The 111,334-nt window shown below is 67.1% G+C and carries 107 protein-coding genes, 2 tRNA genes and 1 pseudogene (1 of these 110 running past the window's edge); 48 read left to right on the forward strand and 62 right to left on the reverse strand.

Annotated elements, in window-relative coordinates:
• A protein-coding gene (locus ACN5W5_RS10690; RefSeq protein WP_420048512.1) for an SDR family oxidoreductase crosses the window boundary here: on the reverse strand, window positions 1-819 show its 5' portion. 102 nt of this gene lie to the left of the window's left edge; the window shows 819 of its 921 coding nt (coding positions 1-819); its start codon is at window positions 817-819; the stop codon falls past the left edge of the window.
• Between the two features lie 82 nt (window positions 820-901).
• On the opposite strand from ACN5W5_RS10690, the gene ACN5W5_RS10695 reads away from it, so the two are divergent.
• A complete protein-coding gene (locus ACN5W5_RS10695) occupies window positions 902-1,933 on the forward strand; it encodes a CDP-6-deoxy-delta-3,4-glucoseen reductase (protein WP_420048513.1) in 1,032 nt (343 codons plus the stop codon).
• A 46-nt stretch (window positions 1,934-1,979) separates the two neighbouring features.
• Complete coding sequence (locus tag ACN5W5_RS10700; RefSeq protein WP_420048514.1) at window positions 1,980-2,954, forward strand: Bug family tripartite tricarboxylate transporter substrate binding protein; 975 nt, start codon at window positions 1,980-1,982, stop codon at window positions 2,952-2,954.
• Window positions 2,955-3,001: 47 nt separating this feature from the next.
• Here ACN5W5_RS10700 and ACN5W5_RS10705 read toward each other — a convergent pair whose 3' ends face one another.
• The 6 genes from ACN5W5_RS10705 to ACN5W5_RS10730 form a co-directional block, all read right to left on the reverse strand.
• Entirely contained in the window at window positions 3,002-3,607 is a 606-nt protein-coding gene (locus ACN5W5_RS10705; protein ID WP_420048515.1) for a hypothetical protein, read from the reverse strand.
• Between the two features lie 155 nt (window positions 3,608-3,762).
• On the reverse strand, window positions 3,763-4,365 hold the full coding sequence (locus ACN5W5_RS10710) for an SCO family protein (protein WP_420048516.1): 603 nt from the start codon (window positions 4,363-4,365) through the stop codon (window positions 3,763-3,765).
• A complete protein-coding gene (gene cyoE / locus ACN5W5_RS10715) occupies window positions 4,362-5,270 on the reverse strand; it encodes a heme o synthase (RefSeq protein WP_420048517.1) in 909 nt (302 codons plus the stop codon). The genes ACN5W5_RS10710 and cyoE overlap by 4 nt, the downstream gene beginning before the upstream one ends.
• Window positions 5,270-6,421 (reverse strand): COX15/CtaA family protein, encoded by a 1,152-nt coding sequence (locus tag ACN5W5_RS10720; protein ID WP_420048518.1) that lies wholly within the window; start codon window positions 6,419-6,421, stop codon window positions 5,270-5,272. The genes cyoE and ACN5W5_RS10720 overlap by 1 nt, the downstream gene beginning before the upstream one ends.
• 153 nt (window positions 6,422-6,574) lie before the next feature.
• The gene (locus tag ACN5W5_RS10725) at window positions 6,575-7,246 is read right to left on the reverse strand and encodes an SCO family protein (RefSeq protein ID WP_420048519.1); all 672 of its coding nucleotides are present in this window, start codon (window positions 7,244-7,246) and stop codon (window positions 6,575-6,577) included.
• Window positions 7,227-7,913, reverse strand: coding sequence for an SURF1 family protein (locus tag ACN5W5_RS10730; RefSeq protein WP_420048740.1), 687 nt, complete (start codon window positions 7,911-7,913; stop codon window positions 7,227-7,229). The genes ACN5W5_RS10725 and ACN5W5_RS10730 overlap by 20 nt, the downstream gene beginning before the upstream one ends.
• A gap of 164 nt (window positions 7,914-8,077) precedes the next feature.
• Between ACN5W5_RS10730 and ACN5W5_RS10735 the strand changes: the two genes are divergently transcribed.
• The gene (locus ACN5W5_RS10735; protein WP_177133654.1) at window positions 8,078-8,323 is read left to right on the forward strand and encodes a twin transmembrane helix small protein; all 246 of its coding nucleotides are present in this window, start codon (window positions 8,078-8,080) and stop codon (window positions 8,321-8,323) included.
• Between the two features lie 86 nt (window positions 8,324-8,409).
• On the opposite strand, the gene ACN5W5_RS10740 is transcribed toward ACN5W5_RS10735, so the two are convergent.
• The 8 genes and pseudogenes from ACN5W5_RS10740 to ACN5W5_RS10775 all read right to left on the reverse strand — a co-directional run bounded on the left by ACN5W5_RS10740 (window position 8,410) and on the right by ACN5W5_RS10775 (window position 14,578).
• On the reverse strand, window positions 8,410-9,291 hold the full coding sequence (locus ACN5W5_RS10740) for a cytochrome c oxidase subunit 3 (RefSeq protein WP_177133656.1): 882 nt from the start codon (window positions 9,289-9,291) through the stop codon (window positions 8,410-8,412).
• Window positions 9,292-9,361: 70 nt separating this feature from the next.
• Window positions 9,362-9,571: a DUF2970 domain-containing protein gene (locus ACN5W5_RS10745; RefSeq protein WP_177133658.1), complete on the reverse strand. Its 210-nt coding sequence runs from the start codon at window positions 9,569-9,571 to the stop codon at window positions 9,362-9,364.
• A complete protein-coding gene (locus tag ACN5W5_RS10750) occupies window positions 9,568-10,176 on the reverse strand; it encodes a cytochrome c oxidase assembly protein (RefSeq protein WP_177133660.1) in 609 nt (202 codons plus the stop codon). Before ACN5W5_RS10750 ends, ACN5W5_RS10745 begins: the two co-directional genes overlap by 4 nt.
• Window positions 10,177-10,209: 33 nt before the next feature.
• A complete protein-coding gene (locus ACN5W5_RS10755) occupies window positions 10,210-10,320 on the reverse strand; it encodes a cytochrome oxidase small assembly protein (RefSeq protein WP_218179350.1) in 111 nt (36 codons plus the stop codon).
• A 22-nt stretch (window positions 10,321-10,342) separates the two neighbouring features.
• Complete coding sequence (ctaD, locus tag ACN5W5_RS10760; protein ID WP_210828662.1) at window positions 10,343-11,962, reverse strand: cytochrome c oxidase subunit I; 1,620 nt, start codon at window positions 11,960-11,962, stop codon at window positions 10,343-10,345.
• Between the two features lie 49 nt (window positions 11,963-12,011).
• Window positions 12,012-12,812: pseudogene (gene coxB / locus ACN5W5_RS10765) on the reverse strand (cytochrome c oxidase subunit II); the annotation flags it as partial.
• Window positions 12,813-12,988: 176 nt separating this feature from the next.
• Entirely contained in the window at window positions 12,989-13,471 is a 483-nt protein-coding gene (locus ACN5W5_RS10770; RefSeq protein WP_177133664.1) for a DUF2244 domain-containing protein, read from the reverse strand.
• 198 nt (window positions 13,472-13,669) lie between these two features.
• Window positions 13,670-14,578: a biotin synthase gene (locus tag ACN5W5_RS10775; RefSeq protein ID WP_420048520.1), complete on the reverse strand. Its 909-nt coding sequence runs from the start codon at window positions 14,576-14,578 to the stop codon at window positions 13,670-13,672.
• Between the two features lie 58 nt (window positions 14,579-14,636).
• Here ACN5W5_RS10775 and ACN5W5_RS10780 point away from each other — a divergent pair, with 58 nt between their 5' ends.
• The 3 genes from ACN5W5_RS10780 (at window position 14,637) to ACN5W5_RS10790 (ending at window position 16,490) form a co-directional block, all read left to right on the forward strand.
• On the forward strand, window positions 14,637-15,374 hold the full coding sequence (locus ACN5W5_RS10780; protein WP_420048521.1) for a ComF family protein: 738 nt from the start codon (window positions 14,637-14,639) through the stop codon (window positions 15,372-15,374).
• 173 nt (window positions 15,375-15,547) lie between these two features.
• Entirely contained in the window at window positions 15,548-16,021 is a 474-nt protein-coding gene (gene trmL / locus ACN5W5_RS10785) for a tRNA (uridine(34)/cytosine(34)/5-carboxymethylaminomethyluridine(34)-2'-O)-methyltransferase TrmL (protein ID WP_420048522.1), read from the forward strand.
• Between the two features lie 145 nt (window positions 16,022-16,166).
• On the forward strand, window positions 16,167-16,490 hold the full coding sequence (locus tag ACN5W5_RS10790) for a hypothetical protein (RefSeq protein WP_177133670.1): 324 nt from the start codon (window positions 16,167-16,169) through the stop codon (window positions 16,488-16,490).
• A gap of 120 nt (window positions 16,491-16,610) precedes the next feature.
• On the opposite strand, the gene ACN5W5_RS10795 is transcribed toward ACN5W5_RS10790, so the two are convergent.
• From ACN5W5_RS10795 to ACN5W5_RS10805, 3 genes are all read right to left on the reverse strand, one after another.
• Window positions 16,611-17,066 (reverse strand): MaoC family dehydratase, encoded by a 456-nt coding sequence (locus ACN5W5_RS10795; RefSeq protein WP_177133672.1) that lies wholly within the window; start codon window positions 17,064-17,066, stop codon window positions 16,611-16,613.
• A gap of 199 nt (window positions 17,067-17,265) precedes the next feature.
• The gene (locus ACN5W5_RS10800; protein WP_420048523.1) at window positions 17,266-17,883 is read right to left on the reverse strand and encodes an AAA family ATPase; all 618 of its coding nucleotides are present in this window, start codon (window positions 17,881-17,883) and stop codon (window positions 17,266-17,268) included.
• Between the two features lie 49 nt (window positions 17,884-17,932).
• Window positions 17,933-18,682 carry a sulfite exporter TauE/SafE family protein gene (locus ACN5W5_RS10805; RefSeq protein WP_420048524.1) on the reverse strand — a complete coding sequence of 250 codons (750 nt, stop codon included), beginning with the start codon at window positions 18,680-18,682 and terminating at the stop codon, window positions 17,933-17,935.
• Between the two features lie 20 nt (window positions 18,683-18,702).
• Here ACN5W5_RS10805 and ACN5W5_RS10810 point away from each other — a divergent pair, with 20 nt between their 5' ends.
• Window positions 18,703-19,341, forward strand: a complete 639-nt coding sequence (locus ACN5W5_RS10810; RefSeq protein ID WP_420048525.1) for a trimeric intracellular cation channel family protein — start codon at window positions 18,703-18,705, stop codon at window positions 19,339-19,341.
• A gap of 43 nt (window positions 19,342-19,384) precedes the next feature.
• Here the strand turns inward: ACN5W5_RS10810 and pcaF are convergent, their stop codons facing one another.
• The gene (pcaF, locus tag ACN5W5_RS10815; RefSeq protein ID WP_420048526.1) at window positions 19,385-20,587 is read right to left on the reverse strand and encodes a 3-oxoadipyl-CoA thiolase; all 1,203 of its coding nucleotides are present in this window, start codon (window positions 20,585-20,587) and stop codon (window positions 19,385-19,387) included.
• Between the two features lie 77 nt (window positions 20,588-20,664).
• On the opposite strand from pcaF, the gene ACN5W5_RS10820 reads away from it, so the two are divergent.
• Window positions 20,665-21,102, forward strand: coding sequence for a DUF1841 family protein (locus ACN5W5_RS10820; RefSeq protein ID WP_420048527.1), 438 nt, complete (start codon window positions 20,665-20,667; stop codon window positions 21,100-21,102).
• 47 nt (window positions 21,103-21,149) lie between these two features.
• Here ACN5W5_RS10820 and ACN5W5_RS10825 read toward each other — a convergent pair whose 3' ends face one another.
• Entirely contained in the window at window positions 21,150-21,818 is a 669-nt protein-coding gene (locus ACN5W5_RS10825) for a c-type cytochrome (RefSeq protein ID WP_420048528.1), read from the reverse strand.
• Between the two features lie 162 nt (window positions 21,819-21,980).
• On the opposite strand from ACN5W5_RS10825, the gene ACN5W5_RS10830 reads away from it, so the two are divergent.
• Genes ACN5W5_RS10830 through ACN5W5_RS10845 form a run of 4 tightly spaced genes read left to right on the forward strand, consistent with a single transcriptional unit; the run spans window position 21,981 to window position 30,137 of the window.
• On the forward strand, window positions 21,981-22,823 hold the full coding sequence (locus ACN5W5_RS10830; protein ID WP_420048529.1) for an AAA family ATPase: 843 nt from the start codon (window positions 21,981-21,983) through the stop codon (window positions 22,821-22,823).
• Window positions 22,824-22,860: 37 nt separating this feature from the next.
• On the forward strand, window positions 22,861-24,048 hold the full coding sequence (locus tag ACN5W5_RS10835) for a vWA domain-containing protein (protein ID WP_420048530.1): 1,188 nt from the start codon (window positions 22,861-22,863) through the stop codon (window positions 24,046-24,048).
• A 6-nt stretch (window positions 24,049-24,054) separates the two neighbouring features.
• Window positions 24,055-26,028 carry an autotransporter assembly complex protein TamA gene (locus tag ACN5W5_RS10840; protein ID WP_420048531.1) on the forward strand — a complete coding sequence of 658 codons (1,974 nt, stop codon included), beginning with the start codon at window positions 24,055-24,057 and terminating at the stop codon, window positions 26,026-26,028.
• Window positions 26,029-26,033: 5 nt separating this feature from the next.
• Window positions 26,034-30,137, forward strand: coding sequence for a translocation/assembly module TamB domain-containing protein (locus tag ACN5W5_RS10845; RefSeq protein ID WP_420048532.1), 4,104 nt, complete (start codon window positions 26,034-26,036; stop codon window positions 30,135-30,137).
• A 108-nt stretch (window positions 30,138-30,245) separates the two neighbouring features.
• On the opposite strand, the gene ACN5W5_RS10850 is transcribed toward ACN5W5_RS10845, so the two are convergent.
• Window positions 30,246-30,890, reverse strand: a complete 645-nt coding sequence (locus tag ACN5W5_RS10850; protein ID WP_420048533.1) for an FMN-dependent NADH-azoreductase — start codon at window positions 30,888-30,890, stop codon at window positions 30,246-30,248.
• Between the two features lie 135 nt (window positions 30,891-31,025).
• Between ACN5W5_RS10850 and ACN5W5_RS10855 the strand changes: the two genes are divergently transcribed.
• From ACN5W5_RS10855 to ACN5W5_RS10875, 5 genes are all read left to right on the forward strand, one after another.
• The gene (locus ACN5W5_RS10855; protein ID WP_420048534.1) at window positions 31,026-31,961 is read left to right on the forward strand and encodes a LysR substrate-binding domain-containing protein; all 936 of its coding nucleotides are present in this window, start codon (window positions 31,026-31,028) and stop codon (window positions 31,959-31,961) included.
• 47 nt (window positions 31,962-32,008) lie between these two features.
• Window positions 32,009-32,083, forward strand: a tRNA-Arg gene (locus ACN5W5_RS10860).
• A 60-nt stretch (window positions 32,084-32,143) separates the two neighbouring features.
• Window positions 32,144-33,574 (forward strand): cardiolipin synthase, encoded by a 1,431-nt coding sequence (gene cls / locus ACN5W5_RS10865; RefSeq protein WP_420048535.1) that lies wholly within the window; start codon window positions 32,144-32,146, stop codon window positions 33,572-33,574.
• A gap of 36 nt (window positions 33,575-33,610) precedes the next feature.
• Window positions 33,611-34,153, forward strand: a complete 543-nt coding sequence (locus tag ACN5W5_RS10870; protein WP_420048536.1) for a DsrE family protein — start codon at window positions 33,611-33,613, stop codon at window positions 34,151-34,153.
• Window positions 34,154-34,300: 147 nt separating this feature from the next.
• The gene (locus ACN5W5_RS10875) at window positions 34,301-34,723 is read left to right on the forward strand and encodes a VOC family protein (protein ID WP_420048537.1); all 423 of its coding nucleotides are present in this window, start codon (window positions 34,301-34,303) and stop codon (window positions 34,721-34,723) included.
• 24 nt (window positions 34,724-34,747) lie between these two features.
• Here the strand turns inward: ACN5W5_RS10875 and ACN5W5_RS10880 are convergent, their stop codons facing one another.
• A complete protein-coding gene (locus ACN5W5_RS10880) occupies window positions 34,748-36,355 on the reverse strand; it encodes an ABC transporter permease (protein WP_420048538.1) in 1,608 nt (535 codons plus the stop codon).
• Window positions 36,356-36,551: 196 nt separating this feature from the next.
• On the opposite strand from ACN5W5_RS10880, the gene ACN5W5_RS10885 reads away from it, so the two are divergent.
• Window positions 36,552-37,676, forward strand: a complete 1,125-nt coding sequence (locus tag ACN5W5_RS10885) for an ABC transporter ATP-binding protein (protein WP_420048539.1) — start codon at window positions 36,552-36,554, stop codon at window positions 37,674-37,676.
• A 7-nt stretch (window positions 37,677-37,683) separates the two neighbouring features.
• Here ACN5W5_RS10885 and ACN5W5_RS10890 read toward each other — a convergent pair whose 3' ends face one another.
• Both ACN5W5_RS10890 and ACN5W5_RS10895 read right to left on the reverse strand, forming a co-directional pair.
• Window positions 37,684-38,982: an ATP-binding protein gene (locus ACN5W5_RS10890; protein ID WP_420048540.1), complete on the reverse strand. Its 1,299-nt coding sequence runs from the start codon at window positions 38,980-38,982 to the stop codon at window positions 37,684-37,686.
• On the reverse strand, window positions 38,979-39,737 hold the full coding sequence (locus ACN5W5_RS10895) for a response regulator (protein ID WP_420048541.1): 759 nt from the start codon (window positions 39,735-39,737) through the stop codon (window positions 38,979-38,981). The genes ACN5W5_RS10890 and ACN5W5_RS10895 overlap by 4 nt, the downstream gene beginning before the upstream one ends.
• Before the next feature lie 241 nt (window positions 39,738-39,978).
• On the opposite strand from ACN5W5_RS10895, the gene ACN5W5_RS10900 reads away from it, so the two are divergent.
• From ACN5W5_RS10900 to ACN5W5_RS10910, 3 genes are all read left to right on the forward strand, one after another.
• Window positions 39,979-40,617: a hypothetical protein gene (locus ACN5W5_RS10900; protein ID WP_420048542.1), complete on the forward strand. Its 639-nt coding sequence runs from the start codon at window positions 39,979-39,981 to the stop codon at window positions 40,615-40,617.
• 22 nt (window positions 40,618-40,639) lie between these two features.
• Window positions 40,640-41,017 carry a hypothetical protein gene (locus tag ACN5W5_RS10905; protein ID WP_420048543.1) on the forward strand — a complete coding sequence of 126 codons (378 nt, stop codon included), beginning with the start codon at window positions 40,640-40,642 and terminating at the stop codon, window positions 41,015-41,017.
• A 70-nt stretch (window positions 41,018-41,087) separates the two neighbouring features.
• Window positions 41,088-41,756, forward strand: a complete 669-nt coding sequence (locus ACN5W5_RS10910; RefSeq protein ID WP_420048544.1) for a DUF2202 domain-containing protein — start codon at window positions 41,088-41,090, stop codon at window positions 41,754-41,756.
• Between the two features lie 48 nt (window positions 41,757-41,804).
• Here ACN5W5_RS10910 and ACN5W5_RS10915 read toward each other — a convergent pair whose 3' ends face one another.
• The 14 genes from ACN5W5_RS10915 to ACN5W5_RS10980 form a co-directional block, all read right to left on the reverse strand.
• Window positions 41,805-42,176, reverse strand: coding sequence for a DUF2149 domain-containing protein (locus ACN5W5_RS10915; RefSeq protein WP_420048545.1), 372 nt, complete (start codon window positions 42,174-42,176; stop codon window positions 41,805-41,807).
• Window positions 42,169-42,684 (reverse strand): MotA/TolQ/ExbB proton channel family protein, encoded by a 516-nt coding sequence (locus ACN5W5_RS10920; protein ID WP_420048546.1) that lies wholly within the window; start codon window positions 42,682-42,684, stop codon window positions 42,169-42,171. The genes ACN5W5_RS10915 and ACN5W5_RS10920 overlap by 8 nt, the downstream gene beginning before the upstream one ends.
• Window positions 42,681-46,862, reverse strand: coding sequence for a cobaltochelatase subunit CobN (gene cobN, locus ACN5W5_RS10925; RefSeq protein ID WP_420048547.1), 4,182 nt, complete (start codon window positions 46,860-46,862; stop codon window positions 42,681-42,683). The genes ACN5W5_RS10920 and cobN overlap by 4 nt, the downstream gene beginning before the upstream one ends.
• Window position 46,863: 1 nt before the next feature.
• Window positions 46,864-47,583: an energy transducer TonB gene (locus ACN5W5_RS10930; RefSeq protein WP_420048548.1), complete on the reverse strand. Its 720-nt coding sequence runs from the start codon at window positions 47,581-47,583 to the stop codon at window positions 46,864-46,866.
• Complete coding sequence (locus ACN5W5_RS10935; RefSeq protein ID WP_420048549.1) at window positions 47,580-47,945, reverse strand: ExbD/TolR family protein; 366 nt, start codon at window positions 47,943-47,945, stop codon at window positions 47,580-47,582. The genes ACN5W5_RS10930 and ACN5W5_RS10935 overlap by 4 nt, the downstream gene beginning before the upstream one ends.
• A gap of 7 nt (window positions 47,946-47,952) precedes the next feature.
• Window positions 47,953-48,378, reverse strand: coding sequence for a TonB-system energizer ExbB (exbB, locus tag ACN5W5_RS10940; protein WP_226464997.1), 426 nt, complete (start codon window positions 48,376-48,378; stop codon window positions 47,953-47,955).
• Window positions 48,379-48,387: 9 nt separating this feature from the next.
• Entirely contained in the window at window positions 48,388-50,688 is a 2,301-nt protein-coding gene (locus ACN5W5_RS10945) for a TonB-dependent receptor (RefSeq protein WP_420048550.1), read from the reverse strand.
• Between the two features lie 47 nt (window positions 50,689-50,735).
• Complete coding sequence (locus ACN5W5_RS10950; protein ID WP_420048551.1) at window positions 50,736-53,030, reverse strand: TonB-dependent receptor; 2,295 nt, start codon at window positions 53,028-53,030, stop codon at window positions 50,736-50,738.
• Window positions 53,031-53,282: 252 nt separating this feature from the next.
• Window positions 53,283-53,918, reverse strand: coding sequence for a hypothetical protein (locus tag ACN5W5_RS10955; RefSeq protein ID WP_420048552.1), 636 nt, complete (start codon window positions 53,916-53,918; stop codon window positions 53,283-53,285).
• Between the two features lie 79 nt (window positions 53,919-53,997).
• Window positions 53,998-54,387 (reverse strand): DUF2946 family protein, encoded by a 390-nt coding sequence (locus tag ACN5W5_RS10960; protein ID WP_420048553.1) that lies wholly within the window; start codon window positions 54,385-54,387, stop codon window positions 53,998-54,000.
• Between the two features lie 25 nt (window positions 54,388-54,412).
• Complete coding sequence (locus tag ACN5W5_RS10965; RefSeq protein WP_420048554.1) at window positions 54,413-54,850, reverse strand: hypothetical protein; 438 nt, start codon at window positions 54,848-54,850, stop codon at window positions 54,413-54,415.
• A gap of 32 nt (window positions 54,851-54,882) precedes the next feature.
• Window positions 54,883-55,377, reverse strand: a complete 495-nt coding sequence (locus ACN5W5_RS10970; protein ID WP_420048555.1) for a copper chaperone PCu(A)C — start codon at window positions 55,375-55,377, stop codon at window positions 54,883-54,885.
• Window positions 55,378-55,417: 40 nt separating this feature from the next.
• Entirely contained in the window at window positions 55,418-56,071 is a 654-nt protein-coding gene (locus ACN5W5_RS10975; RefSeq protein ID WP_420048556.1) for an SCO family protein, read from the reverse strand.
• 62 nt (window positions 56,072-56,133) lie between these two features.
• Window positions 56,134-56,526 (reverse strand): DUF2946 domain-containing protein, encoded by a 393-nt coding sequence (locus ACN5W5_RS10980; RefSeq protein ID WP_420048557.1) that lies wholly within the window; start codon window positions 56,524-56,526, stop codon window positions 56,134-56,136.
• A 96-nt stretch (window positions 56,527-56,622) separates the two neighbouring features.
• On the opposite strand from ACN5W5_RS10980, the gene ACN5W5_RS10985 reads away from it, so the two are divergent.
• Window positions 56,623-57,267, forward strand: coding sequence for a glutathione S-transferase family protein (locus ACN5W5_RS10985; RefSeq protein ID WP_420048558.1), 645 nt, complete (start codon window positions 56,623-56,625; stop codon window positions 57,265-57,267).
• Window positions 57,268-57,277: 10 nt separating this feature from the next.
• Here ACN5W5_RS10985 and ACN5W5_RS10990 read toward each other — a convergent pair whose 3' ends face one another.
• Genes ACN5W5_RS10990 through ACN5W5_RS11015 form a run of 6 tightly spaced genes read right to left on the reverse strand, consistent with a single transcriptional unit; the run spans window position 57,278 to window position 61,835 of the window.
• Window positions 57,278-58,042 carry a lysophospholipid acyltransferase family protein gene (locus tag ACN5W5_RS10990; protein ID WP_420048559.1) on the reverse strand — a complete coding sequence of 255 codons (765 nt, stop codon included), beginning with the start codon at window positions 58,040-58,042 and terminating at the stop codon, window positions 57,278-57,280.
• Window positions 58,039-59,367, reverse strand: coding sequence for a dihydroorotase (locus tag ACN5W5_RS10995; RefSeq protein WP_420048560.1), 1,329 nt, complete (start codon window positions 59,365-59,367; stop codon window positions 58,039-58,041). The genes ACN5W5_RS10990 and ACN5W5_RS10995 overlap by 4 nt, the downstream gene beginning before the upstream one ends.
• A 1-nt stretch (window position 59,368) precedes the next feature.
• Entirely contained in the window at window positions 59,369-60,325 is a 957-nt protein-coding gene (locus ACN5W5_RS11000; RefSeq protein ID WP_420048561.1) for an aspartate carbamoyltransferase catalytic subunit, read from the reverse strand.
• 3 nt (window positions 60,326-60,328) lie between these two features.
• Window positions 60,329-60,844, reverse strand: a complete 516-nt coding sequence (gene pyrR / locus ACN5W5_RS11005) for a bifunctional pyr operon transcriptional regulator/uracil phosphoribosyltransferase PyrR (RefSeq protein WP_420048562.1) — start codon at window positions 60,842-60,844, stop codon at window positions 60,329-60,331.
• On the reverse strand, window positions 60,841-61,248 hold the full coding sequence (gene ruvX / locus ACN5W5_RS11010) for a Holliday junction resolvase RuvX (RefSeq protein ID WP_420048563.1): 408 nt from the start codon (window positions 61,246-61,248) through the stop codon (window positions 60,841-60,843). Before ruvX ends, pyrR begins: the two co-directional genes overlap by 4 nt.
• Entirely contained in the window at window positions 61,245-61,835 is a 591-nt protein-coding gene (locus ACN5W5_RS11015) for a YqgE/AlgH family protein (protein WP_177131934.1), read from the reverse strand. The genes ruvX and ACN5W5_RS11015 overlap by 4 nt, the downstream gene beginning before the upstream one ends.
• A 63-nt stretch (window positions 61,836-61,898) precedes the next feature.
• On the opposite strand from ACN5W5_RS11015, the gene ACN5W5_RS11020 reads away from it, so the two are divergent.
• Window positions 61,899-63,410, forward strand: a complete 1,512-nt coding sequence (locus ACN5W5_RS11020) for a cryptochrome/photolyase family protein (RefSeq protein WP_420048564.1) — start codon at window positions 61,899-61,901, stop codon at window positions 63,408-63,410.
• Window positions 63,411-63,461: 51 nt separating this feature from the next.
• Here the strand turns inward: ACN5W5_RS11020 and ACN5W5_RS11025 are convergent, their stop codons facing one another.
• The 6 genes from ACN5W5_RS11025 to ACN5W5_RS11050 form a co-directional block, all read right to left on the reverse strand.
• Window positions 63,462-69,671, reverse strand: a complete 6,210-nt coding sequence (locus ACN5W5_RS11025) for an Hpt domain-containing protein (RefSeq protein WP_420048565.1) — start codon at window positions 69,669-69,671, stop codon at window positions 63,462-63,464.
• 34 nt (window positions 69,672-69,705) lie between these two features.
• Window positions 69,706-71,955 (reverse strand): methyl-accepting chemotaxis protein, encoded by a 2,250-nt coding sequence (locus ACN5W5_RS11030; protein WP_420048566.1) that lies wholly within the window; start codon window positions 71,953-71,955, stop codon window positions 69,706-69,708.
• Window positions 71,956-72,042: 87 nt separating this feature from the next.
• On the reverse strand, window positions 72,043-72,579 hold the full coding sequence (locus ACN5W5_RS11035; protein WP_420048567.1) for a chemotaxis protein CheW: 537 nt from the start codon (window positions 72,577-72,579) through the stop codon (window positions 72,043-72,045).
• A 40-nt stretch (window positions 72,580-72,619) separates the two neighbouring features.
• Window positions 72,620-72,985 carry a response regulator transcription factor gene (locus tag ACN5W5_RS11040; RefSeq protein ID WP_420048568.1) on the reverse strand — a complete coding sequence of 122 codons (366 nt, stop codon included), beginning with the start codon at window positions 72,983-72,985 and terminating at the stop codon, window positions 72,620-72,622.
• Entirely contained in the window at window positions 72,985-73,386 is a 402-nt protein-coding gene (locus ACN5W5_RS11045) for a response regulator (protein WP_304923032.1), read from the reverse strand. Before ACN5W5_RS11045 ends, ACN5W5_RS11040 begins: the two co-directional genes overlap by 1 nt.
• A 74-nt stretch (window positions 73,387-73,460) precedes the next feature.
• On the reverse strand, window positions 73,461-73,634 hold the full coding sequence (locus ACN5W5_RS11050) for a rubredoxin (protein ID WP_226464978.1): 174 nt from the start codon (window positions 73,632-73,634) through the stop codon (window positions 73,461-73,463).
• 144 nt (window positions 73,635-73,778) lie between these two features.
• On the opposite strand from ACN5W5_RS11050, the gene thiD reads away from it, so the two are divergent.
• Both thiD and hemL read left to right on the forward strand, forming a co-directional pair.
• Complete coding sequence (gene thiD, locus ACN5W5_RS11055) at window positions 73,779-74,714, forward strand: bifunctional hydroxymethylpyrimidine kinase/phosphomethylpyrimidine kinase (RefSeq protein ID WP_420048569.1); 936 nt, start codon at window positions 73,779-73,781, stop codon at window positions 74,712-74,714.
• Between the two features lie 9 nt (window positions 74,715-74,723).
• Window positions 74,724-76,025, forward strand: coding sequence for a glutamate-1-semialdehyde 2,1-aminomutase (gene hemL, locus ACN5W5_RS11060; protein ID WP_420048570.1), 1,302 nt, complete (start codon window positions 74,724-74,726; stop codon window positions 76,023-76,025).
• Window positions 76,026-76,431: 406 nt separating this feature from the next.
• Here the strand turns inward: hemL and purH are convergent, their stop codons facing one another.
• From purH to dusB, 3 genes are read right to left on the reverse strand one after another with little or no spacing between them, the layout of a single operon-like run.
• Window positions 76,432-78,018: a bifunctional phosphoribosylaminoimidazolecarboxamide formyltransferase/IMP cyclohydrolase gene (gene purH / locus ACN5W5_RS11065; RefSeq protein ID WP_420048571.1), complete on the reverse strand. Its 1,587-nt coding sequence runs from the start codon at window positions 78,016-78,018 to the stop codon at window positions 76,432-76,434.
• A 53-nt stretch (window positions 78,019-78,071) separates the two neighbouring features.
• Window positions 78,072-78,308 (reverse strand): helix-turn-helix domain-containing protein, encoded by a 237-nt coding sequence (locus ACN5W5_RS11070; RefSeq protein WP_420048572.1) that lies wholly within the window; start codon window positions 78,306-78,308, stop codon window positions 78,072-78,074.
• The gene (gene dusB / locus ACN5W5_RS11075) at window positions 78,305-79,345 is read right to left on the reverse strand and encodes a tRNA dihydrouridine synthase DusB (RefSeq protein ID WP_420048573.1); all 1,041 of its coding nucleotides are present in this window, start codon (window positions 79,343-79,345) and stop codon (window positions 78,305-78,307) included. The genes ACN5W5_RS11070 and dusB overlap by 4 nt, the downstream gene beginning before the upstream one ends.
• A 137-nt stretch (window positions 79,346-79,482) precedes the next feature.
• On the opposite strand from dusB, the gene ACN5W5_RS11080 reads away from it, so the two are divergent.
• Together ACN5W5_RS11080 and ACN5W5_RS11085 are read left to right on the forward strand one after the other, a co-directional pair.
• Window positions 79,483-79,968: a YqaA family protein gene (locus tag ACN5W5_RS11080; protein WP_177131965.1), complete on the forward strand. Its 486-nt coding sequence runs from the start codon at window positions 79,483-79,485 to the stop codon at window positions 79,966-79,968.
• Window positions 79,969-80,023: 55 nt separating this feature from the next.
• Window positions 80,024-81,202, forward strand: coding sequence for an MFS transporter (locus ACN5W5_RS11085; RefSeq protein WP_420048574.1), 1,179 nt, complete (start codon window positions 80,024-80,026; stop codon window positions 81,200-81,202).
• Here ACN5W5_RS11085 and ACN5W5_RS11090 read toward each other — a convergent pair.
• The 3 genes from ACN5W5_RS11090 to ACN5W5_RS11100 all read right to left on the reverse strand — a co-directional run bounded on the left by ACN5W5_RS11090 (window position 81,187) and on the right by ACN5W5_RS11100 (window position 84,034).
• Window positions 81,187-81,960, reverse strand: a complete 774-nt coding sequence (locus ACN5W5_RS11090; protein WP_420048575.1) for an RNA pseudouridine synthase — start codon at window positions 81,958-81,960, stop codon at window positions 81,187-81,189. The genes ACN5W5_RS11085 and ACN5W5_RS11090 overlap by 16 nt on opposite strands.
• Before the next feature lie 8 nt (window positions 81,961-81,968).
• A complete protein-coding gene (gene ychF, locus ACN5W5_RS11095; RefSeq protein WP_420048576.1) occupies window positions 81,969-83,060 on the reverse strand; it encodes a redox-regulated ATPase YchF in 1,092 nt (363 codons plus the stop codon).
• 89 nt (window positions 83,061-83,149) lie between these two features.
• Entirely contained in the window at window positions 83,150-84,034 is an 885-nt protein-coding gene (locus tag ACN5W5_RS11100) for an MOSC domain-containing protein (RefSeq protein ID WP_420048577.1), read from the reverse strand.
• A gap of 90 nt (window positions 84,035-84,124) precedes the next feature.
• On the opposite strand from ACN5W5_RS11100, the gene ACN5W5_RS11105 reads away from it, so the two are divergent.
• The 4 genes from ACN5W5_RS11105 to ACN5W5_RS11120 are packed head-to-tail and all read left to right on the forward strand — an operon-like array spanning window position 84,125 to window position 88,452.
• On the forward strand, window positions 84,125-85,312 hold the full coding sequence (locus ACN5W5_RS11105; protein ID WP_420048578.1) for an FAD-dependent monooxygenase: 1,188 nt from the start codon (window positions 84,125-84,127) through the stop codon (window positions 85,310-85,312).
• Between the two features lie 47 nt (window positions 85,313-85,359).
• A complete protein-coding gene (locus ACN5W5_RS11110; RefSeq protein ID WP_420048579.1) occupies window positions 85,360-86,073 on the forward strand; it encodes a DsbC family protein in 714 nt (237 codons plus the stop codon).
• Window positions 86,074-86,081: 8 nt separating this feature from the next.
• Window positions 86,082-86,600 (forward strand): DUF3429 domain-containing protein, encoded by a 519-nt coding sequence (locus tag ACN5W5_RS11115; RefSeq protein WP_420048580.1) that lies wholly within the window; start codon window positions 86,082-86,084, stop codon window positions 86,598-86,600.
• Between the two features lie 10 nt (window positions 86,601-86,610).
• Window positions 86,611-88,452, forward strand: coding sequence for a M61 family metallopeptidase (locus tag ACN5W5_RS11120; RefSeq protein ID WP_420048581.1), 1,842 nt, complete (start codon window positions 86,611-86,613; stop codon window positions 88,450-88,452).
• A 136-nt stretch (window positions 88,453-88,588) separates the two neighbouring features.
• On the opposite strand, the gene paaK is transcribed toward ACN5W5_RS11120, so the two are convergent.
• From paaK to ACN5W5_RS11135, 3 genes are read right to left on the reverse strand one after another with little or no spacing between them, the layout of a single operon-like run.
• Window positions 88,589-89,884, reverse strand: coding sequence for a phenylacetate--CoA ligase PaaK (gene paaK / locus ACN5W5_RS11125; RefSeq protein ID WP_420048582.1), 1,296 nt, complete (start codon window positions 89,882-89,884; stop codon window positions 88,589-88,591).
• The gene (paaI, locus tag ACN5W5_RS11130; RefSeq protein ID WP_420048583.1) at window positions 89,881-90,282 is read right to left on the reverse strand and encodes a hydroxyphenylacetyl-CoA thioesterase PaaI; all 402 of its coding nucleotides are present in this window, start codon (window positions 90,280-90,282) and stop codon (window positions 89,881-89,883) included. The genes paaK and paaI overlap by 4 nt, the downstream gene beginning before the upstream one ends.
• A gap of 41 nt (window positions 90,283-90,323) precedes the next feature.
• The gene (locus ACN5W5_RS11135) at window positions 90,324-91,130 is read right to left on the reverse strand and encodes an enoyl-CoA hydratase-related protein (protein ID WP_420048584.1); all 807 of its coding nucleotides are present in this window, start codon (window positions 91,128-91,130) and stop codon (window positions 90,324-90,326) included.
• Between the two features lie 182 nt (window positions 91,131-91,312).
• Between ACN5W5_RS11135 and ACN5W5_RS11140 the strand changes: the two genes are divergently transcribed.
• The 5 genes from ACN5W5_RS11140 (at window position 91,313) to ACN5W5_RS11160 (ending at window position 94,103) form a co-directional block, all read left to right on the forward strand.
• Entirely contained in the window at window positions 91,313-92,101 is a 789-nt protein-coding gene (locus ACN5W5_RS11140; protein ID WP_420048585.1) for an enoyl-CoA hydratase, read from the forward strand.
• Window positions 92,102-92,251: 150 nt separating this feature from the next.
• Entirely contained in the window at window positions 92,252-92,671 is a 420-nt protein-coding gene (locus ACN5W5_RS11145) for a high-potential iron-sulfur protein (RefSeq protein WP_420048586.1), read from the forward strand.
• A gap of 64 nt (window positions 92,672-92,735) precedes the next feature.
• Window positions 92,736-92,812 (forward strand) — tRNA-Met (locus tag ACN5W5_RS11150).
• A 69-nt stretch (window positions 92,813-92,881) separates the two neighbouring features.
• A complete protein-coding gene (locus ACN5W5_RS11155) occupies window positions 92,882-93,442 on the forward strand; it encodes a YaeQ family protein (protein WP_177132006.1) in 561 nt (186 codons plus the stop codon).
• Window positions 93,443-93,464: 22 nt separating this feature from the next.
• The gene (locus tag ACN5W5_RS11160; RefSeq protein ID WP_420048587.1) at window positions 93,465-94,103 is read left to right on the forward strand and encodes a class I SAM-dependent methyltransferase; all 639 of its coding nucleotides are present in this window, start codon (window positions 93,465-93,467) and stop codon (window positions 94,101-94,103) included.
• A gap of 12 nt (window positions 94,104-94,115) precedes the next feature.
• Here ACN5W5_RS11160 and ACN5W5_RS11165 read toward each other — a convergent pair whose 3' ends face one another.
• Window positions 94,116-94,709: a carboxymuconolactone decarboxylase family protein gene (locus tag ACN5W5_RS11165; RefSeq protein WP_420048588.1), complete on the reverse strand. Its 594-nt coding sequence runs from the start codon at window positions 94,707-94,709 to the stop codon at window positions 94,116-94,118.
• 112 nt (window positions 94,710-94,821) lie between these two features.
• Here ACN5W5_RS11165 and ACN5W5_RS11170 point away from each other — a divergent pair, with 112 nt between their 5' ends.
• The 7 genes from ACN5W5_RS11170 to mdoH all read left to right on the forward strand — a co-directional run bounded on the left by ACN5W5_RS11170 (window position 94,822) and on the right by mdoH (window position 104,070).
• Window positions 94,822-95,190, forward strand: a complete 369-nt coding sequence (locus ACN5W5_RS11170) for a hypothetical protein (RefSeq protein WP_420048589.1) — start codon at window positions 94,822-94,824, stop codon at window positions 95,188-95,190.
• A 117-nt stretch (window positions 95,191-95,307) separates the two neighbouring features.
• Window positions 95,308-96,660, forward strand: coding sequence for a tRNA (N6-isopentenyl adenosine(37)-C2)-methylthiotransferase MiaB (gene miaB / locus ACN5W5_RS11175; protein WP_420048590.1), 1,353 nt, complete (start codon window positions 95,308-95,310; stop codon window positions 96,658-96,660).
• Between the two features lie 158 nt (window positions 96,661-96,818).
• Window positions 96,819-98,240, forward strand: a complete 1,422-nt coding sequence (locus ACN5W5_RS11180; RefSeq protein WP_420048591.1) for an ATP-binding protein — start codon at window positions 96,819-96,821, stop codon at window positions 98,238-98,240.
• Window positions 98,230-98,910: a hypothetical protein gene (locus ACN5W5_RS11185; RefSeq protein ID WP_420048592.1), complete on the forward strand. Its 681-nt coding sequence runs from the start codon at window positions 98,230-98,232 to the stop codon at window positions 98,908-98,910. Before ACN5W5_RS11180 ends, ACN5W5_RS11185 begins: the two co-directional genes overlap by 11 nt.
• Window positions 98,907-100,340: a sigma 54-interacting transcriptional regulator gene (locus ACN5W5_RS11190; protein ID WP_420048593.1), complete on the forward strand. Its 1,434-nt coding sequence runs from the start codon at window positions 98,907-98,909 to the stop codon at window positions 100,338-100,340. Before ACN5W5_RS11185 ends, ACN5W5_RS11190 begins: the two co-directional genes overlap by 4 nt.
• Window positions 100,341-100,531: 191 nt before the next feature.
• Window positions 100,532-102,100: a glucan biosynthesis protein G gene (locus ACN5W5_RS11195; RefSeq protein ID WP_420048594.1), complete on the forward strand. Its 1,569-nt coding sequence runs from the start codon at window positions 100,532-100,534 to the stop codon at window positions 102,098-102,100.
• Window positions 102,073-104,070: a glucans biosynthesis glucosyltransferase MdoH gene (gene mdoH / locus ACN5W5_RS11200; protein ID WP_420048595.1), complete on the forward strand. Its 1,998-nt coding sequence runs from the start codon at window positions 102,073-102,075 to the stop codon at window positions 104,068-104,070. Before ACN5W5_RS11195 ends, mdoH begins: the two co-directional genes overlap by 28 nt.
• A gap of 38 nt (window positions 104,071-104,108) precedes the next feature.
• Here the strand turns inward: mdoH and ACN5W5_RS11205 are convergent, their stop codons facing one another.
• On the reverse strand, window positions 104,109-104,762 hold the full coding sequence (locus ACN5W5_RS11205; RefSeq protein ID WP_420048596.1) for a hypothetical protein: 654 nt from the start codon (window positions 104,760-104,762) through the stop codon (window positions 104,109-104,111).
• Between the two features lie 19 nt (window positions 104,763-104,781).
• Window positions 104,782-106,152 (reverse strand): signal recognition particle protein, encoded by a 1,371-nt coding sequence (gene ffh / locus ACN5W5_RS11210; RefSeq protein WP_420048597.1) that lies wholly within the window; start codon window positions 106,150-106,152, stop codon window positions 104,782-104,784.
• A 177-nt stretch (window positions 106,153-106,329) separates the two neighbouring features.
• Here ffh and ACN5W5_RS11215 point away from each other — a divergent pair, with 177 nt between their 5' ends.
• From ACN5W5_RS11215 to ampD, 5 genes are read left to right on the forward strand one after another with little or no spacing between them, the layout of a single operon-like run.
• On the forward strand, window positions 106,330-107,130 hold the full coding sequence (locus tag ACN5W5_RS11215) for a cytochrome C assembly family protein (protein ID WP_420048598.1): 801 nt from the start codon (window positions 106,330-106,332) through the stop codon (window positions 107,128-107,130).
• Between the two features lie 12 nt (window positions 107,131-107,142).
• Window positions 107,143-107,382: a PP0621 family protein gene (locus tag ACN5W5_RS11220; RefSeq protein WP_420048599.1), complete on the forward strand. Its 240-nt coding sequence runs from the start codon at window positions 107,143-107,145 to the stop codon at window positions 107,380-107,382.
• Between the two features lie 30 nt (window positions 107,383-107,412).
• Window positions 107,413-109,209 carry a sensor histidine kinase gene (locus tag ACN5W5_RS11225; protein ID WP_420048600.1) on the forward strand — a complete coding sequence of 599 codons (1,797 nt, stop codon included), beginning with the start codon at window positions 107,413-107,415 and terminating at the stop codon, window positions 109,207-109,209.
• Between the two features lie 16 nt (window positions 109,210-109,225).
• On the forward strand, window positions 109,226-110,701 hold the full coding sequence (locus ACN5W5_RS11230; RefSeq protein WP_420048601.1) for a sigma-54-dependent transcriptional regulator: 1,476 nt from the start codon (window positions 109,226-109,228) through the stop codon (window positions 110,699-110,701).
• Entirely contained in the window at window positions 110,691-111,314 is a 624-nt protein-coding gene (ampD, locus tag ACN5W5_RS11235; RefSeq protein ID WP_420048602.1) for a 1,6-anhydro-N-acetylmuramyl-L-alanine amidase AmpD, read from the forward strand. The genes ACN5W5_RS11230 and ampD overlap by 11 nt, the downstream gene beginning before the upstream one ends.
• The last annotated feature ends 20 nt before the right edge of the window (window positions 111,315-111,334 follow it).

Consider the following 111,334-nt stretch of genomic DNA (forward strand, 5'->3'; position numbering starts at 1 on the left):
CAGCAGCATCAGCGGCAGCTGGTCCCCCGCGGCATTGCGCGCGATGCGCGGCGGACGGGAAAGACCATACAGGTCGGCCGCGAGATCGAAGTAGTCGCCCATCTTCAGATCGGTGTCGTCACTCACGTTGACATTGCGCTGCGGCCGCCCGCGCCACAGCGCCAGCACACAGGCGCGCGCCAGATCGTCGGCGTGGATGTGGTTCGTGAACACGTCGTCTTCGGCGCGCAGCACCGGCGTGCCGCGCAGCAGGCGCTCGCGCGGCGTGCCGCCCTCGCGGTCGGGCGCGTAGATGCCGGGGATGCGCAGCACGCTGGTGCGCACGCCCGTGGCACGGCCCAGCCAGTGCACAGCCGCCTCGGCGTCGACACGCCGCCAGGCGCGCGGCGTGAGCGGCTGGGCCGGGGTGGCCTCGCTCACCCATTGCCCCTGCCGATCCCCGTAAACCCCGCTGGTGGAGCCATATACAAGAGCCGCCGGCAAGGAGCGCTGCGCCAAGGCCCGTACCAGCGCCCGGGTGCGGGTGTCCAGCCGCCAGTCGGGCGACTCGCCCGCGGGTGGCGGTGCGAGGTGCAGCACGCGGGTGGCCAGTCCGGCCAGACGGCCCAGGCTGCGGGCATCGTCCAGGTTGCCCGGCAAGGGTGTGATGCCCTGCGCGCGCAGCGCAGCCGCGCTCCCCGGTGTCGAGGTGAGGGCGAGCAGCCGCACACGGCGGCCGCCACCGAGCGCGCGGGCCGCGCGCTGGCCCACGTCGCCACAGCCAATGATCAACACCCGTTCACGCCGGAAGCGTGCGGGCAAAGCGCCCAGATGGCTCATGCGATTTCCAGATTTGCGACAATGTTCGATTGCTTTTGTGTCGAGACACACCAAGGCGCCCCAACCACCACTCGCCGCCAGTATGACATTCACCATCACCATCGAACCCAGCGGGCGCAGCTTCACGGCAGAGCCCACCGAAGCCATCCTGGCCGCGGGCATCCGACAAGGCATCGGCCTGCCCTATGGCTGCAAGGACGGCGCCTGCGGCTCGTGCAAATGCAAAGTGGTCAGCGGCCAGATCACCCACGGCCCGCACCAGGCCAAGGCCCTGAGCGCCGAGGAAGAAGCCGCCGGCTATGCGCTGACCTGCTGCGGCGTGGCCCACAGCGATGTGGTGCTGGAGTCGCGCCAGGTCACCGAAGCCGGTGCCTTCCCGATCAAGAAGATGCCGGTGCGCGTGAACCGGCTCGAACGCGCTTCGCACGACGTGATCGTGATGCACCTGCAGTTGCCCGCGTCCGACACCTTCCAGTACCACGCGGGCCAGTACATCGAGTTCCTGCTGCGCGACGGCGACCGCCGCAGCTATTCCATGGCCAACGCGCCGCACACGCAAGCGGGCCAGCCGGCCATGGAACTGCACCTGCGCCACATGCCGGGCGGCAAGTTCACCGACCACGTGTTCGGCGCCATGAAGGAGAAAGACATCCTGCGCATCGAAGGGCCTTACGGCAGCTTCTACCTGCGCGAGGACAGCGACAAGCCGGTGATCCTGCTGGCGTCGGGCACCGGTTTTGCGCCCATCAAGGCCATCCTCCAGCACATGCATTTCAAGGGTATCCAGCGCCCGACCACCGTGTACTGGGGCGGCCGGCGCCCGGCCGATCTTTACCACCACGACTGGTTGCTGGCCCAGGCCGCCGCGATGCCCAACCTGCACTACGTGCCGGTGATTTCCGATGCGCTGCCCGAAGACGGCTGGACCGGCCGCACGGGCTTCGTGCACCTCGCGGTGCTGCAGGATTTCCCGGACCTGTCTGGCCATCAGGTGTACGCGTGCGGAGCCCCCATCGTGGTCGAATCGGCGCGCACGCAATACAGCGCCGAGGCGGGCCTGCCGCCCGAGGAGTTCTACGCCGACTCGTTCACCAGCGAAGCAGACAAGCTGTGACCGCCGCCTTCAACCCGTTCCAACAACAACCCCAGGAGACCACCCCATGTTGAACCGCCGCCACCTCGTCACCACCGTTGCGCTGGCCACGTCCGCGCTGATGCTGCCTGCGCTGGGGCAGGCCCAGAGCACCACCCGCATCGTCGTGCCGTTCGGCGCCGGTGGCCCGATCGACCAGACTGCGCGCGTGCTGGCCGAAGCCGTGAAAGGCTCGCTGGGCACCGTGATCGTGGAGAACCGGCCGGGCGCGGGCGGCAACATCGGCGTGAGCGCTGTGGCCAAGGCGGCGCCCGATGGTCTGACCATCGGCATCGCCACGACGGCTTCGCACGGCATCAACCCCTGGCTGTTCAGCAAGCTGCCCTACGACCCGGTGAAAGACTTCGCGCCGGTCACGCAGATGCTGAGCGTGCCCAACGTGCTGGTGATGAACGCCGAGACCGCCCAGCGGCTGAACATCCACACCCTGGCCGACCTGATCCGATACGCCAAGGCCAACCCGGCCAAGCTGAATTACGGCTCGGGTGGCAACGGCAGCGCCGGCCATCTGGCGGGTGAAATGTTCAAGAACCAGGCGGGCGTGTTCGCCGTGCACATACCCTACAACGGTGGCAACCCGGCCCAGCTCGGCCTGCTCTCGGGTCAGGTCGACTTCAACTTCGACAACCTGGCCACGGCATCCGCCAACATCCGCGCCGGCAAGCTCAAGGCGCTGGCCGTCACCACCGCGCAGCGCACGGCCACCATGCCCGACGTGCCCACCGTTGCCGAAACCCTGCCCGGCTTCAGCATCGATACCTGGTGGGGTCTGGTGGTGCCGGCGGCCACGCCCGCCGACACGGTGCGCAAGCTCAACGCCGCGTTCACCCAGGCCCTGCAGAGCCCGGACGTCAAGGCGCGGTTCGCGATGCTGATGGCCGAGCCGGCGCCGAGCAGCCCGGAACAGTTCGGCCAGTTCATGAACGCCGAGCGCACCAAGTACGAACGGGTCGTCAAACTCAGCGGCGCCAAGGTGGACTGAGTCTGATCCGGCACAGTCCGCGCCGCATGGCGCCGGCTGTGCCGCGATCAGACGGCGCCAGCAGACAGCTGCGTGCCAGTGGAGGGCTGTGACTGGAACTCGGTCAGGGCCTCGCCCAGGTCGGATGCCATGTCACCGACAAAATCTTCTGCATCGTCGTAGAAGTTGCCACCGAAGCCGCCCCCGCGCGTCGTATCGTTGTCCTTGCGGCTCACCAGCAACGATCCCGAGACCGCGTCGACGGCATCCAGTTGCACCTCCAAGGTTCCTTTCCCGATTCCGGAAAAAGCCAGTACACCCCATCGCAGAGCGCGGTTTCCGGGGTCGTATGTCACCTTGACGTTCACCAACGCCACACCTTCGGACTTGCCCGGGTCAGTCGTGAGCACCCGGTAGCCCTGATCCTCCAGCTCTTCCCTGATGATCTCCGGGAACTTGGCTTCGAGTTCTTTTTTGTGCGTCAGCCGGTTGTCATCGGGATCGGCATCTTGCAAGGTTACCGAGATGCTGGAGATATAGGTTTGTGGGTACTTCCTGCCGGCTTTCATGGCGGCTTCACGGAGCTCGTCCGGATCAACACGGTGAGAGCCGCACGCGGCGACGACAGACAACAGCACAGCGGCACAAACGCTTTTGGCGACGGACTTGAACACGAAACGCACCTCCCCAGGCAATTTTCACATTGGTTGGATCGGGCCCCATGCCTTTGCATTGGCGCCAAGGCGACCGGACCCACGTATCCATTTTCAGGACCGGTGGAGTATAGGGGCCGTGCCCGAGCAGCTCAGCGGTGAGCCGGCCGATTGGCCTACTTCAGCAGCTTCTTCACGTCATCGGCCAGCGCCTGCGCACCGCTGCCGTAGCGGTGGTAGAGACGGATGCGTCCTTGCGGGTCGTACACGTAGCTGCCCGCTGAGTGGTCCATGGTGTAGCTGGTCGGGGTCTTGCCTTCGACCTTCTTGTAATAGACCTTGTAGCTCTTGGCCAGATCGGGCAGCGCATCGGGCGCGGCGTAGAGCGCGAGGAAGCTGGGGTCGAAGCTGGCCATGTAGGCCTTCATCACCTCGGGTGTGTCGCGCTCGGGGTCGACGCTGATGAACAGCCCCTGCAGCCGTTCGCCATCGGCACCGAGCAGCTGTCGGGCCTGCGCCAGCTCGCCCAGCGATGTGGGGCACACGTCGGGGCACTGCGTGAACCCGAAAAAGACCACCACCGCCTTGCCCTTGAAGTCGGCCAGCGTGCGGGTCTGGCCGTTGTGGTCGGTGAGCGAGAAACCGGTGGCGTAGTCGGCACCGGTGATGTCGATGCCCGAGAAGCCCGTGGCGGTGGCGTCGGCGGGTTTGTCGGAGCAACCTGCCAACATGGCCAGGGACAGGCCGGCCAGCAGAAGGAAACGGCGAACGGAATTCATGGCAGGTAGTGATCTATAAGAAGTGCTGCGAACAGCAGCGACAGGTGGATCAGCGAGAAGCGGAAGGTCTTGCGCGCCAGCGTGTCCGAATACTCCCGCCAGAGCGCAAACGCATAGCCGGAGAAGCCGATGCTCAGCACGACGGCCATGACCAGATAGAACCAGCCGCTCATGCGCATCACGAAGGGCATGAGGCAGGCGGCAAACAACACAAAAGTGTAGAGCAGGATCTGCAGCCGGGTGAAGTCCGAACCGTGGGTCACGGGCAGCATCGGCAGGCCGGACTTGCGGTAATCCTCGACGCGGTAGAGCGCCAGCGCCCAGAAGTGCGGCGGTGTCCAGAGGAAGATGATCAGGAACAGGATGAGGGCTTCTGGCGAGACCACGCCCGTCATGGCGGCCCAGCCCAGCACCGGCGGCATGGCGCCCGAGGCACCACCGATCACGATGTTCTGCGGCGTGAGCGGCTTGAGGATCACGGTGTAGATCACCGCGTAGCCGACAAAGGTGGCGAAGGTCAGCCACATGGTGAGCGGGTTCACGAGGAAGTACAGGATGGCCGAACCCAGCGCACACAGCACCGCCGAGAACGAGAGCGTCTGCACGTTGGAGAGCTCACCCTTGGCGGTGGGGCGCCAGGCGGTGCGCCGCATCTTGGCGTCGATCTGCTGTTCGACCACGCAGTTGAAAGCCGCTGCCGCGCCGGCCACAAGCCAGATGCCGAACGAGGCGATGGCGGCCAGCTGCACCTGCTGCCAGGACGGCACACCGGGCACGGCCAGCACCATGCCGATCAGGGCGCAGAAAACGATGAGCTGGATCACGCGCGGCTTGGTCAGCGCGTGGAACTGGCGCCAGACCGGGGTCGGCTGGGCGGTGGCGGGGGTGGTGGGCGCGGTGCTCATCAGGTCGGTCGGGAAACATTGAATGGGGAGGCGCTCACGGTGTTCACCGCAGTGCGGGTTCCAGAGAGGGCACCGGTCATGACAATCACGAGGGCTGCGGCACCGCCGGTGTGGCCAACCGCCGCCAGCAGCGGCCAGTCGAGCACCACGTTGGCCAGCCCGCTGAGCACCTGCAGGCCGGCCAGCGCCAGCAGGGTGCGCGCCGTGCCGCGCAGGGCCGGCACCGCCCAGAGCCGCCACGCCAGCCAGCCCAGGGCAGCCAGCACCACGTAGGCGGTGAGACGGTGCACGTAGTGGATGGCGGTCAGCGCAGCGAACGGAATGGCCTCGCCCGAGCGGCTCAGCCCGAGTTCGCGCCAGAGCGAAAAGCCCTCGCGCAGATCCATGCTGGGCCACCAGCTGCCCTGGCAGGTGGGGAACTCGCTGCAGGCCAGCACGGCGTAATTGGTGCTCACCCAGCCGCCAAGCGCGATCTGCAGCCACAACAGGGTGAACACCAGAACCAGCGCAACACGCGTGCCGCTGTGCAAGGCCACAGGCCCGGGGTGGGCGGGCTCGGCCTGCGCGTAGCCCACGGCCTGCGCTCGCAACAAAGCCAGCAGCGCCAGTCCGCCCAGCAGGTGCATGGTGACGATGGCCGGGAACAGCTTCATGGTGACGGTGAGCGCACCGAACGCACCTTGCAGGCAGACCCAGACCAGCGTGGCCAGCGGCCACCAGAACGACACCGCCAAGCGCCGACGTTCAACCCAGCTCACGCTGGCCAGTACGAGGATCAACACCCCGACGGCGGTGGCCAGGTAGCGGTGGATCATCTCGATCCAGGCCTTGGAGAACGTGACCGGTCCCGTCGGCATGGCTTCCTGCGCGGCCGCGATGGACGCATTCGCGCCCACCGGACTCACGCTGCCGTAGCAGCCTGGCCAGTCGGGGCAACCCAAACCCGAGTCGGTCAGGCGCGTGAAAGCACCGAAGAGCACCAGGTCGAAGGTGAGAAACAGGGTGATGAGGGTCAGCACACGCAGGCGTTGCGCGGGTGCGGCATCGCGGTTGCGCAGCCACACCCAGGCCAGCGGTCCGAGCGCGAGCACCACGCCCAGCAGCATGATGCGGGCGATGGGGGCGAGGTCGTACAGCGGTTGCGCGTCCATGTCACTGGTTCCTGAACGGCACGGATACCCATGCCCCCGGCGCGAGATGCCCCAGGCCAGAGATACCGTGGAACCGGCTTCGCCGGGCCACGGGTATCGCCCCCTTGAGGGGGGATGCGGCTACGCGAAGCGAGCAAGCAACGGGGGTGGTCCTCATCTTCCGGCCTTGTCCCAGAACGCGGATGCGCGCAGCAGGCGGTCCAGATCGCTCTTGGCCCTTTTGGGGTCCAGCGGCGCGGGGAAGCGCATCATCCAGTTGCCCAGCGGATCCACCAGATACAGGTGGTCTTCCAGGCGCTGGCCCGGCGCTGGTTGCAGCCATTCGGCCAGCTGCTGCGCGTCCACCTGCAGCACCTGTGCCGCGGCCGTGGCCTGACGCAAGGGTTCACCGAGCTCCGCACCGCCCGTGCGCAGCCAGACCCAGTCCAGCCGGTCTTTCTCCTTGCCCAGGGTCTCGCGCAGCTGGCGCTGCAGATAGAGGTGTTGCTGGCAGGTCTCGTTGCAGGCGCTGTCCGCCACACTGATGAGCAGCCACTGGTCCTTGAGCGTCGTCAGCGGCACGGCCTGCCCCAGGGCGTTGACGCCGGTGAACGCCGGCAAGGGACGCTGCGGCTGGATCAGCTCGCCATAGTTGCGGCGACCTTCCGGTCGGATCACGTAGTAGGTGATATACGAGGCAACCACGGGCGCTGCGCTCACGAGCAACAGGAGCAGCATCTTCCAGCGGCCGGCGCGCGTGCTGGCGGCGGCCTGGGCGCTCGCCTGGTCCAGCTGGGGCAGGCTGTGCACGGTCAGCATCAACGGTTCATCGGGCTTCTGGGCCATGGGGGGTGCGCTTTCGGCGGGGGGAAATGAATTGGAACCAGACATAGAGAACACCGGCCAGGGTGCACAGGCCAAACCACTGGAAGGCGTAACCATGGTGTTTTTCGACACCGGCTGCGACACGCGGCCAGTCGCGCTGCAGGCCGTCGTCTGCGTTGCCGGTCTGCAGGACCGAGACGTCCAGCAGAGACACGCCGAACGCCAGGGCCAAACCGGGGATGTCGACATTTTGCCGGATTGGCCCAGAGCCTGACTCACCCAGCTCGAAAAGCCTGCCCGGTGGTGGTGCCAGGCGCCCTTCGAGGCGGACATCGCCTTCTGGCGTATCCACCGCCGGCACGCGGCTGCGGTCGTTGAAGTCGCGCGCCACCCAGCCCCGCTGAACCAGGATCGCGCGGTCGCTGCCGGCCAGTCGCAGCGGTGTGATCACAAAAAAGCCCACCCTGGCGTTCATCTGCCGGTTGTCGAGAAACAGGGTGGCGCCCTGCACCCAGCGGCCACTGATTTGCACGGGACGGTGCAGGCCGGCCTGAGGGTCGAGTGCCTGCAAGAGCTCACGGGTCGACCAGGGTGCCAGATGGCCCCGCTGTTCGATCTGGTCCTGCAGCGCGCGCTTCTGCCCGGCACGGTCCAGCTGCCAGAAACCCAGCGCGGCGGTCACCGCCATCGTGACGACGGTGGCCAGCGTCACGACCCAGAAACGCGCGGGCCGGGCGCTCACTGGACTACCCTCCGTGCTGCGCACTGCGGGGCAGAGCGTCTTCGGAGCGGCCGAGCGACGCTCATGCAACAGCACCCGCGGAGATCACAAACAAACCGATAATTGATCGCATGAAATACCTTGTCATCGCGGCCTTCGTCGCCATCATCGGCAGCCTGGCGGCTGCGCTGGTCTTCATGATGCGCGGCGGCGCCAGCGAAACCGGAGAAGATGGCAAAACGGCCGCCCCGCGCAAGAACCACATGGCGCGGGCACTGGCCTTCCGGGTGGGATTCTCCATCCTGCTGTTTGTTGCGGTGCTCGTCAGTTACCTGATGGGCTGGATACAGCCCACCGGCCTGCCCTTGCAGCGCTGAGCCGGGGCCATGACGGACAAGAAAAAAGCGCCTGCTGGCGCTTTTTTCTTGTCCGTCCGGAACGCTTTCGCGCCCCGTGCCCGGACTCACATCCAGTAAACAAGGATGTAGAGACCCAGCCAGACCACGTCCACGAAGTGCCAGTACCAGGCGGCGCCTTCAAAGCCAAAGTGGCGATCGGCACTGAAGTGGCCTTTTTGCAGGCGCAGCGTGATGAACAGCAGCATCAGCATGCCGACAAACACGTGGAAGCCGTGGAAGCCCGTGAGCATGAAGAAGGTCGAGCCGAAGATGCCCGACGACAGCTTGAGGTTCAGTTCGCTGTAGGCGTGGGCGTATTCGTAGCCCTGGACGAACAGGAACACGATACCCAGCAGCACCGTCATCCACATGAAGGCGATGGTCTTGCCACGGTTACCCGCCTGCAGCGCGTGGTGGGCGATGGTCAGCGTCACGCCCGAACTCAGCAGCAAAGCCGTGTTGATGGTGGGCAGCCAGAACGGCCCCATGGTCTGGAACGGCTCGATGATGCCGGCAGGCGAAGCGGTGGCACCGGCCTGCAGGCTGGGCCACACCGAAGTGAAGTCGGGCCAGATCAGCGAGTTTTCAATGTTGCCCAATGCCGGCACCGAGTGGGTACGGGCCCACCACAGCGCGGTGAAGAAGGCGCCGAAGAACATCACTTCGGAGAAGATGAACCAGCTCATGCTCCAGCGGAACGACAGGTCGATCTTGCGCCCGTACATGCCGCTCTCGCTCTCGCCGATCGCCTGGCCAAACCACTGGAACAGCACGATGAGCCAGAAGGCCATGCCAAACGCCAGCGAGTACATGCCCCACTCGGCGCCGTTGACCCACTGACCTGCGCCCAGGATGACAAAAAACAGGCCAATGGCCGCCATCACCGGATGGCGCGATGGCCCCGGGACGAAGTAATAAGGCGTTGTGCCGTGTGCTGCTGCTGACATGCTCTCTCCTATGTACTGAACGCTTGTATGAATAGCTGGAAGAATGAAAAGTGTGTTCGGTAACCGGGGCTCAGGGCACCACCCAGTTCACCAACAGAATCAGGCCAACGACAAAAAGCACGGCCATGATCACGCCCACCACCAGGATGTGGATGGGGTTGAGCTTGGCAATGTCGCTCTGGTAGTCGGCATTGCGGCGCACGCCCAGAAAGCCCCAGAGCACGGCTTTCACGGTGGCGCCGATGGAGCCTTTGCGCCGGTGCAGAGGAACCTGGGTCATACCGGATCCGCCGGTTGGGCGACGGGCAGCGTGTGCACCGCCACGTCCTGGGGCGCCGCCGGCACCTTGCCGCCCACCTCGAAGAAGGTGTAGGACAACGTGATGGTGGTGACGTCCTTGGGCAGGCGCGGATCGATCACGAAGGCCACCGGCCATTCCTTCTTTTCGCCCGCCTTCAACGTGTACTGGGTGAAGCAGAAACACTCCAGCTTGTTGAAATGGGCGGCCGACTGCTTGGGCGCGTAACTCGGAATGGCCTGCGCGGCCATGGTGCGGTCCTGGATGTTCTGGAACTCGTAGACCACGGTGGTGAGTTCGCCCGGGTGCACCTGCAACGAGCGCACCGCCGGCTTGAAATGCCAGGGCCCGCGGGTGTTGACGTCGAACTCGACCGTGATGCTGCGCGTGCGGTCCACCTGGGTGTTGGCCGGCAGCGCCGCGCGCTGGCCGGGCACTTCGCGCTCGGCCAGCGCCAGCACGTTGATGCCCGTCATTTCACAGATGGCGTTGTAGATCGGCACCAGCGCATAGCCGAAGCCGAACATGCCCAGCGTGATCACGCCGAGCTTGCCCACCATCTTGAAGTTTTCGCGACGCAGTCCCATGGGTGTTCCGAAATAACGGGTGCCGGGTGGCGATCAGCCGCCGAGCAGCACCATCTTGCCCACGAAGCCGAGGAAAAAAACCAGCGCCACCGATCCCAGGATCAGGCCCAGGCGCAGGTTGTTCTTTTTTTGGTCAGATGTCATTTTTCCAACGATGGCCCGTGCTTCAGCCAACGATCCGGGTGGCGCTGGCGTCCAGCTTGGGTGGGTTCTCGAAGGTGTGGAACGGAGCCGGCGACGGCACTTCCCACTCCAGGCCTTCAGCACCTTCCCAGGGCTTCTGCGGGGCCTTGGCACCCTTGCCGCGCATGGCGGGCAGCGCAACTGCCAGGAAGAAATAGACCTGGGCAATACCGAAGGCAAAACCACCCACCGAGGCGATGGCGTTGAAGTCGGCGAACTGCATCGGGTAGTCGGCGTAGCGGCGCGGCATGCCGGCCAGACCCAGGAAGTGCATCGGGAAGAAGGTGACGTTGAAGGAAATCATCGACCACCAGAAGTGGATCTGGCCGCGGGTTTCGCTGTACATCACGCCGGTCCACTTGGGCAGCCAGTAGTAGATGCCGGCGAACATGGCGAACAGCGAACCGGCCACCAGCACGTAGTGGAAGTGCGCCACCACGTAATAGGTGTCCTGCATCTGGATGTCGATCGGGGCGACCGACAGGATCAGGCCGGTGAAGCCACCGATGGTGAACACGAAGATGAAGCCGACGGCCCACATCATGGGCGTTTCGAAGGTCATCGAACCCTTCCACATGGTCGCGATCCAGTTGAAGATCTTCACGCCCGTGGGCACGGCGATCAGCATGGTCGAGTACATGAAGAACAGCTGGCCCGTCACCGGCATGCCGGTGGTGAACATGTGGTGGGCCCACACGACGAAGGACAGGATGGCGATGGAGCCGGTGGCGTACACCATGGAGGCGTAGCCAAACAGCTTCTTGCGCGAGAACGCGGGCACGACCTGGCTCACGATGCCGAAGGCCGGCAGGATCATGATGTAGACCTCGGGGTGGCCGAAGAACCAGAAGATGTGCTGGTACATCACCGGGTCGCCGCCGCCGGCGGGGTTGAAGAAGCTGGTGCCGAAGTGGCGGTCGGTCAGCGTCATGGTGATGGCGCCGGCCAGCACGGGCATCACGGCGATCAGCAGGTAGGCGGTGATCAGCCAGGTCCAGCAGAACATGGGCATCTTCATCAGCGTCATGCCGGGCGCGCGCATGTTCAGGATGGTCACGATGATGTTGATCGAGCCCATGATGGACGAGGCGCCCAGGATGTGCATGGCGAAGATGCCGGCATCCATCGAGGGACCCATCTGCAGCGTCAGCGGCGCGTACAGCGTCCAGCCGGCCGCCGGTGCGCCACCGGGCATGAAGAACGAGGCCACCAGCATGATGGCCGCAGGAATCATCAGCCAGAAGCTGAAGTTGTTCATGCGGGCAAAGGCCATGTCGCCGGCGCCGATCTGCAGCGGGATCATCCAGTTCGCGAAGCCCACGAAGGCCGGCATGATGGCGCCGAACACCATGATCAGGCCGTGCATGGTGGTGAGCTGGTTGAACAGCCCGGGGTTGACCAGCTGCAGGCCGGGCTGGAACAGCTCGGCGCGGATCAGCAGCGCCAGCACGCCGCCCACCATGAGCATGGTGAAGGCGAACAGCAGGTACAGCGTGCCGATGTCTTTGTGGTTGGTGGCGTAGACCCAGCGGCGCCAGCCCGACGGGGCGTGGTGGTCGTGGTCATGGCCGTGCGCGTCGTGGTGGTCGAGAACTGCACTCATCGTTGATTCCTTGGATACTTTGAATTCTTCAGTCCACTGCTCACTTCGCAGCGACCACGGCCTTTTGTTGCTCGGTGACCCAGGCGGTGTACGCCTCGGCGCTCAGCACCTTGACGTGGATCGGCATGTAGGCGTGTTCCTTGCCACACAGCTCGGCACACTGACCATAGAAGTCACCGGTCTTCTCGGCGCGGAACCAGGTGTCGCGCACGAAGCCGGGGATGGCGTCCTGCTTGATGCCAAAGGCCGGCACCATGAAGGCGTGGATCACGTCGTTGGCGGTGGTGATGATGCGGATTTTCTTGCCCACAGGCACCACGAGCGGGTTGTCCACCTTGAGCAGGTAGTCGTCCGTCGCAGGCGGGTTGCCACTGTTGGACATCTCGCGGTGGCTGTTGTCCAGCGTCGACAGGAACGAGATGCCTTCGCCTTCGCCTTTGATGTAGTCGTAACCCCACTTCCACTGCATGCCTGTGGCCTTGATGGTCAGGTCGCTGTTGGTGGTGTCTTTCTGCGCCACCAGCACTTTGGTGGCGGGCAGCGCCATGCCGATCACGATCAGCAACGGAATGATGGTCCAGCCCAGCTCCACCCAGATCGGCTCGGACAGCGCCTGCGCCTTGTGGCCCACCGACTTGCGGTGCTTGACGATGGAATAGAACATCACGCCGAACACGACCACGAAGATGACGGCACAGATGGCCATCATGAACCAGTGCAGCCAGTGCTGTTCTTCGGCGATCTTGGTGGCTGGCGGCGCAAAGTTGAGCTGGTTGACCGCCGGGCCGCCCGGCAGGTCGTTGACCGCATGTGCCGCCTCCGTCACCCAGACGGCCGAGCCAAGGGCCATGGTCGCGGTCACCGACCGGAACCGGGACAGTGCGTTGCCGAGGAGCTTTCCTGCTTGATTGGTCATTCTCACTTTTTCCGCCTCAAATATAAGTATTGATTTATATCAATGCCAATTAGAACAAATTCCGTGCACCGCCCCACTCAGGGAATACCCAAACGCGCGACCCACACCTGTCAACCTTCTCTCAACGCCAGGGCGATTTCCCTGGCCAGCTCGGGCCTGAGGTCTGGCCGCAGGTAGCGGCCCACGTGAACCGCATGACCGCCCCCTCGAAGCTCGATCAACCCCTCTCGGCCCTGCCCGGTGTCGATCCGCACGCCCTGGCTCACGAACTCACACCGCCGCGTCTCACCCGCCATCTCCAGCTCCACCACCAGGCGACCGTCCCGCAGGCTGATGCGCTCCCGGTCGGTGGCGTGGCGGGCAAACACCAGAAAGGCCGTGCCCACCGCCATCAGCTCCACCGCCGTGAACGGCAGCACCAGCGTGGCGCCCTGCGACCAGAAGAATCCGGCCACACCGAGCGACACCCCGCACAAGCCCGCAAAAAACCAGCCCACCTGCTTCGGCGAGACCGAACAATTGCGCCGCAACAGCCAGAGCGTGCCCTCGGCAGACACGGTTGCCCAGCGGAAGGGTGGGAGGGATGGACTCATCCTTGCCTCGTCAGACCGGGCCCTGCGCGGCCCGCAGACCGGATCAGCCTTGCGGAGAAAACGCTCCGAAAGGTTTGATTTATGTCAATTGTAGCGGCCGGACACCCCGGTTTTTCTGGCGCCGCGGCCAAATTCTGCCCGTCCGTGCCTGGTTTTCCAGACCTAGCGACGACCCGGCAGACGATCCGGGAAGGCCTCTCAGCTGCGGCCGGCGCGCAGCATGGCGCGCATGTCCTCGACCGAAACCGACTGGGTGGGGCCCAGTGGCACACGGGGAGCGGGCTTGAAAGCGTGCCCGTAAATCACCTCGAAAGTGAGCAACAGGCGCCCATCGTCGGACCGTGGCAACCCGTCCTCGATCGCCCGGCACAGCTGGGCGTGCCAGCCCCGGGAACGCAGAGCCGGAAACCGCCCGGCGCTGAGGTTGCGCCCGAGTTCGCGCAGATCGCGCAGCAGGGGCTCTGCGCCGCTGTACGAGAGGTTGATGCGTTCCATGTCCATCACCGGCTCGGCAAACCCGCTGTGCACCAGCATGTCGCCCCAGTCGTGCATGTCGGTGAACGCATGCGCCGGATCGGGCCAGCCCGCCCGCGCGTACACCGCCCGCAGCTCACGCAGCGTGTCCGGACCGAGGCAGGAAAACATCAGAAAACCATCGGTCTGGATCCGGCTGTGCCAGCGTTTCAGCAGGTCCAGGGGCTGGGGTTCGTGGTGCAGGGCCATGTTGGCCCAGAGCATCGCCACGCGCGTGTCGTCGGTCGCCGGCTGCGGGTTGAAGGCGCGGCGCCAGTGGGCCGGGTTCCAGGACCGTTTCGCCGGCTCCAGCGTGGCCTGCAGGGCCCGCTGAATGTGCCGCGACTCGACATGGCACTCGGCCAGGGGCAGCTGCTCGCGCAGGCGCCGGTGCGCCGTCAGGCCACCGTCGACCGGCTCCCAATGCAGCCAGCTTGCGGGGGCATTCCGGAACCACTTCAGCCGTTCCGACATGCGTGTGGCCACCTCTTCGTGCAGCCACGGGCTCTGGGTCCGCGGATGATCGAGCCAGCGCGAGGCCGCGCGCGGATCCAGTCCGGGCACGGCAGAAGCGGTTTCAGGTGTGGTTTTCAAGGGTCGTGGTGCTCGCTCGGGCGCGCGTGTGCGGCGTCGGCGCCAGTATATTGGTCCCATGTCCGGCCGCCACCCTCTGTACCAGCTCATGCAGCGCCTGCCCGGCACCTGTCAGGTGTGTGGCCGCTGGCCTTCGTTGCCGGTGTGCCCGGCCTGCGAAACACGCCACGCGCCACCCGAGCCCCGCTGCCCGACCTGCGCCCGGCGCCTGCCGCCAGGCTCCACGCACTGCGGCGCCTGCCTCTCACAGAGCGAGGGCTCGCACGCGCACAGCCTGCAGACCCTGGTGGCCGCGGTGGACTACGCCTACCCGTGGGACGGCCTGATCGCCCGCTTCAAGTTCCGGGGCGAGCCCGGCTGGGCGGGTCCACTCGCCGCCCTCATGCTGCGCCAGCCGGGGGTGGGCGAGCTGCTGCGCGCGTGCGATGTGGTGGTGCCGGTCCCGGTCACCGCGGCTCGACTGGCCGAGCGCGGCTACAACCAGGCGTGGGAACTGATCAAGGCCTTGCGCCGACAGACGGCCGATACCCGGGCGCTGGCGCTGTCCGACGCCCTGGTGCGCATCGGCAACGCGCCCGACCAGCACCCGCTGCCCCGTGAACAGCGCCTGCGCAACCTGCAGGGCAGCTTTGTCACCCATCCGCACCACGTGGCCCGCCTGCAGAAAACCCACGTGCTCCTGGTGGACGACGTCAGCACCACCGGCACCACGCTCAACAGCGCCGCCCAGGCGCTGCTGAAGGCGGGCACCGGTCGTGTCAGCGCCCTGGTGCTGGCCCGAACCAGCGGCCACTGAATCTCACCGGCTTCTGATCAAAAGCAGGGACGGTTGCGATGGGCAACCAGGGACGGCGCGGTGCAACGGGAACACGCCGAATTGCGCTTATCATCGCGGCCAAGCAGGGAGCACACAAGGTCAGGCCAACGGCCCGACACCTTGCGCGCGCCACAGCACCTTGACCTGTCTTCATGTTCCACATCGTTCTCGTTGCGCCCGAAATTCCACCCAACACGGGGAATGTCATTCGGCTCAGCGCCAACACGGGTTGCACACTGCACCTGATCGAGCCCCTGGGCTTTTCGATGGACGACAAGCAGATGCGGCGAGCGGGACTCGACTACCACGAGTACACACAGGTCCGTCGCCATGCCGACTGGGCCCGCTTTCTCGAATCCGAACAACCCGACCCGCAGCGCCTGTTTGCCTGCACCACCCGCAGCAGCCGCAGCGTGTACGACAACCACTTCCTGCCCGGCGACTGGCTGGTCTTCGGTTCGGAAACACAGGGCCTGCCCGAAGCGGTGCGGTCGCAGTTTCCCGACAGCCAGCGTTTGCGCCTGCCCATGATCGAAGGCCAGCGCAGCCTGAACCTGTCCAACTCGGTGGCGGTGGTTGTTTACGAAGCCTGGCGCCAGCAGGACTTCGGGACCACACGTCTGTGAAAACCGTCACTTTGGCAATGGGGAGCCACACCCACACCGGCACCCAGGGTTCCAACACAATAACGAGCTTCCTTTGCCCGCGCCGAGCGAGACCCGCCGCCGCACCACCTGTCCCTGCGCCCCACCAGGTCGCCCGGAGGCCCGCTTGATTCCCACCATCGCCCGCATCATCAGGGGGACGCTCAGCCCGCGCTCGACCGCGCGCAAGACGCCCAGCCTGAAAGACATTCAAGTCATTCGCAACGCCCTGCTTCAAAGCGTGGAGGATTGCGACAGCGCGCCCGCGCAGCGCCTGCGCCACAAAATCGCCGCCACCCAGACCGCCAAGGAACTCTGGATGTTGCGCAACGACGCCTACCAGCTGATTTCGCAACAACACAGCCAGAGCGCGGCGGCAGCGCGCATCAACGACCTCATCTCGGCTTTCGAAGGCTGGCTCGAACCGAGCCAGCTGGTGCGCATCAAATAGCCGCGCGCTCGTGGCGCACACCGCCTGCATTCAAAGTGAGAACAAGGCGCGAAGCCGCAGTCAGTGCTTTGGCACGGCAAGGCTGCGCAACGCCGTTATCGCTTTGAGGGCCAATCGGTATCAGGGATAGCGCCGCACCAGCGACTCGGCCACACACACCGGCTTGTCCGAGCCCTCGCGTTCGACCGCCACCGACCACAGCATCTGCAGGCCGTCGCGCTCGATCGGCTCCGCGCTGAGCAGCGTGAGGTGCCCGCGCAGGCGGCTGCCCACCGGCACCGGCGCCGTGAAACGCACCTTGTTGAGCCCGTAGTTCACGCCCACGCCCGCCTGCCGGATCTCGAAGGACGAGTCGAAAAACACCGGCAGCAGTGACAGCGTGAGAAAGCCGTGTGCAATCGGCGCACCAAAGGGACCGGCGCGGGCCCGCTCCACATCCACGTGGATCCACTGGTGGTCCCCGGTGGCTTCGGCAAACCGGTTGACCTGCTCCTGGGTGATGGTGACCCAGTCGCTCACGGCCACTTCCTGGCCCACACACGCGGCCAGATCGGCCAGGGTTTCAAAGGTTTTCATGGCCGCGACTCTAGTCGGCCAACCCTGCTGCTGGTGTCGGCCGCGCGACAAGCTACCGCCGTGGATATCTGTTTTCAATGGCGCCGGAGCGCCACACCGATGCATGAAGGGGTGCAGCCCAGGGCACCGCCGGGCCGGCTTTGCCGGACGGCCAGTGCCGCCCCCTTGAGGGGGTCGCGCGCAGCGCGGCGGGGGTGTTTCAACTGTTCAACCAGTCGCAGATGCCCTGCCATTGCTGCAGGTCCTTCTCGACCCGGCTCGGCGAGACGTCGAACACCGTGAGACCGCGCGCGGCGAGGTGGATGTAGTTCTGCGTGTCGCGCAGGTAGCCCAGCACCGGCAAGCCGAGGCTGTCGACGAACTCGTGCAGCTTGTCGGCGGCGATGGTGCGCGCATCGACCCGCATGCCGACGATGCCGATGTCGAGCTGGTCGGCGTGCCGCGTCTCGGCCAGCTCGTCGAGAAACGCCCGGGTTGCGTAGATGTCAAAAATGCTGGGCTGCAGCGGCACCAGCACCTTGTCGGCCAGCTTGAGCACGTCCTTGAAGCGCCAGCCGTGCAGGCCGGCCGGGGTGTCGAGCACCACGTGCGAGGTGTCGCGCGGCGGGCGGGCGATCAGGTCGTGCGAGATGTTCCAGGTGGCGATCGGGCGGGCCGCCTCGGGCCGCAGCTTGAGCCAGAGCGCGGAGGACTGCTGGCGGTCCGCATCGCCGAGCATGACGCTGTGCCCCTGACTGGCGAAATAACCGGCCACGTTGGTGGACAGCGTGGACTTGCCCACGCCCCCCTTGGGATTCGCAACCACCACCACCGGCATACCGACCTCCTCGTTGTCTGAAAACTGGGTCTATGTTATCGCCACGCCTTCAGCGCCAGGCGTCCCACACCAGCTTGACGCCGGTGAGGAACATGCCGGTGTAAACCAGCCGGTAGAACAGCAGCGGCTGGATGCGGTGCGCAATGCGCACCCCCACCCAGACCCCGATCGGCGCAAACGGCAGCAGCGCCAGCGAGGTCAGCATGTTGCGCAGGTCCAACAGGCCCAGCCAGGCGTAGGGAATCCACTTCGAGAGGTTGATGAAGAAAAAGAAGAAGGCCATGGTGCCGGTGAACAGCACCGGCGAGAGCCGCAGCGGGATCACATAGGCGTTGATCGGCGGGCCGCCGGCGTGGGCGATGAAGCTGGTGAAACCGGAGGTGGCCGTCAGGATGGCACCCACCCATTTCGGTGGCGGCGGGCTGTCGGCCCTGGGCGGAAACAGCAGGCGTTGCGCCAGGAACAGCAGGGTGAAGCCGCCCACGATGCCGGCCACCACCTTGGCGTCGAGCACCTTGAACAGCAGCGCGCCGATCACGATGCCGAGCAGGCCAAAGGGCAGCAGGAAACGCAGCAAGCGGCGATCCACGTTCTTTCGAAACGCCGCCATGCCCAGCAGGTCCATCACCAGCAGCACGGGCATCAGGATCGCTGCCGCATGCGGCACCGTGACCGCCAGCGCCATCATGGGCACGGCGAGCGAGCCGAAGCCGGCGCCAAAGCCGCTCTTGCTCACCCCCAGCAGCAGCACCGCTGGAATCGCCACGGCGTAGAAGAAAGGGTCGGTGATCAGGGGCATGGGGCGACGACAATCCGGCGATGCACAACGTTCAATTCTGGGGCGAAACCCTGCGCCTGCTGGTGGAGCTGGCGGCCACGGCCGCTTTCGCGCTGTCGGGCATCATGGAAGGCGCCCGCAAGCGGCTCGACGCGGTCGGCGTGTGTGTGGTGGGCTTCCTTACCGCGTTCGGCGGCGGCACGCTGCGCGACCTGCTGCTGGACCAGCGGCCGTTTTTCTGGGTGCGCCATGTGGAGATGCTGTGGGGGGTTCTGGCCCTGTGCGTGCTGGCCATGCTGTTCTTGCGGGTTCGCCATTTTGCCCTGACCGAAAAGGCCATCCAGTGGCCCGACGCGCTGGGCCTGGGCCTGTTCGCCGCCACCGGCGTGCACCAGGCGCTGCAACTGGAGCTGCCCGCGCTGGTGGCCGTGCTCATGGGCCTGATCACGGGCGTGTTCGGCGGCGTGCTGCGCGATGTGGTGTGCAATGAAATCCCGACCGCTTTCCACGACCACCGCCCCTATGCGGTGTGCGCCTTCGTGGGCGGCTGGGTGTATGTGGGGCTGTGGCAGATGGACGCGCCCGGCTGGCTGGCGCTGATCGCCTGCGTGGTCGTCACGGCCGGGCTGCGGGCGCTGGCGCTCTGGCGCAACTGGCAGCTGCCGGCCTGGAGGCACTGACTGGCCACCCCCCTGCGCCGCTTCGCTTGTCCGCCCCTGGACTTCAGACCCGCTCGATGATCAGAGCAATGCCCTGCCCCACCCCGATGCACATGGTGCACAGCGCGTAGCGCCCGCCCGTGGCGTGCAGGCGGTTGACCGCCGTGGTGGCCAGGCGGGCGCCACTGGCGCCCAGCGGATGACCCAGCGCGATGGCGCCGCCCCAGGCGTTGACCCGTTCATCGTCGTCCTGCAGACCCAGGGTGCGCAGCACCGCCAGGCCTTGGGCGGCAAAGGCTTCGTTGAGTTCGATCACGTCCAGCTGCTCCAGCGTCAGGCCGGTGAGCGCGAGCACCTTCTGCGTCGCTGGCGCCGGGCCGATGCCCATGATGCGCGGGGCCACGCCGGCCGTGGCCATGCCGACGATGCGGGCCTTGGGCGTGAGTCCGTTCTTGGCGGCGGTGGCTTCATCGGCCAGCAGCAGCGCGCAGGCGCCGTCGTTCACGCCGCTGGCGTTACCCGCCGTCACCGTGCCGTCGGGCCGCACCACGCCCCTGAGCTTGGCGAGTGTTTCGAGGCTGGTTTCGCGCGGGTGTTCATCGGTGTCCACGACGATGGCGTCGCCCTTTTTCTGCGGAATGCTCACGGCGCAGATCTCGCGCGCCAGATGACCGGCTTTGATCGCGGCGACGGCTTTCATCTGGCTGGCCAGGGCCATGCGGTCCTGCGCCTCGCGCTCGATGCCGTAGTCGGTGGCGACGTTTTCTGCCGTTTCGGGCATGGAGTCCACGCCGTACTGGGCCTTCATCAGCTTGTTGACGAAGCGCCAGCCGATGGTGGTGTCGTAGACGGCGTTGTTGCGGCTGAAAGCGCTCTCTGCCTTGGGCATGACGAAGGGTGCGCGGCTCATGCTTTCCACGCCGCCGGCGATCATCAGGCCGGCTTCACCGGCCTTGATGGCGCGTGCGGCCGTGCCCACGGCGTCCAGGCCGGAGCCGCACAGGCGGTTGATGGTGGCGCCCGGCACCTCCAGCGGCAGGCCGGCGAGCAGGCTGCTCATGTGGGCGACGTTGCGATTGTCTTCACCGGCCTGGTTGGCGCAGCCGAAGAGCACGTCGGTGATGGCGCCCCAGTCGACGTTCGGGTTGCGCGCCATCAGGGCACGCAACGGGATGGCGCCGAGGTCGTCGGTACGCACACTGCTGAGCGCGCCGCCGTAGCGACCGAAGGGGGTGCGGATGGCGTCGCAGATGAAGGCCTGGGTCATGTGGTGTCTCCTGAACAGTGGGCACCACTGTACCCAAGCGGGTCACGGGGTGTCGTTGCTTGCGGGACAATGCCCCCATGTTCAATCCGTCTCAAGCCGATGTGCGGCGATTCTTCTGTTCGGTCCACGCCAAGCGCCTGGGCGAACAACCCATGGAGGCCATCGAAACCCTGGCCGGCCAGTGGATCGCCGAACATCCCGAATACCACGCCGAACTGTCCGACGTGGACACGGCCCTCGCCCGCCTTGGCGAACCGGGCAACGGCACCAGCGAGAACCCGTTCCTGCACCTGTCCATGCACCTGTCCATCAGCGAGCAGTGCAGCATCGACCAGCCACCGGGCATCCGCCAGGCGGTGGAACTGCTGGCCGCGCGCCGTGGCGACCTGCACGCTGCGCACCACGAAGTGATGGAGTGCCTGGGCACCATGCTCTGGGAAAGCCAGCGCGCCGGTCGCCCGCCCGACGGCCAGGCCTACATCGACCAGGTGCGCCGCCGGGCAACGAAAGACTGACACAAAAAAGCCGCTCATCGAGCGGCTTTTTTTGGGGCGAACAGCAATCAGCGGAAGCGAGGCTGCGGCACCACCGACAGTTCGCCATCGAGTGAAGCCAGGTACTTGGCGATCTGGCGCATTTCGGCGGGTGAAAACTGCTTGGCCATGCCGGCCATGATGGGGTTGGCGCGACCCACCACCTGGTTGCCCTCGACCGTGTAGGCCTTGAGGGCCACGAACAGGTAGTCGGCGTGCTGGCCACCGATCTTGGGGTAGGTCGGGTCGATCGGCTTGCTGAAGTTGGCGCCGTGGCAGGACGCGCAGGCGCCCTTTTCGATCAGGGCCTGCGTGACCTGGTCGGGGGCCTTGGGCGTTTCGGCCGCGGTCTTGGAAGCCTGTGCGGCGTAGAAAGCGCCCAGATCGGCCATGTCCTGCTCGCTCAGCGAACCGGCGATGCCGCGCATGGACGGGTGCTTGCGTTCACCCTTCTTATAAGCCGTCAGGGCCGAGATGATGTACTTGTCCGACTGGCCCGAAATCTTGGGGACCTTGTGGATCTCGGGAAAGCTGTTCTGGTAGCCCGGGATGCCGTGGCAGCCGATGCACATGTCGGCCTTCTTCTGACCGGCGTCAGCGTTGCCGGTGAGGCCCTGCGCCTGGGCGGTCAGAGCGACCGCAGAAAACGTCGCAGCGGCGACAAGTGAACGGGCGATCATGGGCAACAGTTGGTTCATTTTGCAAGCACAATGAGATGAATGATTGATAAAAATCAATGCTCGATTATATAGACTCGATCATCACCAGCCACTTATTGATTACCCTGATTCCCGGCCCTGCGGCCAGTGGACCGCGGCCCGTACCAGCAGCGTTTTCCTTCCCAACCCGAAGCCCCCGACATGAAATTCCAAGGCACCCAGAACTACGTCGCCACCCAGGACCTGATGCTGGCCGTCAACGCGGCCATCACCCTGAAGCGCCCGCTGCTCGTCAAGGGCGAGCCCGGCACCGGCAAGACCATGCTGGCCGAAGAAGTGGCCGAAGCGCTGAAGCTGCCGCTGCTGCAGTGGCACATCAAGAGCACCACCAAGGCGCAGCAGGGCCTGTACGAATACGACGCGGTGAGCCGCCTGCGCGACTCGCAGCTCGGTGACGAGAAGGTCAAGGACATCCACAACTACATCGTCAAGGGCGTGCTCTGGCAGGCCTTCAACGCCGACCAGCCGGTGGCGCTGCTGATCGACGAAATCGACAAGGCCGACATCGAGTTCCCCAACGACCTGCTGCGCGAACTCGACCGCATGGAGTTCTATTGCTACGAGACACGCGAGCTGATCCGCGCCAAGCACCGCCCGCTGGTGTTCATCACCTCCAACAACGAAAAGGAACTGCCCGACGCCTTCCTGCGCCGCTGTTTCTTCCACTACATCAAGTTCCCCGACGCCGAGACCATGAAGCGCATCGTGGACGTGCACTTCCCCGACCTCAAGCAGGAGCTGCTGACCGCGGCGATGAAGACCTTCTACGACGTGCGCAACCTGCCCGGCCTGAAGAAAAAGCCCAGCACCAGCGAACTGCTGGACTGGCTCAAGCTGCTGCTGGCCGAAGACATCCCGCTCGAAGCGCTGCAGAGCGCCGACAGCAAGGTCAGCATCCCGCCGCTGGTGGGCGCCTTGCTGAAGAACGAACAGGACACCACGCTGTTCGAGAAGCTGGTGTTCATGAACCAGCGGAACCGGTGACCGGCGGTTCTTGCGTCCTCGCTCTGGAGGTCCTGCCATGCTGATCGACTTCTTCTACACCCTGCGAGCCGCCAAGCTGCCGGTCTCGGTCAAGGAGTTCCTGACCCTGCTTGAAGCGCTGCAGGCCGACGTGGTGGGACCGACGAATCCGGACGCCTGCACCATGGACGACTTCTACTTCCTCAGCCGCACGGCGCTGGTGAAGGACGAGAAGCACTTCGACAAGTTCGACCGCGCCTTCGCCGCCTACTTCAAGGGCGTGGAGATGATCGCGGACTTCACCAAGCCGATCCCGGCCGACTGGCTGCGCCAGGAGCTGGAGCGCATCTTGTCTGCCGAGCAGATCGCCAACGCGCCCAAGATGGACTGGGACGAGCTCATGGAGACGCTGAAGAAGCGGCTCGAAGAGCAGAAGGAGCGCCACGAGGGCGGCAGCAAGTGGATCGGTACCGGCGGCACCTCGCCGTTTGGCCACGGCGGCAAGAACCCGCAGGGCATCCGCATCGGTGGCAAGGGCGGCAACAAATCGGCGGTGAAGGTGTGGGAGCAGCGCGCCTACCGCGACTACGACGACACGCAGGAACTCGGCACGCGCAACATCAAGGTCGCGCTGCGCCGCCTGCGCAAGTTTGCGCGCGAAGGCAACGACCTCGAGCTCGACCTGCCCGACACCATCCGCGCCACCGCCGCCAACGCCGGCTGGCTCGACATCAAGATGATCCCGGAGCGGCACAACAACGTGAAGGTGCTGCTGCTGATGGACGTGGGCGGCACGATGGACGAACACATCCAGCGCGTCGAGGAGCTTTTCAGCGCGGTCAAGAGCGAGTTCAAGCACCTGGAGTTCTATTACTTCCACAATTGCGTCTACGACTTCGTGTGGAAGAACAACCGCCGCCGCTACGCCGAGAAGTTCCCGACCTGGGACATCATGCGCAAGTACAACAAGGACTACAAACTCATCTTCGTGGGTGACGCGACCATGAGCCCCTACGAAATATTGCAGCCCGGCGGCAGCGTGGAATACAACAACGAGGAAGCGGGTGCCGAGTGGTTACAACGGCTCACACACACGTTTCCCAAATTCGCGTGGATCAATCCAGAACCCCAGGGGGTGTGGCAGTATCGACAGAGCATCAGCGTGATCCAGCAACTGATGGGCCAGCGCATGTACCCGCTGACCCTCAAGGGGCTGGAGGACACGATGAGGATGCTCTCGAAATAGCCCCGCATGAACCTCCCCCTTCTGCGCCGTGTGGCTTCCACACGGCTTTTTTGTCTGCTTTTGTTGCTGCCGCTCGGGGCCGCGGCGCAGACAACCGCCGCGTCCGGACCCGACGCCGCCGGCACGGCCGCCGCTCCGCAGCTTGAGCCCGACGGTGCCGCAACAGGCCCGGCGCGCTTCGACATCCAGCTCGAAGCGCCCGCAACGATTCAGCCCTTCCTGCTGCGCCACCTCGATCTCCAGCGTTACCGCAACCTGCAGGACCTCGACGGCAGCGAACTCGACCGGCTGCTGATCGCGGCCCCCGACAACCTGCGCGACCTGCTGGGCACGCAGGGCCACTTTTCACCGCAGATCAGCGTCGGCCGCGAGCCCGCCACCCCGGACGGCGCAGCGGCGCCCGCGCTGGGCACGGTGCGCATCCGCATCGAGCCGGGTCCGATCACCTCGGTGGCTTCTTCCAACGTCTATTTCCGGGGCGACATCGCGAACGCCGAAGCCGCGGCGGCCCAGCGCGAAACCATCCAGCGCAGCGGCCAGCAGGCGGTGGGCCAGGATTTCACGCAAGCCGGCTGGGGCCGCGTGAAGTCCGACACCCTGCGCCTGCTCACCAACGAGCGCTACCCGCGGGGCCGCATCGTCAACAGCCTGAGCGACATCGACACCACGGCGAACGCCGCCCACTGGCACATCGAGCTCGACTCCGGCCTGCCGGTACAGATCGGCACCGTGCGGGTGGAAGGCGCCGAGCGCTACGGCACGGCCACCGTGGAGCGCCTGGTGCGCCTGGCCGGCCTGCGGCCCGGCGCCGACTACAGCCTCACCCGGCTGCAGGACGCCCAGCAGAAAATCGCCGACAGCGGCTACTACACCTCGGTCTTCGCCTACGTCGATCTGGAGCCCGGCGACGACCCGGCCACCGGGGCGCCGGTGGTGGTGCAGGTGAAAGAAGCGCAGCTGCAAAGTGTCGTGCTCGGCGTGGGCGGAAGCACCAACAATGGCCCGCGCCTCTCGGCCGAACACAAACACCTGCGCCTGCCCGTCATCGGCTGGCAGGCGCTGAGCAAGCTGCAGCTCGAACGCAACGACCAGCAGCTCTCGTCCGACTGGAGCGCGCCGATCGAAGACGACGGCTGGCACTGGCTCGCCGGCGGGCGCCTGGCGCGCCAGATCGACGACGACACCACCGTCTCCAGCCTGCGGCTGAGCGCGGGCAAGGCGCAGGCCAGCGCCCTGCTGGACCGCCGCTATTTTCTGCAGTTCGACCGCGCGCGCACCGTCAACACCGTCTCAAGACTGGCCTCGTCCGACGGCAACGACGCCGCCATCTCGGCCAACTACGGCTGGACCTGGCGCCGCTTCGACACCCTGCCCTACCCCAACCGGGGCTACGGCCTGGGGCTCACGCTCGGTGTCGGCATGACGCTGGGCGGCGTGCGCCAGCCCTTCGTCAGCACCCAGGCGCGCTGGCTCGGCTACTGGCCGCTGGACCCCGTGACCGAGGTGCTGGACGACCTGCTCACGCTCGGCCAGGCGCCGGACAAACCCGCGTCCAGCAGCCGCAACGGCCGCCTCGCCTTGCGCCTGCAGGGCGGCGCGGTGCTGGCCGACGCCGACGCCCCCATCCCCGACACCCTGCTCTTTCTCACCGGCGGCGACACCACGGTGCGCGGCTACGGCCTGCGCGACATCGGCGTGGTGCAGCCCGACGGCAGCGTCACCGCCGGGCGCTACCTGGGCGTGGCCAGCTTCGAGTGGCAGCGCCCGATCTGGCGCAACAGCGTGCGCACACCCTGGGAAAGCGTGCTGTTCGTGGACGCGGGCGTGGTGACCAACCAGACCACACAAGTGGACACCCGGGTGGGCGTGGGTGCGGGCCTGCGCTACAACAGCCCGGTGGGGCCGCTGCAGCTGGACCTGGCCTACGGCGTGGACGCCAAACGGTTCCGCGTCCACCTCAACGTCGGCTTCAGCTTCTGATCCGCATGACCGAACACGACAGCCCTTCCCCTGCGCCCGAAGCCGCGGCGTCCGCGCGACGCCCGCGCCCGCTGGGGCGGCGCCTGGCCCTCTGGCTGCCCGGCACGTTGCTCGCGCTGTTGCTGGCCGGGGTCGTGGCTCTCTGGCTCTGGGCCGCCACACCGGGCTCGCTGGCGCAGGCGCTGGGCTGGGCCGACCGCTGGATGCAGGGGCGCACCGACACCCTGGGCCAGTTGCACACCGAAGGCGTCGAAGGCAGCCTGCGCGGCGGCGGCCGCATCGCCGCGCTGCGCTGGAAGCGGGGCGCGCTCAGCGTGCAGGCCGAAGGTGTGCAGCTGGACTGGAACGAGTCGCTGTGGACCGGCGCGCTGCTAGGCCGCGGTGCGCACCCGAAGGCGCTGACCATCCGCACGCTGAGGGTGAACGACGAGCGCCCGCCCACGCCCAGCGAACCGATGCAGGCGCTCACGCTGCCCTTGCCGCTGAGCCTGGCGTTCAGCGTGGACCACTTCGAACTCACGGGCAAGACAACGCTCCAGCTCGACGGCATCCGCGGGCACTACCGTTACGGCGCGCTGAGCGACACGGGCGACGCGCCCGCGCTGCCCGACACCCCGGGCCTGAGCACCGCCCACCGCCTGCGCCTGGACGCGCTGCAGCTCGCTGACGGCCACTACCGCGCACAACTCAGCCTGGGCGGCGAAGCCCCGATGCCGCTGGCGCTGGACCTGCAGGGCGACATCCGCACCACCGTGCCCGACGGTGCCGGCCTGAGCCTGGCCGCCGAAGCCCGGGCACGCGGCACGCTCGGCGGCGCACAAGCCGCGCTGGACCTCAGCGCCAGTGCCCAGGACGCGCCCGGCGCCGCCGGCCCAGAAACCACGCTCGCACTCACCGCCCGTGTCATGCCCTGGGCCGCCCAGCCGCTGGTGAGCGCCGACCTGAACACCCAGGCCCTGAACCTCGCCGCGCTCTGGCCCTCCGCGCCCGCCACGGCCCTGAGCGGCCGGCTGCAGGCCCGGCCCGAGGGCGACGGCTGGCGCGCGCAGCTCGCGCTCGACAACACGCTCATCGGCCCCGCCGATCGGAAAGGCCTGCCGCTGCAAAGCCTGAAGGCCGACATCCAGCAGCTCGGCCAGCGCTGGACCGTCTCCGGCCTGGAAGCGCGCCTGGGCGCTGGTGAACTGAAGGGCCAGGGCGGTTTCAACCTCGACACCTCGGGCGCCACCACCACCGTGAGCCAGTGGCAGGGCGAACTCCAGGCCCAGGGCATCCGCCCCGCCCTGCTCTGGAGCCCGCTGGCCCCGGGTGCGCTGGACGGCCAGTTCAGCGCCCAGGCCGCTCCCGACGCCAAGGCACCCAACGCGCTGGACCTGAGTGCCCGCGTCGTGCCTTCGGCCCGCCAGCCGGCCGGCCTGCGCCTGAGCGAGGTGCGCGTCAAAGGGCAATGGCGACCGGACGCCGCCTTGCCGGCCCGGGGGGTGCTCGAACTCGCTGAGGCGCGCGTGCGCATGGCCGACGCCCAGCTGGATGCCAGCGGACAACTCGACACCACGCGCTGGGCCTACGACGGCCAGCTGAGCCTGCAGGTGCCCGGTGCCCGGCTTGACGCCCAGGGCCAGGCCGCCTACGCGCAGGGACAGGGCGAAACCCGCCTGCAGCTGGACAGCGCCGCCCGCGTGCTGGCCTGGGTGCGCAGCCTGCAGAACCTGCCTTTTGTGGGCGACTCCGTGCGCGCGGCGCTGGACGGCCAGGACGCGCTGCGCGCCGAGGGCAGCGGCAGTGCACGGCTGGGCTGGGTGGGGGGGCTGGGCGCGCTGGGCTGGCCGGTGCCGCCGGGTGAGACCCGCCCGGAAGGTGGCGCTGCAGCGCCCCGGCTGCAAGCCTCGGTGACCGTGCCGCGCCTGAGCCTGCAGACCGGCCAGGCCACCGCCACCGTGTTCAGCGGCGTGTCGCTCCGGGCCGAGGGTCCGATGAACGCCCTGCAACTCAGCGCCCAGGGCAGCGCCAGCGCCCCACCCTGGCAGGCCACACTGGCCGCCGCCGGCAACAGCACTCTGACACCCGGCGCTGGCCGGCTGGACCTGAGCCGTCTGTCGCTGAGCCTGGCGGAAAACCAGCCGGGCGACACCACCGCCCCCACCGGCTGGACGCTGCAAAACGCCCAGCCGCTCCAGCTGCGCTGGCAAAACACGGCGGCCACCGGCCTGGCCGTGGACGCCGGCACGGGCGAGCTGCAGCTGCGGCCCCAGCCCGGCGCGGCACCGGCCCTGAACACGCCCGTCACCCTCGGCTGGCAGCACCTGGTCTGGCGTGCGCAGGCGCTGGAGACCCAGGGGCGCCTGCAAGGCCTCTCATTGCCCTGGATCGATGCGCTGACGGCGCTGGGCCAGCCGCCGGGCCGCGGGCTGATCGCGGCGAACAACCTGAGCGGCGATCTGGTGTTCGATGGCGAATGGGACCTGCGCGTGCCCGCCGACACGGCCTCGCCATTGACGCTGTCGGCCTCGCTCCAGCGCCGTGCGGGCGACCTGCGCTGGCAGGGCAACGGCAGCGCCGCGTCGGCCACGCCCGGTGCCCCCCCCGGCAGCCCGGTGACGGCCGGCGTGAAAGACGCGCGCATCAGCCTGAGCGTGAAAGACCGCGAGCTGCAGGCGCTGCTGCGCTGGGACACCGAACGCCTGGGCCAGGCCAGCGCCGACGCGTCCTCCCGGCTCAACCCGGGCAGCGCGCCGGCCAACGCCAGCGCGCTCGAACGCTGGTGGCCCACCAGCACGCCGATCCGCGGCACGGCGCAGGTGCGGCTGCCGCAGGTGGGCGTGTGGTCCATGCTGGCGCCGCCGGGCTGGCGCATGAACGGCACGCTCACGGCCGACGCCACGCTGGGCGGCACGCGCGGCGCGCCCGAATGGCGCGGCAACCTGCAGGGGGACGAGCTGGCGCTGCGCTCGCTGGTGGACGGCTTCGCCTTCAGCAACGGACAACTGCGCGCCACCCTCGTCGGCGACCGCATCAGCGTGGACCGCTTCAGCCTGCAAGGCCCGGGTGGCGCCGCCGTCGGCGGCACCCTGGAAGCCAGCGGCCAGGCCGAATGGCGCGCCGTCCCCGGCAGCCTGCTGCGCCAGCCCTTCATCGATCTGCAGGTGCAGGCGCAGCGCCTGCGCGTGTCCAACCGGGCCGACCGCCGCCTCACGCTCTCGGGCGAAGTGAGCGCGAAACTCGCCGGCCGCGAGCTGCAGTTGCGCGGACAGCTCAAGGCCGATTCGGCGCTGTTCATCCTGCCCGACGAAACGGCCCCCAGCCTCGACGCCGACGTGGTCGTGCGCACCACCCGCACCCTGCCCACCGAGGCCGGCGACGGGCAGCGCGTGTTGCCCGACGTGTCCATCCGCCTGGACCTGGGTCCGCAGTTCGAGGTGCGCGGCCAGGGCATCCAGACCCGGCTCGAAGGCCAGCTCACCGTGCTGGCCACGCCGGCCTTGCCCACACCGCGCGTGATCGGCGAGGTGCGCACCGCCAGCGGTACCTACCGCGCCTACGGCCAGCAGCTCAACATCGAAACCGGCGTGATGCGCTTCACCGGGCCTTACGACGACCCGGCGCTGGACATCCGTGCCACGCGCAAGCTGCCTGAAAACACCGAGCAGCGCGTGGGCGTGCTGATCACCGGCAACGCCCAGGCGCCGCGCGTGGGCCTGTTCGCCGATCCCGACCTGCCCGATGGCGACAAGCTGGCCTGGCTGGTGCTCGGCCGCCCGGCATCCTCAGCCGGCGCGCAGGCGTTCGTGTTGCAGCAGGCTGCGCGCCGGCTGCTCTCGCGCGGCGGCGAACCGCTGGAAGGCGCGCTGGCCCAGTCGCTCGGGCTGGACGACATCGGGTTCTCCAGCACCGGCACCCGCACCAACGCCGACGGCACCACCACCACCGACGCCGCCCTCACGCTGGGCAAGCGCCTCTCCAACGACCTCTACCTGAGCTACGAGCAGAGCGTGACCGGCGCGATGAGCACCGTGTCCATCCTGTACGACCTCTCCAAGCGCCTGACCTTGCGCGCGCGCGCCGGCACCGAGAACGCGGTCGACCTGATCTTCACCAAAAGATTTGATTGACCCCCCGCCGCGCTGCGCGCGACCCCCCAGGGGGCAACACGAGCGGCCCGGCAAAGCCGGTTCCGCCGTGTTCTGGGTTCAGACACTGCGCTCCGGAGCCGTGTTTGCTCAGGCTGCTTCAGCCACCACTGCCTGGTTCGCCGCTGCTGCGGTGTGGCGGCTGATCTCGCCTTCGGCGGTGGCCAGGGCCTGGGCCTTGGCGTCCGGGCCCATGGCCACGCCCTCGGCACGCACAAAGCGCACGTCGGTGATGCCGAGGAAGCCGAACACGGTCTGCAGGTAGCTCTCCTGGTGCTCCATGGCGCGGCCACCTTCGCTGGTCGAATAGACGCCGCCGCGCGTGATCGCCACGATCACCGTCTTGCCGCCGGCCAGGCCCACCGGGCCCTTGTCGGTGTACTTGAAGGTGCGGCCGATCTGGGCCACGCGGTCGATCCAGGCCTTGAGCTGGCTTGGCACCGAGAAGTTGTAGAGCGGCGCGCCGACCACGACCACGTCGGCGGCAAGAAACTGGCTCACCAGCACTTCGGACAGCGCGTTTTCCTCCCGCTGGATCGCGGTTTCGGCGGCCTGGCCGGTGCGGAAACCCAGGGCGTCGGCGCCCAGGTGGGGCACCACGTCGGCGGCCAGGTCGAGGTGCTGCACCTGCGTGCCGGGGTGGCTGGCCACCCAGGCGGCCACGGTGCGGGCGGTGAGCTGGCGGGAAACGGACTGTTCGCCGGTGATGGCGGAATCGATGTGCAGCAGTTGCATGGTGATCTCCTGAAAGGGGTGGGCCACGTGGCGTGGCGGTGAATTGATTGTGATTTCGTAGCGATTTACTGATAAGTCACCAGATTTGATATTGATCGTTCCATAATCAGGACAATTACCCGGGAGAGATGCGCCATGCAAGACCTGAACGACATGCTCTTGTTCGCCGAAGTGGTGGAACGTGGCGGCTTCGCCGCGGCCGGCCGGGCGCTGGGCCTGCCCAAGTCGCGGCTGTCGCGCCGCGTGGCCGCGCTGGAGGCGCAGCTGGGCGTGCGCCTGCTGCAGCGCACCACGCGCAAGCTCTCGCTCACCGAGGTGGGCGAGGCCTACCTGCGCCACTGCCAGGCGTTGCGCGAATCGGCCCAGGCGGCGGCCGACACCGTGGCCCAGGTACAGACCGAACCACGCGGCACCCTCCGCGTGGCCTGCCCGGTCACGCTGGCGCAGACCGTGCTGGCCGAGCTGATGCCGGCATTCCTGGCGCGCTACCCGCTGGTGCGCGTGGAAATGCTGGTGAGCAACCGCGTGGTCGATCTGGTGGAAGAAGGCTTGGACGTGGCGCTGCGCGTGCGCACCACGCTCGACGACAGCGGCAGCCTGGTGGTCAAGCGCCTGGGCGACGACGCGCCGGTGCTGGTGGCCAGCCCCGCCCTGCTGGCCCGCCAGGGCACACCGACCACACTGGACGAGCTGAGCCGGCTCGACAGCATGGCCATGTCCACCACCGACGGCCGCGCCAGCATCCCGCTCACCGGCCCGGACGGGCGCCAGACCACCCTGCAGCACACCCCGCGCTACGTGGCCGACGACCTGCTCACGCTGCACGTGGCCGCGCTCGCCGGCACCGGCATGTGCTGGCTGCCCAGCTACATGTGCGAAGACGATCTGCGCCAGGGCCGGCTGGTCCGGCTGCTGCCCGACTGGCAGACACCGCGCGGACTGGTGCACGCGGTGTTCCCCTCGCGCCGCGGCCTCACGCCCGCCGTGCGCTGTTTCCTCGACTTCCTGGGCGACCACGTACCCACCCACAGCAGCCTGCGCAGCCGCGAGGCCCCCGCCGACGCGCCGTGAGCCAGAGGCCCCGGGCCGCAGTCCACCTTTACAATGCGCCGTTCCCCGCCGCCATAGTTCAATGGATAGAACGAGCGCCTCCTAAGCGCTAGATACAGGTTCGATTCCTGTTGGTGGTACCACCCCGGACCGCACGCAACAAAGTCGCACGCCCGAGCAGCAGGCACGCGAGAATCGTGCGCATGTCCCGCCTCCCCCGCACTCCGACCCGGACCTGGCTCCGCTGGCAGGCCGCAGCGCTGAGCGCGCTGGCTGTGACCTGTGCGCTCACCACCACCGGTTGCACCAGCCTGTCGCCCGAGGCCCTGGAGCCGACCAATCAGCCTGTGACCGCGGTGGCGTTCGAGAACGCCCGCGGCGAGGTGTCGGCCGGCAAGAGCGCGGCCATCGTGCAGTCGTTGGAACGCAGCGCAGGCGACAGCGACATCCTCGACAAACACCTGGCCGTGGAACAGGCGATCAACGCCGACAGCCCGCTGGTGCTGGGCAACAAGCTCACGCTGCTGCAGGACGGCCCCGCCACCTACGCGGCCATGTTTGCCGTCATGCGCGAGGCCCGGGACCACATCCACCTGGAAACCTACATCATTGCCGACGACGAGGTGGGCCAGCAGTTCGCCGAGCTGCTGCTGGCCAAGCAGGCGGCCGGCGTCCCGGTGCGCCTGATCTACGACAGCGTGGGCAGCCTGAACACACCCCGTGCGTTTTTTGATCGCCTGCGCGCGGGCGGCATCCAGGTACTGGAATTCAACCCCGTGAATCCGCTGGCCAGCAACCAGAAGGCCTGGCGGCTGAACAACCGCGACCACCGCAAGCTGCTGGTGGTCGATGGCCGCATTGCCTTCATCGGCGGCATCAACATCAGCGAGGCCTATTCCAGCGGTTCGTCCATCCACCTGAGCGGGCCCAAAGCCACCGGCGATGCGGGCTGGCGCGATACCCATCTGCAGATCGAAGGGCCGGTGGTGGCGGAGTTCCAGAAACTGTTCCTCGACACCTGGCAGAAACAGAAGGGGCCGGCGCTGGCCACCGGCCAACCCTTCCCGCGGCTGGAACCGAAGGGCGACAACATCGTGCGCGCGATCGGCAGCGCCGCCGGCGATCCCCGCAGCCTGATCTACCTCACCTTGCTGTCGGCGATCCAGCACGCCGAGCAGCGCAGCCACCTCACGATTGCGTACTTCGTGCCCGATCCGCAGCTGATGGCGGCGCTGACCGCTGCGGCGCAGCGCGGTGTCGATGTGAAACTGATCCTGCCCAGCCACACCGACTCGTGGGCGACGTTTCACGCCGGTCGCTCGCACTATGGCGCGCTGCTGCGCGCCGGCGTGCGCATCCACGAACGGCGGGGCGCCGTGATGCACGCCAAGACCGCCACCATCGATGGCGTGTGGTCCACCGTCGGCTCCACCAACCTGGACTGGCGCAGCTTCCTGCACAACGACGAGATCAATGCCGCGGTGCTGGGCCGCGATTTCGCAGCGCAGCTGGAGGCCATGTTTGCCCGCGACCTGGCCGAATCCAACGCCATCGATCTGAAACAGTGGGAGCGCCGCTCGATCCTGCTGCGGCTGCAGGAATGGGCGGCGCGGCTCGCCGAATACTGGCTGTAGCGCAAACCTGTGTGTTCCACCTTCCAGGAGACCCCCATGCACACCCACCCCAACACCCGCCTCTGGCCCCGCGCCGTGCTGGCCGCCTGCCTGAGCGCCGTGCCGCTGCTGGCCCCGTGGCCCGCGCAGGCCCAGGCGACCTTCGTGCAGACGCCCTACAAGAACCCGAAAGTGCTGTTCGACTTCTACCTCGACAACCCGGCCAAGATGGGCGCGGCGCTGTACTGGCTGCGCTCCTTCGTGAACCCGCTGACCGAGGCACCCTACAGCTTCTTCAACGACGACATGAGCGTGATCGTGCTGCTGCACGGCACCGAACTGGTGACGGTGGCGAAGAAGAACGAGGCGAAATACGAAGAGGTGGTGCAGCGCATGCGCTACTACGCCGGGCAGGGCGTGAAGTTCAAGGTCTGCGGCCTGGCGCTGAAGGACTTCGGCTACACGCTGGCCGACATGCAGCCGTTCATCGAGGTCACGCCGTCGGCCATGACCGAACTCGTGCACTGGCAGAACCAGGGCTACGGCCTGATCACGCCGCAGGTGACCGACAAGCGCTTTTCGATCGAAGAGATCCGCTGAGAGGCTGAGTCCGGCGACGCCGCTGCCGCGAACCGTTGGTCGGCCGGGTGGCGGAGCGTGTCGAAACAGGGGTGGCCCGTCCGTCGTGACCTTGAACGCCCCCGGACCCCGGCCCGGGGTTCCTCCACCCCTGATCAGGAGATCAACATGACGCAACTGTGCGCCTACCTGTCCTACAACGGCAACTGCGCCGAGGCCATGGCCTTTTATGCGCGCGTGCTCGACGCCAAGGTCGAAGCCCTCATCACCTACGCGCAGATGCCCGATGGCGACCCGGTGCCGCCCGAACACGCCAACCGCATCATGCACGCCTACCTGGTGCACCCCGACTTCGCCCTCATGGCCGGCGATACGCCGCCGGGCGTGCCGTTCGAGGGCATCAAGGGTGCGATGCTGGCGCTGACCTACCCGAGCGCCGACGAAGCGCGGCGCATCTTCGCGGCACTCGCCGAGGGCGGCAGCGTGCAGATGCCGCTGGGCGAAACCTTCTGGGCCGAGGCCTTCGGCATGGTGACCGACCGCTTCGGCACGCCCTGGGGGATCAACGGGGGACCAAAGCCGATGTCGTAGGCCGGAAGACCTGACAGCGGGCCCTCAGCGCTGGCGCAGGGTGCGGCTGAGCATGATCACCGGCACCAGCCCGACCAGCACCAGGGTGAGCGCGGGCAGCGCCGCCTCGCCCAGGCGCTCGTCGCGCGCCAGCTGGTAGGTCACCACCGCCAGGGTGTCGCTGTTGAAGGGTCGCAGCACCAGGGTGGCGGGCAGCTCTTTCATGACATCGACGAACACCAGCAGCGCGGCGGCGGCGGTGCTGCGCTTGAGCAACGGCCAGTGCACCCGGGCGGCCAGACCGGCGCCGGTGGTGCCGAGCATGCGGGCCGAATCGTCCAGGCTGACGGGCACGCGCGCGTAGCCGCTCTGCACCGACTGCAACGCCACCGCGGTGAAACGCACCATGTACGCCCAGACGATGCCCAGCGCCGTGGCCGTGATCCAGTAGCCCACGCTCGACTCGGGCCGCACCGCCTGCACCCAGCCCACCGGCAGCAGCAGACCCACCACGATCACCGCGCCCGGCACCGCGTAGCCCAGGCTGGCGAGCTGCACCACCCCGCGCGTCACCGCGCTGGGCCGGGTGCGCAGCGCAAACGCCAGCACCAGCGCCAGCGCGGTGGCCAGCAGAGCGCTCAGGCCCGCGAGCCACACGCTGTTGCGTGACCACTGCACGAACATGGCCCAGGGCAGGTCTTCCCAGCCGCCAATCAATGGGCGCAGCATGAACAGCACCGGCAACACAAACCCGAACAAGACCGGCAGGCCACACACCAGCACCGCCAGCAAGGACCGCCCACCCGTCAGCCGCACCGGCTGCGCCTCGGCACTGCCCGCGCGCTGACCGCGCTGGGACGAAAACCGCATGCGCCGCTGGGCCCGGTGCTCCAGCCAGAGCAGCAGCGCCACGATGGCCAGCAGCATGGTCGCCAGTTGCGCGGCCGCCAGCGGCATGTCCATGGACAGCCAGGCCTTGTAGATGCCGGCGGTGAAGGTCTGGATGCCGAAATAGCTGGCGACGCCGAAATCCGCCAGCGTCTCCATGAGCGCCAGCGCCACGCCCGCGGCCACGGCCGGGCGCGCCAGCGGCAGCGCCACCTCGCGGATGCGGCGCGACAGCGGCGCGCCCAGCAGGCGCGCCGCCTCCATCAGCTGCGAGGCGCGCTCCGAGAGCGCGGTGCGCGCCAGCAGGTACACATAGGGATAGAGCGAAAACGTGAAGACCCAGACCGCACCCGGCGTGTTGCGGATCTCCGGGAACACCCGCCCCCGCAGACCGAAGGTCTCGCGCAGACCCACCTGCAACGGCCCGCTGAACTGCAGGAAATCGGTGTAGGCGTAGGCCACCACGTAGGCCGGCATGGCCAGGGGCAGCAGCAGCGCCCACTCGAACACGCGCCGGCCTGGAAAGTCGAACAGCGTCACCGCGCTGGCCGTGCCCATGCCCACCAGCGCCACGCCCAGGGCCACGCAGAGGCACAGCACCACGGTGGTGAGCGCGTAATCCGGCAGCACCGTCTGCGCCATCTGGTGCAGCACGTCGCGCGCCGCCGCATCGAACTGCAGCCACGAAGCCCCCAGCGACAGCACCGGCAGCGTCAGCAGCAGGGCCAGCAGGAGCAAGAAGGCAAAGGCCATCCAACGCGGCATGGGCGGTTTGAAAAAAGTTGGGAACGAAAGATCAGCGAAAAGGCTGTGTCCATGATGGCATGGTCGCTGCCGTCCCCGCCTGACAGGCCCCTTGACCCGCATCAACACAAATGAGAATTGTAGTCATCTACAATTTGAACTCGTCCGCCGGCCGTTTGAGGCTGCGGCCCCGAACAGCCCACCGCCAGGATCAGCCATGTTCCTCAACGTATCCCAGCTCAGCGTGCGCTACGCCGGTCAACAGCCGGCCGCGGTGGACAGCGTGTCGTTCGGCCTTCGTGCGGGCGACATCGGTGTGCTGATCGGCCCTTCGGGCTGTGGCAAGACCACGCTGCTGCGCGCCGTGGCCGGGCTGGAGCGGGCCAGCAGCGGCAGCATCACCCTGCAGGGCGAAACCGTCAGCGACGGGCAACACCACATGCCGGCCGAACAGCGGCGCATCGGCATGGTGTTCCAGGACTACGCGCTCTTCCCCCACCTGGACATCGCGCGCAACGTCGGCTTCGGCATCGCCAAGCTCTCCCGCAACGAACGGGATAAACGCGTGACCGAGGTGCTCAAGCTCGTGGGCCTGGACGGCATGCAGGCACGCTACCCGCACGAACTCTCGGGCGGCCAGCAGCAGCGCGTGGCCCTGGCGCGTGCGCTGGCACCGCGCCCGCGCCTGCTGCTGCTCGACGAACCGTTTTCCAACCTTGACGTGGACCTGCGCGAGCGCCTGGCGCACGAGGTGCGGGCCATCCTCAAGGCAGCGGGCGCGACGGCGCTCTTCGTCACCCACGACCAGCTGGAAGCCTTTGCCATCGGCGATGTGATCGGTGTCATGCACCAGGGTCATCTGCACCAGTGGGACGACGCCTACGCGCTCTACCACCGGCCGGCCACGCGTTTCGTCGCCGAGTTCATCGGACACGGCGTGTTCGCGCCGGCGCAGATCCGGCTGGTGGGCAACGAGGTTTCGGTGCAGACCCCGCTGGGCGCGCTGCACGACGTGGAAGAGTGCCCGCTGCCCAGTGCCTACGAGTCGGGCCTGTGCGACGTGTTGCTGCGCGCGGACGACATCGTGCACGACGATCTGGCGCCCGCCAAGGCGCAGATCATCCGCAAGGCTTTTCGCGGCTCCGAGTTCCTCTACACGCTGCGCCTGGCCAGCGGCGAGACGCTGATGACCCACGTGCCCTCGCACCACAACCACGCCGTGGGCGAGTGGATCGGCATCCGCGCCGAAGTGGACCACGTGGTCACGTTCGCGCGCGGTGCCTCGGCGACTTCGCCGCCCGCGCCGGGCGCCCGGAAGCCCACCGTCGACGCCCCGCTGTGAACAGGTCCTAAAGAACCACCCAGGCTTCCATGCCACCGCCGGCCCGCGCGCCGAGCGACACACGCCAACCGTTCGCCTGTGCCAGTTCGCGCACGATGGCCAGCCCCAGCCCGCTGCCACCGGTCTTGGGACTGCGCGAGGGCTCCAGGCGCTGGAACGGCTGGAACATGGCTTCCACCTGATCGGCCGGAATGCCGGGCCCACGGTCGAGCACGCCGACGCGGCAATGGGCTCCGTCCTGCTCGCACACCAGTTCCACCGTGCCCGAGGGTGCGTAGCGCAAGGCGTTCTGCAGCAGGTTGCCCAGCGCACGGCGCAGTGCGATGGCAGGCACCGGGCGCACACAGGGCTCACAACGCACCTGCACCGGGCTGGCCGCGGTCGCGTGTTCGGCGGCCAGCTCGTGCAGCAAGGCCGCCATGTCCACCGGTGTGGCGGGCTCGTGTTCCAGCCCGCGCGCCAGGTCCAGCACATTGCCGATCAGCTGGTTCATCAGCTCCATGTCGCGCTCCAGCCGGTCCAGCAGCGTGGTGCTGGGCTGCGTCCTGAGCATCTCCAGCGCCAGCCGCATGCGCGCCAGCGGTGTGCGCAGGTCGTGCGACACGCCGGCCAGCAGCGTGGTGCGGGCCGACAGCAGATCGCGCACCTGCACCGCCATGGTGTTGAAGCGCCGGCTCAGCGCCACGATCTCGCGCGGGCCGGTCTCGGGCAACAGGTCGGGCGCCACGCCCTGCCCCAGCTGGGCGCTGGCCTGTTCCAGCCGCGCGAGCGGCGCCACCACCCGGCGCGCCAGCAGCAGCGCCAGACCCACCGCCACCGCCAGCCCGGCGGCCAGACCGATGAGCAACACGGCCAGTGGCCGGCTGTTGATGCGCGCGCTGGACAGGCCCACCGCCAGCGTGCCGCCACCCGCGGGCACACGCGCCCAGTACCAGTCGAGACCGGTGTCGTCGGTGGCGCGGATCAGGTGCCGGTCCAGCCCGACGCGACCGGCCAGGGCCGCCTCCAGCAGGTAGAAAAATGGCGGGTGCCATTCGTCCACGCTGGCGCCGTCCACCTCGGACCGGATCAGCAGCGACTGCCGCAAACGCAGTTCGGTTTCAAACGCCGGGCGCGTCGCCGGGGGCAGCTCGGCCCAGGTCTGGGCCGACAGCACCATCAAGCCCGCCAGGTCGTCGGCCGAGCGGCGCGCCATGGGCAGCATCACCAGCCAGACGAACGCCAGCACCACCAGCAGTTCGACGCCGATGAAGGCCATGGCCAGCAACACCGTGTTCTGACGCACCAGACCCACGGACCGTTTCACGCCAGATCTCCCTGCGGGTTGAACAGATAACCTTCGCCACGCACCGTGCGGATGAACTGCGGCGCCGCCGGGTCGGCTTCGATCTTGCGGCGCAGACGGGTCACGCGGCTGTCCACGCTGCGGTCGAAGGGATCGCGGTCGTAGCCCTTGAGCATGTCCACCAGCACATCGCGCGACAGCACGCGGCCGGGGTGGCTGACAAAGGCGGCGAGCAGCGCGTATTCCGCGCTGGTCAAGGCCACCTCGTGGCCGTCGCGCAGCAGGCGGTGGCCCGCCGTGTCGAGCTGGTAGGGGCCAAAGGCCGGCCGCTGCGCCCCGGCGGGCACGCCCGTCTGCGCGGCGAGCGGACGCTCGGCCACCACCGGGGACGGAGCGTGCGCGCGCCGCAGCACCGCCCGCAGGCGCGCCAGCAACTCGCGGGGTCCAAACGGCTTGGGCAGGTAGTCGTCGGCACCCACCTCGAGGCCGATCACGCGGTCCATCTCTTCGCCGCGCGCCGAAAGCATGAGCACCGGCATGTCCCACTGCGCCTTGATGCTTCGGGTGAGCGACAGGCCGTCTTCACCCGGCAGCATCAGGTCCATGACGATGGCATCGGGCAACTCGCTGGCCAGGGCTTCGCGCATCGCCGCGCCATCGCCCACGGTCCGCACCACAAAGCCGTTGGCCGACAGGTAGTCCGACAAAAGGCTGCACAGATCGGGGTCGTCGTCCACCACGAGCACGCGCAGCGCAGAAGGAGTAGGCGCATTCATGCGCTGGAGTGTAGGCCGGTCACCGCGCGCCAAGGCCCTCGATGCCGCCACTGACACCGGCTGACACACACCGGCACCACACGTCACACGCCGGGCCCGAACCGGCATGTGCTGGCGACAGAGCGGGCTCAGGATTCAGCCATCGGCTCCGGCATTCGATGCCGAGCGTCGTCGGCCCAGCCGCTGTCCAGGTTGCAGCGTCCCGGTCCCACACCCCCCAACCTGGCAGCAAAGGAACACCATGACCCCCGCCTCCAAGCTCCTCACCGCCCTGCTGGCCGCCCTCACGCTGACCGCCGGCTCCGCCATGGCCGCCGACCCGGTGCCCGTCGCTGGCCGCCAGCTCATGACCGAGCAGGAACAGGCACAGATGCGCACCCGCATGCGCAACGCCACCACCGACGAAGAGCGCGCACGCATCCGGGCCGAGGAACATGCGCTGATCCGCGAACGCGCTGCGGCCCAGGGCATCACCTTGCCGGAAACCCCGCCAGCACAAGGTCAGGGCTTGGGACTGGGTCAGGGTCCAGGCCCAGGTGCCGGACAAGGCCCTGGCCGCCAGTTCATGACCGAGCAGGAACAGGCACAGATGCGCATCCGCATGCGCAACGCCACCACCGAGGAAGAACGCGCACGCATCCGGGCTGAAGAACATGCGCTGATCCGCGAACGCGCTGCGGCCCAGGGCATCACCTTGCCGGAAACCCCGCCAGCACAAGGTCAGGGCTTGGGACTGGGTCAAGGTCAAGGGCAAGGGCAAGGTCAAGGCCCCGGCGCCAGCGGCGCAGGCGCAGGCGCAGGCGCAGGCGCAGGGTATGGAGCAGGGCCTGGCGCCGCGGGTGGCATGGGCCAGGGCCAAGGCCGGATGAACAAGCGCTGAGCCACCTCATCCACCACCGACCATGACGCTCTCCCGATGGACATCCGGTCTGGGGATCTGCGCGCTGCTGTGCCTGCAGGCGCCGTCCGTCCTGGCCGCGGAACCTGAACGCCCGCCGGTTCGGCCGCATGAAACCCCGGTGCCTGCGTTGTTCGACAGCGACGAAGTCGTGCCGGGCATCGTCTTGCCCTACGGGGCGGGCTACGAACAACGCCTGCGCGCCGCGGGATCGCAGAACGGCGCGACAAACCACGCAACCAGCGGCGCTTCACAGGGCGCGGGGGCTTCGCGCGGTGGTTCGGGTAGCGGTTCGGGCAGTGGCTCAGGCGGCTCAGGCGGCTCGGGTGGCTCGGGTGGCTCGGGTGGTCGCGGCAACAGCGGCGCGGGGCGCGGCCGGTGACGTGTCCGCGATCACCCGGATCGCTCCGCCACAAGACATCCATCCCCACCTTCTTCTATGGAAAGACACCATGAACCACCCCACGATCACCCGCTTTTCCGCCATCTTCCTGGCCTCCCTGGCGCTTGTCGCGTGCGGAGGTGGAACCGACGATGACCTGGACAAACGCGGCACCACCACCTCGGTCAATGCCACGCTCGCCACACTGCCCATCGAAGCGCTGAGCCAGGCGGAGATCGACTCCCTGCTCTACATGCGCGAAGAAGAGAAGCTGGCGGGTGACGTGTACACCCGGATGGACGCGCTGTGGGGCCGCAGCGTGCCGGTGTTCAGCAACATCACCGCCAGCGAAGCCACCCACACCGAAGCGGTGCGCCAGCTGTTGCAGCGCTACAGCCTGCCCGACCCGGCCGCAGGCAACGCGGCGGGCGTGTTCCAGAACCCGGACCTGCAAGCGCTGCACAACCAGTTGGTGGCCGAGGGCTCGGTCTCGCTGATCGATGCCTTGAAGGTCGGTGTCCGCATTGAAGAACTGGACATGGTGGACATCAACACCCACCTGGCCAGCGTGGACAACCAGGACATCCGGCGGGTCTACGAATCGTTGTTGCAGGGTTCCCGCAACCACCTGCGGGCGTATTACCAGACCTTGCTGAATCAAGGTAGCAGCTACACGCCGCAGTACCTGAGCCAGGCCGAGTTCGATGCCATCGTGAACTCGGCGATGGAGCGGGGGTGATCGCCGGCGCATGGCAGACCAGCACGCCGGGCGCGGCCCGCCCGCCCATCAACGCGAACCGGGCCCCACGGCAATGTCGGCCGGCGGCGTGGTTTCCGGCACGTACACCATGCTGCCGTCCTTCATGCGGTACGCCACCCCCGCCTTCATGCCCTGGCCTTCACCGATCTGCCCGGACGACTGGTATTGCTTGAGCTCGTTGCCCTGCTTGACCAGCATTTCCATATTGGGCTTGCCGGCGTTCTTGATGACCAACACGTCCTGGGTAGCGAACGGATTCAGCGGGTTCTCCACCACGGCCATCAGCAGCACGGCGATTACCACCAGAAACACGTCGATGATGTTGACCACCGACAGGATGGGGTCGTCCTCGTCCGAGTCGCCCAGAATGTCGAGCTTCATGCGTCGGGCATCAGACATGGGCCACGTCCCCCGCAACGGTGGCACCGCTGGCGGGCAGGGCCAGCAGCAAGGCGTTGAGTTCTTCCATCAGCCAGCGCCTGCGCACGGTTTGCACCACGAAGGTGATGGCCGCCGCCAGCAGCGCCACGATCACCGCGGCAAAGGCCACCACCAGGTTCTCGGCCATGCCCTTCGTGTTGCCCGCGGCCACCGCCACCAGCGCCGGCCCCATGGGAATCATGGTGGCCACCAGCCCCAGCATGGGGGCCACGCGGCTGACGATGCGCTGCACCTCCAGTTGTTTCAACACATGCAGTTCCAGCCCATCCTCACCCAAGTGGGCGTGGCACTGCCAGTAGCGGTGCAGTGGCCGCAGCCCGTGGGGCCGGCGCGTGCGCGCCAGCAGGTCGATGCTCACCTGCCCCAGGCTGAACAGCGCATACACGAACATCAGACACAACAGCACCAGCACGGGCGTCAGGAAGAACTTCGAAATCTCGTACAGGAAACTCTCAATGGCATTCATGGTTGGGCTTTCAGTGAAACAGGGGACGTCAATCGGGCGCTGCGGTGCGCGCGCCAGGCCTGGAACAGCATCCCGGCGAGCACGATGGCCGCGGCCATCCAGCCATAGATCCAGATGAGCCGCTGCGCCGGGGTGTCGTGCCGCACTTCGCGCAGTTCCTGCCCGCGCACGGTGGGTGGCTCGGGCGCCAGCGTGGGCTTCTGGGGCACATCGGGTGGCCGGGCGGCAGCGGGCCTGGGCACGGCGGATGGGCTCGATGCGCGCGAGGCCGCCGCCTGGCTGGCCAGCCCAAAGCCCTGCGCCAGCGCCTTCACGTAGGCTTTGAACGTGTCGTTGGCGGTGAACACGTCGTGCCGGGCCGCCACGTCCTGGTAGACCTGCACCAGCTCGCGCTGGGTCTGTTCGTCGGCCTTCCAGTAGTCCTTGCGGATGGCCTCCAGCATGCGTTCGGCCACCTGGGCCAGCGCCGTGGGGTTGGACTTTTCGAACCACTCGCGCATGCCCAGCTGGTAGCGGTCCTTGACGTAGGCCTCGTGAAATGCCTGCCACTGGTCGTCGCGCACCACGTTGCGGTCCATCACCTGCCAGCCCCAGAAGTTGTTCACCGTGTTGAGCATCTGCAGCGTGCCCGCGTAGCCCTCTTTCTGCATCTCCTTCATCCAGTTCGGGTGCTGGTAGACCGAACGCAACTCGGTGGCCATGAACCGCTCCGCCGTCTCCAGCCTGGCCTTGTTGGGGTCGCGCATGTTGGATATGTAGAGCTGCGGGTTCTGGCCGTCCAGAAATTTCACCGCCTTGGAGATGCCGCCCAGGTACTCGAACGGATGGTCGGTGTCCAGCAGGCCACGCAGGTTGCTGGAGCGCGAGAACACGGCCGCGTTGGTGCCGCGCAGGTGTTCGGCGTAGGCGTTGATCTCCTGGCCCTTGGCGTCGGTGAGCTTGCGGCTCCAGTGCGCGGTGTTGGGGCCGTAGGCCCAGGACATGCGCGACAGGTAGAGCCGTTCCAGCTTGCCATCGCCCTCGTCCCAGGTGTCGGACGCCAGCGAGGCGTCGGTAAGCTTGGTGCTGTAGTCGCCGCTTTCATTGCCGAAGATGCGCGTCAGCGCGAACTCGCGGGCGTCCTCGGGCTTCACCCCCTGGGCCAGCAGCGTGGCCTGGATGCGCTCGGTGTTGGCCTTGATGAAGTTCTGCTGACCGTCCTCCTTCAAGGCCGCCAGCATGACCACGGCTTCGTTGAAGCGCTCCATCACATTCGGGAACTGGTCGCGGTACAGGCCGGTGAGCGAGATCACCGCGTCGATGCGGGGGCGCCCGAGTTCCGCCTGAGCAATCACCTCCATACCCACCACGCGCCCGCCTTCGTCCCACTGGGGTTTGACGCCCATGGCGTAGAGAATCTGCGCTTCCAGCATGCCCAGATGGCGCATGGTCTCGGTGCTCCACATGGAGAAGGCCAGCTTCTCCGGGAACTTGCCGTGTGTGGCCTGGTAGCTGGTGATGAGCTGCTGCACCGCCTGGCGCCCCGCCTCGTAGGCGGCACGCGTGGGCACGCGTCCGGGGTCGAAGCCGTACAGGTTGCGCCCGGTGTGCAGCGCGTCCGGGTTGCGGATCGGGTCGCCCCCGTAGGACGTGTCGATCCAGCGCGCCGACAACCCCTGGCTCACCCCCTCGATCTCCCAGGCCGCCCGCAGATCCACCCGGAACTGGCGCCCGCGCAACGCCAGCGCGCGCAGCCGCGTGTCGGTGAGCTCGTCCACCGGCCGGTCGGAGAACACGTAGTCCTCCACGAAGCGGTAGGGCCGGGTCTGCTGCAGCGCCTGGTAGTCGCCCTTGAATGCGGCCTTCGCGTTCTTCACGCCGGTCTGTTCGTACAAGGGCTGGCCCAGCATCTGCATCACGTTGCTGATGAGGTGGGCACGCTCGGCGTCCTGGCCCAGGGTGTGCAGCCCCAGTGGCTGCATGGCCGAACCCAGGTCTTCCAGATAGTCCTCGATGTCGCGCAGGAACTTGTCGAAATTCCGCTCCAGGTCGGCCACCTGCCAGGCCATGTCCTTGTGCATGTTCATCTTCACCGCCTGTTCGATGATGAGCTGGCGGTTGTTGTCCTTCACCAGCCCGCTGTCCAGCGACTGGTACTCGCGGATCAGGTCGTTGATCTTCACGAAGTCGTCGGACAGACCGGCCGGCGCGAACGCGGGCGTCTGGTGGCTCACGATCACGCCGCGCCCCCGTCGCTTGACGTGGATGGCCTCGGCGATGTTGTCCACGATGTACGGGTACACGATGGGCGTGTTGCCCACCAGGATGTTCGGGTCGTCAAACGCCCACAGCCCGCGCTCCTTGCCGGGCGTCCACTCCTGCGTGCCGTGGGTGCCGAAGTGCACGATGGCGCTGGCCTTGAACTGCTCGCGCGCCCACAGGTAGGTGGCCATGTAGAAGTGGTTCAGCGGCACCTTGGTGTCGTGAAACAGTTTCTTCTCGTCGTGCGGCCCGGCGGCGCTCTCGCTGCGCATGGGCTGCGGCAGCACCACGAGCTGGCCCAGCTTCATGCGCGGGATGACAAAGCCGGTCACGCCATTCTTTCGGGCGATCCAGACGCTCTGGTCCGCCGGGCCCCAGAACTGGTTCACGGTCTGGCGCACCTCGGGCGGCAGCGTGGCAAACCAGCGCTGGTAGTCGGCCAGCGGCAGGAAGTCCCAGAGCGCCGTCTTCATGAGTTCCGGCAGCGTGCCGGGGCGGTAGCCCGGGCGCAGCATCTGGCCCACGGCGGCAATGATGTCCTTCTCGCTCGTGCTGTCGAAGGCATAACCCTCGGCCTTGAGCTGCGCCACCAGGTGCTCGATGGAGCGCGGCACGTTCAGGTTGGAGGCGCCCTGGTTTTTTTCCCCCGGCGGGTGGTTCCAGAAAAACAGCGCCACCCGCTTGTCGGCATTGGCCGTGGTCTGCAGGCGCGCCAGGTTCACGGCCTTGCCCACCAGCATGTGCATCTGCTCGGGCATGGGCACCAGTTCACCGCCTTCGTTGGCGGTCAGCACCACCGGGTCCTGCAGGCCGATGTACTCGGCGTTCGTCAGCGTGAACGGCAGGTAGAAGCTGTTCACGCCCACCGTGTCCTGGCGGTACTCGGCACGCGTGCCGCTGCGGTAAGAGAGCACGTTGATGACCGGCACCCCCATGGCCTTGTGCCAGGCCTTGCGCGCCTCGGGGTCCACACCCAGGAAGGTGTTGACCAGCAGCACCTGCGGCAGGACCCTGCCCTCGTGGGTGATGAGCGGCTCGTTCACGGTCACGGCCGCGATCTCCCTGGGATTGGGAAAGCCAGCGCCCTGCTCGGCCGCCGCGGGCGCCCCGCTGGCGCCAGCCGCCACCGGGCGCCCGCCGCCACCGCCGCGCGGCGGACGGCCGGTGGCTTCGGGCTGGCCCGTGGCCGCCGCCTCACGCCCTGCGCGGGCCACGCGCGAGCTGCGGTAGAACATCAATGGCAGGGCACCGGCCTGCTCGATGGCCTGCACGGTCTCGTCCAGCATGCGCTGCTGGCCGTCGGAGATGTAGCTGGACGACATCTCGATGCCGATCACCGGCAGGCCCTGCCAGGGGCGACCCGCCCTGGCCGCCCACCACGCCAGGTACTGCGGCAGTTGCTCGAACACCAGACCGTCGTGGCCGGGGTGGTAGATGCCGCCATTGGGCAGCGCCAGCGGCGGCGCGATGGCGTCCAGGTCGCCGCCCTGGAGGATGGCCTGCAGGTACTGGAACAGCCGCTGGTGGTTGATCCGCGTGCCGCCCACGTAGTAGTCGAACACGCGCTGCGCCTGTTCCTTGTCCATGTGGATGGCGCGCAGACGCACCGGCGGACTCATGACGTGGATGCTGGCGGTGGGCAGGCTCAGCTCGCGCAGCCGCTGGCCGGCCACGCGCTCGATCTGCGCCTGATCGTCGCTGCGCGGCGCGTCGATCAGCACGATGCGCGCGCCGTCGAGCACACGCCGCGCGCCGGCCTCGCCCTCGGCGTCCACCTGCGTCCACGCGAGCTCGATGCCCTGCTCTCTGGCCACCGCCTCCATGAGCTTGAACTTGCGCTCCAGCACGAACTTTGTGGAGAGGATGGCCACCTTGTCCGCGGCCTGCGCCCAGGACCCCACCAGCGCCAGCAGGGCGCACAAGAAGAGACGTGTCATCTCAGGATTCCTTGAATTCGTAAGCAATGGGAATGCGCAGTTGCGCCACGCGACCGGGCTGGTGCGTGGCGCGGACCAGATCCGCGGCCTGGCGCACCAGTTGCAGCGCGGCCTCGTCCAACGCCTTGAAGCCCGAGCCGCTGACCACGAAGCAATCCAGCAACTCGCCCTGTGCGGAAAAATGCGCCTCCACCGTCACCAGGCCCTCCTGGCCCATGCGCCGCGCCACCATGGGGTATTGCTTGTGTTGGAGCAGTGCGGCTTCCAGCAGGCCTTCCCAGCGCGCCTGCTGCGCCGCCAACTGGTTGGCACTGGGCGGTGCTGGCGCCACCACCGCCGGTGTGGCGGCGCGAGGGGCCTCGGTGGGCACCGTCGCCGCAGGCGCGGCCGGGACCACGGTGTCTGCGGCCGCCACGGCATCGGGGTAGGGCTGGATGGCGGGCGTGACCGGTGGCGCCGGCGGTTGGGGCACCCGCTGGACACGAGCGCGGGGCCGTGGTTGGACCTCGGGCGGTGCGAGGGCCGGCGGTGGCGGCTTGACGGTCGGCTCGGGCGCACGCTCCGCCTCCCACTGGATGGCCATGTCCAGCCGGGTGGACGGCGGGATCGGCGCCGGGCTGTGGGCCAGCCCCAAGACGAGGGCCGCCACCAGGGCGCCATGCAACACGACGGAGCAGCCCCAGTCGTGCCAATGCAACCGATGCGAAGCGGTGGGGTTCATGAGCGCCGGACCTCCAGGCTCACCTGCTTGAAGCCCAGCGACTTGACCCGGTCCACCAGGTCCACAAAGCTGCTCAACGCCAGGCGCCCGTCGGCCCGCACCACCACCGGCGTGCTGCGCGGCTGCGGGTCGAGCGCCGCCGCCAGGTCGCTCACCGGCTGGTCGTTCAGGTACAGGGTCTGGTGTTGCGTGAACGTCAACACCAGCGGCGCGGTGGGGGAAGCCGCCGCGGACCTCGCCACCGCCAGGTCCACGGGGATGCGCCCGTTCACCACGAAGGTGGCCGTGGTGAGCACGATGGTGAGCAGCACCAGCATCACGTCCACGAGCGGAACGACGTTGATTTCGTCGATGTCGTCCATGGCGCCGTCAGCCCCCGTGGGCCTCGTCGAAGTCCGTCAGGCGCTCTCGCACGCGGCGGCGCAAGGCGTTGTTCAGCGCCACGCAGGGGATCGCGACCACGATGCCAGCGGCCGTGGCCTTGAGCGCCAGCGCCAGCCCGGTCATGATGGACTTCACGTCCATCTCGCCCGTGGCCCCCAGGGTCTGGAAGGTGAGCATGATGCCCAGCACCGTGCCCAGCAGCCCGAGGTAGGGCGCGTTCGAGGCCACGGTCCCGATGACGTTCAGGCGCCGCGTGAGGTCGCTCTCCAGCCGGGCGCGGCTGGTGTAGCCACGCGCATCGATCCGGCTGAAAAAGCGCTGACGCTCCAGCGCGATGGCCACGACCGCCACGCTGAGCAGCAGCAGGATGCCGAACACGGCGTATTCCACGAGGGGGCGAAGTCCTTGCATGGAGCCTCCTCAGAAACGCAGGGCCAGCCCGACGCGCCAGACGCGTCCCGGGTCGACGGTGATGGACAGGTCCTCGGCGTTGTACCTGCCGTCGTACCGGAAGTTGGTGGCATAGCTCTGCGAATCGTTGGTGCCACGCGCGATGGTGTAGTGGCGCTTGTCGAACACGTTGTCCACCCGCACGAAGGCGCTCAGCGTGGCCCCGCTGAGCCAGGTGGTCTTGCGCCTGTAGTCGGCCATCAGGTTGAACACCGTGCGGCCCGGCCATTTTTCCTGGTTGATTTCGTCGGCCCAGGCCGTGGCGCGGTAATCGAGTTCGGCCGACAGCTTCCAGGCCGGGTCCGGCTTCCACGCCGTGCGCAGGTTGATGGCATGGGGCGGCACGCGGGGCACCTTGTTACCGGTGTTGTTGTAGGGCACGAGCTGGTAGCAGTTGTTCCAGTTGGGGTTGGGACCCGTGCAGGCGCCGGTGCCGACCAGCGTGCCGCGCGGATTGCCCAGGGCCTGCAGGAACCGGTCGTACCGGGTGAAGGTCGAGTCCAGGTAGGTGTAGGCCAGGTCCCAGCTCCAGGCCGGCGAGATCGAGGACTGCAATGCCAGCTCCAGGCCACGCGAGCGAGCGCCGCCGATGTTCTCGTACCGTGCGATGTTGGCCGCGTTGCCGTTTGAATACTGGCCGTTGGTGTCCAGGATGAAGTCCTTGCGGTCGATCTGGAACACCGCGGCCTGCAGGCTGGCCTCGCGCGCCAGCAGCGTGAAGGTCTTGCGCATGCCGACCTCGAAGTTGGTGGCCTGCTCCGTCTTCAGGTCGGGGTTGTTGGCCACGCTGCCCGAGGGGCTCTGGCTGCCGCGGTAGAGCTGGTCCACCGTGGGGGCGCGAAAGCCGGTGGAGACGTTGCCGAACAGCACGGTGTTGGTCAGGCCGCTCCAGCTCAGACCCAGCCGCGCGCTGTCGGCATCGAAGGTCTTGCGTTCGGCGATGGCCGAATTGCGGTTGCCCGACACCGGCCTGGCGTCGTAGTCGAGCTCGATGCGGTCGTGGCGCAGGTTGCCGGTCAGCGTCCAGTCCGTGGCCAGACGCCACTGGCCTTCGCCGTAGAGCGCCTGCACGTTTTCGCCGGTGCGGTCGTCGGTGAACACGGTGCCTGCCGCCGTGGGTCTTTCCATGGGGCTCGGGCTGTTCCTGTAGCCGACCATGGCGTGGGTCCGGTTCAGGTATTCGTTGCGTTTGAACTCCACGCCACCCATCCAGGCCATCGGGCCCGTGGTGGTGCGCAACTCGCTCTTCACCCCGCGTTGCGTCTGGTGGTAGTCGTTGAACGTGGTGTAGGCGTCGGGGCTGGAGATGGGGGCCCCGGTGGTGCTGAAGCGTTGCGGCGCCGACCAGAACTGGGTGTGATCCCGGTACTGGTAGGCCAGGGCCAGCAGGTTGGTGCGGTCGGACAGGTCGTTGGAATAGGTGAGGTTCACACGCTCCAGGTCCACGTCGAAGTGGCGCGCGTAGTCGCGGCCCAGCGTGCCCCTGGGGTCAAGGGTGGCCTGCGTCACGCCGGTCACGGTGCCGTGCTTGTCGCGAAAGCGGTCCTCCTTTTCCAGGCCCAGGGTCAGGTCGGAGTGGTCATTCAGCAGCCAGCGCAGGTTGCCCGCGAGCGCCTGGGACTTGTAGTTCGACTGGAAGTGGTAGTCGTCGGCCTTGCGCTGGGAGATCTGCAGGTGGCCTGACCAGTTGTCGCCCGCGCGGCCAATGCGCGCCAGTTCGCGCTGGTAGCCATAGGCGCCCACATCGGTCTCGACGGACACGCCCTTGTGGGTGGCGCCACGCTTGGTGGTGATGATCACGGCACCAGCGAGCGCGTCCTCGCCGAACAGGTAGGACGCGCCGCCCTTGATGACCTTGATGCTCTCGATGTTGTCCAGGTTGATGTTGACCTTGCCGGTGCGCTCAAACACCGGCACACCGTCGATGACGATGGCCACGCCCGGCTTCTCGCCCATGTAGCGCTGGTTCTCCACACCGCGGAACTTGATCTTCAGGTCGTCCCCACCCTGCGTGTCGATGGTCACGCCCGGAATGGCCTTGAGCACCTGCACCAGGTTGTCGGCATGCTGTGCTTCGATCTCGCGCCCGGACAGGCTCACCGTGCTGGTCGGTTCGCGCGTGCTGTCGCCAAAGCGGTCGTTGATGGTGGAGCCGGTCACGGTGGTCTGGCGCAGGGTCTGCGTCGGGGTTGGGCCGGTCTGCGCCCAGGTGCCTGGGGCGGCCAAGGCCGCGACGGCGGCGGCCAGGAGGGTTTTGGGGGTGGTCTTCATCTGGAAACCTGTCTGGATTTTTTTGGGAAGGTTTTGGGTTTTGAGGCTCAGAACTTCACGTTCACCCCCGCGTAGAGCGTGCGGCCCATGCCCGGCACGGCCGTGCCCCACTGCGGGTAGTTGGGCAGCATGGGGTTGCTCATCGTGGTGCCCTGGCCGGTGTAGGCACCGCCCGTGGGCAGGAAGTACAACCGGTCGAACAGGTTCTCGATGCCGAAGTCCAGCCGCACCGTTTTCCACGAGTAGCTGCCGCGCAGGTGGACCAGCCCGTAGCCCGGTGTCCTGGTTTCGTTTCGCACCGATGACACGGAGGTCTTGGCCTTCACCGCCACCAGCTCCAGGCTGTTGTCCCAGCCGCCGGCCTTGTGGGTCAGTGCCAGCTTGCCGTTGAGCGGCATCACGTTGTAGAGCCCATTGCCGGTGTCGAGGTTTTTCCCGTGGGTGACGTTCAGCAGGCCCTTGACGCCCCAGTCACCCAGCGTGTTGGTGGCCAGCGGCGCGTGCCCGGCCAGGTCCACGCCAACCAGGCGCGCGGTCTGGTTGGTGTAGCGCAGCACGCTGAACTTGTTCTTCACCGGGGTTGCGGCGGCCTGGTTGGTGGTGGCGTCCCACTGGACCGCGTCGATGTAGTCGCTGACGCGCGTGTAGTACGGCGTGGCCTGGAAACCCCAGGCCTTGTCGGCGGCGTGCCAGTCGAACGTGGCGGACAGCGTGTTGGCCTTCTCGGGCCTCAGGTCGAGGTTGCCGACGTAGCCGTTGCCGTCGCCCACGAAGTTGTTCATCAGCGCCGCCATCTGCCAGGTGGACCAGGGGAAGCGCTCGTAGACGTTGGGCGAACGCTCCTTGTGGGCGAAGCCGAACTCGATGTCGATCTGCTCGCTGGCGGTGTAGCGCGCCAGGGCCGTGCCGTCGACGTTGGTGTCGGTCGAGCGGTGGTCGCGGGCGTTGAAGGCGTTGGCATCGCGGGCCTGGAAGCCCATGCCGGCCGGGTTGTAGCCGACCGCCTTGCCGGCGTCCATCTTCACCTGCTCCACGCGCGCGCCGACCAGCGTCATCCACTGCGCGCTCGGGCGCGACTCCCATTCGCTCCAGAGCCCCGTGCGGTCGCGCTCGCCGTCGCGGATGTTCCAGAAGGTGCCGGGGTACATGCCACCGCCCGAGGGCGTCCACCAGTCGTTGATGCGGTAGCGCTGCAGATCGGCACCCACCCGCAAGCGGTCCTGCTCGCTCAGCGGCAGCTCACCCTTGACGCTGAAGCCGGTGGTCTTGCCCTCGGTGAACATGGGCATGCCAGCGGCGCAGCTGGCGCTGATGGGGCTGCAGGGGGCGCCGTTGACCATCATCGGTCCGCCCGAAGCCGTGCCGTACCAGAAACGCTTGTCGGCGCCGAAGTCCATGAAGTGGTCCACGGTCTCGTGGTAAGCGCGCGCCTCCAGCGTGCCCCAGGCGAGCTGGCCGGTGTAGCTCAGGTTGATGCTCTTCTGGTCGTTGTCGAGCAGGTCCATGCGCTGGTTCGGGTAGCGCTGGTAGGGCATGTCCTGCACCCCCAGCCGCGCTTCCAGCAGGTGATTGTCCTGCTTGAAGGCGAGACCCAGCGCGTGGTTGCGCGTCTCGTAGGCGGTGGAGCCCACTTCGTCGCGCGCCAGGGTGTGGCCCGGCCGGCCGGTGAACTCGTAGGTCTTGAAATCACCGCCCGCCGAGTAGTTGTCGGCCTGGCTGGTGGCGCCGCTGTAGCTGACGTTGAGCTGCTCGGTGGCCAGCATGGCCGACAGGTTCAGGCCCTGCGCGCTGTTGTTGCTGCGGTAGAAGGCGCCCACCTCGCCTTCACGGATCGGCGCCTGCCCGGGCTGCGCAAATTTTGGCGCACGCGTCTCGGCCAGGATGCTGCCGCCGATGCTGTCACCGCCCGCACTGACGGGCGAGATGCCGGCATAGACCTTGAGCGAACCCAGTTGTGTGGGATCGATGTAGGAGAGCGCCGGATTCATGTGGTTCGGGCAGGACGCGATCAGGTCCATGCCATCGACCTGGATGCGCAACCGGTCGTCGGCCAGGCCGTGCATCGAAGGCAGGCTCGACACGCCACCCGCCCCATTGAGGCTCACACCGGGGATGTCCTGCAGCAGGCGGGCTGTGTCGCTGGTGGCCGCGCGCTGCGCCTGCAAGCTGGCCTTGTCCACGGGGGTGGCGCCGGGCAGCGCGGCCTGATCGGCACGGACGGTGACGGCCGGCAAGGTGCTGACGGCGGCGTCCTGCGCCAGAGCCTGGCTGCACAGCAGGCTCAGTGCGGGCATGGCCAGCGCCATGGCGCGGTGGAAGTGGGACGGGCGGAGATCGGTCATGGAGAGTCCTTGTTGTTGAAGTCGAAAAAAGAAACACAAGCGGATGGACGCAACGACGCGGTCAGCGGCGAACGTGCCCGGGCGCGGTGCGGGCGCAGTGGCCCCTCGCTCCGGGCGGGCAGCACCCGCGCGGGGACGGCGCGCCCGCGCACGGCTTCACGCTCCATCCGCATCCGGTGGATCGCCCCGCGTGCGGCGCGTGCGATCCGTACTGCGGAGCGTCAGTGGCCGAGCTGTGTGGTCAGAGGGTCGTCACGCGGCAGCACCGAGCGGTGCCGCGTTGGCCGCCCAGGCCGTGGCCAGGCGCGCGGGCGCGGTGCTCGACCAGTCGCGCACGGCGCGCACCGGCCCGCGCTTGCGGCTGCGCGGGGGCAGCAGTTGCGCCAGGGCGCGGCAGACGGTTTCGGTCTTGGCGTCCACCAGCAGGGCCACCTCGCGCAGCGCGGGCAGGGCCTCGCGCACCGCATCAGCCTGGCCCATACGACCGGCTTCATGAACCGCGCGGTCCAGCCCCATCAGGCCCAGCAGATGGGTCAGACGCTGCTGCACGTTGCCGCTGCGCAGTTGGGCCATGTCCTGGCTGCGGTCCAGTTGCTGCAGCAGGGCCTGCTGCAGCAAGGGCTCGGGCGCAGCATCCGGACCCACCGGCTCCAGCCGGCAACGCGTGAACGCGCTGGCGCTGAACTGGTAGGGTTGGCCACACAGGGACTCGGCGCCGATCAGGTCGCCCGGCAGGGCCAGTTGCACCGGCTGGCGGATCGGGCCACTGTCGCGGTCCAGGTGCACGACACCTTCGACCACGCGCCACACGGGACCGGATTCACCGGCGAGAAAAATCGACTGGTTGCTGGCGCAGGCCAGCGCCACGGAAGATACGGTTGAAGTCATGAAACGCTCCTGAGACATGCCGGTGGAACTCACCGGCCTCTGAACCAGCGACCCCACTCCTTGGGGTCGCGCGACGGGTTCAGCTCAGCAGCGGGGGGCCGCGTGCGCCGGGGCTGGGCGCGGCCAGGTCGTGTTGGGTGGCCGCCTGGTGCCGCGGTGTGGCCCAGGTGCCGTCGGCCGCTGGCAACACCGGCAGCGCCGGCAGCAGCGGTGCAAAGCGCTCGGCCGCCAGGGCGCAATGGCCGCAATCGTCCAGCGCGTGCAGCAGGTCGTCGGCGCTGACCGGCTCGGGTTCCACCGCCCCGGCCGTCAACTGGACCCATTGCATGCCCTGCGAGGTGCAGAGCTCCACCCAGTCGCCCGCCACCCGCGTGCTGGCCAGCGCGCGCGAGACCGCCGGCGCGAGCACGGCCAGCAGCAGCGCGGCCAGCAGGCCGCGCGCGAGGGCACGCATCAGACGGGTGGACATGGGTGGAACGCCGTGGCCGATTCAGTCAGCGCAGACCGTCGAGGTAGAGCTGGCTGATCTGGGTGAACTGCTCGGCGCTCATGATCTTGCGCAGGGCCTCCACACAACGCTCGCGGCCCTTGAAGTGCTCGACCTCGGCCTCGGCGATCTGCTTCATCAGCGCTTCACGATTCGCGGCGGGCTGGTTGTCCAGGATCGCCATGCGCAGTTCGCCGCGCAGCGTCTGGATCTTTTTCTGCAGCGCCACGCGGCCGGGCATGGCCTGCTTGCGGTAGTCGTCCAGCGCCTGGATCTGCTCGGCTGTGAGCAGGAGGTCCGCCTCGTGCTTCAGGGTCAGCGGCATCAGCTCGACCACGGGGATGGCGCCGTCGCCGGGCACGGATTTGGCCGCGGCCAGCCCGCTCCCCAGCACCAGAGCCAGAGCAAGGGCGGCCTGATGAAAGATGGAGGATGAAAAGTTCATGGAGTCGCTCCCGGAGTGGCCGAAGGACCTGCTCAGTGTTTGCGTTCCATACCGGGCTTCATGTCAGCGCCCGGCTTCATGGGCATGGGTGCATTGCCACCTCCCAGCGCGGTCACCGGCGCCTTGACGTCCTGTGTGAAGCGCTGCTTGGTGGCGTCTTCGAAAACCAGGGTGAGGGGCACGCTGTCGCCGCCCTTGAGCGGCTGTTTCAGGTCCATCAGCATCACGTGAAAACCGCCGGGCTTGAGCTCCGTGGTGCGGCCGGCGGCCAGGTCCAGGCCCGTGATCTGACGCATCTTCATGACGTCGTTTTCCATCGCCATTTCGTGGATTTCCACCACGCCGGCCACGGGCGACTCGACCGCCACCAGACGGGCGTTGGCCGAGGGCGTGAGGCGCATGAAGGCGCCCGAGGCTTTTTGCGTGGCCACGGTGCCGCGCACCCAGACGTCTTCGACCTTGACCGTGGTTTGCGCCCAGGCACCGGCGGTGACGGCGAGCAGCGAAGCGATGAGCAGTTTTTTCATGATGACTCCAGTTGGATTTGCGTTGAGGAAAAAGAAAGCGTCAGGCCGGTTTTTCGGCCAGCAGTTGCCGGATGTCGGCGGTGTAGTCGTCAGCGGTCTGTTCGTGGCGCAGCACCACGCGGATGTGGCCCTCGCGGTCGAACAGGTAGCTCAGCGCGGTGTGGTCCATGGTGTAGGTGCTGCCGGTTGGGACCTTCTTGTAATAGACCCGGAATTCGTCGGCCACCGCCTTGATCTGCTCGGGGCTGCCGGTGAGCGCCATGAACGAGGGGTCGAACGCGGCCATGTAGTCGCGCAGCAGCTCGGGCGTGTCGCGCTCCGGGTCCACGGTGACAAAGATCACCTGCAGCTGTGCGGCGTCGGCGCCGAGCTGCTGCTTCACGGCAGCGGCCCTCGTGAGTGCGGTGGGGCACACATCCGGGCACTGCACGAAGCCGAAGTACAGCATCACCACCCGACCGCTGTAGTCGGCCAGGGTGCGCGACTGGCCGTTGAAATCGGTCAGTGCAAAACCACGCCCATAAGGCGCGCCGGCGATGTCGATGCCCTTGAAGGCGGCGGCAGGCGGGCTGCTCAGCGGCCACTCACAGCCGGCCAGCAGCCCACCGAATGCGGCCGCACCCAACCAGGCATTGACACGACGGCGGGACATCCGCTGCAGCGCTGGAGAAGCAAAATGGGAGAGTCGAGGCATGGGGCCTCCTGAACATCATGGAACACACGCAGCACCCGTGAAGGTGCGCAGCCGTGGTGAAGTCAGGAAGCGAGCGGGGGGCCGCGGGCCTGGGGCGCGGCCCAGACGGCGGAAGGCGCTGAGGCGCTTGAAAAAACCGGCACCGGATCGGCCGGGGCATCCAAAAAGTCCGCGACGTGGGCCACGGGTGGCAGGCCGGCAGCTCCGCCGTGCAGGTTGCACCAGGGGCAATGCTGGGACACATCGGACATGGGTTCGTCCATGCCCGCATCAACCGCCCCGGACCCGTCTGCCTTGACCCAGAGCATGCCGCTGGCGCTGCAGACCTCGACCCAACCGGCGCGGTCCGAAGAGGCCACCATGGCCTGCGCCACGGCCGGCGCCAGCGCGCCAAACACCATGACCAGCATGGCAAGCCATGAGGTCAGTCGGCAGTGGGCGCGTGCGAAGTGCATGCCAAGAGTCTATCAGCGACGGGTCAAATGCGCGACCCTGCGGCGTCCGGGTCGTCGATACGATGGACGTTCGACAAGACCACAACGGAGACTTTCATGCTCACACTCTGCGGCTTCGCGGCCAGCAACTACTACAACAAAGTCAAGCTCGCCCTGCTCGAAAAAGGCGTGCCTTTTGAGGAAGAACTGGCCTGGGTGGGCCAGACCGACAGGGCCGCCAGCCCGCTGGGCAAGGTGCCCTACCTGAAGACCGACGAGGGCACGCTCTGCGAGTCCACCGTGATGCTCGAATACATCGAGGCGAAGTACCCGCAGCAACCGCTGCTGCCCGCCGATCCGTTTGCCGCGGCCAAGGTGCGCGAACTGCTGCGCTACCTGGAACTGCACCTCGAGCTGGTCGCGCGCAACCTCTACCCCGAGGCCTTCTTCGGCGGCAAGATCAGCGACGCGGCCAAGGAAAAAACCGGTCAGCAGCTGAAGAAGAACATCGCGGCCTTCGCCAGGCTGGCGAAGTTTTCGCCCTTCATCGCAGGCGACAGCTTCACCCTGGCCGATGTGGCTGCTGCCGTTCACCTGCCCCTGGTGAGTGGCGCGACCCGGATCATCTATGGCCGCGACTACCTGGCCGATCTGCCCGTGCGCGACTACCTCAAGCGCCTGGGCGAACGGCCCGCCGTGCAGAAGGTCAATGCCGACCGCAAGACCAACACCGAGCTGATGATGCAGCGCGTGAAGGGCTGAACGGGCCGATTCAGTTGACTGGTGGCGCCAGCCCCAGCATCTGCGCCACCTCGGTGCGCACGTCCTGCGCCCAGGCCCGCCGGTCGCGCCCCTGAAAGAACTGGGGTTCGCCGTAATGCACCACGGCCTGCAGATCCTGGGCGCGCAGCGTGCTCCAGATCGAAGCAACCAGCGTGGTGTCTCCGATGAACAGAGGGGCGTCGCTGCGCCCGCCACTGGCACCATCCACATAGGCCATCGCGACCGGCAGCACCGGCGCATTGGCCGAAATGGCCGCCTGGAACAGGTTGGCGTGGAACGGCAACAGCGAACGGCCATCGCCCGTGGTGCCTTCGGGAAACACGGCGATGCTGTCGTGGGCGCGCAGGCGTTCGGCCATCTGGTGCACCACCCGCATGGCATCGCGCCGGCTCTCGCGCTCGATGTAGAGCGTGCCCGCCCCGGTGATGAGTGCACCCAGCACCGGCCAGTGTTTCACGTCGGCCTTGGACACGAAGCGCGCCGGCTGCGCGGCGTTCATGACCACGATGTCGAGCCAGGAGATGTGGTTGGCCACCAGCAGCACCGGCCCGTTCGCGGGCGAGGTGCCACGCACCACCAGCTCCACGCCCATGATGCGCAGCATCTGGCGCGACCATTCGCGCACCATCAGCGCACACTGGTCGGGCGTGAGTTGCCCGAACTCGCTGCGGATGATCCACAGGCCGCGCAGCACATGGCCCAGGGCGCGAACGGCCCGCCACAGCGCTGTCAAGCGCGACCCGCGTGCGCTCACGCCAGCGCCGCAGCCGCGCTCAGCTCGTGCGCGACCTGGCCAGCCACCAGCGTGGCGCGCACACGCACCGGCATTTCGTGTCCGCCGAAAGGTGTGTGTTTGCCCTGGCTGCGCAGCGCCGCCGGCTCCACACGCCAGCTGGCGTTGGGATCGAAGATGCACAGGTCGGCCTGACCACCCACAGTCAGCTGGCCCACGCTGTGCTGCAGCGTGCCCAGGCTGTTGCCCAGCACCGCCTGCGGGCCGGTGGTCAGCACGGTGAGGGCCTGCATCAGGCCCAGGCCATCCTGTTGCGCCCATTTGCAGGCCAGGCCGAGCAGCAATTCGACGCCGGTGGCGCCGGGCTCGGCTTCGGCGAAGGGCAGCACCTTGGCGTCGCTCTCCACCGGGTTGTGGTCGGACACCAGCGCATCGATGCTGCCATCGGCCAGCCCCGCTCGCAGCGCATCGCGGTCGCGCTGCTGGCGCACCGGCGGCTGCAGGCGCAGGCGGCTGTCGTAATAACCGATGTCCACATCGGTCAGGTGCAGGTTGTGCACGCTCACGTCGCAACTCACCGGCAGGCCTTCGGCCTTGGCCTGGCGCACCAGCGCCAGCCCGGCGGCGCTGCTGATGCGGCACAGGTGCACGCGTGCTTCGCTGCCCTTGCCGTGCACCGAGCGCAGCAACTCGAACAGCGTGTGCAGCGCGATGGTCTCGGCCATCACCGGAATGCCGGCCAGGCCCATGCGCGTGGCCAGCGGGCCGCTGGCGGCCACGCCCTTGCCGAGCCAGAAGTCCTGCGGACGCAGCCAGACGGTGTAGCCAAAGGTCGCTGCGTACTGCAGGGCGCGCTGCAGCACCTGTACGTTGACGATCGGTACCTCGGCCTGGCCGAAGCCGATGCAACCGGACTCGGTGAGTTCGGCCATCTCGGTCAGTTCTTCGCCCTTCAGACCCCGGGTGAGCGCCCCCAGCGGAAACACCCGCGCCTGGTGCAGTTTTTCGGCGCGGAACTTGAGCATGTCCACCAGGCCGGGTTCGTCCAGCACCGGATCGGTGTCGGGCGGGCAGACCAGCGAGGTCACGCCGCCAGCGACCGCCGCGGCCATTTCGCTCTCCAGCATCGCGGCGTGTTCCTGGCCGGGCTCGCGCAGGCGCACCGCGAGGTCCACCAGGCCGGGCGCGACCACGCAGCCGGTGGCGTCGATGGTGCGGTTGGCGTGGAAATCGGGCGCCACGTTGCCGATGGCGATGATGCGACCGGCCGCGATGGCGATGTCCGCCCGTTCGTCGCGGCCGGTGGCCGGGTCCATGACGCGGCCATTTTGAATCAGTATTTTCATGTTATGCCTCGTTCCCTGCAACGATGCCCATCACCGCCATGCGCACGGCGATGCCGAAAGTGACCTGCGGCAGGATCACGCTCTGCGGTCCATCGACCACCGCCGAATCGATCTCCACGCCGCGGTTGATCGGCCCCGGGTGCATGACGATGGCGTCGGGTTTGGCCCAGCACAGGCGCTCGGGCGTGAGGCCAAAGCTCTTGAAATACTCCTGGCTCGACGGCAGCAGCGCGCCGCTCATGCGCTCGTTCTGCAGACGCAGGGTGATCACCACGTCGCAGTCCTTGATGCCTTCTTCCAGGGTGTGACAAACGCGCACACCCATCTGCGAAAGGTCGCCCGGCACCAGGGTGCGAGGGCCGACCACACGAACGTCCGGGCAACCCAGCGTGGTCAGCGCATGGATGTCGGAGCGCGCCACGCGCGAATGCAGCACGTCACCGACGATGGCCACCGAGAGCTTGGTGAAATCTTTCTTGTAGTGCCGGATCGTGTACATGTCCAGCAGGCCCTGCGTGGGGTGGGCATGGCGGCCGTCACCGGCGTTGATCACGTGCACATGCGGCGCCACGTGCTGCGAAATCAGGTACGGGGCGCCCGACTCGCTGTGCCGCACGACGAAGATGTCGGCGGCCATCGCAGAGAGGTTGGCGATGGTGTCGAGCAGCGACTCGCCCTTGGCGGTGGAGCTGCGCGCGATGTCCAGCGTGTACACGTCGGCCGACAGGCGCGTGGCCGCGATATCGAAAGTGGTGCGCGTGCGGGTGCTGTTCTCGAAGAACAGGTTGAACACGCTCTTGCCACGCAGCAGTGGCACCTTCTTGACCTCGCGGTTGCTGACGCTCACGAAGTTGGCCGCGGTGTCGAGAATTTTGGTGAGGATGTCGCGCGACAGGCCCTCGGTGGACAGCAGGTGAATGAGTTCACCGTTCTTGTTGAGTTGGGGGTTCTTGGCCACGTTTCAGGCTTCCTTCTTGTTTTCCAGCACGAAGCTCAGGCGCCCCTGGTCGTCGCGCGCCAGTTCAAGCGTTTGCGTCGGTGCCAAAACCACCGTGGCCGCGCAGACCCGGGCCTCGATCGGCAGTTCGCGTCCGCCCCGGTCCACCAGCACCGCCAGCTGCACGCTGGCCGGGCGACCGTAGTCGAACAGTTCGTTGATCACCGCGCGCAGGGTGCGGCCGGTGTAGAGCACGTCGTCGATCAGGATCACGTGCGCGCCGTTCACGTCGAACGGCAGCACGGTCTGGGCACTGAGCGCCAGACCGCGCTGGGCGAAGTCGTCGCGGTGCATGCTGGACGAGATCACGCCGGCATCGCCGTCGCGCCCGAGATCGCGCTGCAGGCGCTCGGCCAGCCATGCGCCGCCCGATGTGATGCCGGCCAGGTACACCGGCTCGGGGGTGGAGGCGATCAGGTTTTTCACGCCCTTCAGCAACGCCAGGTAGAGCTGTTCGGCGTCCAGTTGCAATGCACTCAAGGCAGGCTCCTCAAAAACTGTTCCAGGATGATGCAGGCCGATGCGGCGTCGGCATCTTTCGCGCCCAGCGCATGGGCTTCGGTGGTGCTGTAGCGCTCGTCCACCTCATAGACCGGCAGACCGTGACGGCCACGCAGCTGGCGCGCAAATTTCAGCGCGCGGGCGGTGTTTTCGTGCGCGGCGCCATCGGGGTGGTAAGGCACGCCGACCACCAGGGCATCGGGCTGCCACTCTCGGATGCGTTCGGCGACTTTGGCCAACCGCGCATCCCCTTCGGCAGCGATCGTGGCCTGCGGGGTGGCGGTGCGCGTGATGCGGTTGCCGCTGGCCACGCCCGTGCGTTTCAGGCCGAAATCAAAGGCTAGAAAACTCTGACCGTTGACCGGAACTTCCACCGCCATCATGCATGGCCCGCGTCTGGCGACAGCATCCACGGCTGCAGGCCCAGCAGGGCCATGGCCCGCTCGTAGCGCTCGGCCACGGGCGCATCAAAGATCAGGCTTGGATCGGCCTCCACGGTCAGCCAGCTGTTTTCGGTGATCTCGGATTCGAGCTGCCCCTGGCCCCACGAGGCGTAGCCCAAGGTGACAAACACCTTGCGCGGTCCGGCACCCGAGGACATGGCTTCGAGCACGTCCTTGGAGGTCGTCATCTCCAGCCCGCCCGGAATGGACAGCGTGGAAGCGTAGACCGATTCACCCTCGCCGCCTTCGATCGCTTCGTGCAGCACAAAGCCGCGCTCGGTCTGCACCGGGCCGCCCTGGAACACCGGCAACAGCGCCAGGTCTTCGCGGCCCATGGGCAGGTCGACCTTTTCAAACAGGCGCGGCAACAGGATGTCGCTGGGCTTGTTGATCACCAGACCGAGGGCACCGCGCTCGCTGTGCTCGCACATGAACACCACACTGCGACCGAAAAGCTCGTCGCTGAGACCGGGCATCGCAATCAGGAAATGATTGGTCAGGTTGATGGGGGCAAAATCGTCGGTCATGGCTGGATTTTAAGCCGCCGCCCCGTTCGCAGCGCCCCGCCTAGCAACCCGACCGTCCAGCGCATGAACACCTACGACAAAGGCCTGATGTGGTTTCGCCGCGACCTGCGTGCCGAAGACAACGCCGCGCTATACCACGCCCTCAAAAGCTGTCGTCAGGTGTGGTGTGTGTTCGTCCTGGACACCGAGATCCTGGAGCCGCTGCTGGCACGTGGTCTGACCGCCGACCGGCGGGTGGCGTTCATCCGGGAATCGCTGGTGCAGCTGGATGCCCGGCTGCGCGCGATGGGTCGCGAGCACGGCACCGAAGCCACCGGACTGATCGTGCGCCACGCGCGCGCGCGGGATGAAATCCCCGCCCTGGCCCGGCAGCTGCAGGTGCAGGCGGTGTTCGCCAACCACGACGACGAGCCCGCCGCCCACGCGCGCGATGCGCACGTGCTGGGGCAACTGGCCCATGAAGGCATCATGTTCCACGGTCACAAGGACCACGTGATCTTCGAGCGCCGCGAGGTGCTGACGCAGGCCGGCCACGCGTTCGGCGTCTTCACGCCCTACAAGAACGCCTGGCTCAAGCAAGTCGACAGTTTCCAGCTCAAGCCCTACCCGGTGGCCCGGTACGCAGCCTCGCTGGGCGCCCTGCCCGGCCCGGTGGGCGGCGAATGGAATGCGCCCGTTCCACGTTTGTCCGACATCGACTTCGAACCCATCGACCCCGCCCAGCTCAAGATGGTGCCCGGTGCACAGGGCGCGCACCAGCTGTTCGAGGACTTTGTGCAGCGCATCGACCGCTACCACGAGACCCGCGACTACCCCGCCATCAAGGGACCCAGCTACCTCAGCGTGCACCTGCGCTTTGGCACCCTCTCGATCCGCCAGGTGGCCAGCGTGGCCTACCAGATGCACCTGCAGGGCATGGCCGGCGCCAGCACCTGGCTGAGCGAACTGATCTGGCGCGACTTTTACCACCAGATCTTGGCCAACTTCCCGCACGTGGTGGAGAAGGCCTTCAAGCCCGAGTACGACCACATCAGGTTCGAACAAGGCAAACACGCGAAAGAGCTGTTCGCCGCCTGGTGCGAAGGCCGCACCGGCTACCCGCTGGTGGACGCGGCGATGGCGCAGATCAACCAGACCGGCTACATGCACAACCGCCTGCGCATGGTGGTGGCGAGTTTTCTGGTCAAGGACCTCGGGATTCACTGGCGCTGGGGCGAAGCCTATTTCGCCGACCACCTGATCGATTTCGACCTCGCGGCCAACAACGGCGGCTGGCAGTGGGCCAGTTCCAGCGGCTGCGACGCCCAGCCCTACTTTCGCATCTTCAACCCGGTCACCCAGAGCGAACGTTTTGACCCGCAAGGCAAATTCATCCGCCGCTACCTGCCCCAGCTGGCCAGTTTGCCCGACGCCTGCCTCCATGCGCCCTGGCAGGCCCGCGAACTGGAGCTGGCCGCCGCGGGCGTGGAACTCGGCAAGACCTATCCGCACCCGGTGGTGGACCACGCCGAGGCGCGCGAGCGCACGCTGCTGCGTTACGCGGTGGTGAAAAAGCCCAACGCCACGCCCAAATGAAAGACCCCGGCGCAGTGGCCGGGGTCTTCGGGTTCAGCGCCTATTGAACGGTCAGGCTTCGATGCCCGCCTTGGCGTAGTGCCCGATCAGGGCCAGCAGCTCGTCTTCCGCGTAGGGCTTGCCCAGGTAGTGGTCCACACCGAGTTCACGCGCGTGTTCGCGGTGCTTTTCGGCAATGCGCGACGTGATCATGATCACCGGCAAGGCCGCCAGGCGCGGATCGCTGCGGATGTTGCGAACCAGATCGAAACCGTCCATGCGCGGCATTTCAATGTCGGACAACACCACCGTCGGATGCTCCTGCTGCAGGCGTTCAAGCGCTTGCAGACCATCGGCCGCGAGCGACACGCGGTAGCCTTCGCGTTGCAGCAGGCGCTGCGTCACGCGGCGCACGGTGATGGAATCGTCGACCACCAGCACCAGCGGCACGGCGCTCGACGCCATGTCCATCGGCAGCGGCGTCTCCGTGCCGGCCTGTACCGGCTGCTGCGTCTGGTTGGACACCCACTCCTGCACCTGGGGACCGTACACCGTGGCCAGCGCCACCGGGTTGTAGATCAGCGCCACCGCGCCCGAAGCCAGCACCGACATGCCCGCCAGACCCGGCAGGCGCGAGAGCTGCGGCCCCAGGTTCTTGACCACCACTTCCTGGTTGCCCAGCACCTCGTCCACGTGCATGGCCACACGCTGGGCCGCACTTCGGAAAATCACCACCGGCAAGGTGCGCCCCTGGGCTTCCTGCGTCCGCACGGACGACTGCAACAGCGCCCCGGCCCAGTAGAACGGCACCTCTTCGCCCGCCACGGTCAGAGTGCCCTTGGCGTAGGACTGCGCCAGTTCATCGGCACTGACACGCCGCACCAGCTCCACCAGATTCGACGGCACGCCCAGCGTGAGCGAACCCGCGCGCACCATCACCACCTGCGTCACCGCCGTGGTCAGGGGCAGCACCAGCTTGAAGTCGGTACCGAGGCCCGGCCGGGTACGGGTCTCGACCCGGCCACCCAGAGCCACCACGTCGGTGCGCACCACGTCCATGCCGACGCCGCGTCCGGCCAGTGAAGAAACCTCACTGGCGGTGGTCAGTCCCGGCATGAAGACCAGTTGTGCCGCTTCTTCGTCACTAAGCTCGGTGCCCGCGACCACATAACCCTGCGACAGCGCCTTCTCGCGCAAACGCTCCAGGTCCAGCCCGGCGCCATCGTCCTGGAACACCAGCGACACGTCGTTGAGCTCGTGGGCCAACCGGATCTCGATCCGGCCCTCGGCCGGTTTGCCCGCAGCGAGCCGCGCCTCGGGCGCTTCGATACCGTGCACCACGCAGTTGCGAAGCAGGTGTTCGAAAGCGGCGGTCATCCGGTCCAGGATGCCCCGGTCCATTTCGATGTGGCCACCGACGATGTCCAGGCGCACCTGTTTGCCGGTTTCCTTGGAGGACTGACGTACCACGCGGTACAGGCGCTCGGAAATGCCTTCGAACTCCACCATGCGGGTGCGCAACAGGTCGCGCTGCAGCTCACGCGTCTGACGGCCCTGGGCGACCAGACCGTCTTCGGTCGCCTCCACGGCGCGCTGCAGGTTGCGCTGCACGGTGGCCACGTCGTTCACCGACTCGGCCATCATGCGGGTAAGTTCCTGCACGCGGGTGAAGCGGTCGAACTCCAGCGGGTCAAACGACTGGTCGGCATCGCGGGCCTGTGCCAGACGCGATTGCATCTGGGTCTCGGCCTGCAACTCGATGTCCCGCAACTGGATGCGCAAACGGTCGAGGTTGCCCGTCAGGTCCTTGAGCGAACCGCGCAGGGTGACCAGCTCGGACTCCATGCGCGAGCGGGAGATCATCACCTCGCCGGCCTGGTTGACCAAGCGGTCGAGCAGTTCCGGACGCACCCGCACGGCGGCGCCGGCTCGGGCCTGCACGGCCTTCGGCGCGCTGGGCAAATCCAGACCTGTCAGGCCGGGCAGGTTGGCCGTGTCGACCGGTTCCACCACCGGGGCGACCGGCTGCGCGACGGACTCGGGCTCTGGCGCCGACAGGGCTTCGGTGGCCGCCTGTTCGGGCGCGTGCCGGACCACATCGGGCACTTCGGGGTCGGTCCGGCGCAACAACTCGAAGCGGGCATTGATGGCATCAAAAGAAGCCATCAAGGGCTCGACCTCGGCCGAGTTTTGCACCTCGGACCCCAGGCGCTCGGCCTCGGTTTCCATGCGGTGCGCCATCTCGCCCAGCCGCAGCGCGCCAGCCAGCCGGGCACTGCCCTTGAGGGTGTGCAGGTTGCGCAGCACCTCGGCACGGGCACTCGTGTTCTCGGGGCGTGCCACCCACTGGCGCAGGGCCGCGCCCAGCTGGGGCAGCAGCTCGAGTGCCTCATCCGCAAAGATGGGGAACAGGTCCACGTCGATGGTGTCGAGGGCGTCGATGTCGTCGTCGATGTCCTGCACCGGTCCCTGGCTCTCGGCTTCGACCAGGGGCGCGATCACGGTTGCGGGATCGCCAAAACCCGTTGCTTCGAATGCCGGCGGTGCAAAGGCCGGCACCACATCGTCGGGCGCCACCGTGCTGTCGATAACCGGCTCTGCGTCTTGCGGCAGTTCGGCATCCCAACGCGAAGGCCGCTCTGTGTCCAGCCCTTCGGTGCTGGGCACAGGGGCATGCAACAGCCGGTCCAGCGCGGCCAGCAGGTCGGCGTTGGACTCCTTGAAGAAGCCCGCAGCGAACTGGTGCAGCAGGCGGCGGATGTCTTCGGCGGCATCGACAAACAGCTGCGACTGTTCGGCGGTGGCAACCACCCCACCCTGCTGGTGCAGGGCCACGGCGCCCAAGGCATGCTCCAGTGCGCGGGCAATGTCCGACAGCGGCTGGAAACCCACGGTGGCGGAAGCGCCCGCCAGCGAGTGCGCGAGCGCCTCGGCCTGGTCGGGCACGGGCTCGTGGCGCTCCAGCGACCACTCGGCAAGGCTGGTGCACAGACGGCGCGACCACTCGTCGGCTTCGTTCAGGTACACGTTGTAGAGCTTGATGCCGATGCGCAGCGGTCCGATCAACCGGGTCTGGTCATCGGGCATGTCGTCCGTCGTGGCATCGGCCCCCGGTTCTTCTTGCGGCGTGGCTTCCGACGACGCCGGCTCCTGGTCCGCCACCGGCGCATCGGGCTCTGCCTCTTCCGGTGCCACCTCGGGCAGGGCCAGGTCTGTCGTGTCTCTCAGATCCTGAGCAGACTCCTGCTCCTGCTCCTGCTCCTGCTCCTGCTGTTCGGCTTGAAAGTCCTCGAAGTCGACGACCTCGATCGCCACATCGGCCGCTTCGGGCGTGGCAAAGACATCCACGTCGACCTGGTCGGTCGCCTCGAGCGCCCCGGTGGCGTCTGCCCCGGTTCCCTCTGATCCGGCCGCCGTTTCAACAGCCTGTGGCGCAGCATCGTCCATCGCCGACAGGTCGTCCAGATCGAGCGAAATGTCGTCGAACATGGACGACACGTCCGCGGCGGGGTGTTCTGCGCGGTCATCCGGCTCCGCCGCCCCTTCGGCAGCATCCGGCGCCTGGGCCTTCGATGACACCAGGGCGAGGCTGTCGAAATCGATGTCGGACAACATGGGCGACGACACCTCGACGCCCTTCATCGAGGGTTCTGGTTCCTGGCTAAAGTCGAGTTCGGCAGAGGACGTTTCGGCAAAATCGCGTGGCGCTTCATCGACCGCTTCGGGTTGATCCCAATCCACCTCGGTCACGGTGTGAGCAGCCTCCTGTTCGGGCTCGACCTGCATGGCCACCGACTCGGCCACAGCACTGGCCAAGGCCAGCGGCAGGTATTGCGTCTGGTCGCGCCAGGCTTGCGCGCTGCGGATGAACGGTTCGGCTTTCCACTCGTCGGCGGCGCGTGCCTCGATCGCGTCCACCCAGCGGTCGAACGCCTCCATGGCGTCTTTCGCCAGTGTCAGCAGCCCGGCGGCAGCGGGGCGTTGCTCCGCCAGGACCGCGTTGAACAACTGCTCCATCGCCCAGGCGGCCTCGCCATATTCGGCCAGGCCCACCATGCGCGAACTGCCCTTGAGGGTGTGAAAGGCACGGCGCAAGGTCGTGAGCTGCTCCAGCTCACCCGGATGCGCCTGCAACTGACGCACCGCGTCCAGTCCATTGACCACCACCTCGCGTGCTTCCTCCAGGAAGATGTCGAGCAGGTCTTCGTCGTCGTTGTCCTGGGCCGGCTGTGCCGGCTCAGCAGCGGACGCGGGCATCGCCACCTGTGACAGTCCGACCAGCGCCTGCGCACCCGCCTGGGCATCGTGGTTGATCACGGCCTGCGCGGCTTCGCGCGCGGCGCGCGCCACGCCGGTCTGTTCTGCCAGCTGGGCCTGATCGGCCAGGGTGTCGAGCTGCTGGCTCAGATCGGCCAGATTGACGTCGCCCTGCGCACCCTCCATCACCCGAATCACGCCGGCGCTGATGGCCTGGACTTCGTCGGTCATCGCTGACGGCAAGGGATTCGCCGTGCGCCCCATGACCGGACGCAACTCACCCGACTCTTCGTCAAAGACGAACAGCTTTTTGGCCAGCGCGGGCTGGTAGTTGAGCATGTCGACCAGGAAGCTCAAGGCGCTGAGGTTGTCGCCCAGGTGCTGGAACGTACCCGCCTCGCGGGCCATGGCTTCATCGACCTCGGTATCCAAAATCTGTTCAACGGCGGTGCGCATGCGGCTCACCGCCAGCACCGCCTGATCCAGCCCGAGTACCGACAGCACGCCACGCATCTGGGCAAGCTGTGAAACCGCCACATGGAGGCAGGCCTTTTCGCGAGGCATGCGGAAAAACTGGTCCAGCGATTTTTCGGCCTCACCCAGGGAGACCTTGAGCTCACCCACCACGCTGCCCATGGTCTGCCGGTCGCTCACCCGGCGGTAGAGCTGCTCCATCCAGGCGTCCAGGGGTTCCGCCGGTGCGCCTCCGAGAACGCTTTCCAGCCTCGCCGCAAGCGCATGGGAGCGCTCCGTGAACTCTTCATCGCTGGGATCAAAATCTTCAAACGCGGCCTCAAGGTACAGCGTCGTGGTGGCCACCTCCATCGAGAGTTCAGGGCGCATCACACCGGCTTGTCCACGCGCCGCCTGCTCCACCGCCTTGACCAGCACCTGGGCCAGCACGGTGCTGGCGGGGTGCAGCTTGAGCAAGGAGTCGCCGATCAGGCCGAATTGATCCACCACCTGCCGTGCCCGGTTGGCATCGCCACCGGAAAACAGCGACCACGACTCCTTGGCCGCACCAATGCGCTTGCGCGCCTGCACCAGCACCGCAGGGTCAAACTGCCCGAGGGAGGCCAGCGCGTAGTCAACCGGCGCCGCGTCGGTCAAGCCAAATGCCTGTCGCACGGCGCTCAGATAAAGCGTCTTGCCCCCGTCCACCGGCAGGCTCTGGGCACAGAAAAAAAGCAGGTCGCGCAGCAGGGTCTCGGACACTTCGGACGGCTTGCCCGTCTGCGCCAACCCGGCGAACTGCAACAGGATGCGAGAAGCTGCCCGTTTGACATACACATCCGAGGGCAGCAGATCGTGTGCCACGGCTTCAAAATAGCCCGCCGCCACGCGCCAGAAGGTGCACACCCGGGGCACGGCGGCGCCGGCCGAGAGGCCCGCACTCAGGCGCGCGAGTTGTTGTGCGGCAGCGTGGCTGTGGGTCTTGACCACCAGAAGAACCAGACGATCAAACATCGAGCGCAGCTGGGGATCCGGCAACAGGGCCTTGGAACCCTCTGGCGGGGCCATGTTGTTCGCCAGCCGTTCAAACGGCCAGAGGTCGGCGGGATGTACCCGCTCTGCCGCGGCCAGTTCCTGCACGTCCCGGTACTGGGGGAACAAGGCCATGGGTTGCATCGGCTTGTTGCTCAACACCGCCTGGAGGTATTCCATCAGCGCAAAACCCGCGCGCTCCACCTTGGCGGCAGCGGCTTCGGTGCAGGTCTGGGGACGCTGCACAAAGCGCTGCACGGCGGCTTCCATGCCCCTGAGCACCTGCGCGGGAGACACCAGCCCCACCATCTCCAGGGCACCCACGGCCTGGTGCAATTGCTGGCGGGCCAGGCGCAGAGAGCCCGGATCGACCGCGTCCAGATCGTTGTGCCGCGATTGTTCGGACTCACGCACAAACCGCCTGACAGCCTTGTTGGCCCCGTCGAGCGACTTGCGCAATTCGTCGAACACCCAGGCGAGCGGACCGAGGTCGGCGAGCGGTGCGTCCGTCGGCAAACTGTCGGTGGTGGTGTCGAGCATGGCGATGTAGGGGAATGAAGACCCGACCTGTCGGTCAGGCGATCTTGAAACGGGACACCGACTGGCGCAGTTCTTCGGCCATGGCCGAGAGTTCGCGCACCTGTTGCGCGGTCGAACGCGTGCCTTCACCGGTCTGCTCGGTCACGGCAAAAATGTGCTGGATGTTGCCGGCCACTTCGTTGGCCGATTCGGCTTCGCGGGATGCTGCATCCGAAATCTGTTCGATCAGCTCGGCCAGGCGGCGCGACACACGGTCGATCTCGGACAGCGCGGTACCGGCGTTGTCGGACAGCTTGGCCCCTTCGACCACACCCTGGGTGGAGCGCTCCATGGCGGCCACCGCATCTTGGGTGTCGGTCTGAATCGCCTTCACCAGCGCCGCGATCTGGCGCGTGGCGTCTGCGGAGCGTTCGGCCAGGCGCTGCACTTCTTCGGCCACCACCGAAAAGCCGCGACCGGCTTCACCGGCGGATGCGGCCTGGATGGCGGCGTTCAGGGCCAGCACGTTGGTCTGTTCGGTAATGTCCGAGATCAGTTCGGTGATTTCACCGATCTCCTGCGACGATTCGCCGAGACGCTTGATGCGCTTGGAAGTTTCCTGGATCTGGTCGCGGATGGCGTTCATACCGCCGATGGCGTCCTGCACGGCCTGCAGACCCTGTTCGGCGGCCTGCAGAGAGACGCGGGCCACCGAGGCCGACTCCTGCGCCTGGCCCGACACCTGGTTGATGCGCTGCGCCATGTCCACCACCGACTGGCCGGTTTCGCGAATCTCGCGCAGCTGTTCGTTGGATGCGGCCAGCAGTTCGGTGGAGGTGCTCTCCACCGCCGAGGTGGTTTGCGCCACGCGGGTCGCCGTGGCTTGCACGTTGCCCACCAGGGAGCGCAGTTCTTCCACCGTGTAGTTCACCGAGTCGGCGATGGCGCCGGTGATGTCTTCCGTCACCGTGGCTTCCTGCGTCAGGTCGCCTTCGGCCACCGTCTGCAGCTCGTTCATCAGTCGAAGAATGGCGGCCTGGTTGGCGTCGTTCACCCGCTTGGCGTCCTGCTCCTGCGACTCGGCTGCGATCCGCTGGCTTTCGGCCGTCAACTGGCTCTGGCGGCTTTCCTGCAGCTGCACATAGGCCAGTCCGCCACCGCAAAGCAAGGCAAACAAGGCACTCGCCAGCAACGCCGCCAGCTCGCGGCCACCCAGTCCCGCACGGGCCGAGAGATCGCCCTGGAGTTTTTGCAGTCCGATGCGCAACGGTTCGCTGTCGGCAATGATGCTCGCCTGGGCTTCACGCGCCGAAGCCAGACCCTGCAGGTTGCCCAGAATGGCCGCCGCTTCGGTGCGGGTCTGGTCATACATCTTGAGCAGCGCTTCCAGACGCTCGCGAATCTGCGTATCGCTGGTGGCTTTAAGGCGCAACTCGTCGCTCCCGTTGAGCAACGCGTCGGCGATTTCCTTGAAGGTGTTCAGGTCCTTGCCGAGCAGGAACACCGCCTCGGGACTCACACCCTCCAGCGTCAGAAATTCGTTGGCTGATTTGCCGATGCGCTGGGTCAGCATCACGAGCTGACCGGCCGCAGAGATGTCGTTGGCCGGCGCGTTGCGCTCCAGCTTGAGCGCCGAAATCGTTTCGGCGATTTCCAGCAGATCCGAAGACTGGCGGTTGATCGAACGCAGCGAATCGCCCACCTGGGTCAGGATGGCCTGCTGGGCCAGCACGGTCGAGGCGTTGCTCATGGCGGCATCGACCTTGGGCGTCAGTTCGGCCAGCTGTTCGGCGTACGCCGCACCCAGGGCATCGATCGACAGCTCCGCGTCGCCCTCCTTGAACCCGCGCATGTTGCGTGAAAGCACCTCGGAACTCTCGCGCACTTCAGGGAACGCGGAAGGGCTTCCCACCAAGGCCTGGGACACGCTCTTGGCCAGTCGCTGCGATTGCATCAGCGCCTGACCGCTCGCAGCCACCTGCTGGCTGATCTTCTCGGTCTGGCTCAACACGAAAAAGATCACCGCCACCAGCAACACCAGCGCAAAGATGAGCAAGGTACCGAGGCTGCGCCGGTGCTGCTCGGCCGTTTTGCGTCCCAACAGCGGCAGCGAGACCAGGCCGGCCCCCGAAGCCAGGTCGTCATCGTCGGGTGCCAAACGGCTTTCGGCAAAGTCCTCCGACCGGTCCGGCGCCAGCCGGGCCGCTGCGAGTTCGGCCATTTCCTGGTCTGTGACGTGGCTCAGATCGGGCTCGTCCGCGCCCTGCTTCTTGAACAGCCCCTGGAATCGATCAAGCATGGCCATGAAAAACCTTCCAACTAAATAACAAAGCCGCAACCGGCGGCAACAGCAAGCTCGGACAGCGCGTTAGCAGCCAGCTGCACGCCAACATCAGGCCGCAATGGCCAAAAATTCGGGTTCCGCTGCCAGCACCTGCAGGTCCAACTCCTGCCAGGTCTGCCCGTCGCGGTCGATCAGAGAACGCGCCAGGTACGGCGGGGCATCGGGCGGACGGACGCCGAGCGCGGTGAATGTGGACGGGTTGCGCAAACCCAGCAAGCGATCAACCCACAGCACGGCGTTGACCCCCAGCGCGCTGTGCAGGCTCACCAGGCGTGATTCGGAAGACACCCGATCACCGCCGGTCGCGGTGCCCGCACCACCCATCCCGGGCAATTGCAGCAGGTCCACAACACCGTGCAAACCCCCACGCAGGCTGGCCACGCCCACATACCAGGGCTTGGTGTAGGGCACGGTCTGCACCACGGTCCAGGGGAAAATCTCGCCCGACTGAACAAGCGGAAACAGGCATTTCTGCCCGCCCACGTCCACCGCCAGCCACGAGGCGGTGATGGCCTGTGTCTTGGCGGCGCTCAGGCGCTTGGCCAGACGTTCCTGGAGATCTTTGAGTGACTGTCGGTTGGCCATGTGCTCGGTTTGGATCGGTCGCTGGCGTTGTGCGGCGGCCTCAGCCGAGGGCCCGGATCTTGGACAGCAGTTCCTCGGCATTCACCGGCTTGGTCACGTAATCGCGTGCGCCCTGACGCATGCCCCAGACCCGATCGGTTTCCTGATTCTTGCTGGTGCACATGATGATGGGAATGCTGGAGTACTGGGGATCGCGTGCGATCGCCCGCGTCAACTGAAACCCATTCTGACCGGGCATCACCACGTCCATCAAAATGAGTTCCGGCTTTTCCTCGCTCAACCGACGAAAGGCCTCTTCAGCGTTCTCGGCGGTGCGCACGCTGTAGCCATTTTTTCCCAACAGGTCCGACAGAACCATCAGTTCGGTCTTGGAATCATCCACAACGAGAATTTTTTTAATGGGCATCACGCCGCTCCGGTGAGGTGGTTTCCGAACTGCTGCACGGCTTGCAGCAACTGGTCTTTGGTGAAGGGCTTGGTGAGGTATTCCTGCGAACCGACCATGCGACCGCGCGCCTTGTCGAACACGCCATCCTTGGAAGACAGCATGACCACGGGAATACTGGCAAAACGGGCATTGCGCTTGATGATGGCACAGGTCTGGTAGCCGTCCAGACGCGGCATGAGGATGTCGCAGAACACCAGGTCGGGCTGGTAATCGTTGATCTTGGCCAGAGCATCAAAACCATCTTCGGCCAGCAGCACCTCGTGGCCACCCTGCTTGAGGAAGATTTCCGCGCTGCGGCGGATGGTGTTGCTGTCATCGACCACCAGAACTTTCAGCACAGGCGTCGTACTCACGGTGATGGGCTCCAGAAAACGTGTCAGGGGGACGCAGAAACCTCAGAGCCCGACCGGTCGGAACGGGCCAAGCGCAAACCTCAGATTTGCACCATTTCGAAATCTTCCTTGCGGGCACCGCATTCGGGGCAGGTCCAGTTCATCGGAACCTGTGTCCAGGGTGTTCCTGGCGCGATGCCATGTTCGGGCGACCCTGCCGCCTCGTCGTAGATCCAGCCGCAAATCAGGCACATCCAAGTCTTGGTTTCGGTCATGGTTATAGGGGGCATTGTCTTAGAATGCAATCATTGTATCGAGCCACATGAAGCTGCCGTCGGGCCTTGGCCACCCGCTTCCATGATGGGCACAGCCGCCTGCCGGCCCTTGCGCAACCCGCCCAGAACACCCTGTCCACCTCCATGCCCGACACCCCCGAGTCCCTGACCGAAGCCGCCGCGTCTGGCGAAGCGTCCTTGCCCTGCGTGATGGTTTTCAACGCCAACGACCCCAGCGGCGCGGGCGGCCTGAGCGCGGACCTGACCGCCATGTCCAGTGCCTCGGTCCATGTCATGTCCGTGGTCACCGGCGCCTATGTGCGCGACACCTCCGAGATCCACGACCACATCGCTTTCGACGAAGAAGCCGTGACCGATCAGGCGCGTTGTGCCCTGGAAGACATGCCAGTGCTCGCATTCAAGGTCGGTTTCGTGGGCAGCCCGGAGAACCTGAGCGCGATCGCGGCCATCACCACCGACTACGCCGAAGTGCCGGTGATCACCTACATGCCCGACCTGTCCTGGTGGGACGACATGGCCATCGAAACCTACCTGGATGCCTGCGCCGAATTGTTGCTGCCCCAGACCACGGTGTTGGTCGGCAACCACAGTACCCTGTGCCGCTGGCTGCTGCCGGAATGGGAAGGCGATCGCGCGCCCAACCCGCGCGAGGTGGCGCGGGCCGCCGCGGTGCACGGTGTGCCCTACACGCTGGTGACCGGATTCAACGCCGCCGATCAATACCTGGAAAGCCACCTCGCCAGCCCGGAGACGGTGCTGGCCACAGCGCGCTACGAGCGTTTCGAAGCCACGTTCAGCGGCGCCGGCGACACCCTGTCAGCGGCGCTGTGCGCCCTGATCGCGGGCGGCTCCGACCTGCAATCGGCTTGCGCCGAAGCGCTCACCTACCTGGACCAGTGCCTGGATGCCGGCTTCCAGCCGGGCATGGGCCATGCCGTGCCGGACCGCCTGTTCTGGGCCCACGATGACGACGGTGAAGACGAGGCGGGCGCAGCCGACAGCTCATCCGACAGCACGCTGGACGCCGACGATTTCCCCCTCGACACAACAAGACATTGAACCAGCACCATGACCGACCGCAACCAAGAACTGTTTGACCGCGCCAAAGCCCTGATCCCCGGTGGCGTGAACTCGCCCGTGCGCGCGTTCCGCGCCGTGGGCGGCACGCCGCGTTTCGTGCAGCGCGCGCAAGGCGCGTATTTCTGGGACGCCAACGGCCAGAAGTACATCGACTACATCGGCTCCTGGGGTCCGATGATCCTGGGTCATGGCCACCCGACGGTGGTGGAAGCGGTGCAGAAGGCCGTACTGGAAGGTTTCTCGTATGGCGCGCCAACCGAGCGTGAAGTCGAGCTGGCCGAAGAGATCATCAAGCTGGTGCCCAGCATCGACATGGTGCGCCTGGTGAGTTCGGGCACCGAGGCCGGCATGAGCACCATCCGCCTGGCACGCGGCGCCACAGGCCGCAAGAAGATCATCAAGTTCGAGGGCTGCTACCACGGCCACGCCGACGCGTTGCTGGTGAAAGCCGGCTCCGGCCTGGCCACCTTCGGCAATCCCACGAGCGCGGGCGTGCCGCCCGAGGTGGTGCAGCACACCATCGTGCTGGAGTACAACAACCTCGAACAACTCGAAGCCGCCTTCGTCGAACACGGTCCTGACGTCGCCTGCCTGATCATCGAACCGATCGCGGGCAACATGAACTTCGTGCGCGCCAGCGTGCCGTTCATGAAGCGCTGCCGCGAGCTGTGCACGCAACACGGCGCGCTGCTGGCCTTCGACGAGGTGATGACGGGTTTCCGCGTCGCGCTCGGTGGCGCGCAGAGTGTGTACGCAAAACTGATCCCCGGCTTCGAACCCGATATGACGGTGATGGGCAAGGTGATCGGCGGCGGCATGCCGCTGGCGGCTTTTGGCGCCAAGCGCGCGGTGATGGAACAGCTGGCCCCGCTGGGCGGCGTTTACCAGGCCGGCACGCTGAGTGGCAACCCGGTGGCCACGGCCTGCGGTCTGGCGACGCTGAAGGAAATCCAGAAGCCCGGGTTCTATGAAGCGCTGTCGGCGACCACGCAGTCGCTGGTGAGTGGCCTGACCTCCGCCGCGGCGGCCGAAGGCGTGACCCTGTGTGGCGACAGCCAGGGCGGCATGTTCGGCTTCTTCCTGTTCGATGAACTGCCGCAGAACTACGCGAAGGTCATGACGACCGACGGACCCACCTTCAACACCCTGTTCCACGGTCTGCTGGACCGCGGCGTGTACATCGCCCCGGCCTTGTACGAAGCCGGGTTCGTGAGCGCGGCGCACACGGCGCAGGACATTGCCGATACCGTTTCGGCTGCGCGGGACGTTTTCAAGCTGCTGGGCAAGTAAGCGCTACGTCCTTGCATCCAAACGGCCGGCTTTGTCCGGCCGTTTTGTTTGCATTCGTTGCATTTCCCGCCAGCACCTCGCGCCAGGTGGATGGTGGAGCTGTCGTTCTCCGGCTCACCTCGCGGGCGGCTGCCTCTGGTGCGCCTGCTTCAGCTCTTCAACGGCGCTGCTGGCGCGCACGTTCTGAGGCAACCGAGGGTGAGTACCGGTTCAGGGTTCACGAGGAAATCAAAGCGGCCCCCTACAGACGCCCGCGAGGTGAGCCGGAGAACGGATGCCCCGACCCCCTGCCCTCCCACCATGCAGGCGAGGAACTGCATCCGAGAGAAACTGCCGAAGAAAAAGAAAAGGGCTCCAAAGAGCCCTCGCCACAACCCGCTCCCCTCGGAGAGAGGGCGTCAGAAAATCAGTGACGGAAGTGGCGCACGCCCGAATAGACCATCACCACACCGCGCTCATCCGCCGCATCGATCACTTCCTGATCGCGCATCGAGCCACCCGGTTGAATGACGCAGGTCGCACCCGCATCCACCACCACGTCCAGACCGTCGCGGAACGGGAAGAACGCATCGCTCGCCACCGCGGTGCCCTGCAGCGTCAGGTTCGCGTGACCCGCCTTGATGCTGGCGATGCGGGCCGAATCGAGGCGGCTCATCTGGCCGGCGCCCACGCCCATGGTCATGCCGTCCTTGCAGAACACGATGGCGTTGGACTTCACGAATTTCGCCACCTTCCAGGCAAACAGCAGGTCTTCCAGCTGCTGCTCCGTCGGCTGCAGCTTGGTGACCACCTTCAGGTCGGCGCGTTGCAGCACGTGGTTGTCGGCGCTCTGCATCAGCAGGCCCGAGCCGATGCGCTTCACGTCGTTGAGGTTCAGGCCCTTGTCCCACGCGGTGGGACCGCCCGGCGGCAGCGCGATTTGCAGCACGCGCACATTGGCCTTGGCCTTGAAGACTTCCAGCGCTTCGGGCGTGTAGCCCGGCGCCATCAGCACCTCGACGAACTGCTTGCTGATGGCCTGTGCGCCGGCACCGTCGAGCACACGGTTCAGCGCGATGATGCCGCCAAAGGCACTGGTCGGATCGGTCTGGAAGGCCTTGCTGTAGGCCTCCAGCGCATCCTTGCCCACGGCCACGCCACAGGGGTTGGCGTGTTTCACGATCACGCAGGCGGGCACGTCGAAGCTCTTGACGCATTCCCAGGCCGCGTCGGCGTCGGCAATGTTGTTGTAGCTCAGTTCCTTGCCCTGCAACTGCTTGGCCGTGACCAGCGAGCCCGGAGCCGGGTACAGGTCGCGGTAGAAGGCGGCGGTCTGGTGCGGGTTCTCGCCGTAACGCAGGTCCTGCAGCTTGACGAAACGGCCGTTGGACTGGCCGGGGTATTCGGCGCGCTTGGGCACGCTGGCGCCTTCTTCGAATTCGATGCTGGAGAGGTAGTCGCTGATCGCGCCGTCGTACTGGCTAATGCGGTTGAACGCGGCGACCGACAGGGCGAAGCGCGTCTTGTCACTCAGCTTGCCGCTGGCCTTGAGTTCATCGATCACGGCCGGGTACTGGGCCGCATCGGTCAGCACCGCCACATCCTTCCAGTTCTTGGCCGCACTGCGCACCATGGCAGGGCCGCCGATGTCGATGTTCTCGATCGCGTCTTCCAGCGTGCAGCCGGGCTTGGCCACCGTGGCTTCAAACGGGTAGAGATTGACGATCAGCAGGTCGATGGTGTCGATACCGTGCGTCTTCAAAGCGGCCATGTGCTCGGGCACATCGCGGCGCGCCAGCAGGCCGCCGTGCACCTTGGGGTGCAGGGTCTTGACGCGGCCATCGAGCATCTCGGGGAAGGCCGTGACCTCGGCCACTTCGGTGACGGGAAGGCCTTTCTCCGCCAGCAGCTTGGCGGTGCCGCCGGTGGAGATGAGGGACACGCCGAGACCGTGCAGGGTCTGGGCCAGTTCGACGATGCCGGTCTTGTCGGAGACGGAGATGAGTGCTCGCATGGGAAGGGGTCTCGGGGAGGTTTTGAATTCGATTCGTGCAAGGACGCAGGTGCTCAATCGATGAGCTTGTGCTCCAGCAGCTTCTTGCGCAGGGTGTTGCGGTTCAGTCCCAGCCACTGCGCGGCGCGTGACTGGTTGTTCTGTGACTGCTGCATCACGACTTCGAGCAGCGGTTTTTCGACCGCCTTGACCAGCATGTCGTGCAGGCCGGCGGGGTCGGTGCCGTTGAGGTCGCGGAAATACTCTTCCAGGCTGGCACGCACACAGTCGTGCAGGTTGTGGTTGCTCATGCGGCCAGTTTCCAGTTTTCTTCTTGAGGGTTCATGTCGTCATAGCCCGCAGCGGCCCAGGCGTCGATGCTTTCGCCCACACACCGCAACTGCGCCTCGACCGTGGTCAGCGCGTTGATGCGCTGGCGGAAGGCCTGCGCCTCGCTCGCCGGGATCGGCAGCGCTGCGGCGTACCACCCCAGGTGCTTGCGCGCACTGCGCACGCCGGTGAAGTCGCCGTAGAGGCTGTAGTGGTCTTGCAGGTGATCAAGCAGCCAGGCCTTCACTTCCAGCAGGTCGGGCGGCGGCAGCACCTCGCCGGTGGCCAGAAAGTGAGCGATCTCGCGGAAGATCCAGGGCCGACCCTGCGCGGCGCGGCCGATCATGATGGCGTCGGCGCCGGTGCGCTTCAGAACGTCGCGCGCCTGCTGCGGACTGGTGATGTCGCCATTGGCCACCACCGGAATATTCACGCGGCTCTTGATATGGGCCACGGTGTCGTGTTCGGCGAAGCCCTTGTAGCCCTGCTCGCGGGTGCGGCCATGCACGGTCAGCATCTGCACGCCAGCGGCTTCGGCCGCCAGCGCGATCACCGGCGCATTGCGCACGTCGGCACACCAGCCGGTGCGCATCTTGAGGGTGACTGGCACGCCGTGCGGCGCGGCCGCGGCCACCACGGCTTGCACGATCTCGATGGCCAGCGCTTCGTCCTGCATCAGCGCGGAACCGGCCCACTTGTTGCAGACCTTCTTGGCCGGGCAACCCATGTTGATGTCGATGATCTGCGCGCCGCGGTCGATGTTGTAGCGCGCGGCGTCGGCCATCATGGCCGCGTCGGTGCCGGCGATCTGCACCGCAATGGGCCCGGGCTCGCCGCTGTGGTCGGCGCGGCGCGAGGTCTTCAGGCTGTCCTGCAGATCCGGCCGACTTGTCACCATTTCGCTCACGGCATAACCGGCCCCGAGCCGCTTGCAGAGCTTGCGGAACGGCCGGTCCGTCACGCCGGCCATGGGCGCGACGAAAAGGGCATTGGGCAGGGTGAACGGACCCAGTTGCATGGAAGGGGCGAGTCGGATGGCGGGTTTGGAGGGGCCACCGCGGTGCGGACATTTCGCAGGCGGGGGATGGGCATTGTATCTGCCTGTTTTTTCAGCAGGCGATATGCTCTCGCATTCCACGAACTCACCCCCTGCCCATGCCCGCCTGGATCGTTTCACTGCTGCACACGCTGGCCTTGCCCGAAGTCGGTCTGAGCACGGTCTTTCTGGTCGCATTCGTTTCGGCCACGCTTCTGCCACTGGGTTCCGAGCCCGCGGTGTTTGCACTGATCAAGCTCAACCCCGAGCTGTTCTGGCCCACCATCCTGGTCGCCACCGCGGGCAACACACTGGGTGGCGCGGTCAGCTGGTGGATGGGCTACGGCGCACACCGCGTGGTCGACAAGGCACGCCACGGCCACCCGACCCACGTGCGTGTGCTGGACTGGCTGGAGCGCTTCGGCCCCAAGACCTGTCTGCTGTCCTGGCTGCCCGGCGTGGGCGATCCCATCTGCGCGGTGGCCGGCTGGCTGCGTTTCCCCTTCTGGCCCTGCCTGGGCTACATGGCGATCGGCAAATTTGCGCGCTATTTCACGATCACCGCCGGCCTGCTGTGGGTGTTCCCTGGGGGACTGCCGTTCTGACGCAGCCTGTGTCGTGCCACCCATACTCTGCCGCTGCGAATCCACTCCGCCCGGCATGACCCCCACCATTTCACCGACCGACAAAGCCCTGCCCCGCTCGCTGTGGGCGTTGATGATGGGCAACTTCGTCATCGGCACCGGGGTCATGGTGGTGCCGGGCACGCTCAACGACATCAGCACCTCGCTGGACGTGTCGATTCCCCAGGCCGGTCAACTCATCACCGCAGCCGCCATCCTGATGGGCCTGGGCGCGCCCGCTTTCGCCACGCTGGTGGCGGGCTGGGACCGCCGCCGGCTGCTCACGCTCTCGTTGGCGTGGTACGCCCTGCTGACCGGCATCTGCGCGCTGGCGCCGAACTACGCCACGCTGTTGCCGCTGCGCGTGCTCGCCGTCATCGCACCCGCCATCTTCACCCCACAGGCTGCCGCCAGCGTGGGCCTGCTGGTGTCACCGGCCCAGCGCGGTCGCGCCATCACCTTCGTGTTCCTGGGCTGGTCGGTGGCTTCAGTCATGGGCATGCCGCTCTCGGCCTGGATCGGCGGCACGCTGGGCTGGCGCTGGGCGTTTGGCCTGGTGGCCTTGATGTCGCTGGCCAGCGCGGCCTGGGTGTGGCGCGAAATGCCCAACGGCATCCGCCCGGCGGCGCTGTCGCGCCAGGCCTGGGGGCAGACCCTGGGTTCGGCGCCGCTCATGCTCGCCGTGGGCGTCACTCTGCTCTCGGCCTTCGGCCAGTTCACGCTGTTTTCGTACTTCGCACCCTACTTTTTCCAGACCCTCGGCCTGGGCGGCGGTGCGCTCTCGCTGATGTTCCTGTGGTTCGGGGCCTTCGGCCTGGCCGGCAACGTGGGCCTTTCGCGCTGGATCGACCGCATCGGTGCACCGCGCGCCGTGCTGCTCACGCTCGGCGCCATGGTGCTGACGCTGCTGCTCTGGCCGCTGGGTCAGGCGGGCATCTGGCAACAGGCGCTGGTGCTGGTGCCCTGGGCACTGGGCTGCTTCGCCTGCAACTCGGCGCAGCAGGCCCGTCTGGTCCACCTCTCGCCAGCACTGGCTCCGGCCACGGTCGCGCTCAACACCTCCGCCATGTACGGCGGACAGGCGCTGGGCGCAGCACTGGGTGGCCTCCTGATCGCACAAGGGCACATGCTGCGCCTGCACCAGGTGGGTCTGGTGGTGCTGGTCCTCGCGATGGCCCTGAGCGTGGGGGCCGCTCGGGCTCAGAAGCGTTCGTAACCCAGCAGGTAACGCCACTCACCGACCGGCAACCCCGTGAGGGCGACCCGGCCCATGCGCAGACGCCGGACCGCCACCAGCCGCAGGCCCGCCCGTTCACACAGGTGCTCCACCTGACCGGGCCGCGTGCCCTTGATGGCCAGGCGCAGGCGGTGTTCGCTCTGCCAGCTGGCGCGCGCCGAGGGAACGCTCCAGCCGTCGAAAAACAGGGCCTTGCCGATCGACTTCAACACCGCTGCGCGCCGGGCTTCGTCATCCAGTTCGGGATCGGCGGCCACCTCCACCAGCCACTCGTGTTCGAGCTGCGCCGATTCGTCCGAGATCTTGCGCGCCACGCCGGGGTTCTGGGTGAACACCATCAGGCCGCTCATGGGGGTGGACAACGGGGCCACGGGCAGCAGCTTGTGGCGGTGGGCCTTGAGCGGGCGCACGCCCGATCGGTCGCCCTTGAACCGGTTGGCGTTGGTGAACAGTTCGGCCGCCAGCGCATCGGGCAGGGGCGAACCTTCCGGCAACGCGCGGCCCGCGGGTTTGTGCCAGATCAGCGTCACGGAGTCCAGCGACTCCAGCTTGGCCTTGGGGTCCAGCGCCACGGTCTGGCCGTCGTGCACCCGCGCCATGGGTTCCTCGACCACCGCGCCGTCCACGCGCACCCAGCCCCCGGCGATGTAGCGTTCGGCATCGCTGCGCGAACAGGGCAGCTGTGCGGCCAGGCGTTTGGCCAGGCGCTGGGGTTCGGACCGGCCGGTATCGGACATGGGCGCGTTCAGGACGAGAACAGGAAGTTCATCACGTCGCCATCCTTGACGACGTATTCCTTGCCTTCGGCGCGCATCTTGCCGGCGTCCTTGGCGCCCTGTTCGCCCTTGTAGGTGATGAAGTCGTCAAAGGCGATGGTCTGGGCGCGGATGTAACCCTTCTCGAAGTCGGTGTGGATCACGCCCGCGGCCTGCGGGCCGGTGTCGCCCACGTGGATGGTCCAGGCGCGCACTTCCTTCACCCCGGCGGTGAAGTAGGTCTGCAGGCCCAGCAGCTTGTAGGCGGCGCGGATCAGGCGGTTCAGGCCCGGTTCGTCCTGGCCCAACTCCTTGAGGAATTCCAGCCGGTCGGCGTCGTCCATCTCCGACAGCTCGGCTTCGATCTTGGCGCAGATGGCGACCACGGGCACTTTCTGTTTGTCGGCGAATTCGCGCAGGCGGTCGAGGAAGGGGTTGTTCTCGAAACCATCTTCGGCCACGTTGGCCACGAACATGGCCGGCTTGGCCGTGATCAGGAAGAACTGCTTGAGCAGCGGCAACTCTTCCTTGCTGAAGTCGATGCTGCGCACGGGCTTGGTGTCGTTGAGTGCCGCCTGGCATTTCTCCAGGATCGCCACCAGCTTGATCGATTCCTTGTCGCCCGAACGCGCGGTCTTCTGCACGCGGTGCAAGGCCTTCTCGACGGCGGCCAGATCGGCCAGGCAGAGCTCGGTGAGGATGACCTCGATGTCGGCGATCGGATCGACCTTGTTGGCGACGTGGATCACGTTCGGGTCTTCAAAGCAGCGCACCACGTTGACGATGGCATCGGTCTCGCGAATGTGCGCAAGAAACTTGTTGCCCAGGCCTTCACCGGTGCTGGCACCGGCCACCAGGCCGGCGATGTCCACGAACTCGACAATGGCGGGCACCACGCGCTCAGGCTTGACGATCTCCGACAGCTGGGCCAGGCGCGGATCGGGCACCTCCACCACGCCGGTGTTGGGCTCGATGGTGCAGAAGGGGTAGTTTTCAGCCGCGATGCCGGCCTTGGTCAGCGCGTTGAAAAGGGTGGACTTGCCCACGTTGGGCAGGCCCACGATGCCGCATTGGAGGCTCATGGGAAACTTTCGGGTCGATCGGGGAAACCGGTGATTTTAGCGGGGCCGCCTGTTTCGGCACCGCCGGTGCCCTCGCGCGGGCAGCGGGGTCAATCGAAGCGCCAGTCGGCCGACACGCTCTGACCCACACGCAACAACTGGCCGTCGCCCGCCAGCACGATCGCGTTCATGCCGAAGGTGATGGCGCCATTCATGCGCGGGTCGGCACGGTAGGTCTGCAGGGTGTCGCCCACCGCCGGCGACGCGGTCGCATTGACGGGGTCGATGTTGGGGATCGGACAACGCGCACAGGGTTTCACGGGTTCCATCACGGCGATGCCATCCCCCGTGGCGATGTGCATCGGTCCGAGGCGGTCTTCGTCGTGGGCCTCCACGCCACCGAGCACGATGTTGGGGCGAAAGCGCACGCCGTCCACCGGCGCGTGGCCGGTCCGCGCCAGCCGCGCATTGAGCTCATCCAGCGAGGCGGTGCTGGTCACGAGCACACCAAAACCGTCGGCGAACTGGGTGGTGGACTCGCGCCCTCCGGTCCATTTCAGGCTGCACAGGCGGCGCACCGCCGGGTCGAAGCGCGCCAGGCGCAGGCGCTTCAGATCGGCGGGCGCGTCCGGCCCCAGGAAATCGCTGAACCATTGCGCCGCCACGTCGCCCATGTCGTAGGCCTCGACTTCGTCGTCCCACACCCGCACGCGCAAGGGGGTTTCGGCGGCGTCCAGCGCGAGGTGCAGCGCCAGCATGCCGGGCGCACGCAGCACCAGCTGGCCCAGCTTGAACGCCGGCTGGATCAGCGCCATGCGCGGCAACTCGCGCTGGGTGACGAATGTGCCCTGCGCATCCACCACCATCCAGCTGCGGTCGTAGGCCAGCCCGGTCTCCGTCAGTTCGGCTTCGTTGAGCGAGATGCCGGCGCAGGACTTCACCGGGTAGATCCAGAGCTGGTCGATGCGGGCGGTCACGTCGGTGGGTGCGGTCATGGCGGGTGCGGCGGTCGGTACAGGCCGGCGCGGACGGGGGTTTTGGCGGGGCGAATCGGGCGCATTGTGCCCTGCTCCTAAAATCCCGCCATGTCGCCAACTTCCCACCGTTCCTCTGCCCACCGGCGTTTTGACGTCGCCATCCGGGGCGGCGGCGTGGTCGGGCACACACTGGCGCTCTTGCTCGCCCGTGATCGGCTGCGTGTGGCCCTGGTCAGCGCCCCGCGCCCGGCGACCGGCACGCCCGACGTGCGCGCCTACGCGCTCAACACCGCAGCACGCGACCTGTTGCGCTCGGTGCGCGCCTGGCCCGATGACAGCGCCACGCCCGCCGGCAGCCCCTTGGCAGAAGGCGCCGTCCCGACCGTGACGCCGGTGAGCGGCATGCAGGTCTTTGGCGACCAGGGCGGCTCCCTGCAGTTTTCAGCGATCGACCAGGGCAGCGAGGCGCTGACCTGGATCGTGGACGTGCCGGCGCTGGAACAGCGCCTGGCCCATGCCGTGCATTTCCAGAGCGGCATCGAGTGCCTGACCGAAGCACCACCCGCGGCGCTCACGGTGATCTGCGAAGGCAAACGCAGCGCCACCCGCGACGAACTCGGGCTGACCTACGAGGTCCGCCCCTACCCGCACAAAGCGGTGGCAGCCCGCCTGCGCTGCGCCCAGCCACACGGCGGCGTGGCCCGCCAGTGGTTCCAGAACGGCGAGATCATGGCGCTGCTGCCGCTGGGGGGGCCACAAGGGAACTCTGTGGCGCTGGTGTGGTCACTGGAAGCACAGCAGGCGGATCATTGGCTGGCGGCCACGCCCGAAGCGCTGGCTCAAGCGGTGCAGACACGGTGTGCGCAGGTGCTCGGCGAAATGCAACTGGAAAGCCCGGCCCAGGCCTGGCCCCTGGAGCTTTCCAGGGCCCAGCGCTGGATCGCCCGCACGCCCCAGGGCGGCGTGGTGCTCGCGGGCGACGCGGCGCACGCCATGCACCCGCTGGCCGGACAGGGACTCAATGTGGGCCTGGCCGATGCCGCCGAACTGGCCCGCGTGCTGCACGGGCGCGAGTACTGGCGCGAGCTGGGCGACCTGAAGCTGCTGCGGCGCTACGAGCGCGCGCGGCAGGCCGATGTGAACGCCATGGGCTGGGTGACCGACGGGCTCTTTGGCCTGTTCGCCCAGACCGACAGCCGCGTACAGGCTTTGCGCAACTGGGGCATGACGGGTGTGGACCGTCTCGGCCCGCTGAAACACTGGTTGGCCCGCCAGGCCATGGGGCAGGCGGGCTGATGCCAGCCCTGCCGACTTTTTAACCTTGAACGCCCTCGGGCCACTTTATGAAACTCGCCAAGATCTCCCTGCTCGCGCTGCTCGCCGCGCTGTCGCTGAGTGCGTTCGCACAGGAAGCCACCATCCGCAAGAACCTGGCCGAACGCCTGCCCAAGCTGCCCGCCATCGATGAAATCACCAAGACACCGATGCCCGGACTGTACGAGGTGCGCATCAACCACAGCGACATCTTCTACACCGATGAAAAAGGCGACTTCCTGATCCAGGGCTCGCTGATCGACACCAAGGCCCAGCAGGACCTGACCGAACAGCGGGTTGAAAAGCTCACCGCCATCGCCTTCAAGGACCTGCCGCTCAAGGACGCCTTCACCATCGTGCGCGGCAACGGCAAACGCAAGATGGCCGTCTTCGAAGACCCGAACTGCGGCTACTGCAAGCGCTTCGAACGCGACCTGGTCAAGATCGACAACGTCACGGTCCACGTCTTCCTCTACCCCATCCTCAGCGCCGACTCGGGCGAAAAGTCGCGCAACATCTGGTGCGCCAAGGACAAGGGCAAGGCCTTCCTCGACTGGATGGTCAAGGACATGACCCCGCCCGACGCGAAATGCGATGCCGCTGCCGTGGCCCGCAACTTCGAATTCGGCAAAAAGGCCCGCATCACCGGCACCCCCACCATCATCTTTGCCGACGGATCGCGCGTGCCGGGCGCCATCGGCGCCGACCGCGTCGAGAAGCTGCTCGCCGAAGCCAAGCCCTGATCGGTGCGTTGCATGAGCGCCGCAGTCCGCAGGGCGAAGGCACGCCAGTGAGCGCACCCGTGCTGCACGACCCGAACGACACCGCCCTGGTTCGGACCCTGGGGCACGCGGGCCTGATCCCCTTTGTGTTGCTGGCCGGCCTGCTCTGGCTGGTGGACGCCGCGCTGCAGGCCTGGGTGGCGATCGCGCTGGCCGCCTACGCGGCATTGATCGCGTCTTTTCTGGGTGGGGTGCACTGGGGCATTGGCTGGCTGGCGAGCCGACATGCGGCGGACCTCGCCGAGCGCCCGCACCACGCCCAGCGCAACCACTTTCTCTGGGGCATCGTGCCCTCGCTGCTGGCCTGGCCCGGTGTGCTCATGCCGCCGTTCGCCGGACTGGCCTGGCTGGGTTTCGTGCTGGTGCTGAGCTATCTGGCCGACCGCACGCTCTACACCCGTGCCGGCCTGCAAGCCTGGCTGACCCTGCGCTTCCGCCTCTCGGCGGTGGCGGCGCTCAGTTGTTTTGTGGGCGCTGGCGCCCTGTGAACGGACTTCCATGAACCTCCCCCGTCGGACCTCCCCGCGCGCCCAAGCGGTCTCAACAGCCGCAGTGAAGCCCACCGTCCGCTACCGCGTCGAGGTGCTGAGCCCGCAAGCCCACCTGTTCGCCGTCACGCTGGAGATCGATCACCCGGCGCCGCGCCAACGCCTGAGCCTGCCGGTGTGGATTCCCGGCAGCTACCTGGTGCGCGAATTCGCGCAACACCTGCAGCACCTGCAGGCCACCCAGGGCGGTGAGCCGGTGCCGCTGCGCCAGCTCGACAAGAACAGCTGGCAGGCGACGGCCAACGCCGGCCAACCGCTGGTATTGCGCTACGAGGTCTACGCGTTCGACGCCTCGGTGCGCACCGCCTTCCTCGACAGCACGCGTGGTTTCTTCAACGCCACCAGCCTGTGCCTGCGCGTGAACGGGCAGGAAGACCAGACGCAAGGCCTGGAAGTTGTTCCCGGACAGGCACCCGCGGGCTGGCGGGTCGCCACCGGGCTGGCCAGCACCGATGTGGATGGCGCCGGCTTCGGCCACTACACCGCGCAGGACTACGACGAACTCGCCGACTGCCCGGTGGAGCTGGGCAGCTTCTGGAGCGGCGAGTTCGTGGCCCACGGCGTGCCGCACCGCTTCGTGGTCAGCGGCGCGGGCGGCTGGTTCGACGGCGAACGCCTGCTGGCCGACACGCGCCGCATCTGCGAGGCCCAGATCGGCTTCTGGCACGGCACCGGCGGCGAGGCGCCGTTCAAGAGCTACCTTTTCATGATGCACGCCAGCGGCGAAGGCTATGGCGGTCTGGAGCACCGCAATTCCACGGCACTGATCTGCCAGCGCACCGACCTGCCCAAGCTGTTGCCCAAAGACGAAAAGCCGCCGGCGCTCAAGGCCACCGACGGCTACACCACCCTGCTCGGCCTGATCAGCCACGAGTATTTCCACACCTGGAACGTCAAACGCCTGCGCCCGGCCGAGTTCAAGCGCTACGACTACGACCAGGAAAACTACACCGAGCTGCTCTGGTTCTTCGAAGGGTTCACCAGCTACTACGACGACCTGATCCTGCGGCGCGCCGGCCTGATCGATGACGCCACCTACCTCCAGCTGGTGATGAAGACCTTCAACCAGGTGCAGCAGACACCCGGCCAGCAGGTGCAGACCGCCGCCCAGGCCAGCTTCGACGCCTGGATGAAGTACTACCGCATCCACGAAAACACACCCAACGCCACGGTGAGCTACTACACCAAGGGTGCGCTGGTGGCGATGTGCTTCGACCTCACGCTGCGCGCCGAGGGCCACAGCACGCTCGACGCCGTGATGCGCGAACTCTGGGCGCAAACCGGCGGTGGTCCGATGAAAGAAGCCGATTTCGCGCGCGCGCTCAAGCGCCTGGGCGGGCGTGCCTTCGACCGCGAACTGCGCGACTGGGTGCACGGCACGTCCAGCCTGCCGGTGCTGCCGCTGCTGCAGCAACACGGCGCCAAGGTCCACCACGACAAAGCCCCGCTGGCCCAGCAGCTGGGTCTGCGCGTGAGCGAATCCCACGGCCTCATGCTCAAGAACGTGCTGCGCGGTGGCGCGGCCGAGGCGGCGGGCATGGCCGCGGGCGACGAGTGGCTGGGGGTGGAGTTCGCGCCGCCCAAACGCGGTCAGCCGGCGGAAGCCTGGCGCATTCACAAGCTGGACGAAGTGGCCCAGTTGCGCGGCCAGCGCCAAAAGCTCACCGCCCTGGTCTCGCGCGACAAACGCCTGCTGCGCTGCCCGCTGGAATGGCCAGCGCCAACGCAGGCGATGCGCTTGACGGTGGGCGACGCCAGCCTGCTCAAGCCCTGGCTGGCCTCGGCGGCCTGACCAGCTGCGGAGCGCGAGCGCAAGGTTTCGCCGCCGGGCCGCCCCAAGGCGAAACAGCCCCCTCTGGGGGCAGCGACCCGCGCAGCGACGGAGCCCCGGCTCAGCGACGCCGTCGATGTGACGCTCAGGGGCCGAATTACTTCGGCCGCAAATCCACCACGCGCTTGGCCTTGCCCTGGCTGCGTTCCACGCCGCCCTCGGGCTTGAGCACCACCTCGACGCTGCTGCCCACGAACACTTTCACCTCGTGGCGCAGCCGCTCGGCCGCGGTGCGCGCCTCGATGCTCTCGGGCGCGAGACCCGGGCGCGTCTCGACCATCACCGACAGGCTGTCCATGTGACCTTCGCGGGTGAGCACGCACTGGTAGTGCGCGCTGAGCTCCGGGCGCTTGAGGATCAGCTCCTCGATCTGGGTCGGGAACACGTTGACGCCGCGCACGATCATCATGTCGTCGCTGCGGCCGGTGATTTTTTCCATGCGGCGCATGGTGCGCGCCGTGCCCGGCAGCAGGCGGGTGAGGTCGCGCGTGCGGTAGCGGATGATGGGCAGCGCCTCCTTGGTCAGGCTGGTGAACACCAGCTCGCCCATCTCGCCATCGGCCACCGGCTCGCCGGTGTCCGGGTTGATGATCTCGGGGTAGAAATGGTCTTCCCAGATCGTCGGTCCGTCCTTGGTCTCGACACACTCGTTGGCCACGCCCGGGCCCATCACCTCCGACAGGCCGTAGATGTCCACCGCGTCGATGTCCATGCGCGCCTCGATCGCCACGCGCATGTCGTTGGTCCAGGGTTCGGCGCCGAAGATGCCGATGCGCAGGCTGCTCTCGCGCGGGTCCAGGCCCAGGCGCTCGAACTCGTCGGCGATGGCCAGCATGTAGCTGGGTGTGACCATGATGATGTCGGGCCGGAAGTCCTGCATCAGCTGCACCTGGCGCTCGGTCTGGCCGCCGCCGAAGGGCACCACCGTCAGGCCCAGTTTTTCGGCGCCGTAGTGCGCGCCCAGGCCACCGGTGAACAGGCCGTAGCCGTAGCTCACGTGCACCATGTCGCCCGGCCGCGCGCCGCTGGCGCGGATGCTGCGCGCCACCACGTTGGACCAGGTGTCGATGTCCTTCAGCGTGTAGCCCACCACCGTCGGCTTGCCGGTCGTGCCGCTGCTGGCGTGGATGCGCGCGCAGCGCTCGCGCGGCACGGCGAACATGCCGAAGGGGTAGCTGTCGCGCAGGTCTTTCTTTGTCGTGAAAGGGAATTTGGCCAGGTCGGCGAGTGAACGGCAGTCGTCCGGGTGCACACCGGCTTGGTCGAACTTGGCCTTGTAGACCGGCGAGTTCGCGTAGGCGTGGCGCAGCGTGCCCTGCAGGCGCTTGAGTTGCAGCGCACGCAGCTCGTCGATGCTGGCTTTTTCGATCGGTTCCAGCGGGAAGTGGTTCATGCCTGCACCTCTTCGGGAAAGACCTGCCCGGGAATCACCGCACTCTTGCCTCTGAACATCGCGATCACCTCACCCTTCTGGTTGCTGACCTTCATGTCGTAGATGCCGTGCCGGCCCTGCAGCACCTGCTCCTGGCCCTCGCAGGTGAGCACGTCACCGTCGTGCCCGGGCTTGAGAAACTCGATGCTGCAACCCGCCGCCACCGCGTTCCTGTTGTAGCTGTTGCAGGCGTAGGCGAAGGTGGTGTCGGCCAGGGTAAAGATGAAGCCGCCGTGGCAGATCTGGTGGCCGTTGAGGTGCAGCGGCTTGACGGCCATGCGCAGCACGGCGCGCCCGGGCTCCACGCTGACCAGTTCGATGCCCATGGTCTCGCGGGCCGCCACGTCCACGGCGAACATGGATTCACCCACCTTTTGGGCTCGTTCTTGAGGCGTCACCGTCATTCCCCCTTGAACTGCGCCGGGCGCTTCTGACGGAAGGCCATCACGCCTTCGATGTAGTCGTGCGTGGCGCCCAGCGCCGACTGCGTGTCGCGCTCCACGTCGAGCTGCTGGTTCAGCGTGCGGGTGCCGGCGTCGCGCAGCAGGGCACGCGTGGCGACCAGCGCCTTGGTGGGCATCACGGCCAGCTTCTCGGCAACAGCCAGCGCGGCGGCCAGCGGATCGTCCTGCACGTCCCAGATCATTCCCCACTCTTTGGCCTGCGCGGCGGGCAGCTTGTCGCCCGTCATGGCCAGCGCCATGGCACGCGCCAAACCCAGCCGCTCCACCAAAAACCAGCTGCCACCGGCGTCGGGGATCAGCCCGATCTTGCTGAAAGCCTGGATGAAGCTCGCGCCGGGTGCGGCGATCGCGATGTCGCAGGTCATGGCCAGCGAGGCGCCCGCGCCCGCGGCCACGCCATTGACGGCGGCGATCACCGGAAAACGCAGCGACTGGATGCGCCGCGCCGTGGGGTTGAAGGCCTGGTCGATCACCGGCCCGGGGTCGGCGCGTTTGACCAGATCGGGACCGGGCTCGAAGTCGAACTCGGCCAGGTCGGCACCGGCACAGAAGCCACGGCCCGCACCGGTGATGACCATGGCGCGGATCACCGGGTTGGCCTCGGCGCGGTCCAGCGCAGCCCACAGCTCACGGTGCATCTGGCGCGTGAAACTGTTGAGGGCGTCCGGGCGGTTGAGCGTGACAAGGGCGACGGCGCCGCGCTCTTCGCAGAGCACGGTGTTGCCCGTGGCGGGTGCGTTCATGGGTGTCTGTCTCCTGGCGCCGTCGTTCCGCAGCGCTGGTGGTGGGATGGGAACGGCAATCTACCATTAACCGACCTATCGGTCGGTTAATGTTTTCCCTTGGGTGGCCCGGCATCGGACGGCCCGCTATAGTTGACGTTTACGTCAATCTGGCCTGTTCACACACCACCCGAGGAAACACCATGAGCGAAAACGCCACCCCCGAACTGATCACCGTGCGCACCGAAGGCCGCGTGGGCATCATCACCCTGAACCGCCCCAAGCAGCTCAACGCGCTGAACGACCAGCTGATGACCGAACTGGGCGCCGCGCTCCAGGCGTTTGATGCCGACGAAGGCATCGGCTGCATGATCATCACCGGCAGCGAAAAGGCCTTTGCCGCGGGTGCCGACATCGGCGCCATGGCCACCTACACCTTCGCCGACGTCTACAAAGGCGACTACATCACCCGCAACTGGGAAACCATCCGCAGCGTGCGCAAGCCCGTGATCGCCGCGGTCAGCGGTTTCGCCCTGGGCGGCGGCTGCGAGCTGGCCATGATGTGCGACTTCATCATCGCAGCCGACAACGCCAAGTTCGGCCAGCCCGAGATCAAGCTCGGCATCATCCCCGGCGCCGGCGGCACGCAGCGCCTGCCGCGCGCCGTGGGCAAGGCCAAGGCCATGGACATGGCCCTGACCGGCCGCATGATGGACGCCACCGAGGCCGAGCGCGCCGGCCTGGTGAGCCGTGTGGTGCCGCTGGACAAGCTGATGGACGAAGCCCTGGGCGCCGCGCTCATGATCTGCGGGTTCTCGCAGCCCAGCGTGATGGCCGCCAAGGAATGCGTGAACCGCGCCTTCGAAGGCGGACTGGCCGACGGCGTGATGTTCGAGCGCCGCCTGTTCCATGCGCTGTTCGCCACCGCCGACCAGAAAGAAGGCATGGACGCCTTCGTGAACAAACGCAAGGCGGTGTTCCAGCACCAGTGAGCGCCTTGTTGGGACTCACACAGGCTGTAACAAGGCACCCGGTGGCAGCGGCGTATAAAAGGTTTCGGCTCCACGCCTCCGGCAAGCGATGACCGTCGTGGTCTGAGCCCGGCGGGCGTGGATCGCGCCGATCCACTCCAGGAGACCCCCATGACCACACGCCGACGTTTCATTTTCATGATTCCAGCCTCCGGGGCCGTGTTGGCAGCGGCCTGCTCGGACCAGGCAACACCACCCACCGCGGCTGCGCCCGAGGCGGCTCCCGCCGCGGCCCCGATGGCCGCCCCACCCGCACCCGAACCCGCCGCTCCACCGGCGGCGGCGCAAGCCAGTGGCAGCGCCCCCATGCTCGACGAGGCGGACCCCGCTGCCGTGGCCCTCGGTTATGTCGCGGACACGACCCGGGCCGACAAGACCAAATACCCCAACCATGCCGACAGCCAGTCCTGCGCCAATTGCGGTCTGTACCAGGGCACCGCGGGCGCGGACGCCGGGCCTTGCCCGCTGTTCGCGGGCAAGCAGGTGGCGGCCCAGGGCTGGTGCGCCTCGTACGTGAAAAAGCCGGCCTGATCGCGCGCTGCGCTGGCCGTGCTCTTTTTCGGGGTTTGATTTGGGCTACAATGCCGACCGCGTTGGCGATATAGCTCAGTTGGTTAGAGCGCAGCATTCATAATGCTGATGTCGGTGGTTCAAGTCCACCTATCGCCACCAGAACTTCAAAAAGCGGACCCCGGCGACGGTGTCCGCTTTTTTCTTGCCCGGCCCATTTCCCCACCGTCCATGGCCATCAAATCCACCATCTTCAAGGCGAACCTGCAGATCGCAGACATCGACCACGGCTACTACGCCGACCACGCGCTCACGCTCGCCCGCCATCCCAGCGAGACCGATGAACGCATGATGGTGCGGCTGGTGGCGCTGGCCATTCACGCCCACGAACTGCAGGACACCTGCCACGGCGACGGCACCCTGGCCTTTGGCGCCGGCCTGTCCGACCCGGAAGACCCCGATGTGTCGTTGACCGACTTCACCGGTCGCAAACGCATCTGGATCGAGGTCGGCCAGCCCGAAGACAAGCCCATGGCCAAGGCCTGCAGCAAGGCCGACGCGGTGTTCGTCTACGCCTTCGGTTCGGCGGCCGATGTGTGGTGGCGCGGCATCGAGACCAAGCTGACCCGGCTCGACAAGCTGCAGGTCTGGCGCCTGCCGACCGAGGCCGCCCCGGCCCTGGCGGCGCTGGCCGAACGCAGCATGCAGCTGCAGGCCACGATCCAGGAGGGCGAGATCACGCTCTCCAGCACGCAGGGCAGCGTGCACATCGTCCCGCTGCGCTGGAAATAAGCCGCCCCGGCAGAGCTGGTCCATGCGCTGCCCGGTCTGTGAACACGACGCCGCGCACCCCTTCCAGACGGTTGGCCCGCGCCACTACTGGCGCTGCCCCACCTGCAGCTGTACGTTTCTGCAACCCGACCAGCGACCCGGCCCGGCGGCGGAGCAGGCCGAGTACCGGCTGCACCAGAACCACCCCGGCGATGCGGGCTACCGCCGCCACCTGCAGCAGCTGGCCGGCCCGCTGCTGCAGCGCCTGCCCCCGGCCCAATCTGGCCTGGACTTCGGCTGCGGACCGGGCCCGGTGCTGCCCGACCTGCTGCGCGACGCCGGACACGCGGTGGCGCTGTACGACCCGTTTTTTCGTCCCGACGACACCGCGCTGGCCACGCGCTACGACTTCGTCACCTGCACCGAAGTGGTCGAGCACTTCCACCACCCGGCCGATGAGTTCCGACGCCTGCAGGGGCTGCTGAAGCCCGGCGGCTGGCTCGGCGTGATGACCCGCTTCCAGACCGACGACGCGCGTTTCGCCCAGTGGCATTACCGCCGCGATCCGACGCATGTGGTGTTCTACCGGGAAACCACGCTGCGCTGGCTGGCGCAGTGCCACGGCTGGTTGTGTGAAATTCCCGGCCCCAACGTCGCGCTGCTGCACAAGCCGGTGGACTGACCACCATGGCGTTCAACCGCCGTGTTTGCCCGACGTCCAGCCCTGGGCACCCAGCGCCTGCCGCGCCACCTGCTGCGGCGCAGCTTCCAGCGGCGTGGCCAGCGTGTCGTTCCAGCGGTTGAGGAAAGCGAACATCGCGATCACACCCAGCATTTCGACGATTTCGCCCTCGCTCCAGTGCTGTTGCAGCGCCACGAACTGCTCGTCGGTCACCGCGTTGGGCTGGGCGGCTGCGGCCAGTGCGAAGTCCAGCGCCAGGCGCTCGCGCTCGTTGTAGTGCGGGCTGCTGGCGTATTGCCAGATGTCGGCCAGCTTGGCATCGCTCACGCCAAAGTTCTTCGCCCCCAGCAGCGTGTGGGCCTGGCAATAGCGGCAGCCCGAGACCTGGCTCACCACGTGGCCGATGAGGCGGCGAAAGCCCAGGTCCACGTCACCGGCCGGGTCCATCACGGCCGCGTTCATCACCGCCAGCGCCTGGGCCAGCTTGGGCCGGCGCTGCATGGTCAACACACTGTTGGGCGTGAAGCCCAGCGTGCCCAGAAAGAAGTCGAAGTGTGGCTGGAGTTCGGGCGTGGTTTCGGGCGGCAGGGGTTGCAGGCGTGCCATGGTGTCTCCGGTCAAACGGGCTTTTCACTGTACGCGAACAACCGGCTGCGTGAGACAATCGCAACCCCACCCGATCCGGGTTTTCCCTTGTCCCAGCCTCTGGATCTAAACCATGAACCGCTGCCTTTCCTCCCGCTTCCGCGCCACCCGCCGCACCACCGCCCTCGCGCTTGGCCTGCTGGCCTTCGGTCTGGCGCCTGTGGCCCTGGCCCAGAACCAACCGCGCCCCTTTCCGGCCAATGCCCTGCGCGGCATGCTGGTCGTGGTACAGCCCCCCTTGATCCAGCTGGACGGCAAGTCCGCGCAGCTCTCGCCCGGCGCCCGCATCCGGGGCACCAACAACATGCTGTTGATGTCGGGCAGCCTGTTGAACCAGGAACTGCTCGTGAACTACACCGTGGAGCCCAACGGCCTGGTGCACGACGTCTGGATCCTGACCGAAGCCGAAGCCGCCGAGAAGCGCAAGCGCGCCGGCGACTAACCCCAAGCAACCAGCAAAGGCCCCGCCAGGCGCACCGCGGAACCGGCTTCGCCGGGCCGCCAGTGCGGTCCCCCTTACAGGGGGAAGCCGCGCAGCAGCGCAGGGGGTGATCACAGCATGTCCAAAAAAGTCTTTATCAAAACCTTCGGCTGCCAGATGAACGAGTACGACTCGGACAAGATGGCCGACGTGATGAACGCAGCCGAAGGCTACGAACCCACGCAGGACGTCAACGAGGCCGACCTGATCCTGTTCAACACCTGCTCGGTGCGCGAGAAAGCACAGGAAAAGGTGTTCTCCGACCTCGGCCGCGTGCAGCACCTGAAGAAAAAGGGCGTGCTGATCGGCGTCGGTGGCTGCGTGGCCAGCCAGGAAGGCGCCGAGATCATCAAGCGCGCGCCCTATGTGGATGTGGTGTTCGGTCCGCAGACCCTGCACCGCCTGCCCGAGCTGCTGGCGCGGCGCGAGCGCCAGTCGCGGCCCCAGGTCGACATCAGCTTCCCCGAAATCGAGAAGTTCGACCACCTGCCGCCCGCGCGGGTCGACGGCTGCAGCGCCTTTGTGTCGATCATGGAAGGCTGCTCCAAATACTGCAGCTACTGCGTCGTGCCCTACACCCGCGGCGACGAGGTGAGCCGCCCGTTTGAGGACGTGCTGGTGGAGATCGCCGGTCTGGCCGACCAGGGCGTGCGCGAGGTCAACCTGCTGGGCCAGAACGTCAACGCCTACCGCGGCAAGATGGGCGACACGGCCGAGATCGCCGACTTCGCGCTGCTGCTCGAGTACGTGGCCGACATCCCCGGCATCGAGCGCATCCGCTACACCACCAGCCATCCCAACGAGTTCACGCCGCGCCTGATCGAGGCCTACGCGAAGATCCCGAAACTGGTGAACCACCTGCACCTGCCGGTGCAGCACGGGTCGGACCGCATCCTGATGGCGATGAAACGCGGTTACACCGCCATGGAATACAAGAGCACGGTGCGCAAGCTGCGCGCGATCCGCCCCGATCTGGCCATGAGCAGCGACTTCATCGTCGGCTTCCCGGGCGAGACCGAAGACGACTTCAACAAGCTGATGAAGCTGATCGACGATGTGGGCTTCGACATCAGCTTCAGTTTCATCTTCAGCCCGCGCCCGGGCACACCGGCCGCCAACCTGCCCGATGACACGCCGCACGACGTGAAGCTCAAGCGCCTGCAGCACCTGCAGGCCGTGATCGAGGCCAACGTGGCGCGCATCAGCGCGAGCCGGCAAGACACGGTGCAGCGCATCCTGGTCGAAGGGCCTTCGCGCAAGTCCACGGTCGAGGTGCCCGAGCTGATGGGCCGCACCGAATGCAACCGCGTGGTCAATTTCGCCGCCGGACCGAACGCCGCCCGTCTGGTGGGCCAGATGATCGACGTGCGCATCACCGAAACCTTTGCGCATTCGCTGCGCGGTGAAGTGATGGTGAGCGAAACCGCATGAGCCTGCACCCGGCCGTTCCGAAAGGGGCTCGCACCGCGGCCCGCCGGGCGAAGGTCCTCCCATGAGCGCCGCCCGGCCGTTCCGAAGGCGCTCAGCCCCGCAGTGCGCAGCGCGGAGGGTCGTCCCGTGAGCGCTCCCTTGACACGGGGCGCCCTGTGTTGAAAGCCTCGCTGCGGTTTTCCTTCCCCCAGTTGCTGCTGGTGGCTTTCGTGCTCATCGGCGCGCTGCTGGGCGCGGCCGCCGTGCGCACACTGTTTTCGCTCGATACGATCATGGCGCAGAGCCGGGAGAGCACCACCCAGGCGATCGCGCTGAGCACCGCGGCCCAGTCGCTCAGCGAGCGCAGCCTGACCATGGAGCGGGCCGCCCGCCAGGCGCTGGTGCTGGGCGACCGCCAGCTGCGGCAACGTTTCGAAGAAGCGGCCGGCCACGCCAGGGACATCCTGCGCAGGCTCGAAAGCAACGAACTGCCGCCCGAGTTCTCGCGCCAATGGCTGCAACAGCTGAGCGACGTCGAGGCGCTGCTGGACGGTTCACCGGAGACCGCGCTCGACCGCGAACGCGCCGTGGCCCGCGCATTCCGCGAGCTGGACGGCCACAGCGCGGCGATTGCCCAGCAGGTGCAGGCCATCATCGGCAACCGCAACGATGCGCTGCAGGACCGTGTCGAGAAAAGCCGCCGGCAGTTGACACAACAGGTGCTGGGCTCCATCGCCCTGGCCGCCGTGATGGCACTGGGTTTTGGTGTCTGGCTGGCGCGACCGTTCCAGCGGCTGGAGAAAGCCATCGTGGGCCTGGGCGAGAACCGGCTCGACCTGCCGATCGACATCCCCGGTCCGCCCGATGTGCGGCGTGTCAGCCAGCAGCTGGAGTGGCTGCGCCTGCGGCTCACCGAACTCGACGCCGACAAGGCCCGCTTCCTGCGCCATGTGTCGCACGAGCTCAAGACGCCGCTGGCCTCGCTGCACGAGGGCGTGGCGGTGCTGGGCGACGGTGTGGCCGGGCCGCTCAGCCCCAGTCAGGCCGAGGTGGTAAGCATCCTGCAGCACAACACCCAGCTGCTGCAACACCAGATCGAGGCGCTGCTGCGCTTCAACGCCGCGGCTTTTGAAGCCCGCCAGCTCAGGCGCGAACCCACCGACCTGCTGGCCCTGGTGGAAGAACAGATCGAGATCCAGCGCCTGCGCTGGCAGTCGCACCAGCTCAGCGTGCGCGCCGAAGGTCCGTCGATGGTGTTGCCGGTGGATCGCGAAAAGATGGCCTCGGCCATTGGCAACCTGTTGTCGAATGCGATCCGTTTTTCCCCCCAGGGCGGACTGGTCCGCCTGGTGCTGCAGGACGACGCCGGCCGGGCCTGTCTCGACGTGATCGACCAGGGACCGGGCGTCGCAGAAGCCGACCGCGACCGCGTTTTTGAACCGTTTTACCGGGGAGAACGCCAGCCAACGGACACCGTGAGGGGCACCGGCATCGGCCTGTCCATCGTGCACGAGTACATTGGAGCGCACGGCGGCCGAGTCCAGCTGCTGCCCGCGCGCAACGGCGCCCATTTCCGCATCGAATTGCCCCATGCCAGTTGATACCTTCCAGCGAGCGTTTCGCCGCGTCCACCTGAAGACCCGGTCCCATCGCGTCGCCTTGTGCCTGAGCGCTGCCGTGTGCCTGAGCGCCTGCGCCACACCGGAACCCGCACCCGTGGCACCCACGCTCCCCGCCATCGATCGGCCCACGGCACCCGCCACGACGGCGGAGACCATTGCACCGGTGCCAATGCCCCCCGCGCTGGCCGCCGGGGACCGGGACAGCCGGCCGGCCGGGGACGCCTACGCGCCGCCGCCCCTGGAGTCGATGCTCGCCTACGCCGACCGCCTGCGGAGTCTGCCGGCGAACGAACTGGCGCTGGAGCAGGCCGCACTCGGCGAACCCGGCAACCTGCCAACGCGACAGTTCCAGCTCGCGCTGGTGTTGATGAACAGCCACCAGCCGGCCGACACGGCCCGCGCGCTCGGCCTGCTCCAGCGCGTCATGGCCCACCCGACCCCGGAGAGTGCGCCCCTCAAGCCGCTGGCCCGTCTGCTGGCCGCCCGCCTGCTCGATCAGCGTCGCCTGGAAGACGGCATGGAACGGCAGTCGCAGCAGCTGCGGGACAGTCAGCGTCGCATCGAGGTGCTGAACGAACGGCTCGAAGCCATGCGCGCCATCGAACGCAGCCTGACACCGCGCGGTACAGGGCGCCCGACAAGTCCATGAACACGCCGGTCAGCCCGTCATCCCCGATGCCTGCCGCGGCGCGCGCGCGCCTGCTGGTGGTGGACGACGACGCCGACATGCTGCGCCTGCTGTCGATGCGGCTGGGCGCGGCGGGTTACCAGGTCACGGCGGTCGGTTCGGCCGAAGCCGCGCTGAGCCAGCTCGACATCGAGCGCCCGCAGCTGGTCCTGTCGGACGTGCGCCTGCCCGGGCGCGACGGCCTGGCCCTGTTCGACGAGATCCGGGCGCGCCACCCTTCGCTGCCGGTGATCCTGCTCACCGCGCACGGCACCATCCCCGATGCGGTGGAGGCCACGGCGCGGGGAGTCTACGGCTACCTCACCAAGCCCTACGAAGCCCGGGAACTGCTGGAAAAGATCGCCCAGGCCCTGGCACTCAGCGCCCCGGCAAGCCCCAGCCACCCCGCCGATGAACAGTGGCGTGCCGAGATCGTCAGCCGCTCCAACCGCATGGCCGACCTGCTGGCAGAAGCCCGCATGGTCGCCCAGTCCGACGCCAGCGTGCTGCTGCGGGGCGACAGCGGCACCGGCAAGGAAGTGCTGGCCCGCGCCATCCACCGGGCCAGCCCGCGCGCCAAGCGCCCGTTCATCGCCGTCAACTGCGGCGCCATCCCCGAGGCCCTGCTCGAATCCGAGCTGTTCGGCCACATGAAGGGCGCCTTCACCGACGCGGTGGCCAACCACAAGGGCCTGTTTCAGGCCGCTGACGGCGGCACGCTGCTGCTGGACGAGATCGGTGACATGCCACCGGCCCTGCAGGTCAAGCTGCTGCGCGTGCTGCAGGAGCGCGCGGTGCGGCCCCTCGGATCCAGCCAGTCGGTGCCGGTGGACGTGCGCATCATCTCGGCCACGCACCGCGACCTCGAAGCCGCCATGGCCATGGGCCAGTTCCGTGAAGACCTCTACTACCGGCTCAACGTCGTCACGCTGACCCTGCCCACCCTGGCCGAGCGGCGCGAAGACATCGCCCTGCTGGCCAACCACTTCCTGGCCAAACTGGCCGCCAAATACGGCAAGCGCAGCTCGGGCTTTGCGCCCGAGGCGCTCAAGGCGCTGACGATGTCCGCCTGGCCGGGCAATGTGCGCCAGCTCTACAACGTGGTCGAACAGGTCTGCGCCCTGTCCACCACGCCGCTGGTGTCGCTGGCGCTGGTGCAGCGCGCCCTGCGAACACCCTCGGCCGAGGTCCTGAGCTTTGCCGACGCGCGTCAGCGCTTCGAGCGCGAATACCTGGTCGGACTGCTGAAAATGACCGACGGCAACGTGGCCGATGCGGCCCGGCTGGCCCAGCGCAACCGCACCGAGTTCTACCGCCTGCTGCAAAAACACGCGCTCACGCCGGGCTTGTTCAAAAGCGATACCGGCGCCGGTGCGGGCACCGAGCCCAGCGACCCTGTCGCCGATGTGTGACAACAAAAAACCGTTGATCTGAAACGGCTTTTTTGCCGATACCCGCCCACCTGTCGCTGATCGACGACAAAAACCGGCCTCTTGGACCGCCCCCATGACGTCCAACCGACCGCCCACATCAAAATCAACTCATAACCAATTGATTTAAAAGGTTTTTTCAGACCTGGCACAGGGTTTGCCCTTATCAAGGCATGCCCACCCTTTTTCAACCGTTTCCAGCACCCCGCATCCAGCGCAGCCGATCCCTGCTGATCGCGCTGCTGGCCATGCTGGCCGCGGCTTCCGCACAAGCCCAGGGCTTTGACTGGAACACCCTCAGCCAACTCGCCCGGACCCGCGCACAGGCACCCTACAGCGCAAACAGCGACAAACTCCCCGCGGACCTCGCCGCCCTCGATTACGACCAGGTGCGCGACATCCGCTTCCGCCCCGAGCAGTCGCTCTGGCGCGCGGAAAAGCGGTCCTTCGAGACCCAGTTCTTCCACCTGGGCCTGTACCAGACACAACCCGTTCGCATCCACGAAATCACGCCCGAGGGCGTGCGGCACCTGCCCTACCGTGGCACCGATTTCGATTTCGGCCGCAACACCGTGGACGCCAAGGCCTGGGGCGACCTGGGCCATGCCGGCTTCCGCCTGCACTATCCGCTGAACGCCGGGGCCTACAAGGACGAGCTCGTGGCCTTTCTGGGCGCGAGCTATTTCCGGGCACTCGGCGCCGGCCAGCAGTACGGCCTGTCGGCCCGTGGCCTCGCGATCGACACCGTGGGCGGCAGCGGCGAAGAATTCCCGCGCTTCACCGAGTTCTGGCTGGAACGCCCGGCGGCGGACGCGAAGCAGATCACGGTCTACGCCCTGCTGGAATCGCCGCGCAGCACCGGGGCCTACCGGTTCGTGCTGCGTCCGGGGGCCCAGACCACCGTCACCGTGCACGCCCGGGTCTACCTGCGACCGGGGTCGGCGCCGGTGAACACGCTCGGTCTGGCGCCGCTGACCAGCATGTTCCTGTTTGGCGAGAATCAGCGCAGCGCCACCGACTTCCGTCCGGAAGTCCACGACTCGGATGGCCTGATGATGGTCACCGGGGACGGCGAGTGGCTGTGGCGCCCGCTGCAGAACCCGCGCCAGCTGACGGTGAGTTCGTTCGCCATGCAACAGCCACGCGGCTTCGGTCTGATGCAGCGCGACCGCAGCTTCGCCAATTACGAAGACGTGGAGGCCCGCTACGAACGCCGCCCCAGCGCCTGGATCCAGCCGCTGGGCGACTGGGGCGCCGGCCGCGTGGAACTGGTGCAGTTGCCCACGCCCGACGAGACCCACGACAACATCGTCGCCTACTGGGTACCCGCCACCCTGCCCACGCCCGGCGAACCCTTTGAATACGCCTACGAGCTGGCCTGGCAGGGCGACACGCCACAGCGCCCTCCTTCCGCCTGGGTCACCCAGAGCCGCCGTGGCTATGGCTACACCAAGCTGAGCGTCAGCGAACAGGCGCTTCAGCCCCAGTACGTGCTCGACTTCGCCGGTCCGGCGCTGGATGCCCTGCCCCCCGGTGCCCCGGTGCGCGCGGTGGTGAGCGCCGACGCCAATGGCAGGGTCCTCGAAGCCCTGGCCTACCCCAATCCGGCCACGCGCACCTGGCGCGTGACCCTGCGCGTGGAACGCATCGATCCGAGCCGCCCGGTCGAACTGCGCGCCTTTCTCCAACACCAGAACGACACCCTGAGCGAAACATGGACACAACTACTCCTGCCCGAGTGAGCACCCCCTTGAGTGGCCGCAGCCTGCTGCGTGAAGAACGCCACCCGAACGCGGTGACGGCCCCGCCGGTCAACCGTGGGTCCATGGCGCCGCGCCCCTGGCGTGGGTTCTGGAACAGCATCGGCACCGCCGTGCTGGCCAGCGCCAGCCGGTTGCTGCCGCCGCGAGCGCCCAAGGTTCACCCCGACGGCCTCCCCAAACCACAGGCCTGGGAAATCGCAGCCAACCGGCGCCGCACGGTGTTCGTTTTTTTGACGCTGCTGAGCACGGTGCTGGCCGCCGGCCTGTACATCAGCGCCCAGCCGGAAGATCAACACACCTGGCTGCAATCAGTGCAGCTGGTGCTGTTCGCCGTGTTGTCCGCCTGGGTGGTGACCGGCTTCGTGACCGCGCTCATGGGTTTCTGGGTGCTGCTGCGTGGCGACCGCCACACGCTCACCGCCGCCTCGGTACGTGATCACGCGCTCAACCCCAACGCGCGCACCGCCATCATCATGCCCATCTGCAACGAAGATGTGGCCACCGTGTTCGCCGGTCTGCGCGCCACCTGCGAATCGTTGATCGGTACCAGTCACGCCAAGCAGTTCGACGTCTTCGTGCTGTCCGACAGCTACGACCCTGCCATCGCAGCCGCCGAGCGCAGCGCCTGGGAAGAACTTCGCGCGGCCCTGGCCGAACAGCCCGGCCACCCGCCGATCGAGGTGTACTACCGCCTGCGCGAGCGCCGGACCCACCGCAAGGCGGGCAACGTGGCCGATTTCTGTCGCCGCTGGGGCAAGGACTACGACTACATGGTGGTGCTCGACGCCGACAGCGTCATGAGCGGCAGCTGCCTGGTGTCCATGGTCAAGCTGATGGACGCGAATCCGAGCGCCGGCATCATCCAGACCGCCACCCAGGCCATCGGTCACGCCACGCTGCATGCACGCGCGCAACAGTTCGGTTCGCGCGTCACGGGCCGTCTGTTCACCCTCGGCATGCAGTTCTGGCAGCTCGGTGAATCGCACTACTGGGGCCACAACGCCATCATCCGCGTCGAACCCTTCATGCAGCACTGCGCGCTGGCCCCGATCAAGGGAACGGGCGGCATGTCCGGCGGCATCATGTCGCACGATTTCGTTGAAGCGGCCCTGATGCGCCGAGCCGGCTACCACGTGTGGCTGGTGTCCGACCTCACCGGCAGCTACGAGCAGCAGCCACCCGATCTGCTGAGCGAGCTGCAGCGCGACCGCCGCTGGTGCCAGGGCAACCTGCAGAACTCGCGCCTGATGGCCGAACCCGGCATCCACCGCGTGCACCGTTCCATGTTCGCCATCGGCGCCATGTCCTACCTGTCGGCGCCGATGTGGCTGGCCTTCCTGGCTTTCGGCACCGCCCTGTGCGTGGCCGACCCGAGCCAGCTGCCGGGCTGGTACGACTCGTCCAGCGAGCGCCTGGGTCTCTGGATCTGGACCTTGTGCCTGCTGTTCCTGCCCCGCGTGCTGGGATTGCTGGCGGTGTTCCTCAAGGGCGAACAAAAAGGATTCGGCGGCGCCGGCATCCTGTTGTCCAGCGCCTTGCTGGAGAGCGCCCTGGCCCTGATTCAGGCGCCCATCCGCATGGTCGCGCACTCGCTGTTCGTGCTGGTCGCCGTCACCGGCATCCAGCTCGACTGGAAGTCCCCGCCCCGGGAAGCGGTCGGCGTGGCCTGGCGCGGTGCGTTCGCCCAGCTGGCCCCGATCACAGCCGTCATCGGCGTGCTGGTGTTCGGTGTGGCCTCGTTGAACATCGAAGCCTTGGTCTGGATGATGCCGGTGACCCTGCCGCTGCTTCTGGCTGTGCCGTTCACCGTGGCCACCGGTCACGTCGCACTCGGGTCCTGGATGCGCGCCCGAGGCGCCTTGCTGATCCCGGAAGAGTCGTGGTCACCGGCCGTGCTGCGCCGGGCCTGGCGCCACGCCTCTCGCCTGTCGCTGCTCAAGGCCGCCTGATCGCGGGTGGCGAGCCGGGCGGAAGACTTGGCCAGCGCTCAGGGCTTTGGTGATTTGAGATAGCGTTCGTCGGACCAGGTCGCCAGCCATTGCGGCGCGAAGGCCACGAAGATGGCACTGAACATGCCCGTCAGAAAGGCATCACCCCAGGCCATGAGCCAGCGCGCCACCAGCGCCTGTTCGTGTGGGGCACCGCCGGCCCACTGGTGGGCAGTTTCCAGCAACACGCCCGAAAGAAACACCGCCGCGGCGGTGCCGATAAAGCCCCGCCCCAGGGTGTAGACAAAAGGATTGGGTGGCAGCCAGCGGCGCAACAGCGCCCCGATACCCAGCGCCAGCGTGGCCGGCACCAGACCGATCCAGACCCATTGGGACAGTGCGGCAGCCGCCTCCGAGTGGCCCAGCAGCCACACGGCCAGCGCCACGCCCGAGAGCACCAGCACCGCCAGCGGCCAGCCCAGCATCAGGACCAGCAGACAGGCGCCCGAGAGTTGCACCTGAAGGCCTTGTGGCATCTTCTGAGGCAACAGCCAGAGCCAGGGCAACAGGGCGAGCGCAGCCAACGCGGGCGTGAGCAAGGGACCCGCCAGCATGCGCCAGGGGCGGAACCACAAAGCCATCGCCATGCAGGCCAAAGCCAGCGCCATTTCGATACCAGTCAGCATGGGCAGGGAGTATGGGCCGCTGACCATACCCCTCACTTGACTTCGGTCAACCCATGCCGGGCATCTTGGGCATGCCTTTCATGCCACCCATGCGCTTCATCATCTTCATGAGGCCGCCGCCCTTCATCTTTTTCATCATGCCCTGCATCTGCTCGAACTCCTTGAGCAGGCGGTTGACTTCCTGCACCTGCACGCCGGCACCGGCGGCGATGCGGCGCTTGCGCGTGGCCTTGATGAGCTCGGGCCTGCTGCGCTCCCTGAGCGTCATGCTACAGATGATGCCTTCCTTGCGCTTGATGTCCTTTTCAGCGCGGTCCATGTCCACCTGACCGGCCTTGGCGGTCATGGCGCTGGGCAGCTTGTCCATCAGGCTGGAAAGCCCACCCATCTGTTTCATCTGGCGGATCTGGTCGAGAAAATCGTTGAGGTCAAAGCCCTCGCCGCTCTTGACCTTGGCGGCCAGCTTCTGCGCCGCGGCCATGTCCACGCCGGCCGTGACCTGCTCGACCAGGGCCAGGATGTCGCCCATGCCCAGAATCCGGCCAGCGTGACGCTCGGCGTCGAACACCTCCAGGCCGTCGATCTTTTCGGACACACCGGCGAACTTGATCGGCACGCCGGTGACGCTGCGCACCGACAACGCCGCGCCGCCGCGCGAATCGCCGTCGAGCTTGGTGAGGATGATGCCGGTCAGCGGCAGCGCCACGCTAAAGGCCTTGGCGGTGTTGATCGCGTCCTGGCCCTGCATGGCGTCCACCACGAAGAGCGTTTCCACCGGGTTGAGCACCGCGTGCAGTTCCTGGATCTCGCGCATCAGCGCTTCGTCGATCGCCAGGCGGCCTGCCGTGTCGACCAGCAGCACGTCAAAATAATGGCGGCGCGCGTAGTCGATGGCGGCGCGCGCGATGTCCACCGGTTTCTGGTCGGGCGTGCTCGGGAACCACTCGGCGCCGGCCTGCGCGGTCACGGTCTTCAGCTGTTCGATGGCCGCCGGGCGGTAGACGTCACCCGACACGGTGAGCACTTTCTTCTTGCGCTTCTCGATCAGGTGTTTCGCCAGCTTGGCGGTGGTCGTCGTTTTACCGGCACCCTGCAGGCCGGCCATCAGGATCACCGCCGGCGGCTGGGCCGCGAGGTTGATGTCCGCCACGCCCTCACCCATGGTGGCGGCCAGTTCGCGGTTGACAATGCCCACCAGCGCCTGCCCCGGCGAGAGCGAACCGATCACCTCCTGGCCCAGCGCTTTTTCTTTCACGCGGGCGATGAAGTCGCGCACCACCGGCAGCGCCACGTCGGCTTCCAGCAAGGCCATGCGCACCTCGCGCAACATGTCGGCGACATTGCCTTCTGTGATGCGGGCCTGGCCGCGCATTTCCTTGACGATGCGTGAGAGGCGGTCTGAGAGGGCTGATGCCATGGTGTGCTCGGGTGTGCTGGTGGGCGCCGGGAGGTGCGACGACGGGTCGGGCGGGAGGCCCGCGCGACCCGGATGGACTGGCCGGTGCCCGGCGAACTCGGTCGGGGCAAGACCGTTAAACTGTGCAGATGATTTTAGCCGTGCCTTGTGGCGCCTGCTGCGTACCGCGCTGAACCAATGAACCTGTTGCCCACCCTGTCGACGAACCCGCCCGCCGCCCTGCTGTCCGCGGTGGCGGCGCTGTCGTACGCCGTGCTGGCCTGGGCCCACCCGCGCCTGACGACAGCGCAGACACGCGGCGTGCTGGCCATTGCCTGGCTGCTGCACCTGCTCGTGCTCGCATCGGGCCTGCTTGAACACCCGCCCCGCTTTGGCTTCGCGCCCGCGCTCTCGGTCACCGCCTGGCTGGTCCTGACGGTGTATCTCGTGGAGACACGGCTGTATCCCCAGATGCGCGCACGCTGGACGCTGGCCGTGCTGGGCACCGTGGCGGTCCTGCTGGCCCTGGTGTTCCCCGGCTCGCCCTACCCGGCCCTGCGATCGAGCTGGTTGCCGCTGCACTGGGCGCTGGGCATCGCTTCCTACGGACTCATCGCCGCGGCCGTGGTGCACGCCTGGATGATGCAGCGGGCAGAGAAATCCATGCGGCTGGGCGCCTCGGCCGACTCCACCCTGCCACTGCTGACCCTGGAACGGCTGACCTTCCGCTTCGTGGCGGCGGGTTTTGCGCTGCTGAGCGCCACCCTGCTGGCCGGCTGGTGGTTCTCGGGCACGCTCAACCACGGCTGGGTCTGGGACCACAAGACCGCCTTCTCGGTGCTGTCCTGGCTGACCATGGGCATTTTGCTGGTCGGCCGCTGGCGGCTGGGCTGGCGGGGCCGCACCGCGGTGCGCACCCTCTACGTCGGCGCAGGCTTTCTGCTGCTCGGGTACGTCGGCTCCCGCTTCGTGCTCGAAGTCGTTCTGCAGCGAGTCTGAGGACCCCACCCCATGAAATTTCTGCTCGTACTGGCGGTGGTCCTGGTGGCATTCTGGGTCTGGCGCAACAACCGCTCGCAGGAGCTTGACCGCGGCCAAGCCCCGGCGCCCCGAAAACCCCTCCCGCCCGTGGCCATGGTGGCCTGCCTGCAATGTGGCGCGCACCTGCCCGAGAACGAGGCCATCAAAGGCCCGCGAGGAGCCTACTGCTGCGCCGAACACCGCGCGCAGCACGAGCGCCAGGGCAGCTGATCCGGGCCTGTGCGTCAGGCAAGAACACCCATGGCCCAGGACCACAACCCCAGTTTCGCGCCCTCCTGGTTCTCCACCTTTGAGGACCACGGATCGCTGGGGCGCGAACAGCGGCGCCACGCCTTCGAGCGCCTGTGGCGCGCCTTCATGCGGGCCAGGGCCTTCATTGCCGCTGTCTTGCTGGCGTTGCAGGTGTTCGAGCTGCTCAACCACAGCGGCGGCCCGAACTGGCTGGTGCTGGTCAGCGCCCTGCACCTCACGGCCGCGCTGGCCGTGATGTTCTGGTGGCCGGTGGACAACCCCGAAAAAGCGGGAGGCCTGCAGTGGCCACTGACCATTGGTGTCGACCTGCTGGTGTTCGGCCTGCTGCAGTTCTTCCAGCAAGGCGGCCTCAATTACACGCCCCTGTTTGCCCTGCCGGTGCTGCTGGCCGCGGTGCTGGGTTCGATGACACTGGCGCTCGCCACCGCTGCGAGCGTCACGCTGTTCCTGCTCGGTGAAGCGGCCGCAAGTGCGGCATTGCTGAGCGACGTCTCCGCCTCGCGCTTCCTGCAAGCGGGTCTGACGGGCACCGGATTCTTCCTCGTGGCCCTGCTGGCCAACCAGCTCGCCGTGAGGCTGGCGCGGGAAGAAGTGCTGGCCCAGAGCAGCCAGGCCGCCGCCCGCGCGCAGGCCCAGGTCAACGAGCTGGTGATCGAGAGCCTGAGCGAAGGCGTGCTGGTGGTCGACCCGCACGGCGTGGTGCGCAACGCCAATCCGGCGGCCAAGTCCATGCTCATGGGCGAGCACTACCCGCACGCCGCCAAGCTGCTGCTGTCGGCACGCCACGGGTGGGAAGGGCTGTCCCATCTGGTGAACGAAAGCTTCGCGCTCGGGCAACCCATGCAGTCCGAGGTTCGCATCGACATCGACGAATTCACCTCGCACCGGTTTTTCGCCCGCACCCGGCTCACACGCACCCAGGGCGAAGGGCACGCCGCACTGTGCGTGCTGTTCCTGGAAGACCTGCGTGAAGTCGAGGCCCGCGTGCGCACCGAAAAGCTGGCCTCCATGGGCCGCATGTCGGCGGCTGTGGCGCACGAAATCCGCAACCCGCTGTCGGCCATCACACAGGCCAACGCGCTGCTCGACGAAGAGGTGGTGGAACCCGGACAGAAGCGGCTCACCCGCATGATCGAGCAGAACGCCCAGCGGCTCTCGCGCATCGTGGACGACATCCTCAATGTGGCGCGTGTCCAACCCCACCAGGACGGGGCGTACGCGGCGGCGCTGCCACTGGATCCGACCGTGCGCCAGATCACGCACGAATGGAACCGTCAGAACCAGATCCAAGGCATCCTCGGCGTGCACCTGCACGCGCCACAAGCCCATGTGGGCTTCGACCCCGAGCACCTGCGGCGCCTGTTGATCAACCTGCTGGACAACGCCCTGCGCCACGCCAGTGGCAAGCCCTCGTCCATCCGCGTCATCACGCAGCCCGGCGGCACAGACCGCGTGCGCCTGTCGGTCTGGAGCGATGGCGCGCCGCTGGAGGCCAGCGTGTTGCGCCACCTGTTCGAGCCCTTCTTTTCTTCGGAGAGCCGCTCCAGCGGCCTGGGTCTGTACATCTGCCGGGAGCTGTGCGAGCGCTACGGGGCGCAGATCGCCTACCAGCGCAGCAGGCTCGACCAGCGTGAAGGCAACGAGTTTTTCGTGCTCCTGCCCGGCGCAACAACGGGCAACCAGCCCGCTCAGCAAAGCCTGGCCTACCCCATGGGCGACTCGGTGCCCGGCCTGACCCGCCCTGGTCTCTCCCAGGCGGACCCGCCGTCACTGTCCACGCTGTGACCCCCAAGACCGATCGATGACAGCACCCACACCCACGTCCATCCTGGTCGTCGACGACGAGCCGGACCTGCGCACCCTCTACGAGTTGACGCTGCTGCGCGAGGGCCATGAAGTGGTGTCCGCCCCCGACCTCACCCAGGCCCGCGAGTGGCTGGCGCAACGTCACTTTGACGTGCTGATCACCGACATGCGACTGCCCGACGGTCTGGGGCTGGAGCTGCTGCGCGAACTGGGTGCCGATCAGCGCACCGAAAAGAGCATCGTCATCACCGCCTACGGCTCGGCCGAGAACGCGGTCGAAGCGCTCAAGACCGGCGCCTTCGACTACCTCACCAAACCGGTGGACCTCAAGCAGCTGCGCACCGCGGTAACGTCCGCGCTGCAAAGCCAGCGGTACCCGTCCGCGATGCGACCGCCTTCGGGCAACGCCATCCCGCGCAGCGCCCCGCCGCCACCGGCCGGCGTCCAGGCCCTGGAACGTATCGTCGGCACCTCGGGCTGCATGGTGCAGATCCGCAGCCGCATCGAAAAAGTGGCGACCAGCATGGCGCCCGTGCTCATCCTGGGCGAATCGGGCACCGGCAAGGAACTGGTGGCGCGCGCGGTGCACGAATGCAGCCACCGGGCCAGTGGCCCCTTCGTCGCGGTCAATTGCGGCGCGATCCCTGAAAACCTGATCGAAGCCGAATTCTTCGGTGCCCGCAAGGGTGCCTTCACGGGCGCTACCCATGACCGCGAAGGCTATTTCCTGGCGGCCAAGGGCGGCACCCTGTTCCTCGACGAAATCGGCGACCTGCCGCTCCAGATGCAGGCCAAGCTGCTGCGCGTGATACAGGAGCGTCGCGTGCGCCCGCTCGGCGGCGTGCAGGAAGAAGCGGTGGACGTTCGCCTGGTCAGCGCCACGCACCGCGATCTGGCCGCACTCGTCAAAAGTGGCGAGTTCCGGCAAGACCTGTTCTACCGGCTGAATGTGATCTGCCTGCGCACACCCGCCCTGCGCGAACGGCGCGAAGACCTGTCCGAACTGGCCCACGCCCTGCTGCAGCGCATCTGCAGCGAATCGGGCCAGCCGGTGCCCGAATTGTCCGGCACGGCTTTGGCCTGGCTGCAGGCCTGCGAGTTGCCCGGCAACGTGCGTGAACTGGAAAACCTGCTGCAACGAGCGCTGGCACTCAGCAGCGGTGCGGTGCTGCAGGCTGACGATTTCGGTGACACAAGCGACACGGCGATGCGTCCTGAGAGCCCGTCAACAGCAGCCGCGTTCGCGGTGCCAGCCCCGGAACCGGAACCGGAACCGGCAGCGGGCATACCGCCCGACCTGCAGACCTACCTGGACGAGCAGGAGCGCCAGGTCTTGCTCAAGGCGCTGAAGGAAACCGACTTCAACCGCACCGCCGCCGCGGCCCGCCTGGGCCTGAACCTGCGCCAGATGCGTTACCGCATCCAGCGGCTGGGCATTGCCACCCCGGCAGACGGTGACGATGACGCCTGAATCCGGCGATCTGCCCGTGTCACCACCCGACTGGGACGGCGGCTGGTTCACCGCCGCCCGGCGCAGTGCATCGCCCAATTTCGGCCCGCGCCCCGAGGGCGCGCGGATCGACCTCATCGTGATCCACTCCATCAGCCTGCCACCTGGCGTTTACGGTGGACCAGAAGTGGAACAGCTCTTCACCAACCAGCTCGACTGGGACGCCCACCCCTACTTCCAGCAGATCCGCGGCATGGAAGTCTCGGCCCATTTTTTCATCCGCCGTGATGGCGAGCTGGTGCAGTTTGTCGATGCCGACGCACGCGCCTGGCACGCTGGCAGTTCCTGCTGGCGCGGCCGCAGCAACTGCAACGACGACTCCATCGGGATCGAACTGGAAGGCCTGGAAGGCGGACCCTTCACCAGCGCGCAATACGACGGCCTGGCCCGTTTGTGCACCAGCCTCGGCCTGCGCTACCCGATCGCCCACATCGCTGGCCACGAACACATCGCACCCGGCCGCAAACAAGACCCCGGCAGCGGGTTCGACTGGACCCGGCTGCGACAAAGTCTGGGCTGGGCCCATGCGTGTTTCCCCAACGACACGCCACCGGCCACCCACGCGGTCACCTGAACGGCGCAGGGCCGGAACAC

It is taken from the genome of Hydrogenophaga sp. ZJX-1, assembly GCF_048590325.1.
Lineage (GTDB): Bacteria > Pseudomonadota > Gammaproteobacteria > Burkholderiales > Burkholderiaceae_C > Hydrogenophaga.

Coding starts and splice junctions, on each gene's coding strand:
- ACN5W5_RS10695 (WP_420048513.1), top strand. CDS start 902: ATGACATTCACCATCACCATCGAACCCAGCGGGCGCAGCTTCACGGCA.
- ACN5W5_RS10700 (WP_420048514.1), top strand. CDS start 1,980: ATGTTGAACCGCCGCCACCTCGTCACCACCGTTGCGCTGGCCACGTCC.
- ACN5W5_RS10710 (WP_420048516.1), bottom strand. CDS start 4,365: ATGAATTCCGTTCGCCGTTTCCTTCTGCTGGCCGGCCTGTCCCTGGCC.
- cyoE (WP_420048517.1), bottom strand. CDS start 5,270: ATGAGCACCGCGCCCACCACCCCCGCCACCGCCCAGCCGACCCCGGTC.
- ACN5W5_RS10720 (WP_420048518.1), bottom strand. CDS start 6,421: ATGGACGCGCAACCGCTGTACGACCTCGCCCCCATCGCCCGCATCATG.
- ACN5W5_RS10725 (WP_420048519.1), bottom strand. CDS start 7,246: ATGGCCCAGAAGCCCGATGAACCGTTGATGCTGACCGTGCACAGCCTG.
- ACN5W5_RS10730 (WP_420048740.1), bottom strand. CDS start 7,913: ATGGCGGTGACCGCCGCGCTGGGTTTCTGGCAGCTGGACCGTGCCGGG.
- ACN5W5_RS10735 (WP_177133654.1), top strand. CDS start 8,078: ATGAAATACCTTGTCATCGCGGCCTTCGTCGCCATCATCGGCAGCCTG.
- ACN5W5_RS10740 (WP_177133656.1), bottom strand. CDS start 9,291: ATGTCAGCAGCAGCACACGGCACAACGCCTTATTACTTCGTCCCGGGG.
- ACN5W5_RS10745 (WP_177133658.1), bottom strand. CDS start 9,571: ATGACCCAGGTTCCTCTGCACCGGCGCAAAGGCTCCATCGGCGCCACC.
- ACN5W5_RS10750 (WP_177133660.1), bottom strand. CDS start 10,176: ATGGGACTGCGTCGCGAAAACTTCAAGATGGTGGGCAAGCTCGGCGTG.
- ACN5W5_RS10755 (WP_218179350.1), bottom strand. CDS start 10,320: ATGACATCTGACCAAAAAAAGAACAACCTGCGCCTGGGCCTGATCCTG.
- ctaD (WP_210828662.1), bottom strand. CDS start 11,962: ATGAGTGCAGTTCTCGACCACCACGACGCGCACGGCCATGACCACGAC.
- ACN5W5_RS10770 (WP_177133664.1), bottom strand. CDS start 13,471: ATGAGTCCATCCCTCCCACCCTTCCGCTGGGCAACCGTGTCTGCCGAG.
- ACN5W5_RS10780 (WP_420048521.1), top strand. CDS start 14,637: ATGTCCGGCCGCCACCCTCTGTACCAGCTCATGCAGCGCCTGCCCGGC.
- trmL (WP_420048522.1), top strand. CDS start 15,548: ATGTTCCACATCGTTCTCGTTGCGCCCGAAATTCCACCCAACACGGGG.
- ACN5W5_RS10795 (WP_177133672.1), bottom strand. CDS start 17,066: ATGAAAACCTTTGAAACCCTGGCCGATCTGGCCGCGTGTGTGGGCCAG.
- ACN5W5_RS10800 (WP_420048523.1), bottom strand. CDS start 17,883: ATGCCGGTGGTGGTGGTTGCGAATCCCAAGGGGGGCGTGGGCAAGTCC.
- ACN5W5_RS10805 (WP_420048524.1), bottom strand. CDS start 18,682: ATGCCCCTGATCACCGACCCTTTCTTCTACGCCGTGGCGATTCCAGCG.
- ACN5W5_RS10810 (WP_420048525.1), top strand. CDS start 18,703: ATGCACAACGTTCAATTCTGGGGCGAAACCCTGCGCCTGCTGGTGGAG.
- pcaF (WP_420048526.1), bottom strand. CDS start 20,587: ATGACCCAGGCCTTCATCTGCGACGCCATCCGCACCCCCTTCGGTCGC.
- ACN5W5_RS10820 (WP_420048527.1), top strand. CDS start 20,665: ATGTTCAATCCGTCTCAAGCCGATGTGCGGCGATTCTTCTGTTCGGTC.
- ACN5W5_RS10825 (WP_420048528.1), bottom strand. CDS start 21,818: ATGAACCAACTGTTGCCCATGATCGCCCGTTCACTTGTCGCCGCTGCG.
- ACN5W5_RS10830 (WP_420048529.1), top strand. CDS start 21,981: ATGAAATTCCAAGGCACCCAGAACTACGTCGCCACCCAGGACCTGATG.
- ACN5W5_RS10835 (WP_420048530.1), top strand. CDS start 22,861: ATGCTGATCGACTTCTTCTACACCCTGCGAGCCGCCAAGCTGCCGGTC.
- ACN5W5_RS10840 (WP_420048531.1), top strand. CDS start 24,055: ATGAACCTCCCCCTTCTGCGCCGTGTGGCTTCCACACGGCTTTTTTGT.
- ACN5W5_RS10845 (WP_420048532.1), top strand. CDS start 26,034: ATGACCGAACACGACAGCCCTTCCCCTGCGCCCGAAGCCGCGGCGTCC.
- ACN5W5_RS10850 (WP_420048533.1), bottom strand. CDS start 30,890: ATGCAACTGCTGCACATCGATTCCGCCATCACCGGCGAACAGTCCGTT.
- ACN5W5_RS10855 (WP_420048534.1), top strand. CDS start 31,026: ATGCAAGACCTGAACGACATGCTCTTGTTCGCCGAAGTGGTGGAACGT.
- cls (WP_420048535.1), top strand. CDS start 32,144: ATGTCCCGCCTCCCCCGCACTCCGACCCGGACCTGGCTCCGCTGGCAG.
- ACN5W5_RS10870 (WP_420048536.1), top strand. CDS start 33,611: ATGCACACCCACCCCAACACCCGCCTCTGGCCCCGCGCCGTGCTGGCC.
- ACN5W5_RS10875 (WP_420048537.1), top strand. CDS start 34,301: ATGACGCAACTGTGCGCCTACCTGTCCTACAACGGCAACTGCGCCGAG.
- ACN5W5_RS10880 (WP_420048538.1), bottom strand. CDS start 36,355: ATGCCGCGTTGGATGGCCTTTGCCTTCTTGCTCCTGCTGGCCCTGCTG.
- ACN5W5_RS10885 (WP_420048539.1), top strand. CDS start 36,552: ATGTTCCTCAACGTATCCCAGCTCAGCGTGCGCTACGCCGGTCAACAG.
- ACN5W5_RS10895 (WP_420048541.1), bottom strand. CDS start 39,737: ATGAATGCGCCTACTCCTTCTGCGCTGCGCGTGCTCGTGGTGGACGAC.
- ACN5W5_RS10900 (WP_420048542.1), top strand. CDS start 39,979: ATGACCCCCGCCTCCAAGCTCCTCACCGCCCTGCTGGCCGCCCTCACG.
- ACN5W5_RS10905 (WP_420048543.1), top strand. CDS start 40,640: ATGACGCTCTCCCGATGGACATCCGGTCTGGGGATCTGCGCGCTGCTG.
- ACN5W5_RS10910 (WP_420048544.1), top strand. CDS start 41,088: ATGAACCACCCCACGATCACCCGCTTTTCCGCCATCTTCCTGGCCTCC.
- ACN5W5_RS10915 (WP_420048545.1), bottom strand. CDS start 42,176: ATGTCTGATGCCCGACGCATGAAGCTCGACATTCTGGGCGACTCGGAC.
- ACN5W5_RS10920 (WP_420048546.1), bottom strand. CDS start 42,684: ATGAATGCCATTGAGAGTTTCCTGTACGAGATTTCGAAGTTCTTCCTG.
- cobN (WP_420048547.1), bottom strand. CDS start 46,862: ATGACACGTCTCTTCTTGTGCGCCCTGCTGGCGCTGGTGGGGTCCTGG.
- ACN5W5_RS10930 (WP_420048548.1), bottom strand. CDS start 47,583: ATGAACCCCACCGCTTCGCATCGGTTGCATTGGCACGACTGGGGCTGC.
- ACN5W5_RS10935 (WP_420048549.1), bottom strand. CDS start 47,945: ATGGACGACATCGACGAAATCAACGTCGTTCCGCTCGTGGACGTGATG.
- exbB (WP_226464997.1), bottom strand. CDS start 48,378: ATGCAAGGACTTCGCCCCCTCGTGGAATACGCCGTGTTCGGCATCCTG.
- ACN5W5_RS10945 (WP_420048550.1), bottom strand. CDS start 50,688: ATGAAGACCACCCCCAAAACCCTCCTGGCCGCCGCCGTCGCGGCCTTG.
- ACN5W5_RS10950 (WP_420048551.1), bottom strand. CDS start 53,030: ATGACCGATCTCCGCCCGTCCCACTTCCACCGCGCCATGGCGCTGGCC.
- ACN5W5_RS10955 (WP_420048552.1), bottom strand. CDS start 53,918: ATGACTTCAACCGTATCTTCCGTGGCGCTGGCCTGCGCCAGCAACCAG.
- ACN5W5_RS10960 (WP_420048553.1), bottom strand. CDS start 54,387: ATGTCCACCCGTCTGATGCGTGCCCTCGCGCGCGGCCTGCTGGCCGCG.
- ACN5W5_RS10965 (WP_420048554.1), bottom strand. CDS start 54,850: ATGAACTTTTCATCCTCCATCTTTCATCAGGCCGCCCTTGCTCTGGCT.
- ACN5W5_RS10970 (WP_420048555.1), bottom strand. CDS start 55,377: ATGAAAAAACTGCTCATCGCTTCGCTGCTCGCCGTCACCGCCGGTGCC.
- ACN5W5_RS10975 (WP_420048556.1), bottom strand. CDS start 56,071: ATGCCTCGACTCTCCCATTTTGCTTCTCCAGCGCTGCAGCGGATGTCC.
- ACN5W5_RS10980 (WP_420048557.1), bottom strand. CDS start 56,526: ATGCACTTCGCACGCGCCCACTGCCGACTGACCTCATGGCTTGCCATG.
- ACN5W5_RS10985 (WP_420048558.1), top strand. CDS start 56,623: ATGCTCACACTCTGCGGCTTCGCGGCCAGCAACTACTACAACAAAGTC.
- ACN5W5_RS10995 (WP_420048560.1), bottom strand. CDS start 59,367: ATGAAAATACTGATTCAAAATGGCCGCGTCATGGACCCGGCCACCGGC.
- ruvX (WP_420048563.1), bottom strand. CDS start 61,248: ATGATGGCGGTGGAAGTTCCGGTCAACGGTCAGAGTTTTCTAGCCTTT.
- ACN5W5_RS11015 (WP_177131934.1), bottom strand. CDS start 61,835: ATGACCGACGATTTTGCCCCCATCAACCTGACCAATCATTTCCTGATT.
- ACN5W5_RS11020 (WP_420048564.1), top strand. CDS start 61,899: ATGAACACCTACGACAAAGGCCTGATGTGGTTTCGCCGCGACCTGCGT.
- ACN5W5_RS11025 (WP_420048565.1), bottom strand. CDS start 69,671: ATGCTCGACACCACCACCGACAGTTTGCCGACGGACGCACCGCTCGCC.
- ACN5W5_RS11030 (WP_420048566.1), bottom strand. CDS start 71,955: ATGGCCATGCTTGATCGATTCCAGGGGCTGTTCAAGAAGCAGGGCGCG.
- ACN5W5_RS11035 (WP_420048567.1), bottom strand. CDS start 72,579: ATGGCCAACCGACAGTCACTCAAAGATCTCCAGGAACGTCTGGCCAAG.
- ACN5W5_RS11040 (WP_420048568.1), bottom strand. CDS start 72,985: ATGCCCATTAAAAAAATTCTCGTTGTGGATGATTCCAAGACCGAACTG.
- ACN5W5_RS11050 (WP_226464978.1), bottom strand. CDS start 73,634: ATGACCGAAACCAAGACTTGGATGTGCCTGATTTGCGGCTGGATCTAC.
- thiD (WP_420048569.1), top strand. CDS start 73,779: ATGCCCGACACCCCCGAGTCCCTGACCGAAGCCGCCGCGTCTGGCGAA.
- hemL (WP_420048570.1), top strand. CDS start 74,724: ATGACCGACCGCAACCAAGAACTGTTTGACCGCGCCAAAGCCCTGATC.
- purH (WP_420048571.1), bottom strand. CDS start 78,018: ATGCGAGCACTCATCTCCGTCTCCGACAAGACCGGCATCGTCGAACTG.
- ACN5W5_RS11070 (WP_420048572.1), bottom strand. CDS start 78,308: ATGAGCAACCACAACCTGCACGACTGTGTGCGTGCCAGCCTGGAAGAG.
- dusB (WP_420048573.1), bottom strand. CDS start 79,345: ATGCAACTGGGTCCGTTCACCCTGCCCAATGCCCTTTTCGTCGCGCCC.
- ACN5W5_RS11080 (WP_177131965.1), top strand. CDS start 79,483: ATGCCCGCCTGGATCGTTTCACTGCTGCACACGCTGGCCTTGCCCGAA.
- ACN5W5_RS11085 (WP_420048574.1), top strand. CDS start 80,024: ATGACCCCCACCATTTCACCGACCGACAAAGCCCTGCCCCGCTCGCTG.
- ACN5W5_RS11090 (WP_420048575.1), bottom strand. CDS start 81,960: ATGTCCGATACCGGCCGGTCCGAACCCCAGCGCCTGGCCAAACGCCTG.
- ychF (WP_420048576.1), bottom strand. CDS start 83,060: ATGAGCCTCCAATGCGGCATCGTGGGCCTGCCCAACGTGGGCAAGTCC.
- ACN5W5_RS11100 (WP_420048577.1), bottom strand. CDS start 84,034: ATGACCGCACCCACCGACGTGACCGCCCGCATCGACCAGCTCTGGATC.
- ACN5W5_RS11105 (WP_420048578.1), top strand. CDS start 84,125: ATGTCGCCAACTTCCCACCGTTCCTCTGCCCACCGGCGTTTTGACGTC.
- ACN5W5_RS11110 (WP_420048579.1), top strand. CDS start 85,360: ATGAAACTCGCCAAGATCTCCCTGCTCGCGCTGCTCGCCGCGCTGTCG.
- ACN5W5_RS11120 (WP_420048581.1), top strand. CDS start 86,611: ATGAACCTCCCCCGTCGGACCTCCCCGCGCGCCCAAGCGGTCTCAACA.
- paaK (WP_420048582.1), bottom strand. CDS start 89,884: ATGAACCACTTCCCGCTGGAACCGATCGAAAAAGCCAGCATCGACGAG.
- paaI (WP_420048583.1), bottom strand. CDS start 90,282: ATGTTCGCCGTGGACGTGGCGGCCCGCGAGACCATGGGCATCGAACTG.
- ACN5W5_RS11135 (WP_420048584.1), bottom strand. CDS start 91,130: ATGAACGCACCCGCCACGGGCAACACCGTGCTCTGCGAAGAGCGCGGC.
- ACN5W5_RS11140 (WP_420048585.1), top strand. CDS start 91,313: ATGAGCGAAAACGCCACCCCCGAACTGATCACCGTGCGCACCGAAGGC.
- ACN5W5_RS11145 (WP_420048586.1), top strand. CDS start 92,252: ATGACCACACGCCGACGTTTCATTTTCATGATTCCAGCCTCCGGGGCC.
- ACN5W5_RS11155 (WP_177132006.1), top strand. CDS start 92,882: ATGGCCATCAAATCCACCATCTTCAAGGCGAACCTGCAGATCGCAGAC.
- ACN5W5_RS11160 (WP_420048587.1), top strand. CDS start 93,465: ATGCGCTGCCCGGTCTGTGAACACGACGCCGCGCACCCCTTCCAGACG.
- ACN5W5_RS11165 (WP_420048588.1), bottom strand. CDS start 94,709: ATGGCACGCCTGCAACCCCTGCCGCCCGAAACCACGCCCGAACTCCAG.
- ACN5W5_RS11170 (WP_420048589.1), top strand. CDS start 94,822: ATGAACCGCTGCCTTTCCTCCCGCTTCCGCGCCACCCGCCGCACCACC.
- miaB (WP_420048590.1), top strand. CDS start 95,308: ATGTCCAAAAAAGTCTTTATCAAAACCTTCGGCTGCCAGATGAACGAG.
- ACN5W5_RS11185 (WP_420048592.1), top strand. CDS start 98,230: ATGCCAGTTGATACCTTCCAGCGAGCGTTTCGCCGCGTCCACCTGAAG.
- ACN5W5_RS11190 (WP_420048593.1), top strand. CDS start 98,907: ATGAACACGCCGGTCAGCCCGTCATCCCCGATGCCTGCCGCGGCGCGC.
- ACN5W5_RS11195 (WP_420048594.1), top strand. CDS start 100,532: ATGCCCACCCTTTTTCAACCGTTTCCAGCACCCCGCATCCAGCGCAGC.
- mdoH (WP_420048595.1), top strand. CDS start 102,073: ATGGACACAACTACTCCTGCCCGAGTGAGCACCCCCTTGAGTGGCCGC.
- ACN5W5_RS11205 (WP_420048596.1), bottom strand. CDS start 104,762: ATGGTCAGCGGCCCATACTCCCTGCCCATGCTGACTGGTATCGAAATG.
- ffh (WP_420048597.1), bottom strand. CDS start 106,152: ATGGCATCAGCCCTCTCAGACCGCCTCTCACGCATCGTCAAGGAAATG.
- ACN5W5_RS11215 (WP_420048598.1), top strand. CDS start 106,330: ATGAACCTGTTGCCCACCCTGTCGACGAACCCGCCCGCCGCCCTGCTG.
- ACN5W5_RS11220 (WP_420048599.1), top strand. CDS start 107,143: ATGAAATTTCTGCTCGTACTGGCGGTGGTCCTGGTGGCATTCTGGGTC.
- ACN5W5_RS11225 (WP_420048600.1), top strand. CDS start 107,413: ATGGCCCAGGACCACAACCCCAGTTTCGCGCCCTCCTGGTTCTCCACC.
- ACN5W5_RS11230 (WP_420048601.1), top strand. CDS start 109,226: ATGACAGCACCCACACCCACGTCCATCCTGGTCGTCGACGACGAGCCG.
- ampD (WP_420048602.1), top strand. CDS start 110,691: ATGACGCCTGAATCCGGCGATCTGCCCGTGTCACCACCCGACTGGGAC.